Origin of the sequence: Fictibacillus sp. 7GRE50, assembly GCF_015903875.1 — a bacterium.
GTDB classification, from domain to species: Bacteria; Bacillota; Bacilli; order Bacillales; family Fictibacillaceae; genus Fictibacillus; species Fictibacillus phosphorivorans.
This window is the reverse complement of record NZ_JACZDW010000001.1, coordinates 1,038,090-1,152,761: the sequence shown is the minus strand read 5'-3', so window position 1 is coordinate 1,152,761 and position 114,672 is coordinate 1,038,090. Positions and strand designations below refer to the sequence as shown.

Sequence of the window (114,672 nt, the reverse complement as noted above, 5' to 3'; positions counted from 1 at the left end):
CAACAAGCTATCCAGACGTGCCGATTCAGATGCCTGACCGTTTCCGCGGCATTCAAAAATTCTATCCCGAAAAATGCATCGTCTGTAACCAATGCGCGCAGATCTGCCCGACCGACTGCATTCAGTTAACGGGGAAACCGCACCCAGATCCTGCGAAAAAAGGGAAGATCATTGATACGTACGACATTAACTTCGAAATCTGTATTTTATGCGATCTGTGTACAGAAGTCTGTCCGACTGAAGCGATCGTTATGACAAATCAGTTTGAGCTTGCTGAATACAGCCGTGATGAACTTTTCAAAAACCTCGAGTGGCTCGATGAGAACGACGAGAATGTTAGAAAGGAGAACAAAGCATGACCGGTGAAATGATCGCTTTTTTCTTTCTCGCTTTAACAGCCATTGCCGGCGGCGTTCTTCTTATTAACCTATCCAATGTCGTTCACATGGTTGTTGCTCTTATTTTTACGTTCATTGCCATTGCAGGAATCTATATCACACTATCAGCAGAGTTCGTTGCCGTTGTGCAGGTTCTTATCTATTCAGGAGCAATCACCATCATCATGCTGTTTGGAATCATGCTCACTCGTCATCAGGAAAAAGAAAAGCGTACACCACGGTTAAAAGTCATCTTAACGGGGCTTGCGATCGGACTTTTCTTCCTGATCATGTACGGCAAGATCAAAGACCTTGATTTTGGTCAGCAGAACGCAGAGCTTCATATTGATAATACGAAAAAGATCGGAATCGAGCTGTATTCGCATTATGTCATTCCGTTTGAGTTAACTTCTGTCTTGCTGCTTGTTGCCTTGATCGGTTCTATCATTCTGGCAAAGCGGGATGACGATGAAAAGGAGGCAAAAAAATGAGCTCTGTTCCTTTAGCAGCTTACTTAACGCTTGCCTTGATCCTTTTTTGCATCGGCTTGTTTGGAGCATTAACCAAAAGGAATGCAGTCATCGTACTGATTTCGATCGAATTAATGTTGAATGCGGTAAATATTAATCTCGTGGCATTTGCTAAATACTCAATAAACCCTGGATTAACAGGTCAGATTTTCTCGCTGTTTACGATCACGGTTGCTGCGGCAGAAGCGGCAGTCGGACTTGCGATTCTCATAGCACTGTACCGCAACAGACAGACGGTCAACGTGGATGAGATGGATACGATGAAGCGATAAGGAAGGAGATGGACGATTATGTTGCAGAATAGTTGGCTTATACCGTTGTTCCCGCTTTTATCCTTCGTTTTATTGCTGATTTTCAGAAAATCAAAAAGTGAGGGCACTGCATGGATCGGTGTGCTTCTAACCGGATTATCGCTCATTCTTTCTATCGGGGTTTGGATGGCGGTGTGGCAAGGTGACGGAATTAAGGTTGAAGGCACTTGGTTTGAGATTGGTGAGCAGGCCATCACGATGGGATATGAAGTCAATCCGCTTAATGCTCTTATGCTTGTGATCGTTTCACTCGTCAGTTTTCTTGTACATCTTTATTCAAAAGGATACATGCATGGCGATGAACGGTTTCCTGTGTTCTTTGCGTATTTAGGATTGTTTTCGTTTGCGATGCTCGGCCTCGTTCTATCTCCGAATCTATTACAGCTCTATATGTTTTGGGAGCTTGTAGGACTTGGTTCGTTTCTGTTGATCGGATTCTACTATTTTAAACCAGAAGCAAAAGCCGCAGCGAAAAAGGCTTTTGTGATGACCCGAATTGGGGACGTTGGTCTTTTTATAGGAATGGTTTTGCTATTTTGGCAGGTTGGTAGTTTTGAATATGACGAAATTTTTGCTGCTGTTCGAAATGGTGATATATCTTCTGGCATGCTGACACTTACGGCTTTATGTATCTTTGTAGGAGCGATCGGAAAATCAGGTCAGCTACCTCTTCATACGTGGCTGCCGGACGCGATGGAAGGTCCAACACCCGTATCAGCGCTCATTCATGCGGCAACGATGGTTGCAGCTGGGGTGTACTTGGTCGCTGCGATGTATCCGCTCTTCCAAGCTTCAGAAACGGCACTAACGGTCGTTGCTGTAGTAGGGGGAGTCACGGCGATTTTTGCGGCTTCGATCGGACTTATGCAAAAAGACATCAAACGCGTGCTGGCGTACTCAACGGTCAGTCAGCTAGGGTACATGATGCTCGCACTTGGCGCATCCGGCTATGTGGCAGGTATCTTTCACTTAACAACGCACGCATTCTTTAAAGCGTTATTGTTCTTAGCTGCAGGAAGCGTGATCCATGCTGTACATACACAAAACATAGAAGAGATGGGCGGACTTTGGAAAAAGCTCCGGCTGACAGGGCCTCTCTTTTTAATTGGTGCTCTAGCCATATCAGGAGTTCCGCTTCTATCCGGTTTCTTTTCAAAAGACGAAATTTTAGCCAGTACCTACGCAGATGGTCGTTACGGATTGTTCTGGCTGGCAGTCGTGGCAGCTTTTATGACGGCGTTTTATATGTTCCGTCTATTTTTCCTTGTGTTTACAGGAAAACCACGCGGTGATCAGAGTGGGGTACATGAGTCACCAAGTGTTATGACGCTTCCGATGATTGTACTAGGTGTTCTAGCAATCGTGGCAGGTTATCTGAATACAGCTTGGTTTGGTACGTTTTTAACGGATTACTTAGCAGGAGGTCCTGTTGAACTAGCGCATGGAGATCATCACGGTCCTAGCTGGATTCCGATCGTGGCGACAGCAGCGTCTCTTTTAGGAATCGGGCTTGCTTATCTGATCTACCAAAAAGGAGCGCTTTCACGCGATTGGATCACTCGATCGTTGCCAGGACTTAGCAACGTAATCTACAACAAGTGGTACGTTGATGAAGGATACGACGCAACTTTCGTTAAAGGAACGAAGGGTTTGAGCAAGCTTGGTGCCTTGTTTGATAGATATATCGTTGACGGACTCGTGGCAGCCGTTGTGAGTGCTGTTCAAGGACTGAGTAAGTTAGGGTCGCGCCTTCAAAATGGGCAGGTCCAATCATATGGTACGTTCGCCATCTTTGGCATCGTGATTTTATTGCTGATCGTCGCATTAACAGGGGGGTACTTCACATGAACACATGGCTTCTATCGATCTTAATTTTTTCCCCGTTGTTAGGCGTTTTGGTTCTCCTATTTACTCCATCTCATGATGAGAAATCGATCAAATGGATCGGGATATTAGGTACATTATTTCCGCTCGGAACAGCACTCGTTACATTGTCTGCTTTTAATAAATCGGGTGAAGGCCTTCAGCTTGCTGAGAAATTTCAGTGGGTATCTTATGAAGTCTTTCAAACGAATGGTGATGTGAGCTATCCGATCTTTTATGAAGTCGGTGTTAACGGTCTATCGATGGTGCTCATCTTATTAACAACGGTAGTGAGTGTCCTTGCTGCCATTGCATCCTTTTCGATCAAAAAGAATTGGAAAAGTTACTTCATATTGTTCTTTTTGCTTGAAATGGGCATGATTGGCGTGTTCGCCGCACAAAATTTATTTTTGTTCTTTATTTTCTTCGAGATCACACTCATTCCGATGTTCTTTCTCATCGGACGATGGGGTTATCTTGAAAAAGAAAAAGCTGCGTACAGTTTTTTGATTTATAACGGTGTTGGTTCAGCCATCCTTCTAATTGCGTTCGTGGCGATGTTCATGAAGACGGGAACGATGAATTTTGAGCAACTAGCTTACACATTCTCGCTTCCGCAATCTGAACTGAACGAGATGAACATCACGAAGGGTTTTAAGATGGGGATGCTGATCGCACTTCTACTCGCGTTTGCTGTCAAGCTGCCGGTTGCACCGCTGCACTCTTGGATGGTGAGGGTCCACGTTCAAGCGCCACCGCCGATCGTTATGCTTCACTCAGGAATTCTTTTAAAAATTGGGGCGTACGGTCTGATCGTTTTTGGGGCAGGGCTGTTTCCGGATCAGTTTGAGTCACTCGCTTTTATCATCGGATTGTTTGGCGTGATCAATCTGCTTTACGGAGCATTCTTGGCACTCACACAACGTGATATGAAGCGCGTCTTAGCGTATTCATCTGTCTCGCATATGGGAATCGTTCTGATCGGGCTCGCCGCATTAAACGAAGCGGGTATGACGGGTGCCGTGTTCCAAGTCGTTTCACACGGATTGATCTCGGCGCTGTTGTTCTTCTTAGTAGGCGTTCTGTATGAACGGTCGGGTTCATCTCAGTTAAAAGACTTTGGTGGGGTAGCCAAAAGGATGCCGATCTTTGCAGGAGTCTTGCTCGCAGGGGGACTCGCATCATTAGGACTTCCCGGAATGTCGGGTTTTATAAGTGAGTTCATGGCGTTTTTAGGATTGTTTGAGACGATGCCCGTGTTAGCAGCTGTAGGAACGTTAGGGCTGATCTTAACAGCCGTCTATGTGCTCCGCGCGGTGTTAGCGATAACGTTTGGTACTGAAAAAGAACTATCGAACGCACATGATCTTTCATCAACTGAACGAATTCCGGCGTTTATCTTGCTTGCAGCGATTTTGTTCATCGGCATCTATCCTGCATGGTTAAGTGATATGCTCCGTCCAACATTAGATAGTATTCTGCTAGGGTTAGGGGGCTAAATCATGGATCTAGATACTTTATTATCGTTTAGATGGAGCGTCATGCTTCCTGAATTTATTATCTTAGGTGTTGCGACCCTTTTATCTGTCATCGATCTTTTTATGAAAAAAGAATCGAGCCGGAAACCGCTAGCCTGGCTTGCTGGAGCAGGTATTCTAGCTGCCCTCATCACCATTTTTATGCAGCTCGATATAGAAGTAACATCCATTCTGTATGATACGTACAGACTTGATTCGTTCTCAAAAGCGTTTAAGATTCTGCTTTTGTTAGGAACGTTATTAGTGATTGTTCTTTCTTCCAATTATAAAAAAGAAGACCTGGAAGAAAACCGGGGAGAGTTTTATTATTTACTCCTTGCAGCTTTATTAGGAGCTATGATGATGGCGTCTAGCGCTGATTTGATCACATTGTTTGTCGGTCTGGAGCTTCTCTCTCTTTCTTCTTATGTAATGGCGGGACTTGAGAGGCGCAATAAACGAAGCAACGAATCAGCGTTCAAGTATATTGTATCTGGCGGAATCGCTACGGCCATCACCCTTTTTGGAATGAGTTACATTTTCGGATTAACCGGAGAGACGAACCTGTTCAAAATCGCAGAGAACATGGGGAACGTTGAACTGTTAGAGCACAGCTTTCTCATCGTCTTCGCGTTCATCATCACGTTTGCCGGACTAACGTTCAAGATCGCGGCTGCTCCACTACACATGTGGGCACCTGATGTTTATGAAGGTGCGCCTGTTCCGGTTACAGCATTCTTGAGTGTCGTGTCCAAAACAGCAGGCTTTGTGATCTTGCTACGAGTAATCATAATCTGTTTTATTGCGGCTCCAGGCATTGATAGTGAACCAATCCTGCTGCAAGTTCAGCCGTATGTGATGGTATTGGCTGCGGCAACGATGATTATTGGTAACGTTACAGCGCTTCGTCAACGAAATATAAAAAGAATGTTTGCGTATTCGTCTATCGCACAAGCGGGTTACATTTTAGTACCGTTCGTGTCAAATTCGTCATTAATTTTCGAACTGATTTGGTTCTATCTGCTGGCGTACTTGTTTATGAACATTGGCGCGTTTACCGTCATTCAGCTTTTAACAAGTCAAGAAGGTTCAAATGATATCGGCGTTTTCCGCGGATTGTTCCGACGCTCCCCGTGGCTCGCGGTTCCGATGACGTTCTTTATTCTTTCTCTTGCTGGAATTCCCATCACAGCTGGATTTATCGGTAAGTTTGGAATCTTTATGGGCGCGCTTGGACTTGAACAGCCACAATATTGGCTGGCTGCTGTAATGATGGCAACCACGCTCGTATCGTACGTGTATTACTTTAACATCATTGCGATCATGTTTTTCCGAGACAGTGAAGGAACGAAGGTTTCAATCCCAGGTGGAATGGCTGCCGTACTCGCTTTCTGTGCAGCATCCGTTCTTATCTTAGGGGTTATGCCAGATCTCGCACTCGATTTCTTTTACGGTAACTTTGATGTGAATGAATTCTTCATGCAGATTGAAACCGAAGTTCATACACATGATCATTGATTGTTGAGCACAAAGGATAGTCCATCAACCTTCTCCTTAGTTGGAGGTTGGTGGGCTTTTTTAATTTACTTAAAAAGAGGTTTTCCTAGAAATTATATGAGCTAGAGGTTAAAGGTTATTTCTGATAGATTGTTTGCTTTAAATTTTGTATTGCTGCTTTGACTGTTGATTGAAGTGTAGGATGCGAGACTCCTGCGGGACAGGTGGGTAGTCCTCAAAGTAGAGGTGGCTCGTTCAGTCCCGTAGGTGAATGGGTTTGAAGGCGCACTTTGCCATCTTAACCATTTAACTTTTGACCTCGAGTGGTTAGCCACTGCAACTAGCCAGGTGAGACACTTAAGAGTGAAACGTACGAATGTGGCTCACCGCCTGCCCCGCGGAAAGCGAGTATCTGAAACGGAAATCAACTACTTCCAAAAACAACAAAGCTTATGAAAACAGCTTTAAAGTAAATCTCGGCCCTACCCGAAAAAAATCCTCAAAAAAATAAGCCAAAACTACCGTAACTTCTTACGTTTTGTTTCGTCTAATCATAGTGAAGCGACTTTCTATCGAGATTTACATTTATTAGTCGTTACAACTTTTTGAACTTATCGAAAGAAAGGGCTTTCAAAACACCTTACTAGGGAAAAAGTATCTATCTAAAATGTTGGGAAAGACGTATGCTTAAGATGTCGAAATATGTAATGAGGAGGTCAGACTTTTAAATGATTCCAATCGGACAACAAGCTTTGTTACATATCATCGTACATCTATTGTTTCTCGTGATCTCTTGGTGGGCATTGCAGGCCGTTCATTTTGATAAATGGATCAAAAAAGGAAAGGTCATGCAAGCTAGAGTGTTATATATACTTCTAGTGATCAGCTTAGCAAGCATTGCGAGCGATTTCTTTCTTAAGTATCTACAGTATTCCAAAAATCTTAGTCAGCTATTTGGGTGATTTCACAACTGTTACAGAAGTAGTGGATTTGTCGGAATATGACTACAACTTCCACGGATATCCTCTGTTTCATTGGCAACAATGAGAAATAGAGAGGATGTGCTGGGGAATGAAAAAATGGACGATGACGATTACAGCGATTTTGCTATTGGTTATGATTACTTCTGGATATGCAAAAACAGATGAAAAAACAAATGAAGTTACACATATAATAGACGTTCTAAAGAAGAGCGGGGCAACGCCTGACAAATGGACTATGTATTTTCGTGGTCAAACAGGTTTTGCATCTAAAGGACTAGGGTATGTAAAACAAGCAGAAGAGCTTAAACGTAATTATCCTGAATTTAGCTGGGTGGTAACTGAAGATGAAGCCGGACATTATAAAATGACCGGACTATTTGAGCGTAATGATATCGGGGTTAGAGAGAAAATGACCGTCATTACATACCCCCAAAAAGACCAATCTGCATCGTATTTTATTTATGCGGTTGAAGGACTTGTAAATACAAATCAAAATTGGAAAGAAATCCAGAACCTGATTGATAGCCGTGTTGAACAATCAATTGGAGGAAATCCCAAAATTTTCTCTTGTGTTACCGGTACATACGGTGATAAAATGGTGGTTGATTTGTATTCGCAAGCAAATGAATTGGTACGCGCCTTTTCTGGTGATCCTGTCGAGGAACTAAAAGAAGAGACGTTTGTGTCGCTTTCTGCATATACTGAGCAGTGGGAACAAGCGATTTATACCGGTCATCAACATAAAATGAATCTTCAGGTGGCACTGCGATCTGAAGGATTGGGCAGCGGAACAACTGTCACAATTGGCACACCAATAATTACGTCTGAATATTAATATACAAATTGGACGCGGAGGGGAATATCGTTGGAAAAAATCATTGTCCGTGGTGGTAGGCGGTTAGAAGGCTCTGTTCGAGTTGAAGGAGCTAAGAATGCCGTACTTCCTGTCATCGCAGCATCCATTTTAGCAAGTAAGGGCAAAAGCACGATTAAAGACGTGCCGAGTCTAGCTGATGTGTTTACGATTAACGAAGTATTACGTTATTTAAATATTGATGTAGCATTTGAAAACGGTGAAATTTCTGTTGATGCTACAAACGAATTGAAAACTGAAGCACCATTTGAGTATGTCCGCAAAATGAGAGCATCATTCCTAGTTATGGGACCGTTGCTTGCTCGTGTTGGATTGTCTCGTATCGCACTTCCAGGAGGATGCGCGATTGGATCACGTCCGATCGATCAGCATCTAAAAGGATTTGAAGCGATGGGTGCAACAGTAAAGATTGGGAACGGATTTATCGAAGCAAAAATTGATGGCCGCTTGCAAGGTGCAAAGATTTATTTAGACTTCCCTAGTGTAGGAGCTACTGAGAATATAATGATGGCTGCAACACTTGCTGAAGGAACGACTATCATCGAAAACGCTGCAAAAGAACCAGAAATCGTATGTCTAGCTAACTACTTGAACGCGATGGGTGCTACAGTAATCGGTGCCGGAACAGGTACGATCCGCATTGTCGGAGCTGAAGAACTTGTTGGTGCTGAGCATACAGTAGTTCCAGACCGTATTGAAGCTGGTACGTATATGGTAGCAGCAGCGATCACACAAGGTGACGTTTTAGTTGAAAATGCAATCGCAGAACACCTACGTCCTTTAATCGCAAAAATGGAAGAGATGGGTGTACAGATTCAAGAAGAAGGAAACGGACTTCGTGTTCGCGGACCTCGTGAATTGAAACCTGTTGATATTAAAACAATGCCACATCCAGGATTCCCGACTGACCTTCAGTCGCAAATGATGGCGCTATTGCTTCGTGCGAACGGAACAAGCGTAATCACGGAAACTGTATTCGAAAACCGTTTCATGCACGTGGAAGAATTCCGCCGCATGAATGGTGATATTAAAATTGAAGGCCGTTCTTCTGTAATCAACGGACCTGTAAATCTGCAAGGTGCTGAGGTTGCTTCAACTGACCTTCGCGCAGGTGCTGCTTTGGTACTTGCTGGGCTTGTCGCTGAAGGTTACACGCGTGTAACTGAACTGAAGCACATCGACCGCGGATATGTTGATTTCACTGGGAAATTGGCTGCATTAGGTGCTGACATCGAGCGTGTAAACGAAGATGTGAAAACAACACCTGCAAAAGAAGAGCAATCATTAAAAAGTAATTTAGCATAATATATGATAAGAGGAACCCTTTCTCATTGTTGAGGAAGGGTTTTTCTGTTTTCTTAGTGATCCTGTAGTTATGAAAGCTGTATTTCAATTTTTCGGTACGTGTTCTTATATTTTGTTACACGTTCGCCGGTAAACTGGTGGTGAGCACCTGAAAAAGTGTGTAGTTCCACCTGAACGCAGCCCCTTATCACCTATGATTCATGCTCAACCACCTGTAATTGATATTTTTCCACCCTCATCCAAGATTTTAGAGGTACCATCCGTTTAATTCATAGCGTATTCGGGAAATCTAAACCGTATACTTATACTTTTTTATATTAATGAAGGGATGTCGAACTCATGCTTTGGACCATTATCGGAATATTAGTCGTACTGTGGTTATTAGGTGTTATTTTTAAAGTAGCCGGCGGTATCATTCATATCTTACTTGTAATCGCATTGATCGTTTTTGTTTTAAATTTTATTAAAGGCCGAAAATCGAAATAGCTGTAAAAGCTGGCTTTCATAGTCAGCTTTTTTTAATGGAAAATTTTCGTCTTATTTTCTCGAACAAAGATAAAAAAACAGTTCCTAATACCTGCTTTTTGTTGAAAATTTTTGCTTTTAGTACGATATAATTAAAATTATAAGAATAGTTTGAAAATACAAAGAAAGGTGCTATTATAAATCCACTGGCTTTAAAATTCATGAAGCAAAGGGGATTCGGAAGGGATGAAAAAGCAATTATCAGTATGGGGTTTAGCTCTTGGTCTTGCCGTAAGTCCGTTAGCAGCAGGACAAGCATCAGCGGAGGCACCTGTGAATGTTTTATCAACAAAAAAGATGAACAGCATAACGGGCACACCGTCTTTTGTATCTGGAAAACTGTCTGAGGCTTCTTCAAAATCGGCAAAGGATGTTGTATTCAATTACCTTCAAAAAGAATCGAAAACATTTAAATTAGGAACTCAAAAAGCACAGGACTCGTTCAAGGTAAAGTCTGTTACAAAGGATGAGTTGGGCAGACAATTAGTGAGAATCCAGCAAACCTATAAAGGAGTTCCAATTTGGGGCTCGACACAAGTTGCGCATGTTAACGAAAAGGGAGAGCTCGTTGTATTTTCAGGAACGGTTACTCCTGATCTTCAAAGTAAACCAGGGTTAGGGTTCGCTAAAAAGATTACAGCTGCAAAAGCGGTAACAGTTGCTGTTAAAGACCTCGGTTTCACACCGGAATATGAAGCAGATCCAACATCTGAACTGGTTGTGTATACAAATGGAGATAAAGCCACTTATGCCTACTTGGTGAACTTGAACTTTTTATCGCCTGAACCAGGAAACTATAATTATTTTGTAGACGCCGTTACAGGCAAGATCCTGAATTCTTATAACGACTTGGATGAAGCGCATGGTGATCATAAAGCACCGCCAACGGGTGGAGGATCGTTAGTAGGAACGAATGCAATTGGTACAGGGACGGGTGTCCTTGGCGATACGAAATCACTCAACACATTATTATCGAGCGGTAAGTACTACCTGCAAGATAACACACGAGGAAACGGCGTATTTACATACGATGCGAAGAACCGTCAACAGCTACCGGGCACACTTTGGGCAGATGCGGATAACAAGCTGAACGCGACCTATGACAGAGCGGCTGTAGATGCTCACTATTATGCAGGTGCGACGTACGATTATTATAAAGAAGTCTTCAACCGCAACTCGTATGACAATAAAGGAGCAGCATTAAAATCAACGGTTCACTATGGTCGTAATTACAACAACGCGTTCTGGAACGGACAGCAGATGGTCTACGGTGATGGCGACGGATCGACGTTCGTCTCATTATCAGGCGGGTTGGATGTTGTCGCCCATGAATTAACACATGCAGTTACGGATTTCTCATCCGATCTGATCTATCAAAACGAGTCTGGTGCATTGAACGAAGCGATGTCCGATATTTTCGGAACATTAGTCGAGCACCATGAAAATAACAACCCGGACTATGAGATCGGAGAAGATATCTACACACCAGGAACGCCAAATGACGCGCTTCGTTCGATGAGCGATCCGACGAAATACCAAGATCCTGATCATTACTCGGTTCGCTATACAGGAACAGGTGACAATGGCGGAGTGCATATCAACAGCGGTATCATCAACAAAGCGGCATACTTGCTGGCAGTCGGTGGAACGCATTATGGTGTAACGGTTCCGGCGATCGGGAACCAAAAAGTTGGAGCGATCTACTACCGCGCTAACACGGTATACTTAACAGCTTCATCAAACTTCAGCCAAGCAAGAGCAGCTCTTGTTCAATCAGCATCTGACCTTTATGGAGCAACCTCTCCAGAAGTAGCAGCGGTTAAAAAATCGTATGATGCGGTTGGTGTGAACTAAATCAATAAAAATAACCCTGATCTCTGAGTGTGGAGGTCAGGGTTTTATTGTTGTCTATTTACAACCCATTCACCGCCAATTTACCGAGTGGTCCGTTTTCATCTAAGATGTTTTGGAAATCAAAAACAGAGATAGGAAACATGGGAAAGCCATATACATAGGCGGTGATCTCGTATAGCTGAAAATAGATCACGAGTGATTTATCAGCGATATAAAAATCTTGGTCTGGCCGGATGCTTTTGAATGGTTCGAGCGTGTCAATCTGCCTGGCTTTAAGCTGTTCTTTTATATGACGATTGATCACTTCCACATAATTACTTCCGGATTTAAATAGATCTTTTAACTGATACGTTTTTCCTGTAGAAAGATCCCACGTCTCTGATTTGATATAGGTCATTCCATGAGCGGCCATGGGCGTATAGGCAAAATTTAAGAAACCGATGCTCAAGATGTTCTTTTCGTTCGTTTTGACGGCAAACTCCCCATACATGCCTGGACGAGCCTCGGGATTCTGGTAATTCGCGAGCTGCTCGTTGATCTGAACGATTCTTCGGTTTACTTGCTGCTCAATACGAGGATTGATCTTGCTTTCGATCTGCGGGTAGTAAATCTTAATATTGCCAGGTGCATACGTGAGCGTACGAACCAAGACAGGAGGTTGAAAACTGTCCATGCTGTTCACCCTTTCGTGCCGATCATCTCTTCATATTATGCGAGGAAATGCCTGTCTCAGTCTGCGTATATAAAACTTGTAAACCGGTATGTTCTTCATTGTAAAAATGCTAGTTTCGTGTTCTAAAAGCCCGCCTTTTTGTATAAGTTGTATGGTAGATAACAATCTAGGAGGGCATGGGAACGTGAATGTAAATGTAAAGCCGTTGATTTGGATTCTAGCTATTTTTGTCGCTATCATCGTCCTTCTCCCGACGATACTCGTACTACCATTTTCATCAGCACCTCCCCAGTGGAAAGAAGAGAAGGCTGCACGCCCGTCTGAGAGAGTGCTAGCTTTAGAAGTCCCGCATTCAGATATCGTCGTGCCTGTTTTCAGAAAATCGATGGATACGGTGCAGAACATTCCGTTAGAAGAGTATGTAGCCGGAGTGGTCGCTTCTGAAATGCCTGCAGACTTTGAGTTAGAAGCGCTGAAAGCACAAGCGTTAACCGCACGGACGTTTATTGTAAAAGCTCTACTAAACCGTGGCAAAGACGATAGTCTGCCAGAAGGCGCGGTCGTCTCAGACACGGTGATGCATCAAGTGTACAAAGGAAACGAAGAGCTAGAGACGCTTTGGGGGGATGATTTCAACAAAAAGATAGAGAAGATCATCAAGGCAGTCTCTGAGACAAAAGGACAGATTTTAACGTATGAAGGAGATCCGATTCAAGCGAGTTTCTTTTCCACAAGCAATGGCTTTACTGTTAATTCCGAGGACTATTGGAAAAACGAATATCCGTATTTAAGAAGTGTAGAAAGTCCGTGGGATAAAAAAGAGTCTCCGAAATATACAGAGACCGTCCAGCTGCCTGTCAGCACGGTAGAACAGAAACTCGGCGTTTCGCTAACTAAGGATGGCCAGATCGGAAAAGTGGTAGCCACAACGAGTGGAAAACGAATCGGCAAGTGGGCGATTGGTAAAAAAGAGTTCACCGGAAAAGAAGTACGAGAGAAGCTGGAGCTGCGGTCGACGGATTTCCAGATGAAGAAAAAAGGAAAGCAAGTTACCGTGACAACCAGAGGATACGGTCATGGAGTGGGATTGAGCCAATATGGTGCGAACGGAATGGCAAAGGAAGGGAAGTCGTATAAAGAGATCGTGAATCATTATTACAAAGGGATAGAGATAACGGATTATAAACCGATCGCTGACAAGGGGCTCGCGTATCAGCCTCAGTAAATTGTGTGGAAATTGTAGGGGGTCTGACCCGGGTCAGACCCCCTCTTTATCGTTGTTAGGAAACCGCTAGATGTCATAAGGCATTCGGCGGTTTTTTCAATTGTCGAAAGAAATCTTCAAAAAAGTTTTGCACCAAAGTATATATTTTCAGAATTCTGTTCAAACTTGTTGCTGAGGTGATGAAAAATGAAAGAAGAAGAAAAACAAAACAAAAAAACAGTACCGATGAAAGGTAAGAGTGCTATGAAAAAACGTTGGGTTTATCCTGCAGTATATTTAAGCTTTGCAGCAGTCATTTTAACTTCTGTTCTATGGTATCAAAATGATGCGAAGAATACGGAGAATAATAATACTCCAGATAGCGCATTAGAGGACAATGGAGCAGCAGTGCCTGTATCCCTTACAAAAGAAGTTTTCCAGATGCCCGTTTCTGACCCTGAAGCCATTGAAGTGGTAAAAGATTTCTTTAGCCCAGAAGCTCCAGCTCAAGAACAAGAAGCAGCTCTTGTATTCTATAACAATATCTACTACCAAAACCGCGGTATCGATCTAGCGACTGCTGATAACAAAGCATTCGACGTAACTGCAGCATTAAGTGGTAACGTTGTAAAAGTTGCAAAAGATCCTGCACTAGGATTCGTAGTAGAAGTAGAACATGACAAAGGTGTAGTCACACACTACTCATCACTTGCTTCTGTCTCTGTTAAGCAAGGTGACCAAGTGAAGCAAGGCGCAGTTTTAGGACAAGCTGGTGAGAACGCATACGATACTGATGCGAAGATCCACGCACACTTCGAAGTTCGTAAAGACGGAGAAGCAGTCGACCCAGTGATGGCTTGGGACCAATCTGTTGCACAACTTGCAACCGCTGTTGATGACTCTCGTAAAGAGATGAAAAAAGCGGAAGAGAAAAAAGCAGTAGAAGAGCAGAAGAAAGCTGAAGAGAAAAAGCCTGCTGAAGAAAAGAAGCCAGCACCAAAGGCTGAAGACAAAGGTTCTAAAGACACTAAGGACACAAAAGATTCTAAAGGTACAAAAGATACGAAAGACACGAAGGATGGCAAAGATGGTAAAGATGCCAACCGTGAGCAAGAATCATCATCTCAATCAGCCGAAGATACGAATGCTCCTGCAGCAGACGACTCTGGTGCTAACGAATAATAGCAAAAAGGAAGCTGTCTCGTTCAATCCGAGGCAGTTTTTTTATTTTTATCTAAGTTTCAACCATTTATCGGTGGAACATTTCTCTTTTCGGGTGGTCCCGAATGCATATCCGGTGTAACGAAGCAGTTCTCAGGTGGTCACAGAAGTTTTACCGGTGAAAAAGCACGTTTACCGGCGAACGCGTCATACATATAAAAACACGTACCGTAAAAAATATTTCCATCATTCTTATCGATTAAATAACTTAATTTTCCAACTGTTTATGCCGGTTTTTTCACAAATATGGACATTTCCCCTTGTCCCAGTTGAGATTTAGGCATATAACGAAAACTTGGTTAATAAGATGTTACAAAACCTACAATAATTCAATTGAGGGTGAGCGGTGAGAAATCGTACTATGGCTGCGGTGGAAAAAGGGGAATGGAAGCAATACTTATAAGCCGAAGATGACAACGAAACTTGTCACGTAGCTTGTTCATACAAGTCTCTATCGCATCTCTCACATCCATTTTAGGGAGGCGAGTGGTGTGCACGATTACATCAAAGAGCGAACCATCAAGATAGGACGGTATATCGTGGAGACAAGAAAAACAGTCCGCATGATCGCAAAAGAATTCGGGGTTTCCAAAAGCACGGTGCATAAAGACCTCACCGAGCGGCTGCCTGAAATTAATCCAGATCTTGCAAACAACGTAAAAGAGATCCTCGAATACCATAAGTCCATCCGCCACTTGAGAGGTGGAGAAGCGACTCGCGTAAAGTACAAAAAAGGCACAGAGGAAGTTGTTCAGTAAGTTTATGAGAATGAAGGATGTTAGATGAAACAATATTACATTATGTGCCGCATCGTTCCAGTATCAAATAATTAATTTTTGACAATATTTCACCTTGTTCGACAGACTTGTGATATAATGATAAATTGGATAGAACTTCGATTTTTTACTAAAAATGTCATTATATCGTATGGATGTTAACAGGGAGGATATAACATGTTTTCAAGGGACGTTGGAATTGACCTTGGTACCGCTAATGTACTGATTTATGTAAAAGGAAAAGGGATCGTACTCGATGAGCCATCTGTCGTTGCGATCGACACGAATACCGGAAAAGCACTCGCTGTAGGAGAAGAAGCCCGCCGCATGGTAGGCCGTACGCCTGGGAACATCGTGGCGATCCGCCCGTTAAAAGACGGCGTTATCGCTGACTTTGAAGTAACCGAGCAGATGCTGAAACATTTTATTAATAAGATTAACGTAAAAGGCATGTTTGCCAAGCCTAGAATCTTGATCTGTACACCAACGAACATTACGTCCGTTGAACAAAAAGCGATCAGAGAAGCTGCGCAAAAGTGCGGAGCGAAACATATTTTTCTTGAAGAAGAGCCAAAAGTGGCTGCAATTGGGGCGGGGATGGATATCTTCCAGCCGAGCGGCAATATGGTTGTGGACATCGGTGGTGGCACAACTGACATTGCGGTCTTGAGCATGGGAGATATCGTTACGTCCTCTTCTATTAAGATGGCTGGGGACAAGTTCGATACTGAAATCCTTCAATATATTAAAAAAGAGTACAAGCTGTTGATCGGTGAACGTACGGCTGAAAATATTAAATTGAACGTAGCTACCGTTTACGAGCGTGACGAAGAGCTCGAGATCCGTGGCCGTGACATGGTATCAGGACTTCCACGTACGATTACAGTAGGTTCAAAAGAAATTCAACGCGCATTGATGGAGCCAGTGATGGTGATCGTTCAAGCGGCAAAGAGCGTTCTAGAAAAAACGCCGCCTGAATTATCCGCTGACATTATCGACCGTGGTATCATGCTAACAGGTGGTGGAGCGCTTCTTCACGGAATCGACCAGCTGTTTGCAGATGAATTAAAAGTACCTGTATTGATCGCAGAAGAGCCGATGAGAGCCGTAGCGAACGGAACAGGCTTAATGCTTGAACATATGGATAAGATCGCGAAAAGAAAAGTGTTTTAATGAGAAAAAGCCATCCTTCTGGGTGGTTTTTTTTCATTTTTGACCTTTTACTGTAAAGGTATTAGTAAAAATAGCTGAACACAAAGTCGTGAAGGTAACTCATAGAGCTGAAAAAATAAACTGAATATTTAGTTGTAGTCAGGGATAAAGCCTTAATACTTGGGAAACTCGAGGCAAAAATACTATCATATTTTTGTAAATACAATGTTTTACTGATTAAACTCTCTTTAGGAAAAAAGAGATATATTAAGCTTGGGATAATAGTGGTAAAATAAACCATTATAAGAAAATAAGGAGAAGTTCATGAAAACTTTTAAATTAGAAAATATCAAATCCTTTTTGGATTCAGGTGATATTGAAATAAAGCCAATAAGTATTTTTGTCGGTCGGAATAGTTCAGGGAAAAGTAGCTTATTAAGATTTCCAGTTATGTTAAGTCAAACTTTTACAGAAGATATTTTTACTCCTTTTTTATTTTTTGGTAAACAGATTGACTATGGAAATTTCGATGATGTTATTCACAATCATAATGGTGATGAAATAAAATTTTCTTTTGGATTTAGCAAAAAGCAAATAATGGCCCAACCTGTATCTCATCATGCATTGTACCGTACTAATATAACAAGAGATAAAATAAGGGGAATTCTGAGCGATTTGGATGATTACTCAATTGCTGTAACTGTTACAAAACATAATAAAAAAATTGTAGTTAAAGAATTTATATTTAGTAATAATGGATCTAAACTTTTCACAATAATAAGAAATACAAAGAACAAATACAATTTACACCTTCATAAGTTTATAAAAGATAATCAATTAGTAAACTTTCAAAATTCAAATAAAATTGATATAAACATTCGATTCAATAAATTTATTCCACAATTAGAAATATTTAGTGATGGATTAATGGAGCAATTATTTAAGATTAGTGATGTTGATAAATTAATAAATGATGAACTTTTTAATAAAAATTTAATTAGAGACCTCGTTCGAGACTATGATTTTAATAGAATAATTAAATCTTTGGAGGAAGTAGGTTTTGATGACAGGTACAATGAAATATTTAGTAGACAAGAATCATATTTTTCGACAATTATTATTATTGATACCCTATTAAGATCATTGAATCGTATTTTTACTATGTTTTCTAATACTTTATCTTATATTGGTCCTTTTAGAAAAGATCCAGAAAGAATCTATAGAGAATCTGAAAGTAGCTTTATGGATGTTGGTAAAAATGGTGAAAATGCTTCAATGATACTTAGACAATCACAGCAAAGTAAAGATAGATTATTGACTAATGTTTCTAACTGGTTTCAGGATTCAATGGGTTATAAAATTAATATTGAAGAAATAGAAAATAGCAATTTGTTTAAATTGATGGTTTCTTCAGGAAATGGTGAGATAAGTCATAATATTATGGATGTAGGTTACGGCGTGGCTCAGGTTTTGCCCATCGTTACTCAAATTTATTATGAAAATACAATGGATGACGAAATTAGAAGAAATTTGTATAGGTATGGGCGCAAAAAAACTTTTATTATTGAACAACCAGAGCTACATTTACATCCAGCGGCACAATCTAGCTTAGCAGATTTATTTGTTCAGAAAGTTATAGACTCGAAAGGAGTAAATATTCTTGTTGAAACCCACAGCGAACATTTTATTAGAAAATTACAAGTCTTAGTGGCAGATCCTAAAGTAGCATTAACAAATAATGATGTAGGGATATATTATGTTGATAAGATGGAAGGTCATTCAGTAGTAAACAAAATTAATTTAAATAGTAAAGGACAATTTATTGAGAAATGGCCATCAGGATTTTTTGATAAAAGTTTTGAACTGAGTAGAGAATTAATAAGAGTAGCGAGTGTGAATAATAATTATGAGAATTGAAATTACTACATGCCACTCAATCATTGCTCAATGTTTAGAGAATTTAAGTCAATTTGATGTTAGTTCAACAGGGAATTTATTACTCGGAGAGTTGTATAAAAGGAAGTTAGTTATACATGATGACCTTCAGAATCAATACTTTGATTACTTCGAAAAAGAAAGACCTGATTTATGTGATATGTTTATAACTTTATTTCAAACATTGGTTAGCCAACAAGACAATGTTAAGATAATAGAGTCATATAGCAATAAAAATTTAACTTCTAATGCATATTACAATACTTTACTTGGGATTAGTAATGTAACTGAAGATAAAATACTTCTTAGTAACTGTACTGCCAAAGATTTTTGTGAATCAGTTTCAAGTAATTCTATTAACAAGTTAAGTTCTAAAGATGTACTGAATCGAAGTAACAATAATTTATTAAATAATTATAGATTGCCAATCATAAGAAAAGTTATTAGGGCAAACCAATCTAGTAACGATTTAAGTAACTGGCTTTCTAGATTCTTAAATAATCAAGATAATTTTATTATTATTGATAACTATATTTATGAAAATCGAACTCAGTTTTTGAAATATTTTTTAAGTAACGTTAAGCCAGGCGCCTATATCCAAATATTCACAATGATTAATAAGGGGAATAATGAATCTAAGTTGAAATCAACATTTCAAAGTGCCCCCTTTAATAAATGGAATTTTAAAATTCATATTGTTACAAGAAAAGTAGATCAGCATGCACGAGACATAATTACTGATCAATATTATATAGAGATTGATAAAGGAATGATGGTATTCGGGCGAAATGGTTTAACTCATCAAGCTAATATTACTATTACTTACAAAGAAGATATACAAGATGATACCTTGCCGCCGGCTAAGGTAGTATCTTAATTTGAAATATCCTAAAAATCCTCATTGCTCCAAAAGAGGATTTTTTTAATTAACCTTGAAAAAATTCTAGATTATGTACGGTAAACTGATAAAAATCAATCATTTTATAACAGGATTCCGTCAATTTTTGCAGAAATCTATTAATAATTGTAAAAAACTGTCGATACAACGGAAGAGACATTTTGTGTCCAGATTACAAATACAGGAGGAATACTCCGTGTTAAGAGGCTTTTATAATGCTGCAGCTGGCATGCTGGCACAGCAGCGCAAACAAGAAATTTTAACAAACAACATGGCGAATGCGAATACGCCTGGATATAAAGCGGACAATGCGAGTCTCCGCACGTTCCCGACGATGCTGCTTCAGCATATGGGAGAGACGGAGATGAACGGAAAGAAGCTGCCGAACAACTACCCGATCGGACCAGCGGCACTCTCAACAGGTGTTTACGTTCAGGAAACTGCACCTAACTTTTTACAAGGTGACATGCGCGAGACGGGGATAAAAACGGATATGGCGCTTCTTCAAGGACAAGTTCCACTTGACCCCGAAACAGGTAAGCCCGGCGGTCTGTTTTTTAGATTGAACGTGAACGGTGAAGAACGCTTTACGAGAAACGGTCATTTTTCAGTGGATGCAGAAGGTAGTCTTGTAACGCCGGAAGGAAATTATGTGCTTGGAACCGATGGTAACCGAATCACGGTGAGAAGCGACAATTTTACAGTGAACAAAGACGGCACGGTGCTCGATAACGGTGCAGTTGCGGGGCAGATCGATGTTGCGTACATCACGAACCCTAACGATCTTGTAAAAGAAGGCTCAGGGTTATTCAGACTGAATGGGAACGGGGATGCGCCGAGTGCTCTTGGGAATCCGAACATCACGTACAACGTGCAGCAAGGTTTTGTAGAACGTTCGAACGTGAACACGGAACAGACGATGACAGAGATGCTGACGGCTTATCGTGCGTTTGAAGCCAACCAAAAAGTACTTCAAGCCTATGACCGTACCATGGAAAAAGCATCGAACGAAATTGGCCGAATCGGCTAGGGGGATCAAAAATGAACCAGTCTATGATTTCAGCAGCAGTAACGATGGGGCAGCTGCAGCATAAGCTTGATGCCATCTCAAATAATATGGCGAACAGCACGACGAACGGATATAAAAGACGCGAGGCGCAATTTTCGGATATTCTTTTTCAGCAGATCAATAGTGAAGCACTGAATCCGACTGAAGCGGGCCGACTAACGCCCAACGGAATTCGACTGGGCAGCGGAGCGCGTGTTTCTTCAACTGCACTTAGTTTAGAAGCGGGCACGCTGCAACAGACTGGACGACTTCTTGATGTAGCGCTCACACAGCCTAGCTTTTATTTTCAGGTTTCTGGCGTGGATAACAACGGAAACGAAACGCAGCAGTTCACAAGGGACGGCGCGTTCTATTTATCACCGTCTGCTATCAACCCGAATCAGTTGGAACTTGTTACATCAGAAGGCAATAAAGTAATGGGTGTAGACGGACCGATTACGATTCCAGCTGATCATAGCAAAATTACCATTGGACAAAACGGCCAAGTTTCGGTAACGTTAAATAATGGAGCGATTGTTGAATCAGGACAGCTAGCGATTGTGAACATGGTTCGGCCGCAGTTGATGGTATCTGTCGGGCAGAACTTGCAAGCGCCACAGGACATTCCGTTGAATCAACTGATAGAGGAAGTAAATGCTGGAGCAGGTAACTTCGTTCAGCAAGGGGCACTCGAATCCTCGAATGTAAACATTTCCACCGAGATGACGGAAATGATTCAAACACAACGTTCTTATCAATTTAATGCGCGTTCTCTTACAATTGCTGACCAAATGATGGGGTTAGTAAACGGGCTTCGCTAAATGAGGTAGGTTTGTATGACGAATAAGATGCAAGAGTTGAATAAAAACGAAAAACCGAAAACACAGCGTTACCAAGAAAAAGAAACGTCTACTAAAGAAGAGAAGAAACAGTGGTACCAACGCCGAACGAAAAGAAGCTTTCCGATATGGCTTCGTCTTCTGCTCCTCGTCTGTGGAATCATCGTCTGCTTTGCTGTTGGTACGATGGTTGGCTATGGCGTGATTGGTGACGGCAAACCGATGAACGTGTTTGAAAAAGAAACATGGACACACATCATCGACCTTGTAGAAAAAGATGGGTAAAGATATAATAAAAAAACAATGACAATGAATGTAGTCATTGTTTTCTTTTGATGTAAAATTAGTACCAGGTAACAATACCAAGTATAATAAAAATAGATTAGAAACAATGAGTGAAAAAAGAAAGGTGATGTTTGTATATGTTAACGATCGAAGAAATCAAAGAAATCATTCCGCACCGTTATCCGTTCCTGCTGATTGACCGCATCTTAGAAGTAGAAGAAGGAGAGCGTGCTGTCGGAATTAAGAACGTTACAGCGAACGAAGAATTCTTCAACGGTCACTTCCCGGAGTATCCGGTTATGCCAGGGGTATTAATCGTGGAAGCACTCGCTCAAGTAGGTGCAGTCGCGATGCTGAAAAAAGAAGAGAACCGTGGACGCCTAGCATTTTTTGCAGGCATCGATAACTGCCGCTTTAAAAAGCAAGTCGTACCAGGCGACCAGCTTCGTCTAGAAGTTGAGATGACACGTGTGCGCGGTTCGATCGGTAAAGGCAAAGGGATCGCAACGGTTGATGGCCAAGTAGCCTGCGAAGTCGAGATCACCTTCGCACTAGGCAAATAAAAAACCACAGTGGGGTCTGACCCCACACAATTATCATAAAAGCTTGAAATAGAGCATTCCCTTAGGGTGTATGTCCTATTTCAAGCTTTCTTTTTATGCTATTTTAAATTTGAGCTTCAAAATATGGCTGCGAAGGAGAGTAAATCATGATGATGAATTATGAATATATCTTGTTTGACTTAGACGGCACTCTTTCTGATCCTAAAATCGGTATCACAAAATCTGTTCAGTTTGCCTTGAGAAGAATGGGCATTACAGAAGAGAACCTTGATCACTTAGAATCTTTCATCGGACCACCACTTCAACAATCTTTCCAAGAATTCTATTCCTTTAATGAAACGCAGATCCGAACAGCCATCACGTACTATCGTGAAAGATTCAAAGACAAAGGCATGTACGAGAATACACTTTACGAACATATCCCTTCACTTCTTCAAGAACTGAGTGATAATGGCCATACATTAGTTGTCGCAACCTCTAAACCTACCGTATTTGCTGAAGAAATCTTAAAATACTTCAACATCTACCACCATTTCGACCTGATCGTTGGCAGCAATCTCGATGGAACACGTACGAGTAAAACGGAGATCATCCAGCACATCCTTCACCATTACAGCGATCAACCAAAGGAAACGTTCATCATGATTGGTGACAGAAAGCATGATATTATCGGCGCACATAACACAGATATCGATTCAATAGGCGTTACATACGGATATGGTTCAATGGAAGAACTTACAGTGGCAAAACCTACTAATATTGTTAAAACTGTCTCAGAATTAAGGGAAGTATTATTGAAAAACACAACTATTCAAATCAAGAGCTGAAAATAATAAAAATATGGATTAAGTGTACTTCTGAAAAATACACTATTCCTATATGTCCACATAAGAAAATCACTGTAAAATATTACGGGGTAATTCCTTTTATATCCGCAGATAAGCTTAATAAATCCGGATTTAAGCTTAATAATTACGTGTATAAAATGATTTATCCGATTTTCGACATGTTTCGCTATCAATCTGTTAGCTAACATCAAATATTCTAAAGACCTTACAATAAAAGAACACATCAAAAAAACCTGGAGCCCTCTCCAGGTTTCACATATTCCTATTTCGCCCTCGCCACAATTCCATTATGCACCTTAATGTAACCGTGTCGTAGAATGTCCAGACCATTTTCATGCAGATAGAGCCCCATCTGCTCTAACGTCATCAGCTCCCGATACGTATGATTCATTACATCAGCCATGATCTCGTAATATAGCTTGGAACGCATTTGCGCACGAGGTGTCGTCATCACGATATAGCCACTTGGTTTCAAGAATTTTCGATGCCACTCAACGACTTCAGCTTTCATAGCGTCTGGAAAATGCTCTAACAACCCGACACTGAGCACGATGTCGAACTCTCTGCCATAGGGAAGATTGCGAATATCATCCACAACATACGAGATATTGAAGTCATTTTTATAATAAACTTTGTCTCCACCTGTTCGTGAATTTTTCCCTAAAAACGGATAAGACTCAGGAAACTCTGCGAACCGTGTATCTCGGCAGAACGGATCATAATCCACCATCACTATCTCACCATCAGGGTACATCGCACTTAGCTGCATCGCCTCATAGCCTTCAGCTGCACCCAAAAATAGAATGCGAGGTTTCTTAACGTCCAGTCCCTCGAACAAAGCTCTCTTTCCGCGCGGATCCCAGATGCCGTCTTGAATACGGTGCACATAATTCCAGAGGTGGATCCGCACGTAATCACCAAGTGCCGTTTTTACTTCACTAGGCTTGAAGCTTGTTAAACTTTTAAAAAATGCGCTCTTTTTATCCCCAATCTCAGTGGGTACATCCTTAGAGAACCATTCGTGAAAGGACTGGTTGAACATCGTCCAGGATGTGTGGACCGGGAGCATCTCGCCGTGCGTCTGTTCCCACTCTGTTTTTTCTTTTGAAAAAGAAGTCACCTCATACGGCTTACCAATGTCTTTCCAAGTCACGGTGGACCAATCGTTCACTGTATTTACTTTTACAAACTTTTCATATTCTTTTCTGTCTCTATACTGTCGCAGATCCATTCGGTATGACGGTCTCATTTCCGTTTGGCCAAACGTTTTTTGGTGCTGAACCGCTGTTTCAAGCATGATACGACCTCCTTAAAAAGGATTTTTTATAGATATTCAAAGAAAGAATGTAAAATCCTTTAAATCCTAACATTTCGCTTCAACGTGATAAAATAGAATAAAGAAAACAGGGAGGAAAATGGAGATGAAGATTATTTTTATCGGTGACAGCATTACAGCTTCAAATAAAAACACAGACGCAGATCGACTGGGTGACGGTTACGTTCGCATGATTAAAGAAGTCTTGCCAAAGGAAGTAACAGTGATCAATAAAGGTGTGAATGGACATCGCGTGACAGACCTCGCTTTTCGGTGGCAGCGAGATGTAATTGATCTTGAGCCTGATCTGCTATCTGTTTCCATTGGAATCAACGATGTGTGGAGACAGCTCGACAGCCCTCAATTGGAGCAGATCGATGTTACTCAGTTTGAAGAGGTTTACCGAGGCTTGTTATCTCAACTTTCAACAAAAACAAAACTTGTCTTAATGGAACCTACGATTATAAAGGAAAACACAGAATCTCAAGGAAATCAGCTGTTGATGCCGTACGTGGAAGTGGTCCGAAAGTTAGCAAAAGAATTTAAAGCCATGCTCGTACCTACACATGATGTTTTTATCAACCATTTAATCAAAAAGCCAGATGTGTCCTTAACAACAGATGGTGTACATATGAGACGCAAAGGTAACGAACTCATGGCAAAAACGTGGCTGGAAGCGGCAGAATCACTTGTTACCCAATAAAACCGAACAGGAGTTACATAGATGGCAAACACATTACTAACCTTCTTTAACGAGATACATCGAGATGCATTAAACGCGTTTTATTTACCTCAGGAACAAGAAAAATTCACGGCCATGCCGAATGATGCTTTAAAGAAATGTGAAAAAGATCAGGGGCGTCATCCTGTAGTTATTGAGGATGACAACAAAACAGTCGGCTTTTTCGTACTGCATAAGGGTGAGAACATTGGAGATTTTACCGCAAACCCGAACGCTATGGTCATTCGTGCTTTATCCATCAATCACCCTGAGCAAGGAAAAGGGTACGCAAAAGTTGCGATGTTGCAGCTTCCTCTGTTTGTTTCCAAACACTTTCCGGAAGTAAACGAGCTCATTTTAGCCGTAAACTTTAAGAACGATTCTGCAAAAAAGCTTTACGAAAAAGTAGGTTTTGTAGATCGCGGTCAGATCAAACCTGGTCCAGTCGGGCCGCAATATGTGCTGCATTATGATCTATAATTATTAAGCTAATATAAAGCTGATTTTAGTATTGTAAAGTCTCCGTTATGACTTGGTAAATTGCGTCTTTTCGGGTTTTTTTCATGATATATTCTGAACAGGGACAAAGAAATCCCATACTCATGCAAAAATCATAATGAAAATCCGAAGGGAGCAATTGAACAATGAGCAAAACGTTTTTGGCTAAAATCGGAGCATCTCTTTTGGCAATATTTTTGATCACTGCATGTAGCAACTCGGAAGACACGAACACGGATGAAGAAACAAACACAGAAGAAACAGAGACTCAAGATGAAGAAACAACGACCGATGAAGAAGGTTCTACAGAAGAAGAAACTTCAACAGATGAGGAATCAACAGAAGAGTCAGCTGAATAAGATAAAAGAAGTGCCGGGCCTCTACCTACCAGAGAGGACCCGGCTTTTTGTTGTTTGAAGTAATTTGACATGGGGCGAGCAAATTTAACTGCAAGGTGCGTGCATCTTATACAATTTCACGGTACGTGTTTTTTTATATATTACACGTTCGCTCAAACATGACCGCTTTTCGCTCCAAACATCTCTTGTTCCGCTCCAATTAACCATCGTTTCGCTCAATAAACCCCTGGTTTCGCTCCATAACCCTCAGATTTCACTCTTGACTTAAAAAAACAAGTAAACAGCTATCAACTTCATATTTCCAAACCCTCTAACGCCTTGGAAATGTCGAAAACATAAGAATATTTAACTATTTATAAACAGTTTTATCAGCCGAACGGCTCATTTCCAAGAAAAGAAAACATGGCATAATAAAAGGAATGAAAGCGTTATCTTAAAAGCATTTGTGCAAACGCTTTCGCTAATTTGCACAACAATAAAGGGGGAAATGAAGTGAGGAAAATGAAAACTCGCAACACGGTTTCTTGGTTATTGCTTTTTACGCTTATTTTGCAAACGTTTGCATCTGCATTACTCATACAACCTTCTTCAACAAAAGCTGTGGAGCGCAACGTAACACTTGTCGGAGATCTACAATCTGAACTTGGTGGTTCTAGTGACTGGAACCCGGCTGACACTGCTACAAAAATGGAACAGCAACCGAACGGAAAGTACAAGCTTACAGGAAAACTTCCAGCTGGTTCCTATGAATACAAGGTTGCGATCAATGGTTCATGGGACGAGAACTATGGAGTGGATGGAAAACAAGGTGGGGATAACTACAAGTTGACGATCGACACGGAAAAAAAAGTTACATTTGTTTATGATGACACGACTCACAAATTAACGATTTCAGAACCACTTCCTGCTGAGAAAACACCTCGAATCGTAGGTGACATTCAGCCGGATATCGGAGCAGGTGGCGAGTGGACACCCGGTGAATCGACCGCACTATTGCAAGATGAAGACGGTGACAACATCTATACGTACACCGCACAAGTGCCAAAAGGTAAGCACGAATTTAAAATAGTGCTCGGCAACAATTGGGATGCCCAAAATTACCCGGCAGACAACATGAAATTGAATGTACTGAAAGACACTGAGATCACGTTTTTTTACAACCATGACACAAAAGAAGTGTACACGAACTATGACGCGGGTCTTCCGGATGGCAGCGTGAACGCAGGCAAGCTTCACCATGACACATGGAACGAAGCATTTCGTGCGCCGTTTGGAGCGATCAAAGCTGGACAAGACGTAACACTGCGCCTGCAAACGAAAAAGGGCGACCTGACTGGCGCAAAGCTATATCTTCGTAACTATAACTCAGGTAATACGACGGTAAAAGATATGGTGAACGCTGGCTGGACGACAGTGGACGGCGAAGACATCGAGCTGTGGGAAGCTACGGTTACACCTGAAGAAAAAGGGGTGTACGGCTATAAATTCACCGCGCGTGATGGAGATGCGGTAAAAGAATACGGAGAAGATATTGGTGAGGGTGGAAAAGGGGCAGCAGCCGATACGAATGCCGCTCTATTCCAGATGACCGTATACGACCCGTCTTATAAAACACCTGACTGGATGAAAGAGTCTGTTGTATATCAGATTTTCCCTGATCGTTTTTATAACGGAAACAAAAAGAACGACAAAGCAAAAACAACAGCACGTGGCACTGAACCGATCGAGCACCGAGATTGGAATGAACTGCCGGACAACCCTCGTCAAGCAGAAACAGAAGGCTATGATGGAGACGAAATATGGTCGAACGACTTCTTTGGTGGCGATATTGCGGGTATCCAGAAGAAATTAGACTATATCGAGTCACTTGGGGTAAATACGCTGTATCTAAATCCAGTTGCACATGCAGCATCCAACCATAAGTATGATGCGACGGACTATAAAGCGATGGATCCGATGTTTGGGTCACCAGAAGAATTTAAGGCTTTTACAAAAGAACTGAAAAAACGGAAGATGCACTTGATTCTTGATGGTGTATTCAACCATGTTGGAGACGATTCGATCTATTTTGACCGATACGGCAAATACAAAACGGTCGGGGCGTACGAATATTGGGCAAGCATCTATGACCTGATGAGTTCAAAAGGTCTGACAGAAACAGAAGCAAAAAAACAAACAGAAGCAAAGTTTAAGAAAGAAGGACAAGAGTTTAGTTCATACGGGTTTCATAATTGGTTTAACATCGAGAACGAAAAAGTGAACGGCGTCTATAAATACCAAGCATGGTGGGGCTTTGACTCACTTCCTGAGATCAAATCGATTCCTGGTGAAGCGGTAGACTATGATTCTGAGTTGAACAACAAACCATTCGCAGACTATATCATGTACGACAAAGATTCGGCTGCAAAATCATGGTTAGATCGCGGTGCATCAGGCTGGCGATTGGACGTTGCGAACGAAGTAGATACAGAGTTTTGGAGAGAGTTCCGAAAAGAGCTGAAGGAAGGCAAGAAAGATGATCCGTTAATTCTAGGTGAGATCTGGGATGACGCATCTGAATACTTCCTTGGTGATCTGTATGATTCTGTGATGAACTATCGTTTCCGCGGGGCGATGATCGATTACTTGAAGAACGGTAACGCAGAAGGCGCAGAAAACCAGATGAACGCCGTGTTTGAAGATTACCCACAAGAAGCGTTTTATGCGTTGATGAACTTGATGGGCTCTCATGACACACCTCGTGCAGCGTTTATACTTGGAAACGGAACAGATTCTTACGAGCGTGCTGAGCTGGATCCAAAATATGACCACGAGCTAGGTGTGAAACGACTGAAGCTAGCGGCAATCTTACAGATGGGCTATGCTGGCGCACCAACACTTTATTATGGAGATGAAGCAGGCGTTACGGGTTCTAAAGATCCCGATGACCGAAGAACATATCCATGGGGTTCTGAAGACAAAGATCTTGTAAAGCATTATCAAAACATCGGAAAAGTGCGTAGTGATTACCATGATCTCTTCAGCTATGGTGAACTTCACCATCTATACGCTGAAAAAGATGTGCTCGCATACGCTCGTACAGATAAGAAAAATGCAGCCCTTGTGATTACAAACCGTGGTAACGAATCTAAGACTGTTGAACTGGACGTGAAGATGCTGATCGTAAACAACGTGAAGCTAACAGATCAGCTGAACAAAAAATACAAAACAGCTGTTAAGGATGGAAAGCTATCGGTAACTGTGCCGGCGATGAGCGGTCGTATGCTCGTTTCGGACAAGCACCAGAATTTGAAAGCGCCAAAAGCTGTTAAATACGTAAAAGCTTCAGAAAGCAGTCACTCTGTTTCTCTTTTCTGGAAAGGTGACGCAAAACGTTACGCAATCTATCAAACCACGATCTCTGGTGCTTTTTATGAAAAGGTAGCAGAAACGAAAGGTAACTCAATCAAAATCGATAACCTAGACAACGGACGCAAGTATTATTTCGCGGTCGTTGCAATTGATAAAAACAATAACGAATCGATGAAAACAGAATCAAAAGCCGCAATTCCGCATGTGGAGTTAAAGAACGGAAACTATAACATTTCAAATGTAACAGCGTTAAAGAATGGCGTGATTGACCTATCTAAACCACAAACGGTTTCAGCAGATATCAAAATTACAGGTGAAACAGAGACAGAACTTGCAGAAGGATTACAAGCTGAGCTGCAAGTAAAAGAGCCAGGTAAAACAAACTGGACATCTCACAAAGGTACGTACACCGCTCAAAACGGAGAATTTAACACGTTTAGCGGAGAGTTCTTACCGTTCAAAGAAGGAGCGTATCAGTATCGTTATGCGTTCTCAACCGATTTAGGCAGAACGTGGGTCACGAGTGAAACAAAGACAGTTACGTTCACAAAAGGGGATGACACGACTGCTCCTGCAACATCCGTAACATTAGAAGAACCAGCGCAAGAATCAGGCCAAGTGAATCTGAAGTGGTCTGTAGAAGGAGCGAACGAACCTTATTTGTTCACGATCGTTCGTGATGGAGAAGTTATCGACCAAGTCCTTGATACAAGTGCCACAACGTACAAAGATTTGAACGTAACAAACGGAAAAGTCTATAGTTACGAAGTGCACATCTTCGATAAAGCCGGTAACAGTGTGAAGTCGAACGCCGTTCAAGTTACGCCTGACCTTGTAATGGTAAAAGTCACAATGAAAGTGAATGCACCTGCCTATACACCACAAGGCGTCGATATTACGATGCCAGGCAGCAAGAACGGCTGGAATACAGGTGCGTGGAAGATGACGCGTGGCGGCGCCGTAACGAACGATTATGAATATACGTTTGAAGCGCAAGAAGGCGAAGTCATCACCTACAAATACGCCAAGAATAGCTCTTGGGATCAAGAAGGACTTGCTGACCATACACCGGGTAATCCGAACGATGATGATGTAAGTTATTACGGATACGGTGCAACAGGAACTGACTTGAGTTTTGTCGTCACGAACCAAGGCGGCAATGCGATGGTCGTTCAAGATAAAATTTTACGATGGATCGACATGCCGGTTGTTGTGACCTCTCACACAGATGGCCAGACAGTAACATCTGATACGATTACCTTAAAAGGGAACGCCATCAAAGAGGGTGTGATGACGATCAACGGTCAGCCGGTTACGATCAATGATGACATGACGTTCTCACACACGGTGAATTTAAGTGCAGGAGAGAACAAGCTGAACATTCATATCGAACCGTCAGAAGAGAATAAAACGACTATTTTCAAAAATGACGGCGGAGCGATTGGAAAGAACACGAAAGATATTGTGATGACGATTAATAAGAACTAGAAAAAAATAGATGCCACTGAGAAAAAGTTCGGTGGCATCTATTTTTTTGTCGAATTTAATAATAAAATAATAGAATTTTCAAACATTTTACTGTAAACGTTTTCATATTATGATAATGTACGAGTTGCAATATACAAATAATTGTACAAGAGTGATGATATGGAAATCTTTGAACCTTTGTATTCAAAAAAAGTACTTGTTCTTCAAAAAATAGCAGAAGAATTACTTTTTGTTGATGTAAATGAAAGAATCCCTAAGATTGGTGAGTTAGCTGATAAGTACCAAGTTGGAAGGGGAACGATTCAAACGGCATTAAAAAATCTTGATTCTGTCTCCTGCATTAAATTAGATTCAAGGGGACATTTAGGAACATTTTTAAGAGCAAAAGATATCTCGTGTCTTTTGAAGTATGCCGGAACTTCCAGAATCATAGGAGTTATGCCTCTTCCTTACTCTAAAAAGTATGAAGGGCTTGCCTCTGGTTTTAATTCAGAATTTGAAAAGTTAGATCTGAATCTTAACATTGCATTCATGAGGGGAGCAAAGCTCAGGCTAGAAGGAGTAAAAGAAGGAAGATACGATTTTGCCCTAGTTTCTAAATATTCAGCGCTTGAAGCGATTAAGGAAAACAAAGAGTTAGAGATTGTTTTAAGATTTGGAACAGGTACGTATGTATCGAAACATGCTGTGATTTTTGCTGATGTTAACAACAAAGAAGTAAAAAGCGGGATGAAAATTGGTATTGATTCTTTCTCAACAGATCAAAAAACATTAACGATGGCTGAAACGAAGGATCTAGATGTAGATTACGTTGATCTTAACTATATGCACCTTTTACAGCACTTAAAAGCAAAATCTATTGATGCTGCGATTTGGAACACAGATGAGATTGATTTAGAAATGTATCACACGTCTCCTCTTTCCTCTACCCTTGCAAAAAAAGAGGAGCTGCAAATTACGGAAGCTGTCTGTGTGATTCGAAAAAATAATAAAAAGTTAGAGTACATGCTCAATCTTATATCGATTAACCAGGTGATAGAAACACAGCGAAAAGTGGAAGAAGGAAAGCGCATCCCAAAATATTAAATGCTTTCTTATAAAATCAAAATACAAAAAACTGTACATTGAAGGTGAATGAAATGCAGGCATTAGAAACAAGACTGCAAATTTTAAAATCAGCCGACAGCATCACGAATAAGGCTGAAACGATTTGCAAAAAAACAATAGACAAATTTGTAACACCAGAAAATGAAAACAAATATACCATGTTGATTACTCACTTGGCTATGGCAGTTACTCGGATGGAAAGAAGAGAGAAACTATATCCTCCGCCAAAAGAAATTATGAATGAAATACATTCGTCTTTATGTATTGAGGAAGCCGATCTGCGTGTGAAATGGATTGAAAAAGAGTTGGGTAGCTCAATACCAAAGGAAGAAAGAGATTTTTTATTAATGCACTTTGTTACTGTATTATCCGCTTAAAAATATAAAGGAGGAATTATTGTGAAGATTGTTGTTGGAGGCCAGGTAGATAAGGCAGAAATTGAACAGCTTGTAAAAAAGTGTGGAGGTGATTCTGTAGTAGTCATGGTTAAGAATGATCTAGATGCCGCTATGTTAATTAAATCTGGAGGTGCTGATTATTACGTTGGAGCTTGTCATACAGGAGGTGGAGGAGCACTCGCCATGGCTATAGCACTTTTAGGAAAACAGCAATGTGCAACAATTTCTATGCCAGGTAAGCCGCCAGTAAAAGAAAAAGTGGAAGAAAGCGTGAGCAGTGGTGCTAAGGCATTTGGATTTACAGGAGACCACAAAGAAAAAGCAGTTGAATTTTTAATGGATGCACTATTGAAGCAGCAAGTGTAGAAAGGGTTAACCATTTAGGGGGAGGGTTTTGGGATGTTAGAAATTATTTTGATGGCATGTATTGGTGGTTTAGCTGCTGTTATGGCGAACTTAGGAATAGCCGTTTTCAACGATGGTCTCCGTCCTATTGTTCCGGAAAACTTAGAAGGAAGAATGAGTCGTAAAGAGTTAGGTGTAACAGCTTTTGCAATGAGCTTTGGTCTTGTAATCGGATTCGGTATTCCGATCTCAATCGCAGGAAGTATTATTCTAATCCATAGCATCCTGCTTGGAACTGATATTATTGGTCTTACTTTTCAAAGAGGAAAAGTTTACGCCATTGTTGCAGGTATAGTAGGAGCTCTTTATGGAGTAGGGATTTACCTTGGTCTTCAGGCGGTAGTGGATGCATTCAAGTTGCTTCCGTTGAATTTCGTAGAAGGGTTCAACAAAGTAGGTGAACCTGTTGTTGTTGCGTTTATGGTATTCCCGGCGATCGCGATCGCACTTCAATTTGGTATTAAAAAAGGTATTATCACATTTTTAGCTGCAGCAATTGCCCGTCAGCTTATCGTATTTTCAAACACAGAACAGCTTCTCAAAATTGATGGATCACCGGTTGTATTGAGCCCGGAAGGTATCGCACTAGTTGTGGGGATGTTCTTCTTGATTGGATTTGCAGTTCGTGAAAAGTCTGATGAACAGAACCTGTCAACGCTTGCGACCCTTTTTACCGAACGTGTAGCCAAAATTAAAAAATATGTGTGGGTACTTATGCTGAGCGGTGCATTAGTTGCTGCAGCTACAAATCTATTATTAATTGCAGGTGACCCAATCTCACTAAACCTCCTAGCAGAAGGGAAGATTTCTGAAGGTGGAATCGCTTCATTAGCTAAAGCGATTGGATTCGTTCCCCTTATTGCAAGTACAGCGATTGCAACAGGAGTTTATGGGCCAGTAGGATTCACCTTTGTTTTTGGAGCAGGAATCTTCACGCCAAATCCGCTCATTGCAGCAATTCTTGGTGCAGTGATCATCTTTGCTGAAGTTATGCTTTTAACACAGCTAGCGAAACTATTAGACCGCTATCCAGGTATCCGTGCATCTGGAGAAAATATTCGTACGGCGATGACACGCGTGTTGGAAGTTGCTCTCTTGATTGGTGGAGCGAACGCGGCAAATGCAATCGTGCCTGGTTTTGGTTTCTTTGCTATCGCAGGATTCTATTTACTAAATGAAGCTGCAGGTAGACCAATCGTTCGAATGGCAGTTGGACCTGTAGGAGCAATAGCTGTTGGTATAATCGGAAATCTTCTGGTGCTATTAGGACTGTTTACGCCCCCGGCTGGTTAGGAGAGAAGTGATATGTATGTTCAAACCGTTTTAGGAAAGATTCCGTCCGATCAACTAGGTGTTTGTGCTTGTCACGAACACCTTTATGTTGATCTGAGCCGGATAAAAAAAGATGAAGATACTAGACTTCAAGATTTAGATCTTGTAATTGATGATCTGCAACTTTTTAAAAGGCTTGGTGGTCAATCAATCATTGAAGTGACGAATGATGGAATGGGCCGTGATGTGCCAAAACTGCAGGAGATAAGTAGAAGGTTAAATCTGCATATCGTGGCAAGTACCGGTTGTTATAAAGATCCTTTCATCCCTGACGGAAGGTTAACGTGGAACCGTGAACAGCTTGCAGACTGGATGATATCTGAGATCGAAGAGGGAATTGAAGGTACAGGGATTAAGCCAGGAGTGATCGGGGAGATCGGTAGTAGCTTGAACGAATTTAAGCCGATAGAAATTGAAATGTTTCATGGTGCGATTCAAGCAGCTAAACAATCTGGTCTTCCTTTATCTACACATACGACACTAGGTACATGTGCGTTAGAACAAGTAGAGATGTTTCAAAAAGAAAACTTACCGTTAGATCAAGTCATTATCGGTCATCAAGATTTAAACACATCAGATGGGATCGTTCTTGAAGTACTGGAAAGCGGTGCTTTTGTTGCACTCGATACCATCGGAAAAACGAACTATCGGAGTGACGAAGACAGATTAGCATCACTGATTGCTTTTATTGGAAAAGGATATGAAGACCAAATCCTCCTTTCGAGCGACCTAACCCGTAAGTCACACTTAAGTGCTTTCGGAGGTCAGGGGTATGATGTGGTGCTGCGTGCGTTTATACCAGCTTTGCGACGAGAAGGCGTAACAGAGGATGTAATAAATAAACTCCTTGTTAAAAACCCGCAAAAAGCATTTAGCATACACAGCAGGAAGGGTGATTTACGTTGACACAAAAGTATGCTGATTCCATACTGCCGAATTTAACATTACAAGAAGCGACAGAACTGCAGTTTAAACTGCTTGATGATGTCACGAAGGTATTCAAGCATAACTCTTTCTTTGAAACAGGTGATGTTGGACTCCACCCTGACTATCATCGCCCGAAAACGACTGCTCTTGTGGAACAGGTATTAGCCTCGACTTTTAACACTGAAGCATGTGCTTTAGTTAGGGGAAGTGGAACAGGTGCGATTCGAATTGCGTTGAGTATGGTCGTAGAACCCGGTGATTCGGTCATCGTACATACCGCTCCTATGTATACGACGACAAAAGATACCTTTCGATTAATGGGGCTTAAACAAAACCCCGCAGATTTTAACGATGAAAAACAACTTCAAACAGTACTTGAGGGCGATCGTGAATCGAAAGTCTTTTACGTACAGCACGCGAGACAGCAGCCGACAGATACTTATTCCTTAAAAAATGTAATCCAAACCGTAAAGAAACTGCGTCCTGACTTATGTGTGATCGTGGACGATAACTACTGCACAATGAAAATGAAAGGAATTGGAGTAGAATACGGAGCGGATGTTTCAACTTTTTCTGGATATAAATTGATGGGGCCAGAAGGAATCGGAATTATTCTGGGTTCGAGTGATCTTATCAAAAACATTCATCAGCAGAACTACTCTGGAGGCGGCCAGGTTCAAGGCCATGAAGCGCATGAGCTACTTCGCAGTATGGTGTTTGCACCAGTTATGCTTGCCATTCAGAACGAGCAAGTTGAGCAACTGTGTAGCAGGCTGAACCAAAACGAACTGCCGCTAGTGAGGGAAGCTTATATCACGAACTCACAATCGAAGAACGTCATTCTGGAATTAGAAGAACCGATTGCACAAGTGGTGATCGCTAAGGCATCGGCATATGGAGCTGCTACATATCCGGTCGGTGCAGAGTCGAAGTATGAGCTGTTGCCGATGATTTACCGTGTATCAGGGAGTTTTATGGAGAGCAATCCTGAATTAAAGCATTCTGGAATACGCATTAATCCAATGAAATCTTCTGCAGATACTGTTATTCGCATCTTAAAAGAAGTGTTTACAGAGATAAGGGGTTGACCACAGCATGTTTTTACAGATGACCGCTAAACGAAACCCGGCATTGATAAGTTCAGCAGTGAAATTACATCAGAGTGGTGTAATCCCCCCTAACACATATGTAATTGATTTGGACAGCCTTTCATCCAATGTTCAAAGCTTAAGTGAGACGGCAAAAGAGCACGACATCAGCCTTTATTACATGACTAAGCAGATTGGCAGAAGCGGTTTTATTGGAAAAATCATAGAGAAAAACGGGATTGAACGAGCAGTTGCTGTGGATATTGATGAAGCGGAAAACCTCACTGACCACAACTGTAAGATCGGAAATATTGGTCATCTTGTTCAGCCTGGAAAACATCAATGGAAGCGTGTACTGACTGAAATGCAGCCAGAAGTCATCACCCTCTTTTCTTATGAGAGAGCGGTGCAGCTATCTCAGGAAGCAGAAAAAATTGGTCTTAAACAGGACGTGATTTTACGAATAGTTGGCGAAAACGATCTTATCTACCCGGGGCAATTTGGCGGTATACCACTTGCTGATTTAGAAGGTGCTGCTAGAGAAATAAAAAAATTGCCTGGAATCCAGATTACAGGCTTAACGAACTTCCCGATTATGCAGTTAAATACATCCCAGACAGATTATGAATTTACGCCTAATTTAAATACCCTTCTTAAAGCTAGTGAGATTTTTGGAAACCTCGGGATTAATGTAAAGCAATTAAACGCTCCAAGTTCCACCAGCTGCCATACGATTCCTTTATTAAAACAGCATGGCATTACACACGGAGAGCCTGGCCACGCCATAACAGGAACAACACCGCTGCATGCTTATGATGAAAATCAAATAGAGATTCCATCAATGGTTTATGTATCAGAAATTTCCCATATGGATAAGGATCATGCCTACACGATAGCGGGAGGTTACTATTCACGCTCCAATATGGAAAACGTCCTTTACGGAAACAACGAGAGTTCCATTCTTGAGAAAAGTACTCCTATACAAAAGGTTTCTATTGAAAATATTGATTACTACGGCTGTGTGAGAAAAAAGCAAGATATGCAAGTGGGCGATACGGCAATCTATGCGTTTCGCGCACAGATTTTTGTGACAAGAGCCCATATTGCATTTGTAAAAGGAGTAGATTCCCAATCACCAGAGGTCGTTTATTTTCAGAGAAGAGGGATGTAAATCATGGGGAAAATTACACTGTTAGTACTTGATGGGTTTGGTATTGGAGCAATGGAAGACTGTGCAGAAGTAAAGCCCGAGGACATGAAAGCGAATACCTATAAACATTTAAGAGAAGCGACCAAGTTGCACATACCATTTTTATATGAGTTAGGTTTGTGCAGACTTGTTGATCAGCAAGGTGAACCTAAGGCAGCATATGGAAGAAACAACCTTGCTCATCATGGTGCTGACACATATATGGGTCATCAAGAGCTGATGGGAAGCAGACCTGGGATTCCTCAAAAAAGATTTATGAAGGACACAGGGAATCAAATAAAAAAAAGTCTTGAAGATGAGGGCTACCAAGTTTCACATCCTATGGAGGGTGCAAGCATACTGCTCGTTGAAGGCTGTATTGTCGTAGGCGATAACCTGGAGTCTTCGCCAGGTAATATTATCAACGTCGTATGTGATATTAATCAGATTACGTTTGAAGAAGCAAGCAAGATCGGACGGATGGTGAGAAGCTGTGTAGATACGAGCAGGGTGATTGTCTTTGGTAATAAAAAGTCAGATATAGCGGACATTCTTTCTGCAGTAACCGAAAAGAATGGCATCCAATGGGGAGTAGACAGCCCAAAAACGAATGTTTACGGAGAAGGCTACCACGTTCTGCATTTAGGGTTTGGTGTAGATTTTCATAAGCAGTTCCCGTATATTGCTGAAGCCAATCACGTTCCGGTGTATCGCATCGGAAAAACAGCCGATGTTATCCAGGCATCCGGTTTTAAGGATCCAGTCGTTGATACGAGAGATGTTTTAAACAGATTTCGAGAATATCACAGAAAAGCCGAGAATAATGCTGTCCTTTTAGTTAATGTTCAAGAGACAGATTTAGCTGGTCACAAACAAGATGTTAACTGGTATAAGGATGTTTTGGAAGTGTCAGATCAATTTATCGGAGAGTTTATTGAAGAGATGGATGAAGAGGATGTTCTTTTGATCACAGGCGATCACGGAAACGATCCGACTATCGGACATTCCAATCATACAAGAGAACAAACACCACTTCTTGTGGTTGGAAAAAAGATAAACCCCGTTAATCTTGGTGTGAGAAGTACGATGGCTGATATTGCTGCCACCATGGCAGAACTGGCAGGTGTACCTCAGCCTGAATATGGTACAAGTTTTTTAAAAGAAGTAATGAGAGCTTAACAGATTCCTAACTAAAATACAGGAGGACTTAAGATGAGAAAAACGTTATCAGTTATGATGTTTATCACTCTTTGCTTTGTAACTTTATTAGGAAACATGAATGTAGGTCATGCACAGCCAAAAGCTACTAAACTTTCTTATGGAACACCTGAACGAGTTGGAATGGATGGAGAAAAGTTGTCAGAAGTAGATCTAGCAGTGAAAAAAGCCATCTCCGACGGAATTACACCAGGCGCCACTTAATTGATTGCAAAAGACGGTAAAATTGTAAAAGAAAAAGCGTACGGATATGCACAAAAGTATGACATGGGAGAGTTATTGGACAAGCCTAATCCTATGAAAAAAGACACGATGTTTGATCTTGCCTCTGTCACAAAAGTGATGGGCACAACTCAAGGGATCATGAAACTCGTAAGTGAAGGCAAACTGTCTGTCGATGATAAAGTTACAGAATATATTCCTGAGTTTGGGGCAAACGGGAAAGAACATGTTACGGTTGCAGATCTATTAACACACACATCTGGACTGACCCCTTGGTATCCAACCTATCTTTTTGTTCAAACACCTGAAGGAGTGCTTGATTACATTAATCAGCTGCCTCTAGAATATGAAACAGGTACAAACAGAAGATACAGTGATTTTAGCTTTATGACACTAGGATTTATCATAGAAAAAATAACAGGCCAACAGCTTGATGTGTATCTTGAATCTGAAATCTATGAGCCTCTTAAAATGAAGCATACGATGTTTACTCCTGACTATGTAAACAAGAAGAAAATAGCGGCTACTTCCTGGGGTAATCCTTATGAATATAAAATGATTGATGATCCAGATTTCGGTTATGATGTGGAAGAGAGTCCAGATTTATTTGTTGGATGGAGAGACTACACGCTGATTGGTGAAGTAAACGACGGCAACAGTTTCTATGGCAATGGCGGAGTTGCAGGACATGCCGGCCTCTTTTCAACAGCTAAAGACCTTGCGAAGTTAGGACAGCTTATGCTCAATGGCGGTTCATACGGGAAAACGGAGTTATATGACGAAAAAGTTATAGAAGATTTTACTTCGGAACAAGCATTTGGACAAGGCTATGGCTGGGAAAGACAGAAGAACTGGTACATGGGTGACCTATACTCTGACAAAGCATTCGGACATACCGGGTTTACAGGAACACAAGTTATTTTCGATCCGGAATACAACTTGCAGATTATCCTATTAACTAATAAACAAAACAACGGACCAAAACCGAATGGATCTTACCATAGTACTGGACCTTTATCTAAAGAGATTGCGAATATTGTTTATGAGTCCATTACAAAATAGAAAAAATAAAGAGCTGCCAACATTGGCGGCTCTTTAACTTTCTCTGTATAATCTATCAGCTCTTCGAACACTCAATATTAATATGACGAATGAAAAGACAATGGTTGAGATCCAAAAACTGTTGTTTTTAGACGCGATAAGGATCGCCAATACGTTCAATATGATTGCTAGACTAAAGCCGGTTACTGTCATCTTATCTTTTAATACTACCCAGTTCATTACTTACCTCCTTTTTCTTAACTGCTAGCTATATATTAACATATTTTTCCTTTCTAACTCGAAATTAATGTCTCCATAAAAAAACGAGTAAGCACTCTCTGCGATACTCGTTTTACTTCTTCTTTAGTTTCGATACCTTTCCAAAATCTGTTCGGTCAAGCTTTCCATATTTTTGTTTTCTCTTTTAGCCTCGGCATATCTCTCATAATCCTCAGCAGAAACCTCCAACAAAAAACTCTTCGGAAAGATATAAGGCTTTCCTTGATCCTGTTCGTCCAAGTTGTTCAACACTTCTAGCTCGTCTTCGTTTTCCTTGTTGCGTGCAGGATCATATACAAACATCTTTCCATACTCTTCTTCTACACTTTTGTTCACATTGATAAAATACTTCATTCACACAACACTCCTGTTTTTTGATTATGTAACTGTTATTCCCTAGACACGTTGTCATCAGACATATAAAGGCACAAAAAGGGAAGATAACCTATAAAAATTGTACAAGCACGACTCGTCATATTTCGAACTTTGTCCCGATATGATGTAGAGAGAGCCTGACAAGCACAGGCTTATCAAGCGGAAAGGGAGTTGGAAGTTATGAAAACTGCAGGTTCTTGGTCTCATTCGTTAAAATTTCTTTTGTTCAGTGCAGTTGGTATTTTCATGTTCTTCATTCCGATCACAGTGAAAGGAAAGTCATCGATCCCACTCGATCATCTTGTAACATGGGTGAGAGATACAGCGGGTGAAGCTGTACCGCTTTATGCATTGCTCGTCATATTGCTCGGTGCTGTTTATCCGTTCTACAAAAAAACGTGGAACAAAGACCGAGTCATGACCACCTTCTCATTGCTAAAAGTTGTGGGACTCGTTGCAGCTGTCCTACTTTACTTTGAATGGGGTCCGAGCTGGTTAAGCGATCCGAACATGGGACCGTTCTTATTTGAGAAACTCGTGATCCCTGTTGGGTTGCTCGTTCCACTCGGCGCTGTCTTCCTTGCCTTTATTGTAGGATATGGTCTGATGGAGTTTATTGGGGTGCTCGTGCAAAAGATCATGAGACCTATCTGGAAAACGCCGGGCAGGTCAGCGGTTGATGCCGTCGCTTCATTTGTCGGCAGTTATTCGATCGGTCTACTCATCACGAACCGCGTGTTTAAAGAAGGAAAGTATACGGTGAAAGAAGCAGCTATCATTGCAACTGGTTTCTCTACCGTTTCTGCAACGTTCATGATCATTGTGGCAAAAACGCTAGGTCTGATGGAAATGTGGAACACCTACTTCTGGACGACGCTTGTGGTAACTTTCTTAGTAACGGCAATCACAGTGAGACTTCGTCCGTTAAGCAGAATGGATGATACGTATTCTGGTGGGGAAGGTCAGCCGGAAGAAGAGGTGAATGAGAAATACTTGCAAACGGCTTGGCGAAACGCGATGGATTCATCTCAGAACGCCCCTGCATTCTTGACTAACATTTGGTCTAATTTAAGAGATGGCTTTCTGATGGCGATGAGTATATTGCCTTCCATTATGAGTGTCGGTTTAATCGCCCTTTTGTTGGCAGAATACACGCCTGTCTTTGACTGGCTGGGTTACGTTTTCTACCCGATCACATGGGCGCTGCAGCTTCCCGACGCTATGCTTGCGGCAAAAGCGGCTTCCATCGGGGTTGCTGAAATGTTCCTGCCTGCACTCTTAGTAGCGGAAGCGGCGCTTGTCACGAAATTCGTAATCGGTGTCGTATCCGTAGCTTCCATTCTGTTTTTCTCAGCTAGTATTCCTTGTGTACTCTCAACAGAAATCCCAATCAGTGTTCCAAAACTACTAGTTATCTGGTTCCAACGCACGGTGTTGGCATTGATTATAGCGACTCCGCTAGCTTATTTATTCCTATAAATACTTTTACTGGTTGTTATGAAAGCCCTTTATCGATAGAATAGTAGTATATAAAAATTAAATAGTCATTACCACTAGGGGTGCCTTTGTTAAGGCTGAGATTAGAGTGAACTTTAAGACCCTTGGAACCTGATTTGGTTAGAACCAGCGTAGGGAAGTGGTGTGTGGATCAGATACTTCGCTATAAATTCTTAAAACTGTGAAACCACCTCTTTGCTGCATAAAGGAGGTGTTTTTTTATTGTGGAAAAACAGCTTCATGTAATTACTACGGGAAGGCAAAGTGATGAAGAGTTGGTTAAGATAGCGATACTCATTCATCCGTACATCACGGCGCTGCATGTACGAGAAAAAACAAAGTCTGCCAAAGAAGTCAGTCATCTTATCGAACGTCTGCAGAAAGCTGGAGTGCCTCCCTCTAAAATTATCGCAAATGATCGGGTGGATGTAGCGCTTTGTACAGGTGTAAAAGGTGTTCAGCTGACACACCACAGTTTAGATGTGTCACAAGTGCGAAGAGCTCTGCCTGAAATGCTGATCGGCTGCTCTGTTCATTCTGTTTCAGAAGCACAGGATGCTGAACAAAACGGCGCCGACTTCATCATGTATGGTCATATTTTTAAAACGGACTCCAAACGTGGTGCAGAGCCAAGAGGGTTAGATCAGCTTCAACGTGTGGTAGATCAAATCACAATTCCGGTCATCGCGATCGGAGGCATTACACCAGAAAACGTACGGAATGTCATCGGAACAGGTGCATCTGGAATCGCCGTGATGTCAGGCATTTTAGAAGCAAAATCACCACTACAAGCGGTGAAGCTGTATAAACAACAACTGGAGGTGTGGGATGCGCACAACGTATGATGCCATCATTATTGGAGGCGGCGTGATCGGCTGTTCCATCGCCTATGAGCTTTGTAAACGAAACAAACGTGTGCTGCTTCTTGAAAAAGAAACAATTGGGAGCAGGGCTTCAAGTGCTGCAGCTGGCATGCTCGGTGCAGAGATGGAGTTTGAGACCGATCATCCACTCTATCTGCTCGCAAAAGAGAGTCGGAATGCCTTCACCCCTTTATCACAGGAGCTTTTCGATGTTTGTGGGATAGACATCGAACTGATCCAGAAGGGGATTTATGAACTCGCGTTTACAGAGGAAGAAGCGGATGATTTAAAAAGAGAAGCGGCCAAGCGTCGAGATCAAGATGAAGAGGTTTTCTGGCTTTCAGCTGAAGAACTGATCATAAAAGAACCCGCATTATCCTCACTTGTAAAGGGAGCTCTCTATTTTGAAAAAGATGCTCAAGTGTCACCTGTTAAGCTTACTCGCGCCCTTTATCAGTCCGCAAAAATTCTCGGTGCCGAGATAAAAGAGCGTACGGAAGTGGTTGAGCTTCTCCAAACCAACAACAGAGTGACAGGTGTCGTAACAACGAAGGAAACGTTTCATGCTGATTCCGTCATAGTAGCTTGTGGGGTGTGGAGCTCGGAGATAGAGCCTTCACTAAAAATGGTGCCTGTAAAAGGGGAATGTCTTTCTTTTAAAACACAGCGTCCACTACTCACAGGTACGGTAAAATACAAAAACTGTTACCTCGTTCCAAAGCGAGAAAACCAAATTTTTGTTGGCGCGACAAGTACACCACACGTCTTTGATGAAGAGGTAACATTTTCAGGTCTCTTTGAATTGATGGAGAAGGCGAAACAGATCGTTCCTGAACTAAGTGGTGCTCATTTTGAAAAAGCATGGGGAGGCATCAGGCCACAAACGCTATCCGGTCAACCCTATATCGGTCCTTCTCCACATAAAGAGGGGCTCATTCTTGCAACGGGGCACTATCGAAACGGCATTCTGCTTTCCGCTATAACTGGAAAAAGGATTGCCGACCATATTGAAAGCGAGGTATATCAATCGTGAAACTTATGATAAATGGAGAAGCGGTCAAGGTGCCAAACTCTTTAGAGTCAATCACAGATCTGCTGAAGCACCTTAACTTACATGACCAAGTGGTGATTGCGGAAGTAAACGAAGAGATCATCAATAATCAAAAACAAAGTGAAACTCAAATAAAAGAAAACGACAAAATCGAACTTGTTCGATTTGTTGGCGGAGGTTGATTGTATGTTAAACATTGGACACTATTCCTTTTCATCTCGATTACTTTTAGGTACAGGCAAATACCCGGACTTTAAAACACAAAAAGAAGCGGTAGAAGCTTCTGGTTCTGAGATTTTGACGTTTGCAGTTCGTAGAATGAACATCTTTGAAGAAAGCCAACCAAACTTTTTAGAGATGCTTGATCTGAAAAAATACACATTGTTACCGAACACAGCAGGTGCGAAAACGGCAGCAGAAGCAGTACGCATTGCAAAACTGGCGAAAGCATCAGGATTATGTGATATGGTAAAAGTAGAAGTCATCGGATGCGACAAAACGCTGTTGCCGGATCCAGTGGAAACGCTTAAAGCCACAGAAGAGCTATTAAAAGAAGGGTTCATCGTGCTTCCTTATACGTCAGATGATGTGGTCCTTGCTAGACGATTAGAAGAGCTTGGTTCACATGCGATCATGCCTGCGGCTTCTCCGATCGGTTCCGGGCAAGGAATCATCAACCCGCTTTATTTGAAATTCATTATCGAACAAACGAAGGTTCCGGTTATTGTTGATGCAGGGATCGGCAGTGCGAGTGACGCGATGATTGCGATGGAGCTTGGAGCAGACGGTGTGCTGTTAAATACTGCCGTAGCGGGTGCGAAGGATCCTGTAAAGATGGCCCTTGCAATGAAAATGGCGGTAGAAGCCGGGAAGCTAGGGTATGAAGCGGGAAGAATCCCGAGAAAAGAAACGGCAACAGCGAGCAGTCCTTTAGAAGGGTTGAGTGTGAAGTGAATGAACGTTATTCAAGACAGGAATTATTTAGCCCGATCGGTATAGAGGGGCAAGCAAAAATACGGACAAAAAGCGTGCTGATCGTTGGCGCAGGCGCTCTTGGTGCAGGAAACGCTGAAGCTCTTACTCGTGCAGGTGTGAAACGGATTGTTATCGTCGACCGCGATTATGTAGATTGGACGAACCTTCAGCGTCAGCAGCTCTATTCGGAAGAAGATGCGAGAAAACAGCTGCCAAAAGTAGTCGCTGCAAAAAATAGATTGAACCAAATTAATTCAGAAGTCGATATTCAGGCACATGTGATGGACATGGGGATTGAGGAAGCAGAAGAACTGATCTCGGGTATCGATCTGATCATGGATGCGACCGATAATTTTGAGACGCGTTTGTTGATCAACGATTTGGCTCAGAAATATGAGGTTCCGTGGATTTACGGGGCGTGTGTTGGAAGCTACGGCATTTCTTACACGATTTTACCTGGAGATGGACCGTGTTTGAACTGTTTGCTCGATAAGATTCCGGCGAACGGACAAACATGCGATACAGCAGGAATTATCTCTCCAGCTGTACAGATGGTCACCGCTTATCAAACAGCCGAGGCGTTAAAGATTTTAGTAGAAGACTATGTATCCATCAGGAAAAAAATCGTAACATTCGATACGTGGACCAATCAGCACGTTCAATTAGGGATGGGAAAAGCGAAGAAGGTAGATTGTCCATCTTGCGGAGCTAACCCAACATATCCTTATTTAGAAAAAGGCGCTGCGTTAAAAACAGCTGTTCTTTGCGGTCGGGATACTGTTCAAATCCGTCCCGCTCATACGATCGAGATTGATTTAGAAAAGATGGAGAAAAGATTATTGCCACATGGTGACGTTCGCTGTAATCCTTATTTACTGGAGCTTCAAAGTGGCAATCACCGCCTCGTTCTTTTTAAAGATGGACGGGCACTTGTTCATGGAACGAAGAATACGGCAGAAGCGAAATCTCTGTATCATAGATTTATAGGGTAAGAATTTTTATAATGAAGTATAGGAGGTGATTTGATTTATGGAGTTTTTTGATCTGCTGTATCAAACGGACGCATTAGTTTTATCCATTAGTATCGCACTAACGTTCATTATAGCTAAGCAGCTTTCGGTCGTTCATCGATCTCTTGTTCATAGATCAAATCACCATGTGAAGCAGGACAGGCTATGTTACGAGAAGAGAATGACCGACTCTCACCTCGTTCAAAACTATTGCTTCATTCGAGACGAGATCGCACGGACAATGTTTAGAAAAGAAACGCCAGATGATAAAGAAGGGCACGTTTACTCCTTGTTTGCTTAGATTTTTTAAAAAACAAGGAGGAACAAATTTGAAGAAATATATATCCATTCTTTCATTGCTAGCGATTTTTCTATTATCCGGGTGCAATAACACACCGATTACAGCAGAAAGCCCAGGTGTGTGGAACCATTTTTTCATCTACCCGTTTTCAAAGCTCATTCAATATGTGGCGTATCTGTTTAACGATAGCTATGGGATTGCGATCATCCTCTTGACGATTGTGATACGATTCCTGATCATGCCGTTAACGTTAAAACAAACGAAAAATCAGGAAAAGATGAAGGAAATTCAGCCGGAGATTCAACAGCTTCGTGAAAAACACACAGGCAAAGATCGAGAATCTCAAATGAAATTACAGAATGAACTGATGGCTGTTTATAAAAAACATGAAGTCAACCCGTTATCGATGGGTTGTTTACCGCTATTGATTCAGATGCCGATTTTGTTTGCGTTTTATTATGCAATCATCAAAACGAAAGAGATCGCATTGCACAACTTCCTTTGGTTTAACTTAGGCACAGCAGATCCTCTGCATCTGCTTCCGGTGTTAGCGGCTTTAACAACGTTTATCCAATATAAAATGAGTACAACAGAGCTCGCTGCTTCAAATCCGCAAATCAAAATGATGGGTTATGTGATGCCGATCATTATCTTATTCTCGGCATGGAAGCTTGCTGCCGTTCTGCCTCTTTATTGGATGGTCGGGAATGTGTTTTTAACGATTCAAAATGTGGTGCTGCAGAAACGGAAGAAGAAAGCAGCTTCTGCTAGTTTGTAATAAGAAAACGACCAGATTTTTTTAATCTCTGGTCGTTTTTTATGTTCGTATGATGCACCCTTTATGCCGCGTGTTTTTTGCGCAATCTTTTGTTCCGAATCTCTTCAACAGCACCAGATCCTAAGAGGACACCTGTGATGATAAGCAGAAATCCGAAAACATGCTGAAACAAGATCTGTTCACCTAAAAAGAGATACGCACCCACAAGAGCGAAAAATGGATTCAGGTTAATAAAGATGGAAGCTTCTGATGCTCCGATTTTACCGATGGCCTCATTATAGAGCATATGACCGACTGCTGTCGCAATACAAGCTGAAGCGAAATAGATCAGCCATAGCGAAACGGTCGAATTCTCAACAACTCCTGCAAATCCTTGTGGCTCTTCGATCAATCCGATTACGATCAGGAACAGTGAACCGATCACCATCATGTAGCCGGTCATGAGTCGTGGATCTAACGTGTGCGCCACGCGCTTGATTAGGATAAAACTTACAGCTTGCGTGAGAACAGATAATAAAATGTATCCATCACCGAACGAGATCCCTGCTACCTGACTGTTTCCTTCTAAAACGATGAATGCAACACCTGAGAACCCGAGAAGAAGTCCGATCGATTTTAAGAGCGTAAGAGGTGTTCCTAAAAACGAGATGGCAAGAATAGTCGTTAGAAGTGGCGACATTCCCATGATCAACCCGCCGTTCGTGGCTGTTGTTTCGGTTAAGCCGATGGATAGAAAATAATGATGCGCAACAACATTAAAGATGGACGCTAGAAAGACATACCAAAACTCTTTTTTTGTAAGCCAGCGAACTTTTTTTATTATAGAGAGAAGCAGAAATACGGTTAAGCCCGCAGTTAGAACACGAATTCCAGTGATTGTAACAGGCAAAAAGTTCGTAACCAAAATTTTCGTCGCGGTTACGTTTAACCCCCACACCACCATCACTAGGAATAAAATCACATACGTCCGATACGCTTTCATTATGTCATCTTCTTTCTTCTGCTTTTTACTTCATAAAGTAAAGTATTTCAATGATTTTAATTTCCATTGTACAGCATTCAAAGTGGATTTACAGGTAAAAAGCTTACAAATTTTAGATTGAGGCGAAATGACCATATCTACTTTAAAAGGTAGTCTGCTATAGTGGGAGAAAAAGATTTTGAAGTTGTTGATAAAGGGTCTGTCAGGCTACATATTGTCGAATCGCCTTTATTTTTGATTTTAGACTTAATTGGGAGCTGTTTAGACTTAATGCGTGGCTGATTAGACTTAATCTGCTATGAAAACGACCTTATTGAACCCCCAAACGACTTAATCTCAAAAAAAGAGGTGAACCTCACCATGCAAAGAGTTAACCCGTATGTACTTTTAGTGATCGCAAACTTAATATGGGGCGGGAATTTTGTGATTGGACGTGCGATAGCGAGCAGTTTACCGCCAGTAACACTCTCTTTTTTGCGATGGTGTACCGCATTTCTCATTTTTCTTCCGTTCGCAGTCCCATTTTTACGAAAAGAATGGCCGATGCTAAAAAAACACTGGCAAGTCGTCCTTATCTTATCGATCACTGGGATCACGGGCTTTAACACGCTTTTATACATTGCCCTGCACTATACGACGTCAATAAATGCATCCATCGTTAACACATCAACACCGATTCTGCTCTTCCTATTGTCGTTTGTTTTTCTCAAAGAGAAGCTTAACACCAAACAAATGGCAGGAGCGTTACTTTCACTCGTTGGACTTCTATTTATTATCTCAAAAGGCTCAATCACCGTTTTACTGCAGCTGTCGTTTAATAAAGGTGACTTGATCGTGATTGGGGCTGTTATCTGCTGGAGTATTTATTCGCTTCTTATTCGAAGATATGCGGGGATTCTCCCTACATACAGCACGTTTGTTGTAACGGCATTTCTTGGCATCCTCATCTTGCTGCCATTTTCAATAGTAGAGATGCAAACTAAAGAAATTGTATGGTCATTAGCTACTATCGCAACCATTCTTTATACGGGAATCTTTGCATCGATCGTTGCGTTCATGTCCTGGAATACAGCGGTAGAGCGGGTGGGGCCGAGTAAAGCTGGAGTCTTTTTGAACCTGATCCCTGTGTTTGCTGCGATCTTTGCTGTTCTTTTTATCGACGAATCGCTCGCATGGTATCAAGCAGCTGGAGGTGTGCTCGTTATACTAGGTGTTTTTATCTCAACACGCGTTACAAAAAAAGAAAAGCATATACAAAAGGCAAGTAGAAGCGTTAAAGTGATAAGTAAATAATTTACAAAATTAACGAAACTTTTCTTATGATTCACTCGTATTAGAATGTGAAAAGAGAGAGTTATGATAGGAGGAATTGGGGAGCACATGACAACACATACGTTAGAACTTAAGAACTTAACGAAAAAGATCAAAGGCAAGACCATTGTGGATGATCTATCGTTTTCTGTAAGAGAAGGTGAGATTTTCGGTCTTCTCGGTCCGAACGGAGCGGGTAAGACGACAACGATTCGAATGATCGTTGGGCTGATCTCTATTACGGACGGAGACGTTCTGATTAACGGTGACAACATTCGAGGTAACTTTGAAAAAGCGATGGAACGCGTTGGTGCAATCGTTGAAAACCCGCAGCTGTACGATTATATGACAGGCTATAAAAACCTCATGCAATATGCGAGGATCATGCCGGATGTGACAAAGGAAAGAATTGACGAAGTCATTGAACTCGTTGATTTGAAGTACGCGATTCACGATAAAGTAAAAACATACTCGCTTGGTATGAGACAGCGACTGGGTGTAGCTCAGGCACTTTTACATAAGCCGAACGTGTTAATCCTGGACGAACCGACGAACGGACTCGATCCACAAGGAATTTATGATCTTCGTAACTATTTGCGTCTGCTAGCAAACAATGGAACTTCTGTAATCGTATCTTCACACATGCTTGCTGAGATGCAGATGATGTGCGACCGTGTTGCCATTATTCAAAATGGAAAACTGGTCCGTATCGATGAAATTCTAAACCAGGAAGACGAAGCCGATGTGAAGGTTCACTTCCAAATCGAAGGCGACGTTTCGCAGGCAACACAAGTACTTATCAAAATGAACGAAGAGCTGAACGTCACAGAGTCGGGACAGGAACTAATTGTCCAAACATCGGACGTACGATCCATTGCAGAACTTAATAAACAACTTGTTCTAGCAGGCGTGCTCGTTGTGGGGATCCAACGCAAAACGAAGACGCTCGAAGAACGATTCTTAGAAATGACAAAGAAAGGGGGAGATCTGAATGAAGTGGCTATCCCTGTTAACGAATGAGTGGATTAAAATCTTTAGCCGCATGCGCACATGGATCTTCCTTGCCATTCCAATCGTTATCATTATCGGTATCGCTGTTTATGACAAAGCAACAACAGATGTTGAAGTAAATGAAAATTGGAAGCAAGAACTGACGCAAACTGTTAAGGATGACCAAAAAGCGCTGGATGAAGCAAAGAAAAACAACGATAATGAAATCTATATCGATATGTTAGAATCAAACATCAAGCAGAACGAATACGCCATCGCTAATGATATCTCTCCTTATGAAACAACTGCATGGCAGTTCATGAAAGACATGGCTTGGATCTCAATCTTTATCGGTTTGTTTGTAATCGTAGTGGCTAGTGATATCGTATCGAATGAATTTGCAAAAGGGACGATCAAGATGCTTCTGATCCGCCCTTATAGCAGGTGGAAGATTCTTTTATCTAAATTCGTTGCCACGCTTGGCTTTGCGTTCTTGATGTGGCTCGTTGTCATCTTAGTGACATGGCTCGTTGGTGGCCTTGCCTATGGATTTGGAGGCATGGATCAGTCGTACTTGATCACAGCAGAAGATGGGCAAGTGAAAGAAAGACTGATCGTGGAGTACGTGTTTGCTAACATTGGAGTAGAATTTATCGAATTAACAACACTCGTAGCCATGTCATTCATGATCTCAACTCTGTTCATGAGTAACTCGGTCGCAATCGGAGTGGCAATGTTTACGATGTTTGCCGGAAACATTATTGTTACACTTCTTGCTACAAAAGACTGGGTAATCTACACATTGTTCGCCAATATGGACCTTAGTGTATTGATCGATGGACAGAACCAGATGGTTAAGGATTTAACGCTGCCGTTCTCCATTAGTGTGCTCGCGGTATACACGGTGATCATGCTCGCGATTACGTTTACGGTTTTCCAAAAGCGCGATGTAAAAGCTTAATAGAACGAGTAAGAGGCTGACTCTCGTATCAGCCTCTTTACTTTATTTTTCGCTCTTTTCTAAAAGATTGTTGCTTTGTACCCATGTCACCTTTGACAATTGATTGAAGTGGAAGGTGCGAGACTCCTACGGGACAGGCGGGCAGCTGAGACACTTAAGAGTGAAACGTACGAATGTGGCTCAGCGCCTGCCCCGTGGAAAGCGAGCAACCTAGAACGGAAATCAACACTTCCAAGAGCAACAAGGTTTACGAAAACAGCCTTATTTTTTTAACAATACAGGCTGCTTTTCCATAAAAACAAAGATGGTTTCTTCAAAGTCTAATTTATGGGTTTTAAACACCTTGTAACCTAGCTTTTCATAAAAAGAGATATTCTTAACGCTTTTGCTGCCGGTGTATAATTCGTAACGATATCCAACGAACAATTGCTCAATCTCCTGTACTAACTTTCTTCCGATACCTCTGTTTTGAAAGTGGGGATGGACCATGAGCTTACCTATATAACATGTTCCTCCGGCTTCATGAGCTTTGACAGAGCCAATAATGTTACCGTTAAATAGATACTTTAGTACGTGGTGAGTTCTTATGCTTTCTTCCACATCATCAACTGATTGTTTAAGAGGTTCGATATCAAAGTTATCGTATAATTCAGCCTCACTCACATAAGCCATTTTTTGTAACACAAGTATTTCAGCAGCATCAAGAACAGTAGCTTTTTTAATCATTTCCATAACATGACTCCTGACATGATTAATTTTAGATATAATATTCCGTATAGAGTCACTTTATCCTTCATGGAAAACATGAGTGCAGAAAAGACATACATCAAAAGGGAGACGGAAATTGGAAACACAACCAAAACAAAAAGAAGATTTGAAAGGTTTAGGAGGATGGCTGCTATTAGTAGGAGCGGGACTACTTTTAGCTTTGCCGTTTAAACTAAATGCTGTACAAGTGGGATTTGATGCGATCCAAGGTTATAAATTCAATTCGTTATTATTAAAGTACGTTGTATATGGAGAATTAATCTTTAATATTGGATTGATCGGATTGAATATCTATCTTCTCTATCTATTTTTTACGAAGAAGAAAGCGTTCGTAAAGACGTGGGTATTTTTGCTTCAGATCACGTTAATCTTTGCGGTTCTAACAGATATTCTGCTTCTGTTTGTAGATGAAGTGAATACAGGAACGCCTTTTGTAAACTCAGCTTCTGCTCTATTAGCGTTTTTCATCTGGTCCACGTATGCAAAGAAATCGTGGCGCGTTCACAATACATTTGTAAATTAGACTCTAAAAAAGGACAAGGGCATCTGCTCCTGTCCTTTCTTCTATATATCTCCTATCCAATAACTCTATCTCTACGCTTTTTGTGATTGAAATTGGTCTTCTTCTGTAGATCCTTTAAGAGCTGTTGTTGAAGCTGTACCACCCGAAACGAGCTGTGTGACTTCATCAAAATAGCCTGTTCCTACTTCACGCTGGTGGCGCGTTGCCGTATAGCCATCGATCTCACTATCAAACTCTCTTTGCTGCAACTCAGAATAAGCACCCATGCCTCTCGCTTTATAGCCCTTTGCTAGCTCAAACATGCTATGGTTCAGCGCGTGGAAACCAGCCAACGTTACGAACTGGAACTTATAGCCCATCGCTGCAAGCTGCTGCTGGAAAGTTTCAATTGTTGCGTCATCCAGTTTCTTTTTCCAGTTAAAAGAAGGAGAACAGTTGTAAGCTAATAGTTTACCAGGGAACTGCTCATGGATTGCATCGGCAAAACGCTGCGCTTGCTCGAGGTTTGGTTCACTCGTTTCGCACCAGATCAAATCCGCATAAGGTGCATAGGCAAGACCGCGTGCGATCGCTTGATCAAGGCCAGCGTTTGTACGGTAAAAGCCTTCAGCAGTTCGCTCACCTGTAATAAAAGCGCGGTCGACTGGATCGATGTCACTCGTGATCAAATCTGCCGCATCAGCATCAGTACGTGCGATCAAAATTGTTGGTGTTCCCATCACATCTGCCGCCAGACGAGCTGAGATTAAGTTACGTACAGCCGTCATTGTCGGCAATAGTACTTTTCCACCTAGATGTCCGCACTTTTTCTCAGAAGATAGCTGATCTTCAAAGTGAACAGCCGACGCTCCAGACTCAATCATGCCTTTCATCAGCTCAAAAACGTTCAGTTGTCCGCCAAAACCAGCTTCTGCATCTGCAACGATCGGAAGGAAGTAATCGACTTCGTTTCCACCTTCCATGTGCTGAATCTGATCAGCGCGCTGAAGAGCAGAGTTGATGCGTTTTACCACGTGTGGCACAGAGTTTGCTGGATATAAACTTTGGTCAGGATACATGTTTCCAGAAAGGTTGGCATCTGCTGCGACCTGCCAACCGCTTAAGTATACGGCTTTCAGACCTGCCTTTGCTTGCTGAACCGCCTGATTGCCAGTTAGTGCTCCTAAAGCGTTTACATATGTTTCGTTTTGAAGGAGATCCCAAAATTTTTCGGAGCCCTTTTTAGCAAGTGTATGCTCGATATCGATGGACCCGCGTAAGCGAATAACCTCTTCTGCTGTATAAGGACGCTGAACTCCTGACCAGCGCTCTTCGTTTTGCCACATATCCTGTAATTTTTCCACACGTGATTGATTCATTAATCTCTCTCCTTAGGGTTTATTAGTTTTTTGTGAGTTGATGATTCTTAGACATGATTAGATAAATCTCTTAATGCAATTGGAACGCGGGCATTTTGAGATATTAAGAATTTTGGTTCTACGGTACGTGTTTTTATAATTGTTACACGTTCGCTCAAACAGGACACTGTTTCGCTCCAAAAACACCTCACTTCACTCAAAAAGTCAGTTGTTTCGCGCACAAACACTATCGTTTCGCTCGGTAAAGCCCTTATTTCTTCTTCTCACAAGGTTAGGGGTTCTATAAACGGGCTGATACTCCATGAAATGGGTTAATCATTCATTAATTAATATGAAAATCTAAAAGTTGGAACAAAAAATTGATAAAAAGATATACCTACAAAACCTCATAACCTCGATTGGTCAAGAAATCTTGAAACTCATCATTACGAATCAGCTCATCAAACAACGCAACTGCTTCCATAAAACGACCTGAATTGAATGACTCCTCATTCATTCCTTGCTTCAACTTTTGAACTTCCTGCAACTTTAGTTCCTCTACCAGCTCGAACGTCACTTTGCGTCCGTCGTGTAAAATGCCTTTCGGGTGTCTGATCCATTGCCATACTTGAGCTCGTGAGATTTCTGCCGTAGCTGCATCTTCCATGAGATGGTTGATTGGTGCAGCTCCTTTACCTCTCAGCCAAGAAGCAATGTATTGAATGCCGACACTAATGTTGACGCGCAAACCTTCTTCTGTGATTTCGCCTTCTGGTACAGCCACTAAATCATCAGCCGTTACGACTACATCTTCACGTTTTCGATTGATCTGATTAGGCGTTGGCATGATGCGGTCAAATACTTCCATAGCAACAGGCACGAGTCCCGGATGGGCAACCCATGTCCCGTCATGACCGTCAGAAGCCTCGCGCTCTTTGTCAGCACGAACTTTTTCAAAAGCAACGGCATTCGCAGCTTCATCGTTTTTAATTGGAATCTGAGCAGCCATTCCACCGATCGCAGGAGCGTTTCGTTTATGGCACGTTTTTATGGCCAAAAGAGAATACGATCTCATGAACGGAACAGTCATTGTAACGAGCGAGCGATCAGGGAGAATGACGTGTGGCTGATTACGGAACTTCTTAATATAGCTGAAAATATAATCCCATCTGCCACAGTTAACGCCCGCGGAATGTTCACGAAGTTCGTATAAAATTTCGTCCATCTCAAAAGCCGCGACAATAGTTTCGATTAGTACAGTTGCCTTAACTGTACCTCTTGGAATTCCAAGCTGTTCTTGGGCGTAAATAAACACATCGTTCCAAAGGCGAGCTTCTTTATGACTTTCCATTTTAGGAAGATAGAAATAAGGTCCAGACCCATTTTCGATCAGTGTCTTTGCATTGTGGTAAAAATAAAGGCCAAAATCTACTAAGCTACCAGACATCGGTTCGTTGTCGACAACAATATGTTTTTCTTCAAGATGCCAGCCACGTGGACGTACGATGAGCGTGGCGGTCTTTTCGTTCAATGTATACGTTTTTCCGTTTCCATTATCAAAAGAAATGGAGCGGTTAACGGCATCCTTTAAGTTGATCTGACCATCAATCGTGTTCTCCCAAGTAGGAGAGTTGGAATCTTCGAGATCTGCCATAAAAAGCTTAGCTCCTGAGTTGAGCGCGTTGATCACCATCTTCCGGTCAACAGGCCCTGTGATCTCTACTCGTCGGTCTTGAAGATCTTGTGGAAGTGGTGAGATGGTCCAATCACTGTTACGGATATGTTCGGTTTCCGGTAAAAAGGTGGGCATGATCCCAGCATCTATTTCACTTTGCCTCGCTTTACGTTGTTTCAGAAGTTCTTTGCGGGTGTTATTAAAGTGATGGTGCAATGATTTTAAGAAAAGAATGCTACCTGGTGTTAATATTTTTTCATACGCTGGGGTAATGTCGCCTAACACTTGTAGATTAGTAGTTTCAATTGTCACTTATTACACAGTCCTTTCTAAACATGTTATTAAACAGATGTATTTAAAATATTATTGTTATATAACAGAAGAGGTAAAAAAATTTACCTCTCGTGTTTTCCCATGCAGCGCTCGCACTCATAAAGATAAGATTCATGTTGTTCCTCGATCACACATCCACATTCCGAACACGTCTTCTTAGGAATATTACGGTGAAGCTCCAAGTAATTTTTCATTTTAAATTCCTCCTGTTTTGTTTTTGATTTGATTATAATGCATTGTATTATAACAGTTTATTTTTTGCAACACCTGTTTTATAACATTTTCTTGTTTTTTATAAAATTGAGTCATCTGTCCAACTGTTTATCCTTGTTATGACGGGGTTTCTTGGAATGTGTTAAATATTTTAAAACTGTTGTAATACAGGGTGAACACATTGCATTTTTAGCCCTTATTTGAATTTTGAGAAAATAACGCTTACAATGAATTCATTCAATGTAAGCGTGGTGATTGATTTGAAAATAGATGATACAGATCGAAAAATATTAGAGCTGCTAACACAAGACGGCAGAATGTCTTACGCAGAGATCGGTAAGGAATTAAGCCTTTCCCGCGTATCTGTTCGCGAACGTGTTAATCAGATGAGAAAAGCGGGAGTAATAGAAAAGTTCAGTGTGGTGATTGACTCAGAAGCAGCAGGAAAGACCGTTTCAGCTTTCTTTGAAGTGGACTGTGAACCAGCCTATTTAGTAAAAGTAGCAGAAAAACTCGTGAATAATCCAAGTGTCGCAAGCTGCTACCAGATGACAGGGCCAAGCACATTACATATGCACGTATTGGTAGAAGATTTTCCTTCGTTAGAGAAGTTTATCAATAATGAACTGTATGGCATCAAAGGTATTTCGAGAGTAGAATCACATATTCTACTCAGAAGATTCAAGAGCCGATCAGGACTAAAACTATAGAGCTGTTTTTATAAACTTTGTTGCTTTTGGAAGTGTTAATTTCCGTTCCAGGTTGCTCGCTTTCCACGGGGCAGGCGCTGAGCCACATTCGTACGTTTCACTCTTAAGTGTCTCAGCTGTCTAGTTGCTGTGGCTAGCCCCTCGAGGTCAAAAGTTTAACGGTCAAGAAGGCAAAGTGCGCCTTCATGGCCCATTCAACTTTTGCTTGTCGGGGCTGAACGAGCCACTTCCACTTTTCAAACTGCCCGCCTGTCCCGTAGGAGTCTCGCATCTTCCACTCCAATCAATCGTCAAAGGTGACAAGGAGTTTAAAGCGACAACCTTTTAGAAAAGAACGAACTATAAAGAATACAAAGAGGATTCGAATGGACAGCTATCCATTTCGAATCCTCTTTTATTATTTCAGTTAACTGCTATATGCGTTTCAGAAAATACTAGGTTCTACTAGAAATAATGAAAAAATTACTATTTACATCATTTGTATTTTTGTTATAACAGACTAGTATGGTAGTTTGAGGTTAAGAAAATCCAATGTGTAGCCCTTAATGATAGCTAAGAAAGGACAATATAATGAGTTGGAATGACGATCATAACGTAAAACGAGAAAAAACGAAATTCTTAACGAAAATAGGCTGTTTTTTCAGTGTAGTCACTTTAGGACTTTTTGTTGTAATAGTAATAGCTTGGTTTATTTCATCTTCTCAAGAAACTCAGTTAAAGGTTAGCCGTTCTCCTAATAAAACAAACTCAATTGAGATTGTTAAGAAAGATGATTTTCCCGACCCTACTATAAGAATTAATTACGATAACAAAAGCATTATGAAAACAAATATACCAGACAAAATTACTGTGGAATGGAAAAATGATTATGAAGCTGTAGTCATTCTTACCAAGCAAGGAAGAGTACCAGAAACTATTAAAATAAAGTTTAAACCATAGAAGATTGAAATTAATGTTTAACGAAAAGCATCGATTCAAGCTGCTAATTGCTAGCTAGATTTTGTCACTCACACCCTCCCCCTTGGAGATCAGAGCCCCGAAGCGTCCAAAGCGGAATGGGGCTCACCATTCGCCTCGTATAAAAGCAAAGCACCTGAAACGAAAATTTACTGCATTCAACACCTCACATCAATACCCACCAATCAAATAACCATCATGAAACAAACCCAACTAGGTGCATCTTCCTATCTCGAAAACGTTTAGTAGTGCATTAGTTTATGTCAACTTACATAGGTACGGGAACAAAGAACCAAATTATGATTTTATATAGAAAATATTCTGAATATATTTTATAATCAGAAACAATATAAAACGTTTGTTAGTTTATATTTGATTTTTGGTTAACAAACGGAGGTCATTTCTGCTTAATTGTACCGAAAAAGTGAAAAAAGGGGAGAGGTGAAGAGAAAATGGCAGGTTTGATTGTAAGGCGTGTTTTTCAGCTAGTGCTCTTATTAATCGGTATTTCATTCATTGTTTTTATGAGTATGCATATTGCGCCAGGTGATCCGGCAAGTATTATCGGCGGACCGACGGCGACTCAAGAAGACGTTGAAGCGATCAGAGAAAATCTTGGACTAAATGAGCCGTTGCTCGCTCAATATTTCGATTACTTAAAAGGCATTTTTGCAGGTGACTTAGGGTTCTCTTATCAGACAAAACAAGCGGTGTCAGAAGCGATTATCGACCGTTTCCCAAACACACTGAACCTGGCTATCGCAAGCATTATTGTTGCGATTGTAATCGGTGTAACGGCAGGAATCATATCAGCATTAAAGCATAACACTTGGTTTGACGGATTGAGTACCATTATTGCTCTCGGGGGAATCTCCATTCCTAACTTTTGGTTAGGTGCCATATTAATCCTTATTTTCGCCGTTAACCTTCAATGGTTTCCTGTTGGAGGATTAACCGAACCGTTCTGGACCATCGAAGGAATGAAACAACTCGCACTTCCTGCTATTACTCTTGGGACAGGCTCAGCCGCCATGATCGCTAGAATGAGTCGATCGGCGATGTTGGAAGTTATCCGAGCAGATTATGTAAGAACGGCTAGGGCGAAAGGCGTTCGTGAAAAAACAGTCATCATGATGCATTGTCTTCGAAACGCAATGATCCCTGTGATTACAGTGATCGGCTTGAATTTTGGTTTCTTACTTGGAGGCACCATTATTACAGAATCTGTTTTTGCCATCAATGGGGTTGGCAGGCTCATGATTGAGTCTATTGCAGCTCGTGATTTCCCGATGGTTCAAGGATCGGTTCTTCTTGTAGCCACACTGTTCGTTTTAGTGAACTTAATTGTCGATATCGTATACGCCTTTATTGATCCAAGAATCAGTTACGAATAAACGCGAAGGGGGGATAACATGTCAACGGAAGTAGTAACACAGCAGTTACCGTCACATAAGAAAAAGAAAGAGTTTGCGCTTTTCAAAACGTGGAAACGGCTCATCAAGAATAAGATGGCTATCGTCGGTCTCGTCATCATTGCTTTTCAGCTGTTTATGGCTCTTGCAGCTCCAGTCATCGTAGGAGTGGATCCGAACAAACAGAACTTGGAACTGAGTGAACTGCCAATTGGAACAGAAGGACATTGGCTAGGAACAGATAATTATGGACGAGATATCTGGAGCAGAATCGTATATGGGGCGAGGATCTCGTTGTTAGTAGGAATCGGTGCTGTAACTCTTGGTTTAGTGGGCGGAGTCGTACTTGGCTTACTATCTGGTTACTATAGAAGACTCGACGGCATCATTATGAGGTTCGTAGATTTAATGTTTGCTTTTCCTGGTATTCTGCTAGCTATGCTGATCATCGCGATCTTAGGGACAAGCCTTGTGAACGTCGTAATTGCGATCAGTATCTGGTCGATTCCAACGTGTGCGCGTATCGTCCGCGGAAGTGTTCTCTCCATTAAGAAGCAAGAGTACATTATCGCGATGCGATCACTTGGAGCAAGTGACCTTCGGATCATGGTCAGGCATGTCCTTCCCAATTGTATGGCTCCTATTATCGTCTTTGCGACGATGAGGATGGCAACTGCGATTCTATCAACGGCATCATTAAGTTTCCTAGGCTTAGGGGCACAGCCGCCAACGCCTGAATGGGGTGCAATGATTGCTGCAGGACAGGAGTACATGTGGACATCACCTCATATGATCGTGATTCCGGGTATTGCCATCATGCTAGTTGTGTTTGCGTTTAATGTTGTCGGTGATGCGCTTCGTGACGCATTAGATCAAGGAATGAGTTTAGACAAATAAGAGGGGGATATGACGTATGGGAAAAAAGTGGTTTGCTAGTTTGCTAACGGTTCTTTTTGTATTGTCACTGGCTTTAGTAGGTTGCAGCAGCAATTCTTCATCAGGCGGAAGTGCAGGGAAAGCTGAACAAGAGCTAACCTATGCAACGACTTCTAAAGTGGTAGGTCTATCACCAATCCTAACAAACGATTCTGTTTCATCTACAGTGATCGAACAGATCTATGAAACGTTATTTGTTCGAGATAATAAAGGCGAAATCGTTCCACACCTTGCAGAATCCTATGAAAACCCAGACGAAAACACGTGGGTGATCAAGTTGAAGAAAGATATAAAATTTCACGATGGGACTCCGTTCAACGCAGAATCTGTTAAATACACGTTTGATAAATTAAAAGATCCAAAGACAGCAGCACCCCGTGCATCACTTTTAGCACCAGTATCATCCATCGAAGTTCAGGACGAACATACGGTTGTTTTAAAAACAGAGAAGCCATATGGACCGATGCTTGCGGCCTTAACACACTCAAATGCGGCCATCGTATCTCCAACAGCTGATCAAAAGCAAGATCTTATGAAAGATCCAGTAGGAACAGGACCATTTACGTTCTCTGAAAAAGTAAACGGCGATGACATCGTACTCGTGAAGAACAAGGACTATTGGCAGAAGCCGGCCAAACTCAAAAAGCTAACGTTTACAGTCGTTCCTGAAGTATCAACCGCGATCTCTATGCTGCAGACAGGAAAAGTTCAGTTGATCGATGGGCTGGCGCCTGAACTGATGCCGCGTCTAGAGAAGATTAAGAACGTTGATATTCAGAAGAAAGATGGAACACCCGTTTACTACTTGGCATTTAACATGGAAAAGGCACCGATGAACGACTTAAAGTTCAGACAAGCGGTTTCTCAAGCGATCAATCGTGAAGGATACTTGAAAAAGTTAAATGGTCTCGGAGTTTACTCGAACAGCTTCATCGGACCAGAAGTTTTTGGGCATAACGAAAGCAGTGATAAGGGACCAAAATTTGATCAGGCAGAAGCGAAGAAACTTGTGAAAGATAACGGGTTTGATAAAAAAGAGATTAAAATACTAGCTGCTAATACAAGTCAGTATATGAACATGGCTGAAGTCATTCAGTCACAGTTAAAAGAAGCGGGGATAAACGCAAACATCGAGACGATCGAGTGGGGTACTTACCTGGATGTTTCGAAAAAAGGTGACTTTGATATTACGATTGCCGGCTGGTCGAACGTTACAGGAGATGGAAGTGAATTATTGTTTCCACGACTTCATTCTGCAAACATTGATGCGACAAACTTAAGCCGTTATAAAGATGCTGAGCTCGATAAGCTGATCGATCAATCTCGTTCTGTTGTGGATCAAGAACAGCGTAAGGAAATCTTAACAAAAGCAGATGAATATGTGATGACACAGCTGCCGGTTCTGCCGATCTACCATGGCATCGCGTCAGCCGCTTACGATAAATCTGTTAAAGGCTTTGAGATGGAACCTACAGGACAGTGGTCATTATACGGCGTTTATAGAGAGTAGGGATGGATGATGAAAGAGACTGTTTTAGAGGTAAAAGATCTAGTGACAACGTTTAAATCAGCGGACGGTCCATTGCCGGCTGTCCGTGGCGCTTCTTTTTCGGTGAAAAAAGGAGAAACACTCTGTATCGTTGGAGAGTCGGGCTGTGGTAAAAGTATCACAGCTCTTTCTATCATGGGACTTCTGCCATCAAACGGACGTATAACAGATGGTTCAATCTCGTTTAATAATAAGAATTTAGCTTCCATGTCTCCAAAAGAGATGCAAAAGCTGCGCGGAAACGATGTTTCGATGATCTTTCAGGAACCGATGACAGCCTTGAATCCTGTTTTTACAGTAGGATTTCAAATTCGTGAACCGTTGATGATTCATCAAAAACTATCAAAAAAACAAGCGCATGCAAGAGGGGTCGAGCTATTGAAGATGGTTGGAATTCCGTCGCCAGCAGAACGAATGAACCAATTTCCGCATGAATTGAGCGGCGGGATGAGACAGCGGGTCATGATCGCGATCGCACTATCATGCAATCCGTCTCTGTTGATCGCTGACGAACCGACAACAGCACTTGATGTGACCATTCAGGCTCAAATCATCGACCTTCTGAACGATTTGAAAGAACAACTCGACATGAGCATGATTATGATCACGCATGATATGGGAGTTGTCGCCGAGATTGCTGATCGAGTGATCGTGATGTATGCAGGAGAAATAATTGAAGAAGGCCGTGTGGAAGAAATCTTTGATAATCCACAGCATCCTTATACAAAAGGATTGTTAGCTTCTGTACCTAATGTTGATGATCCTGAATTTGATCTGAAGCCGATCGCAGGATCGATGCCGATGCTAAATGAGCAGATTCCGGGATGCCGTTTTCATCCACGCTGTCCGTATGCTTTTAATAAATGTATGGAACAATCTCCAAGTACGTTTCATGTTACAGATATACAGAGTGTAAGATGCTGGCTGCAAGAAGAGGGGGTCGAACAGAATGGCGGTAGACGAGCAAGTTCTTTATAGCGTTAAAAATGTAAAAAAGCACTTTCCTGTGAGAGGCGGCATCCTGCAGCGGGTAAAGAACCATGTGAAGGCAGTTGACGGTATCACGCTTGATATTTATAAAGGAGAGACACTGGGCGTTGTTGGTGAATCTGGCTGCGGCAAATCGACGCTCGGAAGAACGATCCTTGGACTTGAATCGCTGACAGAAGGAGAACTCGTCTTTAACGGGAATAACATTAGTAACTATTCATCGAGACAATTAAAGCCTTATAAAAAAGAGATGCAGATGATTTTTCAGGATCCGTATGCCTCACTTAACCCAAAACAGCGGATTGGTGATGCGCTAGAAGAAGCGCTCATCATCCATACGAATCTATCCTCTTTAGAACGGAGAGAAAAGGTCCTTCAACTTTTAAACGAGGTTGGTCTAAAAGAAGAACACTATGAGCGCTATCCGCACGAATTTAGCGGCGGTCAGCGCCAGCGAATCGGGATAGCACGTGCGATCTCGATCAATCCATCCTTTATCGTATGTGATGAACCTGTGTCAGCATTAGATGTTTCCGTCCAAGCACAAGTGATCAAACTTTTACGCGATCTTCAAGAAAAGCATGGCCTAACCTATCTATTTGTGTCGCATGACCTTGGTGTAGTGCGTCACCTATGCAATCGAGTACTCGTTATGTACCTCGGTCAGATGGTGGAACTCGCACCTGTTCATAAGCTGTACGAAAATCCAACACATCCATACACAGAGGCGTTATTGTCTGCCATACCAAGACCGACTGTTGGGAGAAAGAGAGAACGTATCCGGTTAAAAGGCGATCTGCCTAGTCCTTCTAATCCACCAACCGGATGTCCGTTCCACACGCGTTGTCCTATCGCTAAAGAACATTGTTCAACAGAAAAACCCGCATGGCGCGAAATTGATGAAGGTCATTTTATCGCCTGCCACGAAAGGTGAGAAGCATGAATCAAACGATACAGGATACACAACAAAAACTTCAGTACAATGCCCTTCATAACCCTTATCATTCAGATCGGATGAGCGTTTTTTCGAAAAAAGGGATGGTTGCGACGAGTCAGCCCCTCGCCGCACAAGCTGGGCTTGATATGTTAAAAAAGGGTGGAAATGCGGTTGACGCAGCCATTGCCACCGCAGCTTGTCTAACGGTCGTTGAGCCAACATCGAACGGGATCGGTGGGGATGCGTTCGCCCTCGTCTGGATGAATGGTGAATTGCATGGCTTGAACTCGAGCGGTCCCGCACCGAGAAGCATCTCCATCGAAGAAGTGAAGAAAGCGGGACATGATAACATGCCGAAGTTCGGCTGGCTACCGGTTACAGTTCCAGGTGCGCCCGCTGCATGGGCGGAACTTTCCAACCGATTTGGCAAGCTTCCGTTTAAGGAAGTGCTGCAACCTGCGATCTCATACGCCGAAGAAGGTTATCCTTTGACGCCTATTCTCGGTAAGTACTGGCGCAAAGCATATGAAACGTACAAGCGGGAATTAAAAGGCGAAGAGTTTGAGAGCTGGTTCCAAACCTTTGCACCAGACGGACGCGCGCCAGAAGTAGGCGAGATTTGGCGCTCACCTCACCATGCTAGTACATTACGGGAGATCGCAGAAACGAAATCAGAATCCTTTTATAGAGGAACACTTGCACAAAAAATAAGCGAGGCGTCAGAAGCGCACGGCGGATTTCTCCGAAGTGAGGATCTCGCTACCTTTTATCCCGAGTGGGTGAAACCGATCAGTGTGAACTATAGAGGATACGATGTTTGGGAAATTCCGCCGAACGGCCAAGGAATCGTTGCACTCATGGCACTCAACACGCTAAAAGGATATGATTTTACCGAAAAAGAATCAGCCGAAACGTATCATAAACAGATCGAAGCCATCAAACTAGCCTTTGTGGATGCGAAAAAATATGTAACAGACCCACTCAGGATGAATGTATCTGTTGAAGGATTGTTGTCGGAGAGCTATGCTGCAAAACGAAGAGACCTGATTGATAATGAAGCTCTTCAGCCAGAACCCGGCACACCGCCAAGTGGTGGGACGGTCTATCTTGCAACGGCAGACGAAGAAGGCAATATGGTCTCGTTCATTCAGAGCAACTACATGGGGTTCGGTTCTGGCGTAGTCGTTCCTGAAACAGGAATCGGCCTGCAGAATAGAGGACATGATTTTTCATTGGATCCAGATCACGATAACGCACTCGCTCCAGGTAAAAAGACGTATCATACGATTATTCCTGGCTTCTTAACGAAGAATGGAAAAGCCGTTGGTCCTTTCGGTGTGATGGGAGGCTACATGCAGCCTCAAGGTCACGTGCAGGTTGTGATGAACACGGTTGATTTTCATCTGAACCCGCAAGCCGCACTAGATGCGCCACGCTGGCAGTGGATGGAGGATAAGAAAGTTCTAGTCGAACGCTCACTTCCGTCGCATATTGTTGATGATCTAGCGAGAAGAGGTCATGACGTTCAAGTGGCTGCAGATTCAGGGAACTTTGGTCGAGGACAGATCATTTGGAGAGACCCAGAGACTGGTGTATTAGCAGGTGGAACGGAAGGAAGAACAGATGGATCGATCGCTGCATGGTAACCTACTAAACTCAACTAAGAATAAAGGACTGATCATATGACGTATCTCAACTTGTTTCTTGCCTTCTTTCGGTCGGGCATGCTGGGGTATGGGGGAGGTCCTTCTTCCATCCCGTTGGTTCATAAAGAAGTAGTCGGAAAATACAAATGGATGAACGACGAAGAATTTGGAGATGTGTTGGCACTAGGAAACACGCTGCCTGGTCCGATCGCAACCAAAATGGCAGGTTACATCGGATATCGTGTAGCGGGCATTATTGGTCTCTTCGTTGCATTATTAGCGACAATTCTGCCGACCATTATTCTCATGATACTTCTATTAACCTCGCTCCGAGAATTTAAGGATCAACCATGGGTAGAAGGCATGACAAAAGGAGTCATTCCCGTTGTCGCTGTGATGCTCGCTGTCCTAACGTGGCAGTTTTTTGACAGCTCCAAAAAAGGATTAGGTTTAAAACTTAGCCTTCTTCACATCTTTGTGGGCGTGGTCCTTCTTCAATTTCTCGGTGTTCACCCTGGCATCATCATTGGTGCATTATTGGCTTTCGCTCTCTTTGGACCTTTAAAGGGAAAGAATAAACAGACAGTAAACGTGCGGGAAGGAGAGAAGACAGGATGACTTTTTGGCATATCTTTCTCGCCTTTTTTATACCTGGAATCTTAGGATATGGCGGTGGTCCAGCGTCGATTCCCTTGATTGAAAACGAAGTCGTTGACCGCTATGAATGGCTATCTGTTAATGAATTTACAGAAGTGTTGGCGCTTGGTAATGCACTTCCTGGTCCGATCGCGACGAAGATGGCAGGCTACATCGGATTTCAAGAAGGAGGCTGGTTCGGAGCGTTTGTTGGTGTGTTCGCAACCGTTGCACCTTCTCTTTTGTTGATGGTCGCGTTTCTAGGACTTGTTTATAAATTTAAAGACTCACCAAGAGTAAAGAACATGAGCACCTATGTAAAGCCAACGATCGCTGTGCTTCTTGGTATCATGGCGTATCAGTTCTTTGCGGAATCGTATATAAGCGTTGGGTGGATGCACACGCTGTTTCTAGCTGCTGTCAGTTTTTTATTGATGGAGAAAGTGAAAGTGTCCCCGGTGTTCGTCATTATAGGCTCACTCGGGTATGGAGCCGTGTTTTTGGCTTAGGTTAGAGGGAAGCGGAACTTCATTGAGGTTTCGCTTTTTTTTGTGTTGCAGAGTTGTCGATTATGGTCGAAAATCGGATAAATGTTGGATTACCTCGTATAAAATACGGATTACCTCGTAAAAAAAGTGAATTACCACGTAATGAACGACCTCATTACCCAATCAAAGTGTCTTCCCAAATTCATACAACCATATGGTAAGATAATAAAAAAAGATAAGCATGTTGGACAAGGCAGATGCATACTTTTTAAAGGGAAACGGAGGACTTAACATGAGACCGATATGGCTTGGGATCGCGGCAGCCTTTTTCTTTGGCGTCACGTTCATATTGAATCGTTCTATGGACTTATCAGGCGGAAGCTGGCACTGGAGTGCAGCCCTTCGCTTTTTTTACATGGTTCCGTTATTGTGGATCATCGTTTGGATGCGCGGCAACGTGCGTCCTGTGTTCCAAGAACTTAAGAAACGATTTGGCACATGGTTTTTATGGAGTTCAGTAGGCTTTGTGCTCTTTTATGCACCGATTACATATGCAGCAGGTTTTGGAGAGGCGTGGTTAGTGGCAGCGACTTGGCAGATTACGATCGTTGCAGGCTCTCTTCTCGTACCGTTCTTTTATGAAGGGAACAAAGCGGAAGGAGCAACACGCCAAAGAATTCCTTTTAAAGGATTAGGCTTTTCGCTGATCATATTGGCAGGTGTCGCGCTCGTTCAAGTGCAGGAAGCAAGTGGTGTGAACGGCTCCGCTTGGTTGAACGTTGTGTTACCTGTTCTGATTGCGGCGATTGCCTATCCACTCGGCAATCGAAAAATGATGGTTGTGACAAACAAACGCCTCGATGCTTTTCAGCGAGCATTCGGCATGACGATTGCTTCACTACCGTGGTGGATTGTTCTCGCCGTAATTGGATGGGTGGAGAGCGGACCTCCAACGAACGATCAGTTGTGGCAGACGTTTTTAGTTGCGATCTCCTCAGGTGTTATCGCTACGGTACTCTTTTTCCAAGCGACTGATCTTTGTGCGAACAATCCTGTGAAGCTGGCTGGTGTAGAAGCAACGCAATCAGCTGAGATTATTTTTGTATTAGCTGGTGAGATGTGGCTGTTATCAATCGCAAGCCCAACGTTCCTTTCTATGATGGGCGTTCTCATCATCATGCTGGGCATGTTTTTACACAGTTACTTCGGAAAAACAGAAGTCGTGCAAAAAAAATCTATGAAACTTGCAAAATGATGAATAAAAATATGTGAGCTGGGAATAGTAGTACTACCCCCCCTTTTTAAATAGTAATTTGGAACAACCGTTGCCCGTAGCAGCGGTTGTTTTTTTTATGTAGAAAAATCCGTTAAACTGTATACAGAGATTGTCGGGTGTCATCATCTTCCCCTTGTTATTCTTATTTTGAAAGGAGGCGATCTGGATGGATTCGCTTAAGAGCATGAACGACGCGTTAGAGTATATAGAGGAGCATCTGCAGGATGAGGTCGACTTTACGGAAGCAGCGAGACGTGCGTATTGTTCAGAGTATCATTTTAAAAGGATGTTTTCCTTTTTGGCAGGTATTCCACTGTCAGAATACGTTCGTCGCAGACGGCTGACTCTGGCGGCTTTTGAGTTGCAGCACAGCGACATAAAAGTAATTGATGTGGCAGTGAAATATGGCTACTCTTCACCTGATTCTTTTACAAAAGCATTTCAGCAGATGCACGGCATTACGCCATCAGAAGCACGTAAAAACGGTCAATCACTCAAAGCCTTTCCGCGCATGTCCTTTCAATTATCGGTAAAAGGAGGAAGTGAAATGAACTATCGTATCGTTGAAAAAGAGGCATTTTCTATTGTGGGTCTCAAAAAACGAGTTCCGCTTGTTTTTGAAGGGGTAAATCCTGAGATCGCCGCGATGTGGCAGAGCCTTACACCTGAATTAATTAGTGAGCTGAAGAAGTTATCGAATATAGAGCCAAGAGGTATGATTAGTGCTTCAACGAACTTTTCGGAGAGGACAACTGAAAACAGTGAGCTTGATCATTATATTGGTGCAGCAACAACCAACGAATGTCCCGAGAGTATGTCGCAACTAAAGGTGGAAGCATCCACATGGGCAGTCTTTGAAGCGGTCGGTCCGTTTCCAGAAACATTGCAGAACGTGTGGGGACGCATCTATTCAGAGTGGTTTCCATCATCGTCATACGAACAAACAGAAGGACCAGAGATACTTTGGAACGCGGACAAAGATACGACGTCACCTACATTTAGAAGTGAGATTTGGGTGCCGGTTAAGAAGAAATAAAATAGCGATTTGTGAAGCATCGGCTAAGTGGCCGGTGCTTTTTTCATGGGGAAAAGAGTTTTATATATTTGTTTTAATAATACCTTGCATTATTAGGTATTATATTTTATATTGATTGTGGAGGTGGTTATAAATGGAAGTTAACAAAGAAGTTCTAAAAGGCCACATTGACACGTTGATTTTATCGTTATTAGTAAAAAGAGATATGTACGGATATGAGCTGGCAAAGCTCGTTCGTGAAAAAAGTGAGGATCAGTTTGAACTAAAAGAAGGAACGCTTTATTTATCACTAAAGAGATTAGAGAAAAATGAATGGATTGAATCCTATTGGGGAGATGAGCACGGACCAGGAGGAAGACGAAAGTATTATAGATTGACGAAGCAAGGGAAGGATGGGTTTGAACAAAAGCGAAGAGAATGGAAGTTTGTAAAACGAATCATTGATCAGTTCATTGAAGGAGGAGAATAGGTTGAAGCAGATCGATAAATACATTCAATCCATATACAAAGATGTTGTAGGTTCAAGAAGCGAAGTGGAAGATTTAAAAAGAGAGATGCGTTCACACCTTATTGAAGCCGTTGAAGAATTAAAAGCAGAAGGAAAAACGGAAGAAGAAGCGATTCGTATGGCGATTAACAATTTCGGCGGAGAAAATCAAATGGTCAAAGGACTATCTGAATTCTTTACGGTTCAGAAAAAGTTTACAAACTATATCCTTACGCTATCAGTCATACTTCTTGTACTAAGCGCGATTTTCTTCCTCATGTCTTATTCAAAAGCAAATGATTTTAAAGAGGAAGTAGACCAGCTTAAAGTAGTAGAGGAAGAAAAAGAAATCATCATGAACGATGTGTTTGACGTACTCGATACAACCAATGAAGTGGGAGATAAGGAAAAATACGATCTGCTAGATGTCTTCAACAAGTATGATAACAAGTTGAATCTAGTTGCTGTTTTCTCTGCTAAGGACGTAGAGGGATGGTTGCAAGACAAAAATACCGCAGCTTTAAAAGATGGACCTGATACTTATTTTCCGATCGACTATACAAAGGCCACCATTGTACTTGGAAACGATAAAGTAATAGAGAATACTGACAAAATCGTGCCGAGTGACTATGATAAGGGAACAGTAATCATGGCGAATGACAATTGGGTCGTTCAGTACGAATACAAGACGTCGTATGAAAAAACGGTTGAAAAGCACCTTCAGTATACAACCTATGGACCGAGCATCTGGAGTTTCTACCAAATTCCTATTCTATTTGCTGCATTATTTATCGCATTTGGTGGGGTATGGCTGTTTATGAATAGGCAGAATAAGAAGTTGTCCGCGGTAATAGATTAACTCATTATAAAAGCAGCATCTGCGTATATTAGCCGATGCTGCTCCTCTCCATTAGATATTCTTCACTTTTTCTCTTCGATAACGCCACAGGAACAATAGCGAAGTAAGAATAAGAATCGTGACAAAAGAAATAGGTACGAGATAAGGATTTAAATAGATTGTAGTCAGGTTCTGAATAAGATAGTTAGTACCTGTACCAAACAGCAAGAATCCTAGCGGAACATGTAGACCTACACTCGTCATATAATTGGGAGCGATGCTTGATATCCAAGCTCCGACCAATACCAACGCGATCCCTAACAGATAGACACATAGAACAGTAAGAATTATGTATTGAAAAAAGGTTAGATCATACCATGAAACAAAGAAATTAAATATAGAGTTGATCGATAGCGGAAAGAACATGCTCGTGTCATTGCCTCTATACATGAAAAAGAAAAAAGCGAGCTGGGCGGTAATAATGATTAAGGATGCAGTCAAGCCAGTAAGGAGCTTTTGAGAGAAAAGTTTGCGTCCTATTTTTGAAGTATACTGCAGCAGCTGTACGTGATTTCGCTTGTCCCGAATGTATAGTGGCATAAGGATAATTATAATGTTTAGAAAGATAAGAATGGCTACATATTTCATTAAGACATTGTAGTTTTCAAACACCATATCCGTGAATATCGCCTCTGTTGCTCCATTTTCAACCACTTCATCCATGCGTGCATTTTGTTTTGGAGTTAGTTCATGCTCATTAAAACGTTCAGGATGCTCATATTTGTCGATGATCCCATCGCGTGCTTGAATCTCCCAAAATACATCTACATAGTCTTCAAAAATGATTTTGCTGTGCAGTGCAGCTAGTTTTTCGTTTTCTAGATCCATGTTGCTAAATTCCTCATACGTATCAATGCCTGCAGCAACCATTTCTTTCTGTGACTTAAGATACTCTGTCGCTTCAGCTATTCGTTGTTCCTTAATCTCTTTAAAATCTTGGAATTCCTCACTATCCATAGATTCGCCATAATCAACTAGCATTTTTTGCGTAGCACGGAAATCATCTAACAGTGGTCTGCCGTTAGGAAAATGCTTAAATTCAAACATAATAAATTGTTGGTACACAAAAAAGCTAACTAAAAGAAGCAGGAAGATTATTTTTACCGAAAACAGCTTTTTTACCTCATTAAATAAGATTCTCATATGTTCGCGTCCTATCTATATATTTTCTCTGGCAAAACGTTTGATTAACAGCCATGCTGTGAGCAGTAAAACGATTAACCATCCTGTTACCGTGATGATTTCATAATATTTGAACGTCGTAAAAACACCGCTTTCCATCCACCATTTCTTCACGTTCATTACTAGAATAAAAGGAGAGAAGTGCGTGTATAGAAGCATCGTGCTGTCCTTTGGCATGAGGCTCGGAACATAAAGACCTGCCAAAAAGATAACACCAAAAAGAGTGAAAACGATGTAACTGTTCCGTATGAGCATAGAGAGACAAAACGTGATCAGCACAAATAGTATATGGCAGAGTACAACTAAACCACATGACATTAATAGGTATTGGATGAACGTGACGTTCCACCAGCTAATAAAAGGTATTTTGTTTAATTCGATTAAGAACCCTGTACTAATCGGTACGTTCCACAGACCAGAATAATCAAACACTATAAAATAAACAGACAATGTTATAGCGAGAAGAGCTACAGTTACAAGTGTTGATGCGAAGGTGGACACAAGAAGCTTATCCCACATCAATCTTCTGCCACGTTTTGTTGCATAAGTGACTAAAGCTGTTCTATGTTCAAACTCATAATTCACGATAAAGGCAGTGAACAGAACGATTAAGATCATTCCCTGAAAAAGCATAAACCCAAATAACGTTTTAAAAAGAAAAGAATGTGTACCAAACATTTTTCCATGAAAGAAAAGATGAAGATGTTCTTTGTTTTCGATTAGCTCTTCTACACGTGGTTTTAATACAGAATATTGCTCACGAACTGTTTCAGCTACAGCACCTTCCAAGCCGAAAAGGCGGATGCCTTCTTCTGCATTTTCCATGACGTTTAAAGTGCTGTACTTCGTTTCAATATCCTGAATAGAGTTTAGATACGTTTCTTTTATCGCTAGATTGTTGATGTCTTGCAATTCTTTTTCTGAATAAATGTTTGATTCAATCAAACTATAGTAGAGCTCTGGTTTATAAAAGTCTGCTGCGTTTTGATAGGTGTCTCCAGTTTTGCTTTGTGAGAGCTGATTCCAAGTATTTAAATCTTCTTCATGAGAGATTTGCAGCTTTTTACTTCCCTCATTATCCATTAGTGTTCCCGTTTCTTGTACGATTGGATGAATTGATTTCATATCATTTCGAATGGATGATTGCTCATAAATGAGAAAGCAGTTGAACAAAAGAAACAGTACAAATAATCCTAGAATAATAGGTGAAGAGATGATTTTTTTAAATTCAAGCCGTTTGATCATCAGAACGTACTCCATCTTGATAGATATACAAAAAGACATCTTCTAAGTTAGGGTGTACCGCTTTCCATTCGGGTTTCGCTGTATCTGTGGTTAAAAACCGCATGTACATGCTTCCGTTTTCTTGTTTTTCAGACAAGCTAAGGTAAGTTGTACGAAATTGTTCTGTTTGTTCATAACTCACTTCAGTCTCGTAAACAAGTCCATCAATTTTGCGGCAGATGTTAGAAACGGTATCTTTGTATAACACTTCTTGATTTTTAATCATGATGATTTCGTTTGCGATCGATTCTACATCTGAAACGATATGCGTGGATAAAATAACGATGCGATCGCGAGCCAGATTCGTAAGCAGATTACGAAAACGAACTCTTTCTTTAGGGTCTAAGCCAGCTGTAGGTTCATCTAGAATCAGAATCTTCGGGTCGTTCAGCATGGCCTGAGCGATCCCAACACGTTGAATCATCCCGCCTGAAAACTTCTTCATCTTTTTATTTGCCACATGATCCAGTGCTACGATTTTAAGGAGTTCTTCAACACGAGTAATTGCTGTTTTTCGGTGTATTCCTTTTAACGCCGCCAAGTAAAGCAGATAGGAGGTAGGGGAATAATTTTTGTAATAACCAAACTCCTGCGGAAGATAACCGATCATCTCCCGGTACTTTTCATCCATCTTAATAATATCTTCTCCGTCATAACGAATGCTTCCGCTAGTAGGAAACAAAAGTGTCGTGAGCATCTTGATCAGTGTTGTCTTACCCGCTCCATTCGGTGCCAACAATCCATACACGCCGTTATGAAACTCGAGGTTAATATTTTTTAGTGCATGAAACTGACCAAAATTTTTTGTAACATCTTCAACGATTAACATTTATAAAACTCCTTCTGCACCTCTAAATGCAATTAGTTTTTTTAACGTTTTTACATAGAGCACGATGCTGATGATGAGTACAACGCCATACACATACGCAGGTATATGACTTAAAAACATACTGTACATGTTCTGATTTAAGGTGGCTGGAAGAACATTCACTAACAGCCAGCTTGCCATCATAAGATATGTGGCGTACGGCCCTTTTGCATAGCGTAAGGCGTACAGGTAAAGGACCGAAAATAGGCTTAACGAGCTGCATGATAACAGCAGTGCATCTAGGATTTGAATGTATTGAAACAAGAACGATAGAACGATAATCAGTGCGATATTCATGAGCATCGTTAGCATACTGAAAATGAACATACGAAAAGCGGCTAGCTGAAACACATGGTACTTACAGGTCATCTCTACTGAAAAAGTGTCTTTCATTAAAGCACGTACTAAAAATAGAGAGGATAGAGCAAAGAAAAAAATAGGAGACAGCGTAAAAATGAAAGAATACAAATCTTGCAAGTCTATAGATGATTTCAGTGAAAATATGCCGTATAGCATTACAGCTAGCGCTAAACAGGTTGTAAACAGAATTTCAGTAGCATCTCGAAATAAATAGCGAAAGCCAAGCTGCTGATACATTTCAAAAAGATAAGATGGAAACGATTTGGGTTTAGTTAGACCGGCAGATACGATAGATGCAATCTGGTTTTTTCTTTCACGATCCGTGGGATATTCGATGTGGAATTTTTGTTTCTCCATTTATTCAGCCTCCATTCGTTGCTTCACTTTTTTTATCGCAGCATAATACTTTGTTTTAATAGATGACTCAGGCATTTCGAGAGAACTTGCTATTTCGATAAACGTTTGCTCACCGAACAATTTGAGCCGCAGAACCTGCTGATCGATGATCGGGAACGTATTTATGAGTCGTGCTGCCTTCTCGATATCTTCTCTCCATTCCAATTCAAGCGTGAAATCTGAAGGTGTAGCTACATCAACACCTTCCATCGAGTCTGTGGAACGATCATATGTATAGTTTTTAGACCTAAAATAATCTACGAGTTTGTAGGTCGCAATTCGGTATAGCCACGTTTTGAAAGATGCTTTTTTTTCATCAAACTGCTGGATGGATTGAAGCATGCTAATAAAGATATCTTGTGTTAGATCAAGTGATAGTTCTTTGTTCAACGTTTGTTTATAAACATAGGCATAAATAGATTGATAGTAATGAGAGATGAGCTCGTTCGCCGCATGTTGATCGCCTTTTTTTTGAACAGAGCGGATCCATCTTTTCTGCTTCATCATGATTTTGTCTTCACTTCCAGACTAAAAAGGTTGTCTTGCTCATATATTCGTAGTGGAAAGATAAATAGTTTTACTTTTTATAAAAATATTTCCATTTTATATTATAGATTTATATAAGAGATTAAAGGAGAATTATATAGTAATAGCAAATAATAGAAGAACTATAGAGGAGTAGTTCTGTTAATAAAGCCATTTTTAATAGAAAGCTAGGTGAAGATATGTTTTATTTTGATCTAGATTACTTGGTGTATTTTGCCGTGGTCGTATTCTTATTATTTGTAGGAGTGGCGATTGCAGCTGTGAAGTCAAAAGCAGCTTACGATGAGAAGGGGGAAGAGAAGATGTTTAAACATTTGTACATATATTTGGTGCTGTTTACGACGCTCTTGCTAACGATAGGAGGAAGTATTAGCGTATTTATGAGCGTGGCAGATATTGTGAGTCCGGATACGTATCAAGCTAGTTTTGCAGAATACAAATTGGGTTTAGCGGAAGTAGAATATGATGAAAACGGAAAGCCGTTGCCTAGTAAGAAAACGGAAGAAGAGATGCGAAAAGACTACGAGATGATGATTGAAAACGAGAAGATGCAGGAGAGAAGGAATGAGATAAATAAGATTGTAAAAAGTTCTGGGTTTATACTCATCCCACTTCCGGTCTTTCTGTATTTCAAGCGTCAGTTGCGTAAAAAAGAAGCTTAATAGCAAAAGAAAACGAGCGAAGTGTTCCGCTCGTTTTTTTGTGCTTTTATTGCTCAACAATTTCCTTGAGCTTGCTCTGCCATTTGTCGTCGTCCAAAATGATCTGAAACGAGATGCGGCGATTTTTTTGGAGCGCCTGAGAAGAGTTCCCTTCTGCAATCGGCTTATATTCACTATATCCTGTTGCGGCGAGGTATTGAGCATACTCTTTTCTAGCGAGCTTCGGATTTGCTTTTCCAAGATAATCGACGACTGCGACTGCACGCTGAGTGGAGAGCGACCAGTTGTCATATGGAACGGAATCTGTATGGCCTTCGATTAGAATGATATACAGATACTGACTCATGTCTTTTTCCTCGATGATTGCGGCGAGTGCGTCAGCGAGCGGGTCGAGTACTTGCTTTCCTTTTGCTGAAATATCTGCACTTCCGGTATCAAAAAGGATGTTGCCTTCTACAGAGATCGTGTTGTTCGGTCCACGAATGATCTTATCTTTTCCAACGTTTTCTTCTAGCTGCTTTTGAATGAGATCAGAGATATGCTTCTTCACCTCTGCCACCTGACCAAGTTCGCGTTTGATCTGAGCCTGATCATACGCGTTATAGATGCTCTGCACATAAGCGAGAATCGCAATAAAGACCATAACGAGCACCATCATTGCCATCATATCGGTAAAACTCGGCCAGAAGATTTCTTTTGTTTCTTGGCTGTCATCGTTGTAGTAAGATTTGCGCGCCTTCATACCGATCACCGTCTCCTAAAATTTTGCGGCGAGACTTCTGGCATGCGTTCATTTTCGACGTATTCAGGTGCGCGAGGACTGCGTGTTTCATAGATCACTTGGTTGGATGATTGGTTCATCGCAGCTTGGTAGATGCGCTGCATGAGGTGGTACATGTCAGAGAGTGTACGATTGTTGTCGGTGATGCTTCGTGTTAAGCCGTGCTGCAGGTTTTCAAGCGTTCGTGCGAGCTCGCGCATATCGTCATCGCTTCTGTTTTGATTTTGTGAGTTGTTTAGGGCAGAAGCCAGCTGGCGGCTCTGACTGTCCATGATGTTTCGAACCTGATCTGTAAAATCTCTTTTGATGTGTTCGACCGCAGAGTAAAATCCTTTTTCGAGCTGTCCGACACTAGAAGCGAAGTCAGCTGCTGCCCGGCCGTATTCGCCTTGTTTTTCAGCATAGCGATAATGCCATTCGTCTTGTTTTTGAGCGAGACGGTTCTCGAGTGCGTCATGCTGATTTTGATAGTGTTGAAGCTGTTCTTGCATGCCGCGGAGCATCGATTGTGCATGTTCTTCAGACCGGCGCTGTGCTTCTTGCAGCATTTTATCAGAGCGTTGGATGAGCTGTTCAAACTTCTGCTGACCTTGTGTGTGACGGTCGTTGCTCGTTTTTAGCTGTTGCTCGAACGAAGAGATGTTCTTAGCGAGCGCGTTAATACTCGTGTCGACCGTTTTTTGAATGGTTCCGAGTTCTTTTGTTGTCTCGTTGAACCGCTGTCCGAACTGATCGAGCTGTGTAGCGGATGCACCGAACTTCTCTGCGTGCTCGCGCTGCGCTTCAAATATGCCATTCACGTCTTCCATCGCTTTTTGAAGACCTGCCGTAAAATTAACCATCTGTGATGCGAACTCACCGAGCGTTTTGTCAAACGACGACTCGACGCGTGAAGCTAGGCGATCGAGAAGGCGCTCAACCGAGTCTTGCGGCTTATCGTTGATCAGGTCACTGTTGATGTTGTGATCGAGATACACTTCACAATCAGCTAAAAGTTTGTTCTGCATATAAGACAGTGATGTTCCTTGCGAGAAGAAGCCAGACTGAATGGAATTGAGCAGCAGTGCGGCTCCGATACCAGCAATACTCGTATAAAAGGCAACACTCATCCCTTCAAACGGCGCGGTGAGGGAGGAGATTATCGAATTGAGTGTAAGGTTTGAATCTGCGGGCTGCGTCCCAAGCGTCATGAGCGTATCTTGCATGGATAAAAGGGAGAGTGTAAGTCCTACGAACGTTCCGAGTACACCAAGAATAATGGTGAAGGATGGAAGCTGGTTGAGCAGCTTTTGGATATTGCCGACCGGTACCCGAAAGACGCCAAGAAGCGGAATTCGTTCGTTGTATAGGTGTTTTTCGATCAGTGCTTGCGTGTTGAGCTGTGGTACACCTGCAAGATGAAACTGTTTGTAATCGGCTGTGACACGTTGCAGCCATTGCGAATACGGCTGCTGATCTTTATTCGTTTCAAGCTGTTGAAGCTCTTTGTTCCATTTCCGAAAGTGATAAGCGGTTTGTGTGTGCCCCACAATCCCCATAAACACGAGAAACCCAATGACCCCGACGACGATTAAAGTAAGTTGATCCATCATGCCACCCCTTAGATGTCTTGTCTGACTGTCCTATATTGATAGATATGTCCTACTGTCGGGAAATATTTTAGGAAATGGGGTCTGACCCCAAACAAATACATAACCCCCTGAATTGTCCATTCAAGATGGACATTTCAGGGGGAGAGTTATTGGGGTTAATTTTCAAAGGAAAGAAATTAATCTTGACGCCAGGTGTGCTCTTAATCTCTTTGGTAATTCTCAACGCGATCGTTATAAAACGCAGCATACGAAGCGCTCATATATGGAGCGAGCCAAAAGAAACCAATACCAAGTGATAAAATGCAAAGAACTCCCCAACCTAGAAAGCTTAATTGTAAAACGAAAAATTTCCACTTATAGCCGTCCATCAACTGCCGGCTTTTCTTGATCGCAGCGTTAATGCCGATACCCGGATGATCTTTTAGAACAAAGTACGTTTGCGAATACGCGAATGCTTTAATGATTCCAGGGATCAGTAAAAGAAGAGACCAGAGAATCAAGTACACCATCATCACGAGATAGGAGCCGAGTATTTTTACATACGTACTGATCTCAGAAAACGCTTGAAATAGGCTTGAAACGTTCATTTTCTCACCTGTTCGGATCACTGATAAAAAAGTCCACAAATATCCAATATATAAAGGCAGTAAAACGAGTGTGATGATGAACGTGCTGGATGTTGGTCCGTTAAGTTCGTCGGCGGGTTGATTCAACCAAGCATTCCAACCACCACTCAAATTCACTTCAATGATTAGTGGGATGAGGTAATAGATGCTCGAGAACAACAACGTGAATAACGCTGCTGTGCCCCATTGTCCTTTAAGTTGAAGCCGGGCTTGCTGTTTGATTTCTTTATTTTTCATGATGTATCACCTTTCTGAAGTTGTCCTATCTTTATACTACGGTTTAGAAGGCGGAAAGATGCGTTTTCATGAAAATTAATAGTAGACTAGAGGAAAGTATGTTTTGTTTTGAAAAGGGAGGTTTGGATGTGCAGAAATTTGATGAGGTAAATGGTGCTGTACTTCTTTTTGATGGAGTTTGTAATCTTTGTAATGGGAGCGTGCAATTTATACTCAAACATGAAAAAAGTAACGAGTTAAAGTTCTCAGCCATACAGTCACAAGCTGGGCAGAAGCTGCTTTCACAGTACAACATGGATCCCGCACAAATGAATTCCGTTATTTTAGTTAAAGATGGAAAGATCTATACAGAATCGGATGCGGTAGCGGCAACCTCTCTGTTCCTTAGATTTCCATACAGCCTAGGCCAATATCTAAAGATTGTTCCACGGCCGATTCGCAACACTTTCTATAAAAAGATCGCCAATAATCGATACCGATGGTTTGGGCAAAAAAAGAGTTGTATGATCCCGAAACCTGACCTTCGAAATAGGTTTTTGCAATAGTTTTCACGACCAAACTTCATAAGTGCGCAGATCGCCTAATAAGATAGAACAAATGCCTATAAAGGGGAACTGTACGATGGGACAAAAAGTTCTGTTCTTTGGTGACGCTGGAATAGACGATACGATTGCCTTAGCTTATGCGTTTTTAAGTGATGAAATTGATATCGTTGGTGTTGTGGCGGACTATGGCAACGTATCGAGAGAACAAACAGTAGCAAATGTAAAATATATTGCTAAAACATTTAATTTTCCACAGGATGTTAGGATCATCGGTGGAGCAGAAGTTCCGATGACTGGGGAACAGCCTACCTTTTATCCAGATGTTCATGGTGTTTACGGGTTAGGTCCGATCGAACCGGGTGTACCTGAAGGATTTATTGAGAACTTTTTTGAGATCGTGAACGTGATCGAACAGTATCAAGATGATCTGATCATCGTGAATGCGGGTAGGTTGACGTCTCTTGCAACGATGTTTATTTTGTTTCAGTCACTTATGAAAAAAGTAAAAGCGTACTATATTATGGGGGGAGCGTTCTGGGTGCCGGGAAACGTGACGGCAGTGTCAGAGGCGAACTTTTACGGTGATCCGATCGCGGTCAGAATCGTGTTAACGTACGCAGAAAACGTAACAATCATCCCGTTGAATGTGACGGATAGGGCAGTTGTTACTCCGGAGATGGTTAATTATATTGATTACAAAGGCAAGGTTCCGATCCTAAAACCGATGCTAGACTTTTATTACAACTTTTACAAAAGCAGAAACCCAGAAATACTCGGAAGTCCTGTTCACGATGCCATTACGTTGATGGCCTGCATAAGAGAAGATATGTTCACGTATAAGTCGCTGCCGGTACATATTGTGATTCAAAATGGTAATACGGCAAGAGGACAGAGTATTGCCGATGTTCGGCCGTATGCACAGTTTGCAGATGATGAAAAACGACACCGAATCGCGTTTGATTTTGATTATAGCTATTTCTTCCGAGATTTTATGCGTATTATGACGGGTGAGACATTTTCATAGTGTTAGTTTAGAATCGGGGAAGGAAGTTAGGGGTTTTTAAGATCGATTTAAGAGAAGGAGGAAAGGGTAGAAACGGCATCATAATAAAAAACCGGTGATTCTACGAAACGTACGAACCCCGGTCGAACTTTAAGTGTCGTTTTATGTGATTAAGCGCAATTTTTAATTTGATCTAGTTTGTTTAGCTTTTCGTCTAGTATTTGGCTCAACTGAACAAGAAGCGGATCTGCAAGACTATTAACCTTTTTACTTACCTCATACATGGTCGTGCGAATGGCGTCTATCTCTGTAGTTAAGACAAGAGCATTGCTTCGGCTCATGGTCCATTCCCCCTCTAATATAATAACCACTTCTGCACCATTAATATCGGTAAATCTTGTAAATATTATATACCATATTTTGTGTCAAGTCTATTAATTTTTTACACATATAGGGGGGGCAGACCCCCTACAATTACACTTTTACACATTTTGTACTACTCCAGTAGACAAAATGTGCTTTTTTTCCTGTAAAACTTTGTTGCTTTCTGTCGATATACTTTTTGCTGCTTAGTAAAAAGTAACTGCAGGAGGAAGAAATGATTAAAAAAAGTCTACAGAGGCAAATTCTTGTGCCTTTTCTATTACTTATTGTGATGACTGGTTTCGTAGTGAGCGGAGTTAGTTATATGTTTAGTAAGCAAACAACCGTTGATAATTCATCGAAGAATACATCAGAACGCATGCATGATCTGGATGAGACGCTCAACGGATTTTTAAAAGACAATGCCAATTTCGTTTCTGCTTATGCAGATTCGGCAACGATTAAGCTCCATGCAAAAGGAGATAGCCCAGACTATATTATTTCTAAGTTCGAAGACTATCATCTAGCAAATGAAGCAATCATGAACAGCTATTTCATTTCGGAAAGCAAAGAAGTGGTCATGTATCCTATACCTGCATCACCAGTCGAGGACATGACGTTAACGCCGTGGTACCAACAAGCAACAAAGAATCCTGCTCAAGTCTTCTGGACAGATCCGTTTATTGACGAAGCGACAGACCGTCCGGTAGTAAAAGCCGTAAAAGCGGTTGAATACAGCGGGAAAGTCGTGGGTGTAACGGCAATTGATATCGCCGTAAATGATATCTTAACACTTATGCAAAATGTGAAAATCGGGGACACTGGTTATGCTCTTCTCATCGATAATTCGGGGAATTATATGGTGCATCCTGATGCAAAGATGCTGGGAAAAAGCGCAACAAAAGAATCATTTTATAAAGGTATCACGAAAAAAAATGGAACGATCACGACCGACATCAACGGTGAAGAAAGAGTGGTCAGCTACACAAAGAACGACACAACTGGTTGGAAATTAGCAGGAACTGTAGCACTTAGTGAGTTTGAACAAAAAGCTACTGTCATTCTTTTACCGATTGGGATTGCTTTACTAGTCACTCTTTTAGTAGCGGCAGTCATCTCGCTGTTTGTTTCAAGAAGAATTACGGTGCCTGTGAATCAATTAAAGAATGCGATGCATGAGATCAAGAATGGAAATCTGCAGACAAGCGTCTCTATACAAAGAAAAGATGAGATCGGTGAACTAGCTTCTAGCTTTGATGAGATGTCTAATCAGATGCGGACGTTGATTGCCGAGATGGCTCAGATTACCGATCATGTGACAGATGCGTCTCAAACGGTCGTTGCGAGTGCGGAAGAAAATTCAGCATCCGCACAAGAAGTTTCAACGACGATGCAGCAGATCGCCGCGGGCTCTTCTCATCAAGCAGAGTTGATGGATGAGAATGCAAAAGCTGCGAACGTACTAGCTGAGCGAATCAGTCAAGTTCATGCGCATGGCGAGATGATCGAAAAAGCAACACAGCAAATGAATGAAGAATCATTGACTGGTGTAAAAAAGGTGAGCATGCTAAAAGAGAAGTCTCTGATGACAACAGAAATGACAAAAGAGATGATTTCTTCTATTAAAAAACTTGATGAAACATCTGGCAGCGTTCAACAGATTGTTCTAACGATAAGCGATATTGCAAACCAAACGAACTTATTGGCGCTAAACGCAGCAATCGAGGCGGCTAGAGCAGGAGAATCTGGAAGAGGGTTTGCGGTCGTTGCAGATGAAGTAAGAAAACTTGCAGAGCAGACTGAGCTATCTTTGAAAGATATTAGCACATTGATTACGGATATGCAGCAAGTAACAGAAAACACCGTCGGACAAGTTCAAGAAGCAGCAGCTCTCATTCTTTCACAAAGTGAAGCGGTTGAAGAGACAGAGCAAAGCTTTACCGCGATTTCTAGTGCCGTTAAAGGAAATGTAGAAGCATTAAAAGATGTGATTCAGTCAGTGGATGAAATGACGAAGCAAAAAGATGTACTGCTTGAGAATGCGTCCCATATCTTGGCGATCACGCAAGAAACAGCGGCTGGAACAGAAGAGGTTTCCGCATCAGCCGAACAGCAATCTGCGTCGATGGAGCAGTTGAACCACTTAGCGGATCAGCTTGAACAGTACGCAGAACAAATGCGTACCCACGTCCAGCGGTTTACATTTTAGGGGTCTGACCCCACACAATTACATTAGTGCCGTTTTTGTCTTTTTCAAAAAGACAAAAACGGCTTTTTCTTTGATATGAGTGATTTTTTGAAAAAGGAAAGAGTGTAATTTTACATCTGAACTAAAAGGGTTTAAAGCTCTACTACAGGGGTAATCTTGCTCTCAACATAATCTCGATATTGAGATTTCGAATTGCTAAACTGCTCAAGAAGGGTTGAGGTGTGTACAAAAGGGCACACCGATGGGGTTACATAATAGCGGTAACTGCTCCATTGATATTCTAAGGGGTACATGACCAGGTCGGCAGAAACGGGATTCAAATGAATATAGCGACTCGTGTCTAACAGATGTGACCGATCTTCGATTAATTCTGCTCCGTATCGACCTTGAAACACATGGCCAGTCAGTTCGTATTTCTTGTTGAAATACATAGCGTACGTTTCATTTAATTCTTTCATGAAATCTCCAGGTGGTGATTTGCTGCACAAAATTTGTAAGTGAGTGTGGTTTGTCATGAGGCAATACGAGAAGAGCTCAACAGCATGCTTTTTAACACAATGACTTAAGATCTTTAAATAGCGGTGGAAATCTAAGTGGGAATAAAAAAGAGGTTCCCTGCGATTTCCGCGGGTAGTCACGTGATAAACAGCATCAGGATACCAAATGCGAGGGGATCTAGGAATGTTTTTCACCTCCTTTCAATCGTATTTACATTATACGTCTAGCAAGGGAATCTGGGAAATGGGGACTGACCCCAAAAAATTTATTTCCCTCGTTGTTTTCAAGCAAAACCTTTATATCAGTTTTGGAATGCAACCGGTTCGAAACTTCTCTTTTCAGGAAGTTATCTTTTTTAGCAGAATTCCCATAAAAAAATGTCGAATTCAATCCATTAAACGAACTATTTATCAAATTTCCCCGGAAATTATTCATGGGAAAGGGAATAGAGTTTTCCATTCTACATAAAATAACCCCGTATTTTTATTTAACGGAGGTATGTCATTTGAATCAGAACCAAAATCAACCTAACATGAATCCGCAAACAGGGAACAGCAATCCTGAATTCAACCATGTAAATATGCAGACCGGACAGGTACCTGCTCAATTAAACCATGGTGGGCATGAGATGTTTGATGTTCATGAGATGCTAAGCGGAATTGTTGGAACATTGAACTTATATACACTTTGTAAAGGACATGTTCAGGATCCTGAGCTCAAAACGATGCTCGACCGTCATTATCAACACATTACAAAAGAATATAACGCGTGTGTACAAGCTTTTCAGACAGGAAAAGACCCAGCAATGCGAACAGAATCATACAAGATGGCTCAAGATAATAATTTTGTATATGGTTTGAAACCTGCGCAACCCGTCAAACCTATTCAAAGCGTTACAGAATTAAACGATCAATCCGTTTCGACTTTAATTCTAGGAACTTTGAAATCGAATGCTTCTCTAAGAGGTATGGCTACACTTGAAGTTACAAACCCAGTGCTTAGACGCGTATTAGCAGATGGAATTCCGAACTGGATCGAGATGGCATACGAATTGTCTATCTGGCAGAATAAAAATCATTACTACCAAATTCCTCAACTGAACCAACAAGATATGACGAGTATGCTTGGTGCATACGCTCCGTCTACTCAAACACAGCCACCTCTTCAATAAATGACTTAAACGAGTACCGATAATGGTGCTCGTTTTTACTTTTACACATACTGAAACAGGGATATCATGAGAAGAAATAGAAAATTTTATAATCGTCGAAGGGCTCGACAACGAGAAATGAATTTGCCATAGTAATGAGTGGACTTATATTTTGTACTGAAACTCCAGGGGGTTAAGGATATGAAAAAGGGAACAGACTGGCGGTATCGTGTATCGAATAGAGAAGCCATCATGGGTACAGTGCTTGCCATTTTGAACTTTATTTGGTGGTATGCGTTTGCATACGGTCTAGGCGGACGTCCTATTAAAGAATACACATACATACTTGGCTTTCCATCATGGTTTTTTTATAGCTGTATCGTAGGATTTGTTGTTTTTACAATTTTAGTTTGGATTATGGTGAAGTTCTTCTTTAAAGAGGTTCCGTTTGAACTTGATGAAACGAAGGAGAATGAGGAGGGAGATGTCCGATGAATTGGGATGTGATTCTTCCTTTAGTAATCTTTTTGATCTCAGTGTTCTTTGTAGGGATTTATACATCTCGGCACATTAGAAACGGATCGTCATTTTTACAAGATTACTTCTTAGCAGGCAGAGAACTTGGTGGATTTGTTCTTGCGATGACGATGGTAGCGACATACGGAAGTGCGTCGAGTTTTATCGGTGGACCTGGTGCAGCCTATCAATTAGGACTTGGTTGGGTGCTACTTGCTATGGCGCAGCTTGTGACAGGATACTTCACCCTTGCTGTGCTTGGTAAAAAGTTTGCTATCGTTGCACGAAAGATTAACGCAGTTACACTGATAGATTTTCTAAAAGCACGATATGAAAGCAAGTGGGTCGTTATTTTATCTGCAATAAGCATTGTGGTCTTCCTATTTTCTGCAATGGCCGCTCAATGGGTAGGCGGGGGACGGTTGATCGAATCGTTTACCGGAGTTTCCTATACGACAGCGCTTTTCATCTTCTCTGGCTCTGTCCTCGTGTATGTGATTGCCGGCGGCTTTCGTGCGGTTGTAATCACAGATGCAATACAAGGTGTCGTCATGGTAATCGGAACCGTCATCATATTGGCCGGTACGATTATCGCAGGTGGGGGTATCGAGAACATCATGAGCGAGTTGCGAGCGGAGAACCCGAATCTTATTTCGCCTTATGGTTCTGATCAATCGCTTACTCCTCTCTATGTATCATCGTTTTGGATCTTGGTTGGTGTTGGAGTCGTAGGATTGCCGCAAATATCGGTGAGAGCGATGAGCTACAGAAATGCAAAAGCGATGCATCGGGCGATGATCATCGGAACGTTTGTTGTGGGGTTCATCATGCTAGGTATGCATCTAGCTGGTGTATTCGGAAGAGTCGTGCTACCGGGAATTGAAGTGCCGGATAAAGTGATGCCGCTTTTAGCACTCGAAGTATTGCCAGGGTGGTTAGCCGGTATCGTGTTGGCAGCGCCTTTAGCTGCAGTCATGTCAACGGTGGACTCAGTGCTCTTACTCGTAAGTTCTGCAATTATTAAGGACGTGTATATTAATTACATCAAACCAGATGCTGAAGAGCAATTTGTAAAAAAATTGAGCTTTGGGATAACAGCGGTTGTTGGACTGAGCGTATTCGCAATGGCGATTAACCCGCCTGACTTGTTGATCTGGCTGAATCTGTTTGCCTTCGGAGGACTAGAAGCTGCCTTCATATGGCCAATCGTATTGGGGTTATATTGGAAAAGAGGAAATGCGAACGGAGCGATTGCCTCTCTGATCGTAGGGGTAGGATCCTATATGTTCCTACATCTTAACTATCCAAATCTTTGGGGCATGCACACAGTAGTGCTGCCAATCGTACTTTCCTTGATTGCCTACATTGTGGGAAGTTTCACAAAGGGGGTCAGACCCCAGACAAATACATTCTAGAAGACAATGTCCACACTCGGTGGACATTGTCTTCTTTCATTTCTCACCTTCAGCACCATCTTCTTTTCTACAATAAAATACTAAAAAAACAATTTATAGTAATATCTTACTAAATACCCATTTACAGAGAATGTGGCTGGTGGTAATTTTATATCAGAATATAATTAGATAAGTGTGGAGCTGTGAAGGTTATTCTGTATGTGGGCGCTTGGAATAACTGAAGCTAGTAGCGCAACCGACCGCTTTCTTTATTTGTTCTCTAGATAAAGGAAGGGGTATTTATTATGGAAATTTCACGCAAAGAAAAATTCAGTACGAAGAAAAAGACAACTAAGAAATGGCCGAAGATAGTTTTAGCGACTACGATTGCACTTGGTGTAGGTACTACATCTGCGTATGCAGCAAATCCAAATCTTGCAAACGACTTATATAATAAGATTATGGAATATACATACCAATCTGAGATCGAGAGTGAGTTAAACAAAGAGAAGAATGACTTGCTTAAGAATGTGAATGTAGCGATAAAAGGAATTGTTGCGGATGCCAAGAAGGATTTGGATTCTAACAAAGAAAAGATCATTCAAGACAAGAAAAAAGAACTAGAAACGCATTATAAACAAGAACTCGCAGAAATAACGAAAAGAAAGAACGAAGCAGTAAATAAAAAGACCGAGAACATGAGCACGGATGCGACACGTTCTTCCGAGCAAAAGAAAGCGGACATTTCTTCAGCCATTCAAAAAGAAATTCAAGAGTCTGATATAAATAAAAAATAATAACTTATTAAAAGAGCGGAATCTTCATTCTCCGCTCTTTTCCTTTTTCTGATATCCTAGAATATAGAAAATCTATGAACGGAGACAACACTATGAAAAAACTATTTCTAACACTTGGGATCCTCTTTGCTGTATACGCAACGGCCATGCTGCTTCAAACGACCAACATGGATATGGGTCTTGCGGTTTTCTTCTTGTTAGGTGCATTTTTCTTCATCCTTTTCTTCCGTTACAACACAGCTATGAAACTATTTAAAACGTACAAAAAAACGACGCTGACCGTCCTAATTACAACCATTCTATTTGCAGCAACGCTAGAAACTCTTATTCTTACATCTGCCAACACTGATCCTGAGAAGGTTTCCTCCAAGATAGATTCGATCCTCGTACTTGGTGGCGGAACGAAGAACAATCGACCAGGTGCTGTCCTAAAAGGTCGGCTAGATCAAGCTCTCGCGTACGCAAAGGAACATCCAAATGTTATCTTCATCGTAAGCGGTGGTCTTGGATTTGGTAAAACGACGAGCGAAGGATCTATCATGAAAAATTATCTCGTTGAGAATGGAATTGAAGCGGACACCATTCAGATTGAGGAAAAAGCTACGAGTACATACGAAAACTTATTATATACAAAGGAAATGATACAACCGAACGACCAACTGCTTATTGTAACGAGTGCCTTCCATCTTTTCCGAACAAAGATGATCGCAAAGCGTGTTGGCATTGAGGCAGAGGGACTTGGCTCACCGTTGAGAATTTCTTCTGTCCCACAAGCTCACGTTAGAGAGTATATGGCGATTATAAAAAGTTATTTTACTGACAGATAGAGGAGGACGGCTTCCATGTACAAAAATAAATACCATTGCTGCGCGACTTGTATAAATTTTAAACCTGAAAAAACGAATCAAGGGATGCGCTATCACTGCGTGCGTTTAGGGTATGAGACGAAACCAGACTATCAGTTCAATTGTTGGGAGCCCAAACCTCACGTGGTGGAGCTCATGAATAAGAAAAAATAATTTTTGGAACAAATTAACACAAATGCCTTGCATTACAAGTTAGTGCCGCATATACTAATGGTATATCTTGTTATGCAAGACATTCTTTTTTTATCTATAACTCTTGTAATACAAGATAGTGAAATGAGGTGTAGCACATGTCGAACACTCAAATGTTAAAAGGAATTCTCGACGGCTGCCTTTTAGCCATCATCAACGAAGGAGAAGTCTATGGCTATGAGTTAGCTGAAAAGCTTGAGACATACGGATTTCAACAGACGAGTGAGGGAACGATCTATCCACTATTAATACGAATGCAAAAAGAAGAACTTGTTACGACGACGCTAAAAAAATCAACGGCGGGGCCAAGGCGGAAGTATTATTCACTTACCTCAAAGGGCGAGGAAGAACTTCAAGCATTTATTAAAAGATGGAATCAACTTAGTCATTCGGTCGATCAAATTTTACAAAAGAGAGGAAGCGGAAAATGAATGCGCCCAAACATACGTTAACAGCTGAAAGTCAGGATTTTTTAGATAACCTAAGCCTTTACTTGTTTTCGAGTGGAAAAAAAGAGGAAGAGGTGAAAGAGATCGTAGAAGAGTTGGAAGATCACCTGATCGAAGCAGAAAAGCGCGGAAAATCAGTATCTCACATCATCGGCCATTCACCAAAAGCTTATATGGAGCAGCTTTCAGAAGAAATGTCTTTTGATTTCAAATGGCTCTCTTACTTGCCGATCATCGTTCTCGGTGTTTTCGCCTATGTTTTGCTTGGTGATTCGATAAGAGGAGGCGTGCAGTATACATTGCTTCAAGTGGTTGGTTATCCAGCGGTTTGTATCATACTCGTGCTTTTCTATTTAAGAATGTTCAAGTTCTTAGCGAGCACTAAGCTTTCTAAAACAAAGACCATCATCACCACATTGACCTTAGGAATCTTACCGATTTTGTTCTTTTTAGGTCTTATGTTTGCAAACGATGCCTATAAGACTCCGGTCGTCATAAAGCTTGGAGCAACAGGAAACATTATCGCCGCACTCCTTGCTATCTCCATCTTTATTGGAATCGCTTTATGGAGCAAAACCTGGTTTACAATCGTCATTCCAACCATGCTTTTTCTACCTGAATTTCTAATCAGTCTGACCTCATTCGAAAAAGAAACGAAAGCCATTTTAACAATAAGTGCGCTGTTTGTAACACTTATTATCTATAACGTGTATACGTTTAAAAAAGCGAAAAAAGAGAACCGAATCTAAATGGTCGGTTCTTTCTTCTGAGTAAAATGTGGTTGCTAAACAACGTACTTGCACTGAAAAAGCTTACAATGTTACATTGTGTAAGGCTTTACACAGCAAATAAGTGGAAATACTGTTGATAGATGAAGTGATCTAGAATAATGGTAAGATCACTGATACAGAAAGGAAATTTGATATGAATCTCCAACTTCCGATTGAAATAAAAGAAAAACTGCAGCAAGATGCAGCAAAACGACTAGAAAATCTACCAAATGAATATAAAGAATTAATTGGGGAGCAGGGATATACAGCGCCTGATGCAGCATTGATTGAGGATGCCGTGATCGCGCTTGCTCTCGGAAAGAATGTATTGTTGAAAGGACCGACGGGGTCAGGTAAAACAAAGCTTGCAGAGCTTCTTTCAAACGTGTTCGGTCAACCTCTTCATCAAGTAAACGCCTCTGTCGATCTTGATGCTGAAGCGCTTCTTGGTCATAAGACGTTAAGCTATAGCGAGGGTAAACAGGAGATCGAGTTCATTCCTGGGCCAGTCACAAGAGCGGCAGCAAACGGGCATTTTCTCTATATAGATGAGATCAATATCGCAAAACCAGAAACCCTGCCCATTCTAAATGGAATGCTCGATTATCGCCGTACGATTGCCAATCCTTTCACAGGTGAAGTGGTAAAAGCGCAGCCTGGTTTCAATGTTATCGCTGCGATCAACGAAGGATACATCGGAACAGTACCGTTGAACGAAGCGTTGAAAAACCGTTTTGTCGTGATCGAAGTGCCTTACATTCAAGGTGATACGTTAAAAGAAATGCTTAAGAACCAATCTCAGCAAAAAGACGAAGACGTACTATCCAAGTTTGTTCAGTTGTCGTCAGATTTGATCGGGCAAGCAAAAGCAGGTCATCTGTCTGAAGATGCAGCATCTATCCGTGCGTTGCTAGATGCAGCCGATCTCTCTGTTTATTTGCCGGCGAAGCGTGCCATTCAGCGCGCGATCGCAGACAAGCTCGAAGATGCGCGCGAACGCGCCCTCGTTGCTAACGTAGCCGCAACCCTGTTCGCGTAAGCTGGGAAATGGGGTCAGACCCCATACAATTTATTTCCCATGACGATTTTGGAGGTTTTCCCTAGATGAAATTCCTAGTATTTGCGGATACGAAGATCGATTCTTTTGTTCACATGCAACTGATCGATCTTTCCCGCTCACTCTCAAAAGTGGATAAAATGGACGTTTCGTTCTCGTACCACTCGTACCTTGAACGAAACAGCGGCGTCACACACGTCAGCCAGTTCTGGAACCCGTACCCGCGCGAAATTCAGCTTGAAGGCTGGAAATCGGATGTTTATTTGCGCAGCTATGGTACTCAGTTTCACACGGACGACTATGTGATCTGGGATACCTTGAAGCAGTTGAAATCTCATCCGCACCGTGAATTTCTCAAGCAAGTCCTTCTTTTTGCAGAAGATTATCGGTTAGAACTGATCTGCGTTAAGAACCGACCGGGGATGAAGCATGCTTTCAAGCTCCGAAAAGAAACGTTTCAGGTTCATTACAACCGTGAGTACCGAAAGCATATTCAGCAAAAGCGTACACTTGATGCGCTTTTTTGCCATATCATTCTTTTAGCGAACAAACGATTTGTAGCCGTGCCAGAAGAAACGCAGAAACTCTATCAAGAACTGCGATCTCATTTAACAAAACTTACAACGGCAAAATCGACTGAAGATATAGCGGCTATCATCAGCGCAATGACTGCTATCACTCAAGAGCATACAAATGTAAACGATATGAAAACCGCATACCGCAGTTTCAGCGATCAATCGCAGCAAGCGGATAAAACCAGTGAGACCGATCAAAACTTTGACGACCTTACACGCAACAACGAAACGAAAACGAAGAAAACGATCACCAAGGATGAAGATTCAGACAAGGATAAAGACGACAAAGAAAAAGAGTCTCATTCCTCTTGGCATGATGAAACATCTGACCCGCAGGATTCGTTTTTACAAATGGACCTTGATCAGGGGACAAATATGGATCTGTTAGGAGAAGGTGCGAGGGAAGCGGAGAGTGGTGACGCGGTGTTCGGATCGGTTCAAACGAGCGCTAAAAGTACAGACAACAACGACTTCGACACCCAAAATGAGCATGAAGCCGAAACAGACAACAACCAAAATGGATCGGACTCTGCGAACCACTTCCCATACGGAGAGGTGAACAAAAATGTCACCGAGCACTTTGTTCCTGCAGAACCTGCAACCCTCGACGAAATTGCTCAGTACGACGAATATAATCAAGAGATCGCGCCATTCGTTTCGCAGCTGAAACAAAACTTTTTAAAAACGATGGAGCACAAACGAACTGCACCGAGAGAAGATTTGCACTTTGGAAGACTTGGAAAGAAGCTTACGAGACTCGTAACTGATAAGAATCCAAGGCTTTTCCGGAAAAAGCAGGAATCTCCCCAAGAACTCGACACGACGTTAACGCTCCTCGTCGACTGTTCAGCGTCCATGTTCAACAAGATGGAAGAGACGCAAAAAGGAATCGTGCTTTTTCATGAAACGTTAAAAGCTCTTCGGATTCCGCATTCTGTAGTTGGGTTTTGGGAAGATGCAGCAGATGCTTCTACTAACGATCAGCCGAACTATTTTCATGAAGTGATCTCCTATCGTAACTCTCTGCATCAATCGGGAGCGCCGATCATACAGCTCGAACCACAAGAAGATAACCGTGACGGATATTCCATCCGACGTATGGGAGAAGAGCTGGCAAAACGACCAGAGCAGCAAAAGATTCTGCTCGTTTTCTCAGACGGTGAACCAGCGGCTTTCGATTATGAATCGCATGGCGTACTCGATACACACGAAGCGGTTACTCGTACAAGAAAGCTTGGGATCGAAACGATTGGTATGTTCATCGCAAACGGAGAGATCACAGAGGAAGAAGAGAAGTTGATGCAGAATATCTATGGTCCGCAAAATGTAGTTGTGCCAAGTGCTTCAGAGCTTGTCGACTATCTGATGCCCGTACTTCGTAAGCTACTTTTCAAATCTTTATAAAACGCCAAAACGCCTGGGTCAGCTCACCCCAAGGCGTTTTTTATGTATGTATCAATACTCCAATAGCTTCAGCCAAGCAAAGATTACTCCAACAAACCCCGTGTAGCTAAAGATCCTGACAGACCATTCTGGTAAGGCTGTTCGAAGTACGCTTGAAAATATGCCGACCACAATAATCGCGGCAAGTAAGATGTAAATGGAAATGATATCGAACGGAATACGAAAAGACAGCCATTGTTCCATCGCCAAACCTCCCTAGTAAGGATAATATCGGACAAAATGCCTATACATTAAGAACAATTCACGAAAAAAGCCGAATTTTTATGTGTTCGAAAATCGGGATATGAAGGATAACATCGGGCACCGCAAATAGGGCAAACGCATATAGTATTACTAATTCAGGTGTTAGGAGTGAATGATGTGAATCAACGTGTAGTAGACGTCATTTTAGCAGAAGCAGAAGAAGAATATTTAGCAAATAATAAAGATGGTACCACGTTTGCTGCAGAACTCGCCTTACTCGCTTCAACGCTTGTGACCGCGGGGGATTTTCTAGCTACGTTCAGTGCAGCGATCGCTCTCAGACAAGTGTACCTCGATCAAGCGCAGGATCTAAAAGACCAGCAAGAACAAGAAGCTCAGATGAAAGACATCCAAGATCAGATTACAGCGTTAAAAAATGAGATTAAAATGCTGAGGGGAAGAAAATAAACGGACTTCCCCCTAATTTTTCATTTGGGATCAATCATACTCTTTCTTTTTCCACTCATCTTCAGGCATCTCAAATTCATCGCTCGAAAATCGTTCTTCTTTAAACGGATCGCCATACATATGAAAGCCGTTTTGCTCCCAAAAGCCTGGCTGATCCTCTTCTAAGAACTCGAACTTACGAATCCACTTTGCACTTTTCCAAAAATAAAGATGCGGAACGATGAGACGCAGCGGAAATCCATGCTTTTCCGTTAACGGCTTGCCGTCAAAAGAGTGCGCAAGAATGACATCGTCTCGCAACAAATCTTGGAGAGGAACATTCGTCGTATAATCGTAATCAGCGTGGACCATCACATACTTTGCTTTTGGATCCACATCAAAGTGCTTTAAAAAGTCCGTAAATTTAACACCTTCAAACGCATTGTCGAACCGTGACCATCTCGTCACACAGTGAATATCTCGTACTACTGTCGTTTGAGGCATCTTCATGATGTCTTCAAAACTAAATTCGACACGTTTTCCTACGAGTCCTTCTACAGATAACGACCATTTTTTCATATCGTAAACAGGAACCTCCCCCTCATGAAGAATAGGGAACTTTTTTGTTTCAACCTGCCCAGGAGGCAAGCGGTTTCCTAGTTTTTCATCGACTTGTGGGACACGCATCTTTTTAATGCGATCCGCTTTGTTAAGGTCCATAAATGAACACCCTTTCTTTAATACGATTGATTCCATTTGAGGTAGCAAAAACAAAAAACGCCATCTTTTATAAAAAAAGAGGACGAGTGGTTGTGTTCACATCCTCTTATCTTTCAGTCTGTAAAACTGTTAGATGTAGCACCGTGCCTAACAAAATAGGTGGTTGCCGGGCTTCATAGGGCTAATTCCCTCCGCCTGCTCGAAATAAGAGACCGATTAATCGGCTTAAAAACGATATGTAAGTTACAACTATTATACATTCAGGACATGAAAAATCAACTTGAAATGAGATCAGCCACAAAAGACATCTCGCGAGAAATGCCTAGATACAGAACGACAACGCCAAAAACCGCTGTACTGATCAAGAAAAAGTAGACGATTTTTTCTTCGGCTTCCTTTTCACTCTGCCTTTTTTCTGATTCAGTCGACTCACTCTTGCCAGAACCTTGAGACGTTTTTTTCTTTTGCTTACCTTTACCAAGACCAAACATAGCTGAAATCCTCCGCATCTTACAGATGTTTCTGTTAACAGTTTTTCATGAAAGCTGTTTTCGTATTCATCGATGTTTAAGATAGAGGTTGATTTCCGCTCCAGGTTGCTCGCTTTCCGCGGGGCAGGCGGTGAGCCACATTTGTTCGTTTCACTCTTAAGTGTCTCACCTGCCCACCTGTCCCGCAGGAGTCTCGCACCTTACACTCCAATCAACTTCTCGAAGAAGCAAATGAACAAAAATGCATTAACTCTACAGAAATTGTCTTCATGAAGAAGGGAGTTTTAACAAATGCAATTTAGTTGTTAAGTGTGGATAACAGTCGTTAACAGCATCTATGAAAAAAGGAAAATAAAAAACCTCCAGAAGTTATAAACACTAACTTCCAGAGGTTTGGGAACATTTTTATTTATATCAATTACTGCTGAACAGCCGCCGCTGCATTTACGCGTCCGTTTTGGAACTGGCTGCCTGTTCCGGATACAGGATCAGCTGTGTTTTCAAGCGCTGCACGGATTTGAGAAGCACTCTTACCTTGAGCCGCAAGAAGTCCTGCTACACCCGCAACAACTGGTGATGCCATAGACGTTCCTGAGAAACTCGCATACTGGTTATTTGGTGTTGTTGAATAGATGTTAACACCTGGCGCTGCGATATCAACCCACGTACCGAAGTTTGAGAATGAAGCTTTACGGTCGTTTTGATCGGTAGCCGCAACTGCAATCGCGTTCGTATAATAAGCAGGGTAGCTAGGAGAAGATACACCCTCATTTCCTGCAGCAGCAATGACTACAGAACCTTTGCCCCATGCATAATCAACTGCGGATTGAAGAGTCTGTGTGCCGCCTGCTCCACCAAGACTTAAATTGATAACTTGCGCACCTTGATCAGCTGCGTAACGAATGCCTTGAGCGACGTCATCGAGTGATCCACTGCCGTTCGCATCAAGAACACGAACTGCTAGAATAGAAGCTTTTGGAGCAAGACCCGCGATTCCCACACCGTTATTTGTGTTCGCAGCCGCGATACCCGCAACGTGTGTACCGTGCTCGTTCTCATCCAATGGATCGTTATCGTCATCTACATAGTCGGCACCTTTAATGACTTTTCCAGCAAGGTCTGGGTGGTTATAGTCAACGCCTGTGTCAATTACTGCAATTTTTACAGAGGAAGAGCTCTGCGTAGTATCCCAAGCTTGCTCAGCTCCGACTTTTTGTGGCGCATATTGCTGACTTTGATAAGCAGGATCGTTTGGTACATAGCTTGCATGGAACGTTAAGTTAGGTTCCGCATACTCAACAGAGTCAAGATTTTCATAGTTCTTGATCGCATCTGCCACACTGCCGTCTACTTTCACGACTGTAAAGTCTTTTGTAACCTCAACTACTTTACCGCCAAGTTGTGAAACTTTGTTTTTAGTGTTAGCTGCTGCTGAAACAGAATCTTTAAAATGAACAATAATTTCTTGTGAAGCAGCTTTCGTTGCAGCCGGTGTAAAGGAAGCTTTCGACACCTCCGAATTTGCAGCAGATGCTGGCAATGCTAATGACACCAGTAGTGGTAATGTTGCGGCAGTCGCCACGAAACGCTTTAACATAAAAATCACTCCTCTGTTGTATTTACCAAGCAAGCTTGGCTCCGATGGTAAGGAATTCAACAATTTTCAACAAAACCCTTTAATACTATTCGAAAATAATGATTATTTACCAAAAGACTACAATCACAGAGAAGATATTACTACAAGAGCTTCTAGGTCCGCATGACCTATTCATTATCTTAAAATATAAAGTGGGTAGGTGATAAGACTCAAATTCGACGGAAAGCGCATTCAGTCTCATCCCCTTAAACAGAAACATAGGACTACTTTGAAGAATGGTGTAAGGTAAGAGGGAAAGAAAAAAGAAATTTTTTATTTGAGGAGGAGGAATAAAGGTGGCACGTTTACCAGAAGTAGATGTTGAAGGAACACCCTTTAAGAAATCCCTTGCTAATGCACCAGGTATTCTAGATGCTTTTCAGCAGATGGAAAAAGCGCTGAACGACATACTAGAGCCTGAACTTATGGAGATGCTCCGCTTACGAGCGGCCTCAAACAATGGGTGCGACTACTGACAAAGCATGGACTACGGGACTCTGGATGAGTCCTCACGAAAAACGGCGATGAAGCAAGGAAACGCAGAACTATCAGAACGTGAAAGTCTAGCTCTCGAACTCGCTGATCACATTATGGCTTATCACGGACAACTGCCAGATGAATTATACAACCGACTCACGAAACATTTTTCAAAAGAAGAGATTATTGCGCTATTCTTCCAAATCGGAAGCAAAAACGGAGCCAACTGGTTTATTATCGCGATGGGAATACTAAACGATTAAAAAATAAAACGTCCAGATCACACATGCGATCTGGACGTTGTTTTATGTATTATCTATGTTGGTCGATCAGGATCAGGTTTCCATCTGGATCTTCAAGAGTCAAACTCGCAGGGCCTTCACTCGTTTCATCCGCTTCAGTCGATAACGAAATTCCTCTTTCTTTCAGCTGTTTCTGAAGCTCTCGAATATCAGTGAAATTTTCAAGATTTTCCGCATTTTGGTTCCATCCAGGGTTGAAAGTCAAAATGTTTTGTTCAAACATACCTTGAAACAAGCCGATAACCGTATCCTCATTCTTCATGATCAACCAGTTATGCTCGATGTTACCACCTAACGATTCAAATCCTAAATTTTCATAAAAAGCTTTTGAACGGTGGATATCTTTTACACTTAAACTTACAGAAAACGCACCAAGTTTCATAAGATCCTCCTTAAAATATCTGATAATTTAACTATAGATTTCTTTTACCCCGATTACAATTCAATTCATGACGAAACTTTCCATCGAAAAAAAACGTATAGCATAGAGGGAGGAGGTTGAAAAGTATATGTATGAAGGCCGACCAAAACTTAACATACAAAGAACATGGTTTGAAAACTTTTTAGATATCGCATCAATCACCTTATTGGTAATAGGAACAGTGAGCTTGATCTCACAGTGGGCTGCTATTCCGAACACCGTGCCAACCCACTTTAATGCAGCCGGAGAACCAGATGGCTGGGGAAGTAAGAACAACCTATGGATTTTAATCGTGATGGGAGCGGTGACGTGGTTACTGCTTACCGTGTTAGAAAAATTTCCGCACATCTACAATTATTTTAATCTTACGGAAGAAAACGTAGAAAGACAGTATAAAAATGCGCGCATGATGATCAATGTAATGAAAAATGAAATCTTGATCTTTTTCGTCTATATGACTTGGGCCTGTGCAGAAGTCGCCAATGGAACAAGTGAAGGATTAAGTGTGTGGGTACTCCCCATTTTTATCATAGGAATCACAGGATCCATCGCTTTTTTCATCGTAAGATCAATTAAATGGAAGTAAAAAAGGGGACGAACTTCATTTGGAGAAGTAGAGTCCTCTTTTTTATGAAGTGTGTCTTTTCCTAGAGTACATAATAGCTATGTGTGCGCCGTATAAGGATAGTTATTTACCATAGTTCGGTAATGTGAATTAATTTCACGGATAAGCTCCATAATTTCACGGTAAATCATTTTAATTTCACGGATAAATTTTTTTATCGAATTTTCGACTCATACCGACACTGAAACAATAATAAAGCAGCTCATACTTTTTGATGAGCTGCTCCCATTTTTGATTACTGATCTTGATGGTTGCGTGCACGCGCTTCATCTGGACCTTCCATCTTAGTAGCACCAGAATATTTTAAGTCTTGATCACGGTCAGATTCAACGCGGCCAGATTCACGCAACTTCTTTTCCTGTCTGTCTTTTCCCATAGTGAAATCCCTCCAATCACATCAGATTTTCATTAGTATGAGGACTAACTGAAACTTTTATGTAAAAGCTGAAAATATCCTGAAACAGCCTACCCAAACGTTTAGCTTTTAGAGAAAAGGGAATCCCCTAACTACGAAAAAAATTAATCGAGGAGGACTTAAAATGGTACAGAGTGTAAACACTACAAACGGATATGAAAACGGCATGTATCCTGAAGATGCTTACGGTACAGCGCAAAGAGAGAGAGTGGCAGACCCGCAAAAAAGCAAGCTACTAACAGGAATCGTAATTGGCGGTATCGTTGGTGGGGCACTTGCCTTGATTGATTATAATACACGGTCAAAAGTAAAGAACACTGCGGTAGGGTTGAAGGATAGCTCCAGCAAAATGATTACGGAAGTTAAACAAAATCCAGGTGAAGTGAAAGATCAGATGATCAGCCAGTTCAAAACAGCGAGCACCACTTTAAAAGATGCGATCAACGACGCGCAAGCGCTATACGAGCGTCTCAATAAAGACGTTTTTGGAAACATTAATACGCTAAAAGAAATCTCAAGTGATGTGTTATCGACAGCTAAAGAAACAAAAGGGGAGCTTGGCAGCATCGGTTCAAAATTAAAAGAAGCAGGATCCGAACTAGCTGATAACCCAATCGGAAATGACAAGCTTCACGATTATTCCACTGGATCAGCGCAAGAAACGACTTACACAAGAGAAAATGATACAAACGTCGTTTCAGTAGGCGTGACTTCACAGAACAATCGTAAAAACTTGTAAAAAAACAAAAAACAGCTCTCTGCGCAGTTTCGCTGCACAGAGAGCTGTTTTTGTATTGTTGAAAATCTCATTGAAAATGGATTGGAGCGAAAACAAACTGCTACACTCCATTTAAAAGTCGTTTATTTCTATATAAGATCTAGCTATTTATGATTTGTCTAATATCGTTCAAACGTACAACTTGCTTCGCATCTTCAAAATGCTCCGAATAGTTTTCTGTTACGGAAAAGTCCACAACAGCGGTGTTGGTCAACAATGAAGTAATTTCTCCTTTTAAGCCGTCGAATGTTTCAATAATATCACCGATTTTAAATTCCATGCCTTTTCCTCCAACGTAATTAATGTTTGTACTATTTTACCATAATTGTGACTAATTTTCCTTTTATTTTTAAAAACTTCTATTTGTTAAGTATTATAGCTGAATCAATTACGTATTGCTATTGAAGCGCTTTTAATGTTAACTTAAAATTAATATAAGTTGACATAACTATGATGAGGTGTTTTTTCATGAAAACAAAAGAGATGACGTATGTAGCTTTATTCGCAGCAATCATGATTGTATTAGGATTCCTGCCCCCAATCGTTTTGCCTTTTACACCAGTTCCCATTACAGCACAAACTCTTGGTGTAATGCTTGCAGGTGTGGTGCTTGGTGCCAGACTAGGCGGATTAAGTATAATTGTTTTCTTACTAGTAATTGCAGCTGGTGTTCCAGGATTAGCTGGTGGACGCGGTGGCGCAGGTGTTTTTGTAGGACCAAGTGCTGGTTATATACTTAGCTGGCCATTATCAGCTTTCTTAATCGGGTTATTGATCGAAAAAGCAAGACAACCACTTCAAGTGTGGAAGGTCTTCATATACAATTTCGTCGCAGGAATCGTCTTTGTTTACCTTTGCGGTATTCCAGTTGTTGCATTTGTAATGGACATAAGTTTGGAGACAGCTGCAGTTTCAGGTTTAGCTTACTTACCAGGCGATTTGATAAAAGCTACTATCGCAGCCGCACTTGGTGTTAAAATAAGACAAAGATTATTTAAAAATCAGACTGCTCTTACTCAAAATCATACGATCAGCCATTAATAGATTGTCTTCGGACAGTCTTTTTCTATAGGGAGGACTTCTGTGCTTATTACCGATACGATTCAACAAAGTGCCCTTTTACATCCTGAGAATACAGCGATTCAAATGGGTGAAGATAAAATAACCTATCAAGAACTGGACTGCAATGTTAAAGAAATTGCTTCATATTTTCGTAAGCAGGCCTTCAAAGGAACCCAAGGAAAAGCAGCGCTATATGTGCCTAACGGAATCGATTTTCTACAATATTTCTTAGGAGCCATTTCTGCTGGCTGGATTTGTATTCCCCTTGATTTGAAATGGAAAGAAAAGGAACTGGAAGAAAGGCTAAAACAATGTGAGCCGGATTTGGTTATTACTACAGAAAAATGGCAGAGCAAAATGAAATACGGAAAGGTCACTCTAATTTCTGCTATTGATGATGTAAGCCTAAGCCCAAGTGAAGAAGTAAAAAGTACTGTTGCAGACGATTCATTGTTTTATATGGGGTTCACTTCAGGTTCAACGGGTGTTCCGAAATGTTTTGTACGCAACCATCGTTCTTGGGTTAAAAGCTTTGCATGCAGTAAAACAGACTTTAGCCTTACTGAGAGTGACACAGTACTCGTACCTGGACCACTTGTTCATTCGTTATTTTTGTATGCAGCGATCAGTACGATTTATTTAGGTGGAAAGGTGAAACTGTTGCCCAAGTTTTCAGCTACCCAAACTTTAAAAGAGATCAAGTCAGACGAAGTTTCAGCTCTTTATGCTGTTCCTACTATGCTTGCGGCACTAACTAAAGAAATGGATTCTCAGAACGGCGATCCAAGACTAAAAAGAATAATATCTTCAGGGGCCAAATGGGAACCTGGACTTAAAAGGAAAATAAATAATCTGTTTCCTAAAACAGAGCTTTTCGAGTTTTATGGTGCATCTGAATTAAGCTTTGTAAGCTTTATTAATCACCGAACTGCCTTACAAAAGCCGTTATCGGTAGGACGCGCTTTTCATAATGTAGAACTGTCTGTTCGAAAAGATGGATACGAAGTGGAAAAAGGAGAAGTAGGTACTCTTTTTGTAAAAAGTGAGATGCTGTTTTCACACTATATTAATAGGCCAGATGCGAATAAAGAAGTTTGGGACGACAATGGATGGCTGACAGTAGGTGACTTGGCTAAGCTAGATGATGACGGAGATTTATTCATTATAGGACGCAGTAACAACATGATAATTTCTGGAGGACAAAACGTTTATCCTGAAGAAATCGAAAGAGTATTGCATTCACTAGATGGAGTTGAGGAAGCTGTTGTTTTTGGGATGCCAGATTCGTATTGGGGAGAGAAGGTTTCAGCAGCAATCATCCAAAAAGAAGGTGCTATGCTTACAGTTCGTGATATCCAACGTTTTTGTAGAGAGCATCTTTCGACATTCAAAGTACCTAAACACATTATTTTTACAAAAGAGTTTCCTTATACGTCGAGCGGAAAAATTGCAAGATCAAAGATAAAAGAGATTTATAGCAAAGGTGTACTCTATTCATGAAAAAAGCTGTTATTATCGATGCCAAACGTACAGTGATTGGAAAGAAAGCGGGCTACTTTAAAGGTGTTGGAGCAGAAAAACTAGCGGCTGCTGTCATTCAAAAGATTTTAAAAGATAATAATGTTTCTCCTGATATGGTGTCAGATGTGATTTTAGGGAATACAGTTGGTCCTGGTGGGAATATTGCACGCTTATCTGCTTTAACAGCAGGTCTTCCAGTGACTGTTCCAGGTTTTACAGTTGATCGTCAATGCGGTTCTGGACTTGAAGCGATAAATCTCGCATGTCGGCTAGTGCAAACAGGTGCAGGAGACATATATTTAGCAGGTGGCACCGAATCCGTTAGTACATCAACGTTTCCACAACGAGCTCGCTTTTCTCCAGACTCTATAGGGGATCCTGACATGGGTGTTGGAGCTGAGAACGTGGCTGAAAAATACGGCATAACACGTGCAATTCAGGATGAATATTCGCTTCTAAGCTATAAGAGAACGATAGATTCTAATGAACAAAATCGCTTTAATAATGAACTCGTTGCGTATAATGATGTGCCCTTAATGGATGAAGGAATCAAGCGACTTTCTGTGATCGAAAGACTGATGAAACGTGCAAAACCTGCATTTAAAGAAAATGGGACAGTTACTGCCGCAAATTCATGTGGTTTAAACGATGGTGCATCTATCGTACTCGTCATGAGTGAAGAAAAAGCGAAAGAGCTTAAACTTGCTCCAAAACTACTATTTATCGACGCTGTCACGGCAGGTGTTGATCCAAATGTGCCAGGAATCGGACCGGTTCCAGCTGTAAATAAACTTTTACAGAGAATGGACCTTTCTATAAGTGATATTGATGTATTTGAACTCAATGAAGCATTTGCATCCCAAGTCGTTGCTTCCGCTCAAGAACTTAACATATCGTGGGACAAGCTGAACAAAGGCGGTGGTGCAATTGCATTTGGACATCCTTATGGTGCCTCAGGAGCGGTTCTCGTGACTTCACTGCTAAGGGAGATGACCTCAGGTGACCGGTTTGGTATAGCCACGTTAGGTATCGGCGGTGGACTTGGGATTGCAACACTATTTGAAAGGTGTGAGCACCCATGAATTTTAAACAGTATGAAGGGACAGTGACGCAGGCGGTTGCCATAACGATAACAGAAGCGCTTGTTAAAGCTTACGTTGAGGCATCAGGTAATCGAAAAAGTGCTATAGATTACGTTCCTCCAGCTCTACCGATGATTTTTTATCAATATATCAACGTGCCATGGTTTCACGAACAATCGTTTATTCACAAAGACCAAGTGTTTCATTACGAACATCCTATCTCGATTGGAGATACAATTCAATGTACTGTTTCCTTAATTTCCGTAGAGAAAAGACGTCAATTTCTTGTTTTGCATCAAGAGCTTATTGGTAAAAACGTGCACGGAAAAATGGTATTTTCGGCAAAATCGACTCTTTTAAAGGAGGCAGAGTGAAAATGGTTTATCATACCATAAAATTAGGCGATGCACTCGAGCCTTTACTAATAGAAGTAAATGAAGATTTGGTGAGGAAATATGGTGAAGTGTCTGGTGATTTTAATCCTATTCATTTTGATGATCGTGCTTCAAAAGAAAAAGGATTTTCGGCTAAAATCATACACGGTATGCTTTCGATGGCAATCGCATCCAATATTGTGGAACCCTATCTTGATAAAGGCTATTGGGTAAAAACATATGAGATGAAATTTAAAGCACCTGTTTTAGTAGGGGAAACGATCAGTATAAATGGAACAATCGAATCTGTTGAAAAAGAGTCATTTAACATAGATGTTACTATTTCAAGCCCGACTTATCCACAGGTAGCGAAAAGTAGAATTGTGCTACATGTGTATAAATAGCATTACTTATCCACATTATCAACAATATCCACAGTTCAAAAAAACCGTTTCCTAACCAATTGGTTAGAAGACGGTTTATTTACGGTCGCTGTAGTCACTTATTTTATGATTTATAGTTCAATCTCGCTCACTTCACGATCAACAATACGCGCACCTTTTTTGCTCGTATAGTTTCCGCCCGAAGAAGTAAAGATGTTTTGTGCGATTACCGTGTCCATCGCTGCATTTACTGCTGCAGGATCAACCGGTTCGATCGGAGCATCCAGACGGATGGTTACCGTTTTGTTCTCTTGGTTAAGAAACTGCAATTCAAGCACTTTGGCCATCGAAATCCCTCCTTTCTTCTATATTTTCCTCGCTACTACTCTTAAGAGTGGATCGCGAAGGAATCGTTTCGCTTAATCATTACAAGGGGATACACTTGAAGTCCTGATAATGCGTTTGCTACCGCATAAAGCTGGTCAGGTGTTGAAGAAGTCTTAACATGAGCGAAGTTCTTATACTTCACCACTGGCTTGTTGTCTGCATCCAAACCACCATCAAGCTCCAAACGCATTGCTGAATCAATCAAAGCTGCTGTTGCCATGTGCCTCACCTCCTTTCACATCATAAGTTCCAGAGGGAAGTGAAAAGGAGCCATGAGGCTAAAAATTTTTGAAGTAAGTGTCGCTCAGACCTACTTTATGTAACTAAAGAGGGTGCTTTCAAATATCTGCATCATTGATGAGTTGGTTGGAGTGGAAGGTGTGAGACTCCTGCGGGACAAGCGGTCAGGTGAGACCCTTAACGGCGCAAAGCGGCAAGGGGCTCACCGCCTGCCTCGCGGAAAGCGAGCAACCTGGAACGGAAATCAACCTCCCTCAAAGCGACAAAGCCAAACAAAATGGTTCTACCCACAGCACTTATCCACAATTTTTAGAATTTTACTCAAAATCAACACCTAAATCTTTTGAAATCCAGCATTTCACACAAAAAATCTATCAATTTTCGTAATTCTGCACACACATTGTGGATAACTTTTCAAAAGTTAACAGGCAACTTTTGTCGTTTTGCATCGTTTACCATACAACTTTTCAAGAGTTGCACTTTGTTTTACAAAACTCCTCCAATCTATAGTGAAGATACCGCGGAATTCCCCGAATGTGCGCACATTCCAAAAGGAACGATTTCCATGAAAAACACGACGTTTGAAGAAGTTGCAGCCATGTTCGAACCACTCATCAAATCCCAGATCAAACGCTATCACCTCACGAACCACTTCGATCAATACTATCAAGCTGGTTTACTCGGACTCTGGAAAGCTTACGAAACGTACAACCCGGAAAAAGGGCAGTTCTCGTCATTTGCTTTTATCCATGTTCGCGGCCGAATTTTACAAGAGTTGCGTAACGAGCTGAAGAGGCAGGAGGCGGAGGTCACGCATGATCCTCATGAATCGTTAACGTTTCAACACCTTTCCCATCAAGACCGCATTCCATTTTTGGAAGACGAGTCATTGAACCTTTATCTGATGCATCTAACAGAAAATCAGCAACGGTGGGTCGTGCATCGAGTCTTTCATATGAACACAGAGGCAGAGATTGCAAAAACGTTTGGGGTCACGCTTTATGCTGTGAAGTCATGGAGAAAGGCTGCAATAAAAAAACTACGTACAGTTTTAAATACCCAATAAAATCAAACTTTCTTACTATGTGATTTGATGGATATAATTTTGGAATTAGGGTATAGTAGAAAACTGTGGGCGAAAAAATTCCTTTTTTACCCATAATAGCCAATAGAGATATAAGCTGCTATTTTTTTAGAATAACAGTGTAATAAGTTGGTAGGACAAAGCTTATATATTTATTAAGAGGGGGACAATTAAACGATGGAAACACAAGTTAATCAGAGTACTGGAAACAAGAAACGACCGTTAATTATTGGGCTAGCTATTATTGCAGTGCTTGCAATCGGGGCAACTGCTTATGCGATGTTCGTTGATCTATCTCCGCGTGAATTGTATTTAAAATCCGAGATGAACACATTTAAAGCACTGAACGAATCATTTGAAGACAGCTTTGGAGATGCGCTAGCACTTTCTGAAAAGCAGATGGAAGAAGCGTATAAGTCTGAAGCGAGCGTTGGGGTAGATGTTGACCCGGCGATGTTTGGAGCAGGTGGAATGGAAGCGGCTTTGATCGGCTCTGTTCTTCAAAACAGCGAGTTTAAAGTAACAACACAGCAAGATCCGAAGAAAGAAGAAGGATCTGTTAAAATGGCTTTAAGAATGGACGATGCAGACTTAATGAATGCTGAGTTTTATCAAAACAACAAACAAACGGCTGTAAACGTGCCTGCAGCTTACGATAAGAACGTTTACTTCGAAAACAGTCAGTTCGGTGACGTGATGCGTAAGTTCGATCCAGCGTACCAAGGTATGGAAAAGCTTGAAAATTTCTTTAAAGCTGTGGATGGCGACCTAAGTGAAGACGCTCGTGATGAAGCGTTCGAAGAGTTCGCAAAAGTGTATGCTGACAGCGTGAAAGATGAAAACGTAAAACTGAAAGACGATGTTGATTTTAAAGGCGAGAAACTTCGCGAGCTAACGGTTTCTCTTTCTGAAAAAGAAACAAAAGCAATGCTTATAAACTTTGTTGAGAAGATTGAAAAAGACGATGAGATCCTAGATGCGATCGCTGAACAATCAGCATTGCAAGGCGGACTTCAAACAGGCATGGTAGCACCTAATAGCAGCATGAGCAAGGCAGATGCGAAGAAGGAAATTAAGTCGATTCTTGCTGATGCGAAAAAAGGAATTAAAGATGACATACAAATTCCTGGTGGAATGAAGCAAGTTGTTATCATCGATGGTGATGATAAAGTAGTAAGCCGTAACGTGTCTATGAAGCTTGGTGCGAACGGTGAAGACGGGGTTGCGATGAACTACAAGTCTGAAAGCTGGAAAAAAGGCGACGTAACAAATTCTTCTTGGGTTCTTAATATGGGTCCTGAAGGTGAAGCTGAAACAGTACTTGTTGATGTGAAGATGGAAAGCCAACCAAAAGGTAAAGATGGCATGAAGCGTGATATTAAAGCGAAGTTTGAAGCGACTGAAAACGGTACAACACAAGGTATTGGGTTCCAAATTAAAGGTGAAGGTACAGATAAGAAGTCAAAATGGACGGCTAATCTTGTTCCGGCTGGCGACTCCCCAATGGAGCTTCCAGACATGACGCTTGAAATTGAGCATACGGGTGACCAAAACCTTGATAAAGACTTTGCAAAACACGATTACAAAGTAACACTAAAAGGTAACGACGCTACAATGGGCGATATTAACGTTGGATTGAACATCAAAACAAAAACAACGTTCGGCGATAAACTGAAATTCCCTGAGCTTTCAGAAGGAAAAGCAGTAAACGTTGCTGAGATGAGTGACGCTGAAATGATGACGATGATGTCAGAAATTCAACGCAACATCGAGCAATTTATCGGAGAAAACGCTCAAATGTTCCAATAGAATCATAATAAGAAGGACAGAGATAACTTAAAACAAAGTTGATCTTTGTCCTTTTTTCTAACCATTAGGGTATATATAGCATGTGAGGTACGTACGTTTTGTCGAGGATTGTAGACTCGTGGATAAACGGCCGAAACTTTTGGATTGAGTGTTAAAACTTCTGGATAAACAGTCAAAACTCGTGGATAAATAACCAAAACTTCTGGATTCACCAGTCCAATGCCCCTACGGGTATAGGTTCAGCTCCATACCTTCACCAAATTTTTAAACGAGAGGAACGACACTATGAGGCAAACGCTACTCATTGCCCATCTAACGGTAAAATGCTGGCTGAAGCAGCCTTTTCCTCTGATTGCTATGATGCTGTTTCCAATTTTGTTACTTGGAATCACGTATCTCGGGCTAAAACCACTTCTTGAAGAAAAGCAGTGGGTAGAGCCTTTTGCCGTAGCGATCGTAGATGAAGATAACACCTTTGAAACCAAATTGCTAATGAAGCAGTATGAAAACTCAGAAGAACTAAAAAATGTATTAACCTTTGAAAAAACAGATGCTGAGAGCGCGAGTGAAAAGCTTGCTAGCAACGAGATAGCGGGCATGGTGATCGTGCCGGATGGTTTTACTAAAGGAATTCGTGGCGGCAAAAATATTCCTATAACCGTCATTGGTAATCCTGAACGGCCTTTTCAAGCAAAACTCCTTCAGCAAGTGATGGTATCGAACGCCAACTTGATCTCTTCTGCACAAAGCGGAGCGAACGCTGCTTTTCATTATTTACGAAAAATGGACTTAAGTTCCAAAGAATTCCGAGCTTACCGCGACACGGTCATCACAGACTTTACGCTACAAGCTCTGAACCGAAATAAGATCTACGAAACGGAAACACTAAGTGCGTTAGGCGGAGTAACAACGATCGACTATTACAGCTTATCAGGTGTGTTGATCCTGTTACTCGTTGGTGGACTGTTTGGAATGAGTTTGACCGCAAGGAGTGAACAAACCGCACTGCGCGAAAGGTTAAGTCTACAAGGGATAAGATCTGGCGTATTCTTTTTTAGCAATGTCATATCAGTCTTCCTTCTCCTCGTCATCCAAAGCGCTGTTCTGGTTTCCTTATTTTATGTTCTAACGAAAACGTGGAGCATCACATCGACATCATTGGTTTTAGCATACTGCTTAAGCATCGCATCCCTTTTCGCGCTTTGTCAGGAACTTTTTGTTCGTAACGGAGCAAAGTGGGGAGCGGGAATCATCCTTGCTGTGGGACTTGTTGCTACAAGCGGAAGCGTTTTGCCGCTATCTTATCTTCCGGAAATGTGGCGCAGCATAAGTGTATTAAACATCGTGCATCAGGCACACAGCGGACTGATAGATACGCTATTTGTGGGGAACGAAGGGTGGATGTCTGTTCTACTGTTGCTTAGTTTTTCAATCACAATTTGGGCAGTGAGTTTGCTGCTTATCACCATAAAGAAGAGGTTGCCATGGTCTGGACAATTGCCATTACACGTATAAAATTACTGCTTCAAAGTCCGTGGAGTTGGCTGGGACTCATCGTTCCGGTTCTCGTGCTGGTTTTTTTAGACATGTCCGTTGAAAAAACAAGTGATGTCACCAAGATTCCAGTTGTAATCGTAGACGAGGACGAAACGCAATACTCGGAAATGGTCATAGATAGAGTTAGTAAAAATCCAGCGGTCTCGGTAAGTGTTCATAATGAAGATGACGCGCGAAATCAGATTGAGACACAAGAAGCCGCCATCGGTTTCTTTATACCTGAAGGATTTATGGACAGTATACAGAAAAATGATGAAGATGAGCTTGTTACGATGTGGCTCTCGTCAGGCTCAATTTCTCATGGATTAGTGCGTGAGATTTTTGCAAGTGAAGTGAAGCGATTATCGAGTAATTCGTACGGCGCAAACACGGTTTTAAAAACATATGGAAAAAGCGAGAAGCTAGATGCAAAGGAGCAGGCTGAGGTCTGGAAGGATGCTTGGGCGTATAGCGACAAACATTGGGAGCCTAAGCCTCTTATGACCATTGATTATAAAGTTGGTGTTACGAGGGAATCTTCCGTAGAGGCGGATGGCAACAATGTCTCGATCTATGTTCCAGGCATGCTCGTACTGATCATGTTGTTTAGTTTTTTATATAACAGCTGGCCGATTAAAGATCGTGACTCCGGTATGCGGTCGAGAGTACCTTATGCAGCTGGTCGATTTTCAGTGTACTGGTTCGGAAATGCACTAGGCGTTCTGCTTTTACAGTTACTCATGCTCATCTTATTGATCGGTTTTGGCTGGTGGAGAGAAGCGTTAACGTTGAACGTGACTACGATTTTGAGTTTGATTGGCTACGTCTTATTTCTAAACGCATTATCTCTTCTGTTTGCTTATTTTGTGCACAGCAACCGCACATGGCAAGCGATCACACTCTTTGTCGTACTGTGCACATCGCTTCTAAGCGGAACTTTCTTTCCGAGCGATGAGCTATCAAGCTTTTTACAACGTGCTGCAGAGTGGACGCCGCAATATTGGATCGTGTCTTCGTTAAACCAAGAAACGTTAATGATTCCCTTTATATTTGTAGGTCTAAGTTTTATATTATTCGTACTTTCAACCTTAAAGGCAGGTGACAACGCTTGATTGCAGCAGAAAATTTGAAGAAGAAGTTTGGTAGAAAAGAAGTATTAAAAGAAATGAACTTCTTTATTGAAAAAGGAGAAACCGTCGGCGTTGTTGGCCCGAACGGTGCAGGTAAATCAACGCTTTTGAGAATCCTTGCAACCCTTATGAAAGGATCTGGCGGATCGGTTCAGATCGATGGGCTTGATGTAAGGAAAGAACAAAAGAAAATTCGCCAGAAAATCGGTTACGTACCGCAAGAAATCGCCGTCTATCATGAGCTAACAACGCGTGAAAATTTACGATTTTTTGCGAAGTTGGCGAAGGGATCATCAGAAGAAAGATGGATGCAGCGCTGCGAGGAGTGGCGACTGGCTGAGCACCTTGATAAAAAAGTGAAGCATCTGTCTGGTGGTAACCAGAGAAAGCTGAACATCTTAATCGCGATGCTTCATGATCCGGACCTATTGATTCTGGATGAACCGACCGTCGGAATCGATATATCAGCAAAACAAGAGATCGTAAACGATTTGCGCCAGCTGGGACGGGAAGGGAAGACCATCCTCTATTCCAGTCATGACGCACAAGAGCTCGAAACATTGTGTACTTCTTTTTTAATTTTAAAAGAGGGGGAACTGCTTTTTTATGGATCGAAGCAAAAAGTGCGCCAGTTCGGTTCCGTTGCGCAGTCGGAAAATTTTGCGGAAACGCTTGGAGAGATTGTTGGATGAAGTCTGCTAGTAATAGCAGGCTTCTTTTTTATCCTGAATATTCCATTACCAGTACTAACGTGATAAAATGTATGTGAAAGTATTCACAAATTAGGAGCAGGAAAATGGAAGATAAACTATCGAGAAAAATAAAATCAGCTATGGTAGCATCTCTTTTACTACCCGTGTTATTAGGTATTTACTCTATCAATGAATTAAGTTCAGTAGATGATTTATCCTTTTTAATCATTGTCTTTATCTTTGCTATAGTTGGTAACTTTATGTACGGCATACCAGTATCTCTCTTAATAGATTACTTAACTAGTAAAATGATTAAATTCCAATTTTTGCTGTCAGGCTTTTTACATATTATTTTTGCTTCTATTTCTTTTGTCTTCATAGGAGAATTTAATACATTTGCAGTTATATGTGCCGTTCTCTTTTTCTTGTCTGAAGAGTGGCAGATGAGAAAATCAAACTTTACATGGAGAAGAATGATACTGAATTGCATATTTGTGGTTGGGTTTGCTGTACTTGTTGTTTACTCATCGTTTTATCTCCAAGAGCAGTTAGAAAAGGAAACACTTGAATATTTTCTTATTCCATCAAACTACGAGGGAAAAGTAACGGTAATATATAACATAAAGGAAGAGCCAAAAGCAAAAAAAATGGGAGACTATAACGTGATTCAAGTAAACGATCAAGGTTATGCCCTTACTTCGTTACCTCAAGCAGAGGGGACGATTAAAAATAAATATTATTTTGTAGATAAAAATGGTGAAAGAGTAAAAATTGATGAGAAGTGTGTTCACATAGGTAGTTCAGGTTCTATTTCAAATGATGAACAGGAGTTCCAATTTTCAAATCTTACTGTTAAAAAGAACGGATGTACAGATGATTTTTATATAAATGGAAATATGTATGGAGAGGATTATAGTCTTGAAATAGAAGAAATCCTTCAGCGAGAAGGCCTTGGAGATTTTGGCTATTAAGGGTCAAAAGTGTCCAGTAAAATAATTATTTTAGCTCAATACTAAATTCGACATGATTTTACAAGCAGACCAAATTCCTATTTTCCGTAACGGAAGCGTAAAACACAAGTCCTATTATTTATTGTAGGATAATAATAGATTACTTGGAAAATCAAAGGAGTTTGGGATAAATAATGAAAAAATGGATAGTTACATCAGTTTTAGGTGCTAGTTTATTATTGTCGCCACTACAGGCGTTTGCAAATATAGGAGATCAAACACTTCGTCCAACAATGACACACTCAGATGTGAAAACACTTCAAACAATATTGCGAGATAAAGGTTATTTTACATATAGCGGTTCAACAACGACATACTTTGGGTCATATACAAAGAGTGCAGTAATGAGCTTTCAGCGTGCCAAAGGATTGTCGGCAGACGGGATTGCAGGTCGAAATACGTTTAACAAACTAGGAGTCTATAATGTTAACAATGCCTATCTAGTTGATTATGCAAAACGTTTCCAAGGAACTCCTTATGTATGGGGTGGAACGACAACTGCCGGGTTTGACTGTTCAGGTTACATCAACTATGTTTTTAAAAACTCTCACAATATCGTTCTGCCACGTACGGTGAAAGACATGTGGAACCAAACAGGGTATCGCGTTTCCACTCAAGGGATAGGGGATCTTGTATTCTTCTCAACGACAGATTCTGGAGCTTCACATATGGGGATCTATGTAGGTAATGGAAAGTTCATTCACGCTGGTTCTTCCACTGGCGTAACGATTTCAGACATGAACAACACTTATTGGAAGCCGCGTTACTTAGGGACAAAGCGTCTGTAATTCTTTTAGAAGAGGAAGAGGAATGACTCCGCTCATGTAGTGGTCATTCCTCTTTTTTGTACTGATAAATTAGTAAACTAGTTCTTTCTTTTCGCTTTTCGTGCTGATCACATTCGTTCTATTCTTTTCAGTAATGGTTTGATCAGAATGGTAACTTAACTCTGAAAAGAAACAAAATTGTGTTGCAGGATAGGGTTGGGATAATTTGGTTAGATCAAGTTCTGTTGCTCTATACACTTCATCTATACAATCTTGCGCTACATGTTCTAGACCTTTATCAGATAAATCTGCCATGTTTTCAAAGTCAGTCATAATAGAGATGGTCGTTCCCATGCGATAATATGTAAATTTAATTCCAACTTGTTTATTCATACAAAAAGCCTCCGTGTTAAAAGTAAATTAGAATAATAAATTTATTTTTGGGTATTAAGTCTGTTTAATTAAGGCATTTAATTACAATGATTAAGAATGTAGTGTTACAAGGTTTTTCACTACGAAGGAAAATTAACAGTCTCTTATTCTTTATCGGCTATAGGTTAATAAATATTTAGGGATATTTTATTAAAAAATGATTTTATTAGGTAAAGTCTAATTTTTTGATAGATATATATAGAAGAATAGAAGTACAAACCAGAGTTTGTACTTCTAATTCTTATCCTAGAACAAGATTCTTGCCCAAGGATCGCAGCAGCAATGATGTTGCTTTTTCTTAGCTTTTTTGAACTTTTTGCACTTCAACACTTCGTAGCTAGAAGATGAAGAAGAGGACGAAGATGAAGAGGATGATGAAGAAGAAGATTCTTCACAAACCCATTCTACTTTCTTGTAACACTTCTCAACTTTTTCATGCTTCTCGTGCTTCTCATGTTTGCAGTGGTCGTAGTCTCCACACTTATAACACATTAATCGTTTCACCTCACAAATTGATACCGACTTCCAACTGGTTTCGGTTTCTGTATATCATATGTAGAGGAAGACAAGTTGCTTAGACGAATGATGGGGTTTAATAGAAATGGGGGTCTGACCCCATACAATTACAAATCCCTTCAATTTGTTCTTTTCAGAAATACAAGGGAAACAGCAGGTACTAGTGCCTAACAAAAAATCCACGCTGCAACCGCAGGGTGGATTTTCGTTACTTCGTAGGTTCTTGTATGAGCATGCCTTCCTTTGCAAAGGCAAAGTGTATGGCGTGCTTCAGATTTCTAAAATATGTACTTTCTCCAAGAGAATACTGGTGTTTCGTTATTTCTATACTTAATTCAGGTGAGATCCCGACCAATAACGTTTCCATTCCAAACAATCGAGCAGAAGAAACAAGCTTGTTCAACATATCCACCATTTCAGAATCAATAGACTTAATACCGGTTAGGTCTAAGATAACAAATTTTGCTTTGTGTTGAGGCAGTGAAGTCAGAGTATGCTCTAACATATCTTTAGAACGGAGCTCATTGTATTTACCGATTAAGGGAATAACCACAATATGATCGGTTACCGGAATAATAGGAGAGGAAATCTCCCTAATCAAATCGGTTAATTCTCTTGTGCGGTCTTCAACCATAGCTTCTAGCTTCATAATTTCATGCTGTTCATCCCGTTGAACGAGATCGCGGATGTTATCATTTGGTGTTATATGTGATTCTGAGATTGCTAATTTTAGCGTGTTAGGGTCGGCTTCGTTTTCTAGGACCTCATACCACATGTTGGTTTGAAAGAGTCCTGTGAAAACGCCAGCCCAATGGCCAGGTAAGAATCGCCCCATGCGTTTGCTGTTCTGCGCTTTTTTAACTTTCGTTTCCCAGCTGTTCGTAATCGTAATGATCGCTTCTTTCTTTTTAACATCAAGCTCTATGTATGTTTTACCCCAACCCGCTGATGCATAAATGGTAGGTAATGATTCAGCGGAAATCTCAATATTTCCGATCGTTCTTATGTAAAAATCACTAACGATTAACCCTGTCCGATATCCAGCTGTTTCAAAAACAAGGTCCGCAGTTCCTTCTCCTGTAATCTCTTCGATGGAATCTAGGAACACCTTGAATGCTGAATCAATCCAAAACAGCATTACATCTTGGCCTTCAAATTGAAAAATACCTTTTGCTGTGTCCCAATGAAAAGAAGAACCATTAACATCTACACTTTTTTGAGAATCCATTAGTTCATTTGGCGACTGCTTCATTTATAATCCTCCATAGACAAAAATAGTAGGCACCCTTTTCCCGTACCCTAATTCTATAAACATTAAACATTTGTGTGGGGTCTGACCCCACACAAATACAAAACCTTCCTTATGTATATTCCACGAAGACACCAGTAAAGGGAAAACCACGTAAAAACCACCTGATGAAATCAGGTGGTTAGTTTTGTTTGTTCTTCCATTTGTTAAATTCGAGAAACTCTTTAAATTGCTCTTTGCTTACACCAGAACCCATGGCTTCTTTTACAAGATTGGCCCATTCTTGGTCAAGTTCTTCGTTATTTACTTCCTCTTTGATCAGGTGATCAACAGAAATATCAAGGACCTCTGCGATCTTTTCGAGAAGTTGGATGGAAGGATTTTGCTGAATATTTCGCTCTAGTGCACTTATATAAGATTTTGCTACCCCTGCTTTTTCAGCCAATGCTGTAATGGAGAGGCCTTTTTCAGTACGGTATTTTTTTACTCGTTCACCAATTATCATTTGCAATCCCCATTTAGAAATAATTTGCCTTTATTATATCTTTCAGCATAAGGGAAGTAAATAAATACTGCGACTTGCTTACTATAAACGGAAATTAAT

At 41.4% G+C, this 114,672-nt stretch carries 127 protein-coding genes and 3 riboswitches (2 of these 130 running past the window's edge); of the genes, 94 read left to right on the top strand and 33 right to left on the bottom strand.

Features of this window, described 5'->3' with window-relative positions; translation table 11 throughout:
• The 12 genes from nuoI to IHV12_RS05565 form a co-directional block, all read left to right on the top strand.
• A protein-coding gene (gene nuoI, locus IHV12_RS05620; protein WP_197128313.1) for an NADH-quinone oxidoreductase subunit NuoI crosses the window boundary here: on the top strand, positions 1–359 show its 3' portion. 61 nt of this gene lie to the left of the window's left edge; the window shows 359 of its 420 coding nt (coding positions 62–420); the start codon falls outside the window, past its left edge; its stop codon occupies positions 357–359.
• Positions 356–868 (top strand): NADH-quinone oxidoreductase subunit J, encoded by a 513-nt coding sequence (locus tag IHV12_RS05615; protein ID WP_197190161.1) that lies wholly within the window; start codon positions 356–358, stop codon positions 866–868. Before nuoI ends, IHV12_RS05615 begins: the two co-directional genes overlap by 4 nt.
• Positions 865–1,179, top strand: coding sequence for an NADH-quinone oxidoreductase subunit NuoK (gene nuoK / locus IHV12_RS05610; RefSeq protein ID WP_066398890.1), 315 nt, complete (start codon positions 865–867; stop codon positions 1,177–1,179). The genes IHV12_RS05615 and nuoK overlap by 4 nt, the downstream gene beginning before the upstream one ends.
• Before the next feature lie 18 nt (positions 1,180–1,197).
• Complete coding sequence (gene nuoL / locus IHV12_RS05605) at positions 1,198–3,066, top strand: NADH-quinone oxidoreductase subunit L (protein WP_197190160.1); 1,869 nt, start codon at positions 1,198–1,200, stop codon at positions 3,064–3,066.
• Positions 3,063–4,580, top strand: coding sequence for a complex I subunit 4 family protein (locus IHV12_RS05600; RefSeq protein WP_197190159.1), 1,518 nt, complete (start codon positions 3,063–3,065; stop codon positions 4,578–4,580). The genes nuoL and IHV12_RS05600 overlap by 4 nt, the downstream gene beginning before the upstream one ends.
• A gap of 3 nt (positions 4,581–4,583) precedes the next feature.
• On the top strand, positions 4,584–6,116 hold the full coding sequence (gene nuoN, locus IHV12_RS05595; protein WP_197190158.1) for an NADH-quinone oxidoreductase subunit NuoN: 1,533 nt from the start codon (positions 4,584–4,586) through the stop codon (positions 6,114–6,116).
• A gap of 246 nt (positions 6,117–6,362) precedes the next feature.
• Complete coding sequence (locus IHV12_RS05590; protein ID WP_197190157.1) at positions 6,363–6,551, top strand: hypothetical protein; 189 nt, start codon at positions 6,363–6,365, stop codon at positions 6,549–6,551.
• Positions 6,552–6,823: 272 nt separating this feature from the next.
• On the top strand, positions 6,824–7,057 hold the full coding sequence (locus tag IHV12_RS05585) for a DUF1146 family protein (protein WP_137791098.1): 234 nt from the start codon (positions 6,824–6,826) through the stop codon (positions 7,055–7,057).
• 109 nt (positions 7,058–7,166) lie between these two features.
• Positions 7,167–7,913, top strand: coding sequence for a YwmB family TATA-box binding protein (locus tag IHV12_RS05580; protein WP_197190156.1), 747 nt, complete (start codon positions 7,167–7,169; stop codon positions 7,911–7,913).
• Positions 7,914–7,943: 30 nt separating this feature from the next.
• On the top strand, positions 7,944–9,257 hold the full coding sequence (gene murA / locus IHV12_RS05575; RefSeq protein WP_197190155.1) for a UDP-N-acetylglucosamine 1-carboxyvinyltransferase: 1,314 nt from the start codon (positions 7,944–7,946) through the stop codon (positions 9,255–9,257).
• Positions 9,258–9,596: 339 nt separating this feature from the next.
• Complete coding sequence (locus IHV12_RS05570; RefSeq protein ID WP_137791095.1) at positions 9,597–9,743, top strand: lmo0937 family membrane protein; 147 nt, start codon at positions 9,597–9,599, stop codon at positions 9,741–9,743.
• A gap of 225 nt (positions 9,744–9,968) precedes the next feature.
• Positions 9,969–11,636, top strand: coding sequence for a M4 family metallopeptidase (locus tag IHV12_RS05565; protein ID WP_197190154.1), 1,668 nt, complete (start codon positions 9,969–9,971; stop codon positions 11,634–11,636).
• Positions 11,637–11,694: 58 nt separating this feature from the next.
• Here the strand turns inward: IHV12_RS05565 and IHV12_RS05560 are convergent, their stop codons facing one another.
• Positions 11,695–12,309 carry a DUF3298 and DUF4163 domain-containing protein gene (locus IHV12_RS05560; protein WP_197190153.1) on the bottom strand — a complete coding sequence of 205 codons (615 nt, stop codon included), beginning with the start codon at positions 12,307–12,309 and terminating at the stop codon, positions 11,695–11,697.
• A 184-nt stretch (positions 12,310–12,493) separates the two neighbouring features.
• Here IHV12_RS05560 and spoIID point away from each other — a divergent pair, with 184 nt between their 5' ends.
• From spoIID to IHV12_RS05505, 11 genes are all read left to right on the top strand, one after another.
• Entirely contained in the window at positions 12,494–13,534 is a 1,041-nt protein-coding gene (spoIID, locus tag IHV12_RS05555) for a stage II sporulation protein D (protein ID WP_370568770.1), read from the top strand.
• A gap of 186 nt (positions 13,535–13,720) precedes the next feature.
• Entirely contained in the window at positions 13,721–14,695 is a 975-nt protein-coding gene (locus IHV12_RS05550) for a M23 family metallopeptidase (protein ID WP_197190151.1), read from the top strand.
• 530 nt (positions 14,696–15,225) lie between these two features.
• The gene (spoIIID, locus tag IHV12_RS05545; protein WP_007203593.1) at positions 15,226–15,492 is read left to right on the top strand and encodes a sporulation transcriptional regulator SpoIIID; all 267 of its coding nucleotides are present in this window, start codon (positions 15,226–15,228) and stop codon (positions 15,490–15,492) included.
• A 195-nt stretch (positions 15,493–15,687) separates the two neighbouring features.
• Positions 15,688–16,683 (top strand): rod shape-determining protein, encoded by a 996-nt coding sequence (locus tag IHV12_RS05540; RefSeq protein ID WP_197128328.1) that lies wholly within the window; start codon positions 15,688–15,690, stop codon positions 16,681–16,683.
• Between the two features lie 303 nt (positions 16,684–16,986).
• The gene (locus IHV12_RS05535) at positions 16,987–18,579 is read left to right on the top strand and encodes a DUF3696 domain-containing protein (protein ID WP_197190150.1); all 1,593 of its coding nucleotides are present in this window, start codon (positions 16,987–16,989) and stop codon (positions 18,577–18,579) included.
• Positions 18,569–19,474: a hypothetical protein gene (locus IHV12_RS05530; protein WP_197190149.1), complete on the top strand. Its 906-nt coding sequence runs from the start codon at positions 18,569–18,571 to the stop codon at positions 19,472–19,474. The genes IHV12_RS05535 and IHV12_RS05530 overlap by 11 nt, the downstream gene beginning before the upstream one ends.
• A 217-nt stretch (positions 19,475–19,691) precedes the next feature.
• Positions 19,692–20,525 (top strand): flagellar hook-basal body protein, encoded by an 834-nt coding sequence (locus tag IHV12_RS05525; protein ID WP_197190148.1) that lies wholly within the window; start codon positions 19,692–19,694, stop codon positions 20,523–20,525.
• A gap of 11 nt (positions 20,526–20,536) precedes the next feature.
• Positions 20,537–21,364: a flagellar hook-basal body protein gene (locus IHV12_RS05520; RefSeq protein ID WP_197190147.1), complete on the top strand. Its 828-nt coding sequence runs from the start codon at positions 20,537–20,539 to the stop codon at positions 21,362–21,364.
• Positions 21,365–21,379: 15 nt separating this feature from the next.
• Positions 21,380–21,667 carry a DNA-directed RNA polymerase subunit beta gene (locus tag IHV12_RS05515; RefSeq protein WP_231619488.1) on the top strand — a complete coding sequence of 96 codons (288 nt, stop codon included), beginning with the start codon at positions 21,380–21,382 and terminating at the stop codon, positions 21,665–21,667.
• Positions 21,668–21,804: 137 nt separating this feature from the next.
• Positions 21,805–22,230 carry a 3-hydroxyacyl-ACP dehydratase FabZ gene (fabZ, locus tag IHV12_RS05510; RefSeq protein WP_066398842.1) on the top strand — a complete coding sequence of 142 codons (426 nt, stop codon included), beginning with the start codon at positions 21,805–21,807 and terminating at the stop codon, positions 22,228–22,230.
• Between the two features lie 149 nt (positions 22,231–22,379).
• Positions 22,380–23,057 carry an HAD family hydrolase gene (locus IHV12_RS05505; protein WP_197190373.1) on the top strand — a complete coding sequence of 226 codons (678 nt, stop codon included), beginning with the start codon at positions 22,380–22,382 and terminating at the stop codon, positions 23,055–23,057.
• 283 nt (positions 23,058–23,340) lie between these two features.
• Here IHV12_RS05505 and IHV12_RS05500 read toward each other — a convergent pair whose 3' ends face one another.
• Positions 23,341–24,375, bottom strand: a complete 1,035-nt coding sequence (locus tag IHV12_RS05500; protein ID WP_197190146.1) for a class I SAM-dependent methyltransferase — start codon at positions 24,373–24,375, stop codon at positions 23,341–23,343.
• Between the two features lie 124 nt (positions 24,376–24,499).
• On the opposite strand from IHV12_RS05500, the gene IHV12_RS05495 reads away from it, so the two are divergent.
• The 14 genes from IHV12_RS05495 to IHV12_RS05430 all read left to right on the top strand — a co-directional run bounded on the left by IHV12_RS05495 (position 24,500) and on the right by IHV12_RS05430 (position 39,758).
• Positions 24,500–25,096 carry an SGNH/GDSL hydrolase family protein gene (locus IHV12_RS05495; protein ID WP_370568769.1) on the top strand — a complete coding sequence of 199 codons (597 nt, stop codon included), beginning with the start codon at positions 24,500–24,502 and terminating at the stop codon, positions 25,094–25,096.
• Between the two features lie 21 nt (positions 25,097–25,117).
• Positions 25,118–25,594, top strand: a complete 477-nt coding sequence (locus IHV12_RS05490) for a GNAT family N-acetyltransferase (RefSeq protein WP_197190144.1) — start codon at positions 25,118–25,120, stop codon at positions 25,592–25,594.
• A 164-nt stretch (positions 25,595–25,758) separates the two neighbouring features.
• Complete coding sequence (locus IHV12_RS05485) at positions 25,759–25,971, top strand: hypothetical protein (RefSeq protein WP_197190143.1); 213 nt, start codon at positions 25,759–25,761, stop codon at positions 25,969–25,971.
• Positions 25,972–26,472: 501 nt separating this feature from the next.
• A complete protein-coding gene (locus IHV12_RS05480; protein WP_197190372.1) occupies positions 26,473–30,810 on the top strand; it encodes an alpha-amylase family glycosyl hydrolase in 4,338 nt (1,445 codons plus the stop codon).
• Positions 30,811–30,969: 159 nt separating this feature from the next.
• Complete coding sequence (yhfZ, locus tag IHV12_RS05475; RefSeq protein WP_231618400.1) at positions 30,970–31,896, top strand: GntR family transcriptional regulator YhfZ; 927 nt, start codon at positions 30,970–30,972, stop codon at positions 31,894–31,896.
• A 53-nt stretch (positions 31,897–31,949) separates the two neighbouring features.
• Entirely contained in the window at positions 31,950–32,294 is a 345-nt protein-coding gene (locus IHV12_RS05470) for a PRD domain-containing protein (protein WP_197190142.1), read from the top strand.
• A gap of 21 nt (positions 32,295–32,315) precedes the next feature.
• Entirely contained in the window at positions 32,316–32,681 is a 366-nt protein-coding gene (locus tag IHV12_RS05465; protein WP_197190141.1) for a DUF2620 domain-containing protein, read from the top strand.
• Positions 32,682–32,714: 33 nt separating this feature from the next.
• A complete protein-coding gene (locus IHV12_RS05460) occupies positions 32,715–34,013 on the top strand; it encodes a YhfT family protein (protein ID WP_197190140.1) in 1,299 nt (432 codons plus the stop codon).
• Positions 34,014–34,025: 12 nt separating this feature from the next.
• Entirely contained in the window at positions 34,026–34,958 is a 933-nt protein-coding gene (locus tag IHV12_RS05455; RefSeq protein WP_197190139.1) for a phosphotriesterase family protein, read from the top strand.
• Positions 34,955–36,067 (top strand): aminotransferase class V-fold PLP-dependent enzyme, encoded by a 1,113-nt coding sequence (locus IHV12_RS05450; RefSeq protein ID WP_197190138.1) that lies wholly within the window; start codon positions 34,955–34,957, stop codon positions 36,065–36,067. Before IHV12_RS05455 ends, IHV12_RS05450 begins: the two co-directional genes overlap by 4 nt.
• Before the next feature lie 7 nt (positions 36,068–36,074).
• Positions 36,075–37,238, top strand: coding sequence for a YhfX family PLP-dependent enzyme (locus tag IHV12_RS05445; RefSeq protein WP_197190137.1), 1,164 nt, complete (start codon positions 36,075–36,077; stop codon positions 37,236–37,238).
• 3 nt (positions 37,239–37,241) lie between these two features.
• Positions 37,242–38,435: a phosphopentomutase gene (locus tag IHV12_RS05440; RefSeq protein WP_197190136.1), complete on the top strand. Its 1,194-nt coding sequence runs from the start codon at positions 37,242–37,244 to the stop codon at positions 38,433–38,435.
• Between the two features lie 33 nt (positions 38,436–38,468).
• Positions 38,469–38,678, top strand: coding sequence for a hypothetical protein (locus IHV12_RS05435; protein WP_197190135.1), 210 nt, complete (start codon positions 38,469–38,471; stop codon positions 38,676–38,678).
• On the top strand, positions 38,679–39,758 hold the full coding sequence (locus IHV12_RS05430) for a serine hydrolase (protein WP_197190134.1): 1,080 nt from the start codon (positions 38,679–38,681) through the stop codon (positions 39,756–39,758).
• A 33-nt stretch (positions 39,759–39,791) separates the two neighbouring features.
• Here the strand turns inward: IHV12_RS05430 and IHV12_RS05425 are convergent, their stop codons facing one another.
• Together IHV12_RS05425 and IHV12_RS05420 are read right to left on the bottom strand one after the other, a co-directional pair.
• Positions 39,792–39,977 (bottom strand): hypothetical protein, encoded by a 186-nt coding sequence (locus IHV12_RS05425; RefSeq protein WP_197190133.1) that lies wholly within the window; start codon positions 39,975–39,977, stop codon positions 39,792–39,794.
• Between the two features lie 123 nt (positions 39,978–40,100).
• Positions 40,101–40,370, bottom strand: coding sequence for a hypothetical protein (locus IHV12_RS05420; RefSeq protein ID WP_197190132.1), 270 nt, complete (start codon positions 40,368–40,370; stop codon positions 40,101–40,103).
• Between the two features lie 201 nt (positions 40,371–40,571).
• On the opposite strand from IHV12_RS05420, the gene IHV12_RS05415 reads away from it, so the two are divergent.
• The 8 genes from IHV12_RS05415 (at position 40,572) to yidC (ending at position 46,866) form a co-directional block, all read left to right on the top strand.
• Positions 40,572–41,870, top strand: coding sequence for a YjiH family protein (locus tag IHV12_RS05415; RefSeq protein WP_197190131.1), 1,299 nt, complete (start codon positions 40,572–40,574; stop codon positions 41,868–41,870).
• A 66-nt stretch (positions 41,871–41,936) separates the two neighbouring features.
• A riboswitch (TPP riboswitch) is annotated at positions 41,937–42,043 on the top strand.
• Between the two features lie 69 nt (positions 42,044–42,112).
• Positions 42,113–42,733 carry a thiazole tautomerase TenI gene (tenI, locus tag IHV12_RS05410; RefSeq protein WP_197190130.1) on the top strand — a complete coding sequence of 207 codons (621 nt, stop codon included), beginning with the start codon at positions 42,113–42,115 and terminating at the stop codon, positions 42,731–42,733.
• Positions 42,717–43,784, top strand: coding sequence for a glycine oxidase ThiO (gene thiO / locus IHV12_RS05405; protein ID WP_197190129.1), 1,068 nt, complete (start codon positions 42,717–42,719; stop codon positions 43,782–43,784). The genes tenI and thiO overlap by 17 nt, the downstream gene beginning before the upstream one ends.
• 5 nt (positions 43,785–43,789) lie before the next feature.
• On the top strand, positions 43,790–43,984 hold the full coding sequence (thiS, locus tag IHV12_RS05400) for a sulfur carrier protein ThiS (RefSeq protein ID WP_231620670.1): 195 nt from the start codon (positions 43,790–43,792) through the stop codon (positions 43,982–43,984).
• Positions 43,985–43,988: 4 nt separating this feature from the next.
• The gene (locus IHV12_RS05395; RefSeq protein ID WP_137791075.1) at positions 43,989–44,756 is read left to right on the top strand and encodes a thiazole synthase; all 768 of its coding nucleotides are present in this window, start codon (positions 43,989–43,991) and stop codon (positions 44,754–44,756) included.
• Positions 44,753–45,769, top strand: a complete 1,017-nt coding sequence (locus IHV12_RS05390; protein WP_197190127.1) for a MoeB/ThiF family adenylyltransferase — start codon at positions 44,753–44,755, stop codon at positions 45,767–45,769. The genes IHV12_RS05395 and IHV12_RS05390 overlap by 4 nt, the downstream gene beginning before the upstream one ends.
• A gap of 37 nt (positions 45,770–45,806) precedes the next feature.
• Positions 45,807–46,088, top strand: coding sequence for a hypothetical protein (locus tag IHV12_RS05385; RefSeq protein WP_197128343.1), 282 nt, complete (start codon positions 45,807–45,809; stop codon positions 46,086–46,088).
• A 28-nt stretch (positions 46,089–46,116) separates the two neighbouring features.
• A complete protein-coding gene (yidC, locus tag IHV12_RS05380; RefSeq protein WP_231620639.1) occupies positions 46,117–46,866 on the top strand; it encodes a membrane protein insertase YidC in 750 nt (249 codons plus the stop codon).
• Between the two features lie 61 nt (positions 46,867–46,927).
• Here yidC and IHV12_RS05375 read toward each other — a convergent pair whose 3' ends face one another.
• Entirely contained in the window at positions 46,928–47,848 is a 921-nt protein-coding gene (locus tag IHV12_RS05375; protein ID WP_197190125.1) for a DMT family transporter, read from the bottom strand.
• Between the two features lie 360 nt (positions 47,849–48,208).
• On the opposite strand from IHV12_RS05375, the gene IHV12_RS05370 reads away from it, so the two are divergent.
• The 3 genes from IHV12_RS05370 (at position 48,209) to IHV12_RS05360 (ending at position 51,110) form a co-directional block, all read left to right on the top strand.
• The gene (locus IHV12_RS05370; RefSeq protein ID WP_197190124.1) at positions 48,209–49,141 is read left to right on the top strand and encodes a DMT family transporter; all 933 of its coding nucleotides are present in this window, start codon (positions 48,209–48,211) and stop codon (positions 49,139–49,141) included.
• Positions 49,142–49,228: 87 nt separating this feature from the next.
• Entirely contained in the window at positions 49,229–50,179 is a 951-nt protein-coding gene (locus IHV12_RS05365; RefSeq protein WP_197190123.1) for an ABC transporter ATP-binding protein, read from the top strand.
• Positions 50,151–51,110: an ABC transporter permease gene (locus IHV12_RS05360; protein ID WP_197190122.1), complete on the top strand. Its 960-nt coding sequence runs from the start codon at positions 50,151–50,153 to the stop codon at positions 51,108–51,110. Before IHV12_RS05365 ends, IHV12_RS05360 begins: the two co-directional genes overlap by 29 nt.
• A 261-nt stretch (positions 51,111–51,371) precedes the next feature.
• On the opposite strand, the gene IHV12_RS05355 is transcribed toward IHV12_RS05360, so the two are convergent.
• A complete protein-coding gene (locus IHV12_RS05355; protein WP_197190121.1) occupies positions 51,372–51,842 on the bottom strand; it encodes a GNAT family N-acetyltransferase in 471 nt (156 codons plus the stop codon).
• Positions 51,843–51,954: 112 nt separating this feature from the next.
• Here IHV12_RS05355 and IHV12_RS05350 point away from each other — a divergent pair, with 112 nt between their 5' ends.
• On the top strand, positions 51,955–52,401 hold the full coding sequence (locus IHV12_RS05350) for a DUF2569 family protein (protein ID WP_197190120.1): 447 nt from the start codon (positions 51,955–51,957) through the stop codon (positions 52,399–52,401).
• A gap of 71 nt (positions 52,402–52,472) precedes the next feature.
• Here the strand turns inward: IHV12_RS05350 and aceA are convergent, their stop codons facing one another.
• From aceA to yhfH, 3 genes are all read right to left on the bottom strand, one after another.
• Positions 52,473–53,759 carry an isocitrate lyase gene (gene aceA, locus IHV12_RS05345; RefSeq protein WP_197128356.1) on the bottom strand — a complete coding sequence of 429 codons (1,287 nt, stop codon included), beginning with the start codon at positions 53,757–53,759 and terminating at the stop codon, positions 52,473–52,475.
• Between the two features lie 376 nt (positions 53,760–54,135).
• Positions 54,136–55,725, bottom strand: a complete 1,590-nt coding sequence (aceB, locus tag IHV12_RS05340) for a malate synthase A (RefSeq protein WP_197190119.1) — start codon at positions 55,723–55,725, stop codon at positions 54,136–54,138.
• Positions 55,726–55,808: 83 nt separating this feature from the next.
• Positions 55,809–55,940, bottom strand: a complete 132-nt coding sequence (gene yhfH / locus IHV12_RS05335) for a protein YhfH (RefSeq protein ID WP_137791063.1) — start codon at positions 55,938–55,940, stop codon at positions 55,809–55,811.
• Between the two features lie 279 nt (positions 55,941–56,219).
• Between yhfH and IHV12_RS05330 the strand changes: the two genes are divergently transcribed.
• The 14 genes from IHV12_RS05330 to IHV12_RS05265 all read left to right on the top strand — a co-directional run bounded on the left by IHV12_RS05330 (position 56,220) and on the right by IHV12_RS05265 (position 69,878).
• Positions 56,220–56,669: an Lrp/AsnC family transcriptional regulator gene (locus tag IHV12_RS05330; RefSeq protein WP_191754264.1), complete on the top strand. Its 450-nt coding sequence runs from the start codon at positions 56,220–56,222 to the stop codon at positions 56,667–56,669.
• A 570-nt stretch (positions 56,670–57,239) separates the two neighbouring features.
• Entirely contained in the window at positions 57,240–57,608 is a 369-nt protein-coding gene (locus IHV12_RS05325) for a hypothetical protein (RefSeq protein WP_197190118.1), read from the top strand.
• 470 nt (positions 57,609–58,078) lie between these two features.
• Positions 58,079–59,020 (top strand): nickel ABC transporter permease, encoded by a 942-nt coding sequence (gene nikB, locus IHV12_RS05320; protein WP_197190117.1) that lies wholly within the window; start codon positions 58,079–58,081, stop codon positions 59,018–59,020.
• An 18-nt stretch (positions 59,021–59,038) separates the two neighbouring features.
• Positions 59,039–59,935 carry an ABC transporter permease gene (locus IHV12_RS05315; protein ID WP_197190116.1) on the top strand — a complete coding sequence of 299 codons (897 nt, stop codon included), beginning with the start codon at positions 59,039–59,041 and terminating at the stop codon, positions 59,933–59,935.
• Positions 59,936–59,951: 16 nt separating this feature from the next.
• A complete protein-coding gene (locus IHV12_RS05310) occupies positions 59,952–61,484 on the top strand; it encodes a glutathione ABC transporter substrate-binding protein (RefSeq protein WP_197190115.1) in 1,533 nt (510 codons plus the stop codon).
• Positions 61,485–61,493: 9 nt separating this feature from the next.
• Positions 61,494–62,501, top strand: a complete 1,008-nt coding sequence (locus tag IHV12_RS05305; protein ID WP_197190370.1) for an ABC transporter ATP-binding protein — start codon at positions 61,494–61,496, stop codon at positions 62,499–62,501.
• A complete protein-coding gene (locus tag IHV12_RS05300; protein WP_197190114.1) occupies positions 62,473–63,447 on the top strand; it encodes an ABC transporter ATP-binding protein in 975 nt (324 codons plus the stop codon). The genes IHV12_RS05305 and IHV12_RS05300 overlap by 29 nt, the downstream gene beginning before the upstream one ends.
• A 5-nt stretch (positions 63,448–63,452) precedes the next feature.
• Positions 63,453–65,096: a gamma-glutamyltransferase family protein gene (locus IHV12_RS05295; RefSeq protein WP_197190113.1), complete on the top strand. Its 1,644-nt coding sequence runs from the start codon at positions 63,453–63,455 to the stop codon at positions 65,094–65,096.
• A 36-nt stretch (positions 65,097–65,132) separates the two neighbouring features.
• Positions 65,133–65,714, top strand: a complete 582-nt coding sequence (locus tag IHV12_RS05290; RefSeq protein WP_197190112.1) for a chromate transporter — start codon at positions 65,133–65,135, stop codon at positions 65,712–65,714.
• Positions 65,711–66,241: a chromate transporter gene (locus IHV12_RS05285; protein WP_197190111.1), complete on the top strand. Its 531-nt coding sequence runs from the start codon at positions 65,711–65,713 to the stop codon at positions 66,239–66,241. The genes IHV12_RS05290 and IHV12_RS05285 overlap by 4 nt, the downstream gene beginning before the upstream one ends.
• 271 nt (positions 66,242–66,512) lie before the next feature.
• Positions 66,513–67,475, top strand: a complete 963-nt coding sequence (locus IHV12_RS05280) for a DMT family transporter (protein WP_197190110.1) — start codon at positions 66,513–66,515, stop codon at positions 67,473–67,475.
• 187 nt (positions 67,476–67,662) lie between these two features.
• A complete protein-coding gene (locus tag IHV12_RS05275) occupies positions 67,663–68,532 on the top strand; it encodes an AraC family transcriptional regulator (RefSeq protein WP_197190109.1) in 870 nt (289 codons plus the stop codon).
• A 133-nt stretch (positions 68,533–68,665) separates the two neighbouring features.
• On the top strand, positions 68,666–69,001 hold the full coding sequence (locus IHV12_RS05270; RefSeq protein WP_197190108.1) for a PadR family transcriptional regulator: 336 nt from the start codon (positions 68,666–68,668) through the stop codon (positions 68,999–69,001).
• A gap of 1 nt (position 69,002) precedes the next feature.
• The gene (locus IHV12_RS05265) at positions 69,003–69,878 is read left to right on the top strand and encodes a permease prefix domain 1-containing protein (RefSeq protein ID WP_197190107.1); all 876 of its coding nucleotides are present in this window, start codon (positions 69,003–69,005) and stop codon (positions 69,876–69,878) included.
• 51 nt (positions 69,879–69,929) lie between these two features.
• Here the strand turns inward: IHV12_RS05265 and IHV12_RS05260 are convergent, their stop codons facing one another.
• From IHV12_RS05260 to IHV12_RS05240, 5 genes are read right to left on the bottom strand one after another with little or no spacing between them, the layout of a single operon-like run.
• Entirely contained in the window at positions 69,930–71,060 is a 1,131-nt protein-coding gene (locus IHV12_RS05260) for a hypothetical protein (protein ID WP_197190106.1), read from the bottom strand.
• Positions 71,061–71,075: 15 nt separating this feature from the next.
• Positions 71,076–72,344, bottom strand: coding sequence for a hypothetical protein (locus IHV12_RS05255; RefSeq protein ID WP_197190105.1), 1,269 nt, complete (start codon positions 72,342–72,344; stop codon positions 71,076–71,078).
• Positions 72,328–73,212 (bottom strand): ABC transporter ATP-binding protein, encoded by an 885-nt coding sequence (locus IHV12_RS05250; protein WP_197190104.1) that lies wholly within the window; start codon positions 73,210–73,212, stop codon positions 72,328–72,330. Before IHV12_RS05250 ends, IHV12_RS05255 begins: the two co-directional genes overlap by 17 nt.
• The gene (locus tag IHV12_RS05245) at positions 73,213–73,968 is read right to left on the bottom strand and encodes a hypothetical protein (protein WP_197128381.1); all 756 of its coding nucleotides are present in this window, start codon (positions 73,966–73,968) and stop codon (positions 73,213–73,215) included.
• Positions 73,969–74,514: an RNA polymerase sigma factor gene (locus IHV12_RS05240; RefSeq protein ID WP_197190103.1), complete on the bottom strand. Its 546-nt coding sequence runs from the start codon at positions 74,512–74,514 to the stop codon at positions 73,969–73,971.
• 218 nt (positions 74,515–74,732) lie between these two features.
• Between IHV12_RS05240 and IHV12_RS05235 the strand changes: the two genes are divergently transcribed.
• Positions 74,733–75,215, top strand: coding sequence for a hypothetical protein (locus IHV12_RS05235; protein WP_197190102.1), 483 nt, complete (start codon positions 74,733–74,735; stop codon positions 75,213–75,215).
• Positions 75,216–75,261: 46 nt separating this feature from the next.
• On the opposite strand, the gene IHV12_RS05230 is transcribed toward IHV12_RS05235, so the two are convergent.
• The 3 genes from IHV12_RS05230 to IHV12_RS05220 all read right to left on the bottom strand — a co-directional run bounded on the left by IHV12_RS05230 (position 75,262) and on the right by IHV12_RS05220 (position 78,451).
• Positions 75,262–75,957 (bottom strand): OmpA/MotB family protein, encoded by a 696-nt coding sequence (locus IHV12_RS05230; protein WP_197190101.1) that lies wholly within the window; start codon positions 75,955–75,957, stop codon positions 75,262–75,264.
• Positions 75,958–75,962: 5 nt separating this feature from the next.
• Entirely contained in the window at positions 75,963–77,588 is a 1,626-nt protein-coding gene (locus tag IHV12_RS05225) for a hypothetical protein (RefSeq protein WP_197190100.1), read from the bottom strand.
• Positions 77,589–77,788: 200 nt separating this feature from the next.
• Positions 77,789–78,451 carry a DUF975 family protein gene (locus IHV12_RS05220; protein ID WP_197190099.1) on the bottom strand — a complete coding sequence of 221 codons (663 nt, stop codon included), beginning with the start codon at positions 78,449–78,451 and terminating at the stop codon, positions 77,789–77,791.
• A gap of 128 nt (positions 78,452–78,579) precedes the next feature.
• Here IHV12_RS05220 and IHV12_RS05215 point away from each other — a divergent pair, with 128 nt between their 5' ends.
• Both IHV12_RS05215 and IHV12_RS05210 read left to right on the top strand, forming a co-directional pair.
• A complete protein-coding gene (locus IHV12_RS05215) occupies positions 78,580–78,996 on the top strand; it encodes a thiol-disulfide oxidoreductase DCC family protein (RefSeq protein WP_370568766.1) in 417 nt (138 codons plus the stop codon).
• Between the two features lie 76 nt (positions 78,997–79,072).
• On the top strand, positions 79,073–80,020 hold the full coding sequence (locus tag IHV12_RS05210) for a nucleoside hydrolase (RefSeq protein WP_197128393.1): 948 nt from the start codon (positions 79,073–79,075) through the stop codon (positions 80,018–80,020).
• A 149-nt stretch (positions 80,021–80,169) separates the two neighbouring features.
• On the opposite strand, the gene IHV12_RS05205 is transcribed toward IHV12_RS05210, so the two are convergent.
• Positions 80,170–80,340, bottom strand: coding sequence for an aspartyl-phosphate phosphatase Spo0E family protein (locus IHV12_RS05205; protein WP_082861519.1), 171 nt, complete (start codon positions 80,338–80,340; stop codon positions 80,170–80,172).
• Positions 80,341–80,597: 257 nt separating this feature from the next.
• On the opposite strand from IHV12_RS05205, the gene IHV12_RS05200 reads away from it, so the two are divergent.
• The gene (locus IHV12_RS05200; RefSeq protein ID WP_197190098.1) at positions 80,598–82,571 is read left to right on the top strand and encodes a methyl-accepting chemotaxis protein; all 1,974 of its coding nucleotides are present in this window, start codon (positions 80,598–80,600) and stop codon (positions 82,569–82,571) included.
• A 131-nt stretch (positions 82,572–82,702) separates the two neighbouring features.
• On the opposite strand, the gene IHV12_RS05195 is transcribed toward IHV12_RS05200, so the two are convergent.
• Positions 82,703–83,209 (bottom strand): transposase, encoded by a 507-nt coding sequence (locus IHV12_RS05195; RefSeq protein WP_197128397.1) that lies wholly within the window; start codon positions 83,207–83,209, stop codon positions 82,703–82,705.
• 392 nt (positions 83,210–83,601) lie between these two features.
• Between IHV12_RS05195 and IHV12_RS05190 the strand changes: the two genes are divergently transcribed.
• The 9 genes from IHV12_RS05190 to IHV12_RS05150 all read left to right on the top strand — a co-directional run bounded on the left by IHV12_RS05190 (position 83,602) and on the right by IHV12_RS05150 (position 92,239).
• A complete protein-coding gene (locus IHV12_RS05190) occupies positions 83,602–84,240 on the top strand; it encodes a spore coat protein (RefSeq protein WP_197190368.1) in 639 nt (212 codons plus the stop codon).
• 180 nt (positions 84,241–84,420) lie between these two features.
• Positions 84,421–84,714, top strand: a complete 294-nt coding sequence (locus IHV12_RS05185; RefSeq protein WP_197190096.1) for a YhdT family protein — start codon at positions 84,421–84,423, stop codon at positions 84,712–84,714.
• Positions 84,711–86,150 carry a sodium/pantothenate symporter gene (gene panF, locus IHV12_RS05180; RefSeq protein ID WP_197128401.1) on the top strand — a complete coding sequence of 480 codons (1,440 nt, stop codon included), beginning with the start codon at positions 84,711–84,713 and terminating at the stop codon, positions 86,148–86,150. The genes IHV12_RS05185 and panF overlap by 4 nt, the downstream gene beginning before the upstream one ends.
• A 167-nt stretch (positions 86,151–86,317) precedes the next feature.
• Positions 86,318–86,400: riboswitch (cyclic di-GMP riboswitch) on the top strand.
• Positions 86,401–86,434: 34 nt separating this feature from the next.
• Positions 86,435–86,926 (top strand): hypothetical protein, encoded by a 492-nt coding sequence (locus IHV12_RS05175; protein WP_197128403.1) that lies wholly within the window; start codon positions 86,435–86,437, stop codon positions 86,924–86,926.
• Between the two features lie 92 nt (positions 86,927–87,018).
• Positions 87,019–87,753 (top strand): YdcF family protein, encoded by a 735-nt coding sequence (locus IHV12_RS05170; RefSeq protein WP_197190095.1) that lies wholly within the window; start codon positions 87,019–87,021, stop codon positions 87,751–87,753.
• Between the two features lie 329 nt (positions 87,754–88,082).
• Positions 88,083–88,415 carry a PadR family transcriptional regulator gene (locus IHV12_RS05165; protein WP_197128409.1) on the top strand — a complete coding sequence of 111 codons (333 nt, stop codon included), beginning with the start codon at positions 88,083–88,085 and terminating at the stop codon, positions 88,413–88,415.
• Entirely contained in the window at positions 88,412–89,182 is a 771-nt protein-coding gene (locus tag IHV12_RS05160; RefSeq protein ID WP_197190094.1) for an HAAS domain-containing protein, read from the top strand. The genes IHV12_RS05165 and IHV12_RS05160 overlap by 4 nt, the downstream gene beginning before the upstream one ends.
• Positions 89,183–89,357: 175 nt before the next feature.
• Positions 89,358–90,242, top strand: a complete 885-nt coding sequence (locus tag IHV12_RS05155) for an ATP-binding protein (protein WP_197190093.1) — start codon at positions 89,358–89,360, stop codon at positions 90,240–90,242.
• 65 nt (positions 90,243–90,307) lie between these two features.
• The gene (locus IHV12_RS05150) at positions 90,308–92,239 is read left to right on the top strand and encodes a vWA domain-containing protein (protein ID WP_197190092.1); all 1,932 of its coding nucleotides are present in this window, start codon (positions 90,308–90,310) and stop codon (positions 92,237–92,239) included.
• A 51-nt stretch (positions 92,240–92,290) separates the two neighbouring features.
• Here the strand turns inward: IHV12_RS05150 and IHV12_RS05145 are convergent, their stop codons facing one another.
• The gene (locus IHV12_RS05145) at positions 92,291–92,482 is read right to left on the bottom strand and encodes a hypothetical protein (protein WP_197128417.1); all 192 of its coding nucleotides are present in this window, start codon (positions 92,480–92,482) and stop codon (positions 92,291–92,293) included.
• Between the two features lie 177 nt (positions 92,483–92,659).
• Here IHV12_RS05145 and IHV12_RS05140 point away from each other — a divergent pair, with 177 nt between their 5' ends.
• The gene (locus tag IHV12_RS05140) at positions 92,660–92,950 is read left to right on the top strand and encodes a hypothetical protein (RefSeq protein ID WP_197190091.1); all 291 of its coding nucleotides are present in this window, start codon (positions 92,660–92,662) and stop codon (positions 92,948–92,950) included.
• 30 nt (positions 92,951–92,980) lie between these two features.
• Here IHV12_RS05140 and IHV12_RS05135 read toward each other — a convergent pair whose 3' ends face one another.
• From IHV12_RS05135 to IHV12_RS05125, 3 genes are all read right to left on the bottom strand, one after another.
• On the bottom strand, positions 92,981–93,685 hold the full coding sequence (locus tag IHV12_RS05135) for a sulfite oxidase-like oxidoreductase (protein ID WP_231620638.1): 705 nt from the start codon (positions 93,683–93,685) through the stop codon (positions 92,981–92,983).
• 67 nt (positions 93,686–93,752) lie between these two features.
• Positions 93,753–93,860: riboswitch (SAM riboswitch) on the bottom strand.
• 64 nt (positions 93,861–93,924) lie between these two features.
• Positions 93,925–94,140, bottom strand: a complete 216-nt coding sequence (locus IHV12_RS05130; RefSeq protein WP_197190090.1) for a hypothetical protein — start codon at positions 94,138–94,140, stop codon at positions 93,925–93,927.
• 418 nt (positions 94,141–94,558) lie between these two features.
• Positions 94,559–95,737 carry a S8 family peptidase gene (locus IHV12_RS05125; RefSeq protein WP_197128423.1) on the bottom strand — a complete coding sequence of 393 codons (1,179 nt, stop codon included), beginning with the start codon at positions 95,735–95,737 and terminating at the stop codon, positions 94,559–94,561.
• 335 nt (positions 95,738–96,072) lie between these two features.
• Here IHV12_RS05125 and IHV12_RS05120 point away from each other — a divergent pair, with 335 nt between their 5' ends.
• Both IHV12_RS05120 and IHV12_RS05115 read left to right on the top strand, forming a co-directional pair.
• Entirely contained in the window at positions 96,073–96,252 is a 180-nt protein-coding gene (locus tag IHV12_RS05120; RefSeq protein WP_197128425.1) for a hypothetical protein, read from the top strand.
• Between the two features lie 48 nt (positions 96,253–96,300).
• Positions 96,301–96,516 (top strand): carboxymuconolactone decarboxylase family protein, encoded by a 216-nt coding sequence (locus tag IHV12_RS05115; protein WP_197128427.1) that lies wholly within the window; start codon positions 96,301–96,303, stop codon positions 96,514–96,516.
• Between the two features lie 49 nt (positions 96,517–96,565).
• Here IHV12_RS05115 and IHV12_RS05110 read toward each other — a convergent pair whose 3' ends face one another.
• Positions 96,566–96,937 carry a VOC family protein gene (locus IHV12_RS05110; protein ID WP_197190089.1) on the bottom strand — a complete coding sequence of 124 codons (372 nt, stop codon included), beginning with the start codon at positions 96,935–96,937 and terminating at the stop codon, positions 96,566–96,568.
• A 127-nt stretch (positions 96,938–97,064) separates the two neighbouring features.
• Between IHV12_RS05110 and IHV12_RS05105 the strand changes: the two genes are divergently transcribed.
• Positions 97,065–97,562: a DUF1648 domain-containing protein gene (locus tag IHV12_RS05105; protein WP_197190088.1), complete on the top strand. Its 498-nt coding sequence runs from the start codon at positions 97,065–97,067 to the stop codon at positions 97,560–97,562.
• Positions 97,563–97,836: 274 nt separating this feature from the next.
• On the opposite strand, the gene IHV12_RS05100 is transcribed toward IHV12_RS05105, so the two are convergent.
• Positions 97,837–97,977, bottom strand: coding sequence for a YpzI family protein (locus tag IHV12_RS05100; RefSeq protein WP_082861516.1), 141 nt, complete (start codon positions 97,975–97,977; stop codon positions 97,837–97,839).
• A gap of 163 nt (positions 97,978–98,140) precedes the next feature.
• On the opposite strand from IHV12_RS05100, the gene IHV12_RS05095 reads away from it, so the two are divergent.
• A complete protein-coding gene (locus IHV12_RS05095; protein WP_197190087.1) occupies positions 98,141–98,755 on the top strand; it encodes a hypothetical protein in 615 nt (204 codons plus the stop codon).
• Between the two features lie 139 nt (positions 98,756–98,894).
• On the opposite strand, the gene IHV12_RS05090 is transcribed toward IHV12_RS05095, so the two are convergent.
• Positions 98,895–99,074 (bottom strand): DUF2187 domain-containing protein, encoded by a 180-nt coding sequence (locus IHV12_RS05090; RefSeq protein WP_066398675.1) that lies wholly within the window; start codon positions 99,072–99,074, stop codon positions 98,895–98,897.
• Positions 99,075–99,262: 188 nt separating this feature from the next.
• Here IHV12_RS05090 and IHV12_RS05085 point away from each other — a divergent pair, with 188 nt between their 5' ends.
• From IHV12_RS05085 to IHV12_RS05065, 5 genes are read left to right on the top strand one after another with little or no spacing between them, the layout of a single operon-like run.
• Positions 99,263–99,835 (top strand): biotin transporter BioY, encoded by a 573-nt coding sequence (locus IHV12_RS05085; RefSeq protein ID WP_197190086.1) that lies wholly within the window; start codon positions 99,263–99,265, stop codon positions 99,833–99,835.
• A 42-nt stretch (positions 99,836–99,877) separates the two neighbouring features.
• Positions 99,878–101,356 carry an AMP-binding protein gene (locus IHV12_RS05080; RefSeq protein WP_197190085.1) on the top strand — a complete coding sequence of 493 codons (1,479 nt, stop codon included), beginning with the start codon at positions 99,878–99,880 and terminating at the stop codon, positions 101,354–101,356.
• On the top strand, positions 101,353–102,459 hold the full coding sequence (locus tag IHV12_RS05075; protein WP_197190084.1) for an acetyl-CoA C-acyltransferase: 1,107 nt from the start codon (positions 101,353–101,355) through the stop codon (positions 102,457–102,459). The genes IHV12_RS05080 and IHV12_RS05075 overlap by 4 nt, the downstream gene beginning before the upstream one ends.
• On the top strand, positions 102,456–102,833 hold the full coding sequence (locus tag IHV12_RS05070) for a MaoC family dehydratase (RefSeq protein WP_197190083.1): 378 nt from the start codon (positions 102,456–102,458) through the stop codon (positions 102,831–102,833). The genes IHV12_RS05075 and IHV12_RS05070 overlap by 4 nt, the downstream gene beginning before the upstream one ends.
• A 2-nt stretch (positions 102,834–102,835) precedes the next feature.
• Positions 102,836–103,237 carry a MaoC/PaaZ C-terminal domain-containing protein gene (locus IHV12_RS05065; protein ID WP_197195207.1) on the top strand — a complete coding sequence of 134 codons (402 nt, stop codon included), beginning with the start codon at positions 102,836–102,838 and terminating at the stop codon, positions 103,235–103,237.
• 110 nt (positions 103,238–103,347) lie between these two features.
• On the opposite strand, the gene IHV12_RS05060 is transcribed toward IHV12_RS05065, so the two are convergent.
• The gene (locus tag IHV12_RS05060) at positions 103,348–103,563 is read right to left on the bottom strand and encodes a DUF2922 domain-containing protein (protein ID WP_066398672.1); all 216 of its coding nucleotides are present in this window, start codon (positions 103,561–103,563) and stop codon (positions 103,348–103,350) included.
• A gap of 41 nt (positions 103,564–103,604) precedes the next feature.
• A complete protein-coding gene (locus IHV12_RS05055; protein ID WP_137791022.1) occupies positions 103,605–103,823 on the bottom strand; it encodes a DUF1659 domain-containing protein in 219 nt (72 codons plus the stop codon).
• A gap of 188 nt (positions 103,824–104,011) precedes the next feature.
• Between IHV12_RS05055 and IHV12_RS05050 the strand changes: the two genes are divergently transcribed.
• The 8 genes from IHV12_RS05050 to IHV12_RS05015 all read left to right on the top strand — a co-directional run bounded on the left by IHV12_RS05050 (position 104,012) and on the right by IHV12_RS05015 (position 111,892).
• A complete protein-coding gene (locus IHV12_RS05050) occupies positions 104,012–104,230 on the top strand; it encodes a hypothetical protein (RefSeq protein WP_197190081.1) in 219 nt (72 codons plus the stop codon).
• A 178-nt stretch (positions 104,231–104,408) separates the two neighbouring features.
• Positions 104,409–104,909: a sigma-70 family RNA polymerase sigma factor gene (locus IHV12_RS05045; protein ID WP_197190080.1), complete on the top strand. Its 501-nt coding sequence runs from the start codon at positions 104,409–104,411 to the stop codon at positions 104,907–104,909.
• A gap of 195 nt (positions 104,910–105,104) precedes the next feature.
• Positions 105,105–106,736, top strand: a complete 1,632-nt coding sequence (locus tag IHV12_RS05040) for a DUF6583 family protein (protein WP_197190079.1) — start codon at positions 105,105–105,107, stop codon at positions 106,734–106,736.
• A gap of 285 nt (positions 106,737–107,021) precedes the next feature.
• Positions 107,022–108,251 (top strand): ABC transporter permease, encoded by a 1,230-nt coding sequence (locus tag IHV12_RS05035; RefSeq protein ID WP_197190078.1) that lies wholly within the window; start codon positions 107,022–107,024, stop codon positions 108,249–108,251.
• Positions 108,221–109,384, top strand: a complete 1,164-nt coding sequence (locus IHV12_RS05030) for an ABC transporter permease (RefSeq protein ID WP_197190077.1) — start codon at positions 108,221–108,223, stop codon at positions 109,382–109,384. Before IHV12_RS05035 ends, IHV12_RS05030 begins: the two co-directional genes overlap by 31 nt.
• Positions 109,381–110,094, top strand: coding sequence for an ABC transporter ATP-binding protein (locus tag IHV12_RS05025; RefSeq protein WP_197190076.1), 714 nt, complete (start codon positions 109,381–109,383; stop codon positions 110,092–110,094). Before IHV12_RS05030 ends, IHV12_RS05025 begins: the two co-directional genes overlap by 4 nt.
• A 104-nt stretch (positions 110,095–110,198) precedes the next feature.
• On the top strand, positions 110,199–111,065 hold the full coding sequence (locus IHV12_RS05020) for a DUF6843 domain-containing protein (protein WP_197190075.1): 867 nt from the start codon (positions 110,199–110,201) through the stop codon (positions 111,063–111,065).
• Positions 111,066–111,238: 173 nt separating this feature from the next.
• Complete coding sequence (locus IHV12_RS05015; protein ID WP_197190074.1) at positions 111,239–111,892, top strand: NlpC/P60 family protein; 654 nt, start codon at positions 111,239–111,241, stop codon at positions 111,890–111,892.
• Between the two features lie 69 nt (positions 111,893–111,961).
• Here the strand turns inward: IHV12_RS05015 and IHV12_RS05010 are convergent, their stop codons facing one another.
• The 5 genes from IHV12_RS05010 to IHV12_RS04990 all read right to left on the bottom strand — a co-directional run.
• The gene (locus tag IHV12_RS05010; protein WP_197190073.1) at positions 111,962–112,264 is read right to left on the bottom strand and encodes a hypothetical protein; all 303 of its coding nucleotides are present in this window, start codon (positions 112,262–112,264) and stop codon (positions 111,962–111,964) included.
• Between the two features lie 285 nt (positions 112,265–112,549).
• Positions 112,550–112,807, bottom strand: coding sequence for a hypothetical protein (locus tag IHV12_RS05005; RefSeq protein WP_197190072.1), 258 nt, complete (start codon positions 112,805–112,807; stop codon positions 112,550–112,552).
• A gap of 220 nt (positions 112,808–113,027) precedes the next feature.
• The gene (locus tag IHV12_RS05000) at positions 113,028–114,071 is read right to left on the bottom strand and encodes an STAS domain-containing protein (RefSeq protein ID WP_197190071.1); all 1,044 of its coding nucleotides are present in this window, start codon (positions 114,069–114,071) and stop codon (positions 113,028–113,030) included.
• 178 nt (positions 114,072–114,249) lie between these two features.
• Positions 114,250–114,570: a helix-turn-helix domain-containing protein gene (locus tag IHV12_RS04995; protein WP_197190366.1), complete on the bottom strand. Its 321-nt coding sequence runs from the start codon at positions 114,568–114,570 to the stop codon at positions 114,250–114,252.
• Positions 114,571–114,667: 97 nt separating this feature from the next.
• Positions 114,668–114,672: the 3' portion of an anti-repressor SinI family protein gene (locus IHV12_RS04990; RefSeq protein ID WP_197190365.1), read on the bottom strand. 127 nt of this gene lie beyond the right edge of the window; only the last 5 of its 132 coding nucleotides appear in the window; the start codon falls outside the window, past its right edge; the stop codon is at positions 114,668–114,670.

Coding starts and splice junctions, on each gene's coding strand:
- IHV12_RS05615 (WP_197190161.1), top strand. CDS start 356: ATGACCGGTGAAATGATCGCTTTTTTCTTTCTCGCTTTAACAGCCATT.
- nuoK (WP_066398890.1), top strand. CDS start 865: ATGAGCTCTGTTCCTTTAGCAGCTTACTTAACGCTTGCCTTGATCCTT.
- nuoL (WP_197190160.1), top strand. CDS start 1,198: ATGTTGCAGAATAGTTGGCTTATACCGTTGTTCCCGCTTTTATCCTTC.
- IHV12_RS05600 (WP_197190159.1), top strand. CDS start 3,063: ATGAACACATGGCTTCTATCGATCTTAATTTTTTCCCCGTTGTTAGGC.
- nuoN (WP_197190158.1), top strand. CDS start 4,584: ATGGATCTAGATACTTTATTATCGTTTAGATGGAGCGTCATGCTTCCT.
- IHV12_RS05585 (WP_137791098.1), top strand. CDS start 6,824: ATGATTCCAATCGGACAACAAGCTTTGTTACATATCATCGTACATCTA.
- IHV12_RS05580 (WP_197190156.1), top strand. CDS start 7,167: ATGAAAAAATGGACGATGACGATTACAGCGATTTTGCTATTGGTTATG.
- IHV12_RS05570 (WP_137791095.1), top strand. CDS start 9,597: ATGCTTTGGACCATTATCGGAATATTAGTCGTACTGTGGTTATTAGGT.
- IHV12_RS05565 (WP_197190154.1), top strand. CDS start 9,969: ATGAAAAAGCAATTATCAGTATGGGGTTTAGCTCTTGGTCTTGCCGTA.
- IHV12_RS05560 (WP_197190153.1), bottom strand. CDS start 12,309: ATGGACAGTTTTCAACCTCCTGTCTTGGTTCGTACGCTCACGTATGCA.
- IHV12_RS05550 (WP_197190151.1), top strand. CDS start 13,721: ATGAAAGAAGAAGAAAAACAAAACAAAAAAACAGTACCGATGAAAGGT.
- IHV12_RS05540 (WP_197128328.1), top strand. CDS start 15,688: ATGTTTTCAAGGGACGTTGGAATTGACCTTGGTACCGCTAATGTACTG.
- IHV12_RS05535 (WP_197190150.1), top strand. CDS start 16,987: ATGAAAACTTTTAAATTAGAAAATATCAAATCCTTTTTGGATTCAGGT.
- IHV12_RS05530 (WP_197190149.1), top strand. CDS start 18,569: ATGAGAATTGAAATTACTACATGCCACTCAATCATTGCTCAATGTTTA.
- IHV12_RS05520 (WP_197190147.1), top strand. CDS start 20,537: ATGAACCAGTCTATGATTTCAGCAGCAGTAACGATGGGGCAGCTGCAG.
- IHV12_RS05515 (WP_231619488.1), top strand. CDS start 21,380: ATGACGAATAAGATGCAAGAGTTGAATAAAAACGAAAAACCGAAAACA.
- fabZ (WP_066398842.1), top strand. CDS start 21,805: ATGTTAACGATCGAAGAAATCAAAGAAATCATTCCGCACCGTTATCCG.
- IHV12_RS05505 (WP_197190373.1), top strand. CDS start 22,380: ATGATGAATTATGAATATATCTTGTTTGACTTAGACGGCACTCTTTCT.
- IHV12_RS05500 (WP_197190146.1), bottom strand. CDS start 24,375: ATGCTTGAAACAGCGGTTCAGCACCAAAAAACGTTTGGCCAAACGGAA.
- IHV12_RS05495 (WP_370568769.1), top strand. CDS start 24,500: ATGAAGATTATTTTTATCGGTGACAGCATTACAGCTTCAAATAAAAAC.
- IHV12_RS05490 (WP_197190144.1), top strand. CDS start 25,118: ATGGCAAACACATTACTAACCTTCTTTAACGAGATACATCGAGATGCA.
- IHV12_RS05485 (WP_197190143.1), top strand. CDS start 25,759: ATGAGCAAAACGTTTTTGGCTAAAATCGGAGCATCTCTTTTGGCAATA.
- IHV12_RS05480 (WP_197190372.1), top strand. CDS start 26,473: ATGAAAACTCGCAACACGGTTTCTTGGTTATTGCTTTTTACGCTTATT.
- yhfZ (WP_231618400.1), top strand. CDS start 30,970: ATGGAAATCTTTGAACCTTTGTATTCAAAAAAAGTACTTGTTCTTCAA.
- IHV12_RS05470 (WP_197190142.1), top strand. CDS start 31,950: ATGCAGGCATTAGAAACAAGACTGCAAATTTTAAAATCAGCCGACAGC.
- IHV12_RS05460 (WP_197190140.1), top strand. CDS start 32,715: ATGTTAGAAATTATTTTGATGGCATGTATTGGTGGTTTAGCTGCTGTT.
- IHV12_RS05455 (WP_197190139.1), top strand. CDS start 34,026: ATGTATGTTCAAACCGTTTTAGGAAAGATTCCGTCCGATCAACTAGGT.
- IHV12_RS05445 (WP_197190137.1), top strand. CDS start 36,075: ATGTTTTTACAGATGACCGCTAAACGAAACCCGGCATTGATAAGTTCA.
- IHV12_RS05440 (WP_197190136.1), top strand. CDS start 37,242: ATGGGGAAAATTACACTGTTAGTACTTGATGGGTTTGGTATTGGAGCA.
- IHV12_RS05435 (WP_197190135.1), top strand. CDS start 38,469: ATGAGAAAAACGTTATCAGTTATGATGTTTATCACTCTTTGCTTTGTA.
- IHV12_RS05425 (WP_197190133.1), bottom strand. CDS start 39,977: ATGAACTGGGTAGTATTAAAAGATAAGATGACAGTAACCGGCTTTAGT.
- IHV12_RS05420 (WP_197190132.1), bottom strand. CDS start 40,370: ATGAAGTATTTTATCAATGTGAACAAAAGTGTAGAAGAAGAGTATGGA.
- IHV12_RS05415 (WP_197190131.1), top strand. CDS start 40,572: ATGAAAACTGCAGGTTCTTGGTCTCATTCGTTAAAATTTCTTTTGTTC.
- thiO (WP_197190129.1), top strand. CDS start 42,717: ATGCGCACAACGTATGATGCCATCATTATTGGAGGCGGCGTGATCGGC.
- thiS (WP_231620670.1), top strand. CDS start 43,790: ATGATAAATGGAGAAGCGGTCAAGGTGCCAAACTCTTTAGAGTCAATC.
- IHV12_RS05395 (WP_137791075.1), top strand. CDS start 43,989: ATGTTAAACATTGGACACTATTCCTTTTCATCTCGATTACTTTTAGGT.
- IHV12_RS05385 (WP_197128343.1), top strand. CDS start 45,807: ATGGAGTTTTTTGATCTGCTGTATCAAACGGACGCATTAGTTTTATCC.
- IHV12_RS05375 (WP_197190125.1), bottom strand. CDS start 47,848: ATGAAAGCGTATCGGACGTATGTGATTTTATTCCTAGTGATGGTGGTG.
- IHV12_RS05370 (WP_197190124.1), top strand. CDS start 48,209: ATGCAAAGAGTTAACCCGTATGTACTTTTAGTGATCGCAAACTTAATA.
- IHV12_RS05365 (WP_197190123.1), top strand. CDS start 49,229: ATGACAACACATACGTTAGAACTTAAGAACTTAACGAAAAAGATCAAA.
- IHV12_RS05360 (WP_197190122.1), top strand. CDS start 50,151: ATGAAGTGGCTATCCCTGTTAACGAATGAGTGGATTAAAATCTTTAGC.
- IHV12_RS05355 (WP_197190121.1), bottom strand. CDS start 51,842: ATGGAAATGATTAAAAAAGCTACTGTTCTTGATGCTGCTGAAATACTT.
- aceA (WP_197128356.1), bottom strand. CDS start 53,759: ATGAATCAATCACGTGTGGAAAAATTACAGGATATGTGGCAAAACGAA.
- yhfH (WP_137791063.1), bottom strand. CDS start 55,940: ATGAAAAATTACTTGGAGCTTCACCGTAATATTCCTAAGAAGACGTGT.
- IHV12_RS05325 (WP_197190118.1), top strand. CDS start 57,240: ATGAGTTGGAATGACGATCATAACGTAAAACGAGAAAAAACGAAATTC.
- nikB (WP_197190117.1), top strand. CDS start 58,079: ATGGCAGGTTTGATTGTAAGGCGTGTTTTTCAGCTAGTGCTCTTATTA.
- IHV12_RS05315 (WP_197190116.1), top strand. CDS start 59,039: ATGTCAACGGAAGTAGTAACACAGCAGTTACCGTCACATAAGAAAAAG.
- IHV12_RS05310 (WP_197190115.1), top strand. CDS start 59,952: ATGGGAAAAAAGTGGTTTGCTAGTTTGCTAACGGTTCTTTTTGTATTG.
- IHV12_RS05305 (WP_197190370.1), top strand. CDS start 61,494: ATGAAAGAGACTGTTTTAGAGGTAAAAGATCTAGTGACAACGTTTAAA.
- IHV12_RS05300 (WP_197190114.1), top strand. CDS start 62,473: ATGGCGGTAGACGAGCAAGTTCTTTATAGCGTTAAAAATGTAAAAAAG.
- IHV12_RS05295 (WP_197190113.1), top strand. CDS start 63,453: ATGAATCAAACGATACAGGATACACAACAAAAACTTCAGTACAATGCC.
- IHV12_RS05290 (WP_197190112.1), top strand. CDS start 65,133: ATGACGTATCTCAACTTGTTTCTTGCCTTCTTTCGGTCGGGCATGCTG.
- IHV12_RS05285 (WP_197190111.1), top strand. CDS start 65,711: ATGACTTTTTGGCATATCTTTCTCGCCTTTTTTATACCTGGAATCTTA.
- IHV12_RS05280 (WP_197190110.1), top strand. CDS start 66,513: ATGAGACCGATATGGCTTGGGATCGCGGCAGCCTTTTTCTTTGGCGTC.
- IHV12_RS05275 (WP_197190109.1), top strand. CDS start 67,663: ATGGATTCGCTTAAGAGCATGAACGACGCGTTAGAGTATATAGAGGAG.
- IHV12_RS05270 (WP_197190108.1), top strand. CDS start 68,666: ATGGAAGTTAACAAAGAAGTTCTAAAAGGCCACATTGACACGTTGATT.
- IHV12_RS05260 (WP_197190106.1), bottom strand. CDS start 71,060: ATGAGAATCTTATTTAATGAGGTAAAAAAGCTGTTTTCGGTAAAAATA.
- IHV12_RS05255 (WP_197190105.1), bottom strand. CDS start 72,344: ATGATCAAACGGCTTGAATTTAAAAAAATCATCTCTTCACCTATTATT.
- IHV12_RS05250 (WP_197190104.1), bottom strand. CDS start 73,212: ATGTTAATCGTTGAAGATGTTACAAAAAATTTTGGTCAGTTTCATGCA.
- IHV12_RS05245 (WP_197128381.1), bottom strand. CDS start 73,968: ATGGAGAAACAAAAATTCCACATCGAATATCCCACGGATCGTGAAAGA.
- IHV12_RS05240 (WP_197190103.1), bottom strand. CDS start 74,514: ATGATGAAGCAGAAAAGATGGATCCGCTCTGTTCAAAAAAAAGGCGAT.
- IHV12_RS05235 (WP_197190102.1), top strand. CDS start 74,733: ATGTTTTATTTTGATCTAGATTACTTGGTGTATTTTGCCGTGGTCGTA.
- IHV12_RS05230 (WP_197190101.1), bottom strand. CDS start 75,957: ATGAAGGCGCGCAAATCTTACTACAACGATGACAGCCAAGAAACAAAA.
- IHV12_RS05225 (WP_197190100.1), bottom strand. CDS start 77,588: ATGATGGATCAACTTACTTTAATCGTCGTCGGGGTCATTGGGTTTCTC.
- IHV12_RS05220 (WP_197190099.1), bottom strand. CDS start 78,451: ATGAAAAATAAAGAAATCAAACAGCAAGCCCGGCTTCAACTTAAAGGA.
- IHV12_RS05210 (WP_197128393.1), top strand. CDS start 79,073: ATGGGACAAAAAGTTCTGTTCTTTGGTGACGCTGGAATAGACGATACG.
- IHV12_RS05205 (WP_082861519.1), bottom strand. CDS start 80,340: ATGAGCCGAAGCAATGCTCTTGTCTTAACTACAGAGATAGACGCCATT.
- IHV12_RS05200 (WP_197190098.1), top strand. CDS start 80,598: ATGATTAAAAAAAGTCTACAGAGGCAAATTCTTGTGCCTTTTCTATTA.
- IHV12_RS05190 (WP_197190368.1), top strand. CDS start 83,602: ATGAATCCGCAAACAGGGAACAGCAATCCTGAATTCAACCATGTAAAT.
- IHV12_RS05185 (WP_197190096.1), top strand. CDS start 84,421: ATGAAAAAGGGAACAGACTGGCGGTATCGTGTATCGAATAGAGAAGCC.
- panF (WP_197128401.1), top strand. CDS start 84,711: ATGAATTGGGATGTGATTCTTCCTTTAGTAATCTTTTTGATCTCAGTG.
- IHV12_RS05175 (WP_197128403.1), top strand. CDS start 86,435: ATGGAAATTTCACGCAAAGAAAAATTCAGTACGAAGAAAAAGACAACT.
- IHV12_RS05170 (WP_197190095.1), top strand. CDS start 87,019: ATGAAAAAACTATTTCTAACACTTGGGATCCTCTTTGCTGTATACGCA.
- IHV12_RS05165 (WP_197128409.1), top strand. CDS start 88,083: ATGTCGAACACTCAAATGTTAAAAGGAATTCTCGACGGCTGCCTTTTA.
- IHV12_RS05160 (WP_197190094.1), top strand. CDS start 88,412: ATGAATGCGCCCAAACATACGTTAACAGCTGAAAGTCAGGATTTTTTA.
- IHV12_RS05155 (WP_197190093.1), top strand. CDS start 89,358: ATGAATCTCCAACTTCCGATTGAAATAAAAGAAAAACTGCAGCAAGAT.
- IHV12_RS05150 (WP_197190092.1), top strand. CDS start 90,308: ATGAAATTCCTAGTATTTGCGGATACGAAGATCGATTCTTTTGTTCAC.
- IHV12_RS05145 (WP_197128417.1), bottom strand. CDS start 92,482: ATGGAACAATGGCTGTCTTTTCGTATTCCGTTCGATATCATTTCCATT.
- IHV12_RS05135 (WP_231620638.1), bottom strand. CDS start 93,685: ATGGAATCAATCGTATTAAAGAAAGGGTGTTCATTTATGGACCTTAAC.
- IHV12_RS05130 (WP_197190090.1), bottom strand. CDS start 94,140: ATGTTTGGTCTTGGTAAAGGTAAGCAAAAGAAAAAAACGTCTCAAGGT.
- IHV12_RS05125 (WP_197128423.1), bottom strand. CDS start 95,737: ATGTTAAAGCGTTTCGTGGCGACTGCCGCAACATTACCACTACTGGTG.
- IHV12_RS05115 (WP_197128427.1), top strand. CDS start 96,301: ATGAAGCAAGGAAACGCAGAACTATCAGAACGTGAAAGTCTAGCTCTC.
- IHV12_RS05110 (WP_197190089.1), bottom strand. CDS start 96,937: ATGAAACTTGGTGCGTTTTCTGTAAGTTTAAGTGTAAAAGATATCCAC.
- IHV12_RS05105 (WP_197190088.1), top strand. CDS start 97,065: ATGTATGAAGGCCGACCAAAACTTAACATACAAAGAACATGGTTTGAA.
- IHV12_RS05100 (WP_082861516.1), bottom strand. CDS start 97,977: ATGGGAAAAGACAGACAGGAAAAGAAGTTGCGTGAATCTGGCCGCGTT.
- IHV12_RS05095 (WP_197190087.1), top strand. CDS start 98,141: ATGGTACAGAGTGTAAACACTACAAACGGATATGAAAACGGCATGTAT.
- IHV12_RS05090 (WP_066398675.1), bottom strand. CDS start 99,074: ATGGAATTTAAAATCGGTGATATTATTGAAACATTCGACGGCTTAAAA.
- IHV12_RS05085 (WP_197190086.1), top strand. CDS start 99,263: ATGAAAACAAAAGAGATGACGTATGTAGCTTTATTCGCAGCAATCATG.
- IHV12_RS05075 (WP_197190084.1), top strand. CDS start 101,353: ATGAAAAAAGCTGTTATTATCGATGCCAAACGTACAGTGATTGGAAAG.
- IHV12_RS05070 (WP_197190083.1), top strand. CDS start 102,456: ATGAATTTTAAACAGTATGAAGGGACAGTGACGCAGGCGGTTGCCATA.
- IHV12_RS05065 (WP_197195207.1), top strand. CDS start 102,836: ATGGTTTATCATACCATAAAATTAGGCGATGCACTCGAGCCTTTACTA.
- IHV12_RS05060 (WP_066398672.1), bottom strand. CDS start 103,563: ATGGCCAAAGTGCTTGAATTGCAGTTTCTTAACCAAGAGAACAAAACG.
- IHV12_RS05055 (WP_137791022.1), bottom strand. CDS start 103,823: ATGGCAACAGCAGCTTTGATTGATTCAGCAATGCGTTTGGAGCTTGAT.
- IHV12_RS05045 (WP_197190080.1), top strand. CDS start 104,409: ATGAAAAACACGACGTTTGAAGAAGTTGCAGCCATGTTCGAACCACTC.
- IHV12_RS05040 (WP_197190079.1), top strand. CDS start 105,105: ATGGAAACACAAGTTAATCAGAGTACTGGAAACAAGAAACGACCGTTA.
- IHV12_RS05035 (WP_197190078.1), top strand. CDS start 107,022: ATGAGGCAAACGCTACTCATTGCCCATCTAACGGTAAAATGCTGGCTG.
- IHV12_RS05030 (WP_197190077.1), top strand. CDS start 108,221: ATGGTCTGGACAATTGCCATTACACGTATAAAATTACTGCTTCAAAGT.
- IHV12_RS05020 (WP_197190075.1), top strand. CDS start 110,199: ATGGAAGATAAACTATCGAGAAAAATAAAATCAGCTATGGTAGCATCT.
- IHV12_RS05015 (WP_197190074.1), top strand. CDS start 111,239: ATGAAAAAATGGATAGTTACATCAGTTTTAGGTGCTAGTTTATTATTG.
- IHV12_RS05010 (WP_197190073.1), bottom strand. CDS start 112,264: ATGAATAAACAAGTTGGAATTAAATTTACATATTATCGCATGGGAACG.
- IHV12_RS05000 (WP_197190071.1), bottom strand. CDS start 114,071: ATGAAGCAGTCGCCAAATGAACTAATGGATTCTCAAAAAAGTGTAGAT.